This is a genomic window from Bacillus sp. TE8-1 (assembly GCF_008368855.1).
GTDB lineage: Bacteria > Bacillota > Bacilli > Bacillales > Bacillaceae_G > Bacillus_A > Bacillus_A cereus.
The window spans coordinates 57,672-173,014 of record NZ_QPET01000003.1 but is presented as its reverse complement, the minus strand read 5'-3'; the positions used below and the strand labels follow the sequence as shown (position 1 = coordinate 173,014).

Here is a 115,343-nt window from a genome sequence, read left to right as displayed (position 1 = left end):
ATGGCGCTCCCTTGCATATTCTACAGAAGCATCTAAAGCTCCTTGTGCAATCCCAACAGCTTGCGCCGCAATACCGTTACGACCTCCATCTAATGTTTGCATCGCAACTTTAAACCCTTGCCCCTCTCCTCCAAGTAGATTCTCTACAGGAATACGGCAATCTTCAAAAATAATTTCAGTCGTTGGTGAAGAGCGAATCCCTAGCTTGCTCTCCTTCTTTCCAACTGAAAATCCCGGTGTATCACTTTCTACAATAAATGCACTCGTACCGCGCTGCTTCGATTCAGGATCAGTTAGCGCAAAAACAACATAAATATCAGCAATACCGCCATTTGTAATGAAAATTTTTGATCCATTTAAAATATAATGATCGCCATCTCTCTTTGCGATTGTCTTCATTCCACCAGCATCCGATCCAGATCCTGGTTCCGTTAAGCCATATGCACCAATTTTCTTCCCTTCAGCCATCGGCCGTAAAAACTTTTGCTTTTGCTCTTCTGTCCCAAATTTAAAAATTGGCCATCCCGCAAGTGAAGTATGCGCAGACAGTGTTACACCTGTTGAAGCACAAACGCGAGATAATTCTTCAATAGCGATTACGTATGCTAAGTAATCGCTTCCAATTCCACCGTACTCTTCAGGCCATGGAATACCAGTTAAACCAAGCTCTGCCATTTGATCAAATAACTCTCGATCAAATCGCTCTTCTTCATCACGCTCAGCTGCTGTTGGTGCCACTTCATTTTTAGCAAAATCTCGAACCATTTTTCTTATCATTTCATGTTCTTCTGATAGTTTAAAATGCATCTCCGTCTCCCCCTCGCCCTTTTATAAAGCACGGCTAATAACAAGTTTCTGTATTTCACTTGTTCCTTCATATATTTGCGTAATTTTCGCATCACGGAAAAATCGTTCTACTGGATAGTCTTTCGTATAACCGTAACCACCAAATACTTGCACCGCCTCAATCGCGACTTCAACCGCTGTCTTAGAAGCAAATAATTTCGCAATAGATGCTTCTTTACCGCATGGTAATCCTTGTGCCCTAAGAGATGCCGCTCTATATACGAGTAACCTTGCTGCCTCGACACTTGTTGCCATATCTGCAAGCTTGAAGCCAATCCCTTGCTGCGCCGCAATTGGCTTCCCGAATTGCTCTCTTTCTTTTGCATAATCAATTGCACAGCCAAGCGCCGCTTCAGCAATTCCTAAAGCCTGCGCACCGATTCCAATTCGCCCAACATCTAAATTCGCCATCGCCACTTTGAATCCTTGTCCTTCTTCCCCAAGTAAATTCTCAGCTGGCACTTTCATATCTTCAAAAGTAAGTTGTACTGTACGAGAACCGAGAAGTCCCATCTTATGTTCATCTTTTCCAATGATTAAACCAGGTGTATCTTTCTCTACTATAAATGCAGAAATACCACTTTTTCCTGCCTCTGGATTTGTAGAAGCGAATACAATGTATGTACTTGCTTCACCACCATTTGTAATAAACACTTTCGATCCATTAATAATATAATGATCACCTTTTTTCACAGCTCTTGATTTCAAACTCCCTGCATCTGATCCTGCATTTGGCTCTGTTAAAGCAAATGCACCTAAATATTCCCCGGTTGCAAGTTTAGAAACATATTTTTTCTTCTGTTCTTCTGTTCCAAAATATAAAATCGGATTCATTCCAACTGACGTATGTACAGCTAAAATTACACCAACTGTTGCACTTACCTTTGAGATTTCCTCAATTGCTAGAATGTAAGAAATAAAGTCCATTTCTGCCCCGCCGTATTTTGCAGGCGCTGGAATACCCATTAATCCAAGCTCACCCATCTTTTGCAAAATCTCTTTCGGGAACACCCCTTGTTCCATACTAGGAACAAAGGGAGCTATTTCCTTCTGTGCAAAATCCCGAACCATTTTCCTCATCATTTGCTGCTCTTCATTAAAACGAAAGTTCATATATTCCGCCTCCATTTGCTATATATCCTTTAAATAATTTGGTAAGACCACTATGTTGTAACAAAGGGGGCATTTATTCGTAAACGTAGAATCCACGACCTGTTTTACGCCCTAACCATCCTGCATTCACATACTTACGTAATAATGGACATGGGCGATATTTACTATCTCCTAATCCTTCATGCAACACTTCCATAATGTATAAACACGTATCTAAACCGATAAAATCAGCGAGTGTCAAAGGCCCCATCGGATGGTTCATACCAAGCTTCATGACTTCATCAATTGCTTCTTTCGTCGCTACACCTTCATATAACGTATAAATTGCTTCGTTAATCATCGGTAGTAAAATGCGGTTTGATACAAAACCTGGGAAATCATTCACTTCAACTGGTACTTTCCCAATTTTTTTCGTAATATCTTCAATTGCTTCATACACCGCATCATCGGTAGCCAAACCACGAATAATCTCAACAAGCTTCATAACTGGAACTGGATTCATAAAGTGCATACCGATTACTTTTTCCGGACGCTTCGTTACCGCTGCAATTTCTGTAATTGGCAGAGATGACGTATTCGTCGCTAAAATTGCATGTTCTGGAGCAATTTCATCTAGATTCGCAAAGATTTTCTTTTTAATATCCATTTTCTCAACAGCTGCTTCAATAATAAGATCCGCTTCTTTCACACAATCTAAATCAAGCGTTACTGTAAGACGATTTAATGTCGCTTCCTTCTCTTCTTCCTTCATGCGTCCTTTTTCTACTTGGCGCGCTAAGTTTTTCGTAATGATAGCCATTCCTCTATCTAATTGCTCTTGCTTTAAATCTTGTACCTTCACGTCATATCCTGCCATTGCACATACTTGTGCAATTCCTGATCCCATTTGCCCTGCACCAATTACAACAATGTTTTGTACACCCATTTTTTCTTCCCCCTTAATTGTTAATAAATTTTATACCCTCGAACTTTAATTAGTGGACTTCAATCATCACTGCGTCCCCTTGACCGCCACCGCTACAAATCGAAGCAATTCCAATTCCGCCGCCGCGCTGCTTAAGTGCATGGATTAGTGTAACGATAATGCGCGCTCCGCTTGCTCCAATTGGATGTCCCATCGCTACCGCGCCGCCATTTACATTCAATTTTTCCGGATCAATTCCTGCGATTTCTGTACTTGCAATTGCTACCGCTGCAAATGCTTCATTAATCTCGAATAAATCGATGTCTTCAATTGTCTTTCCTGTTTTTTCAAGCAATGCGTTAATTGCATAACCTGGCGTTCTTGGGAAATCTTTAGATTCCACTGCAATTGCTGTATGCGCCAAAATTGTCGCTAATGGCTTTCTTCCTTCTTGCTTCGCTCTGTCTTCGCTCATTAATACAAGTGCGGCACCACCATCATTTAGTCCCGGCGCATTACCAGCTGTCACCGTCGCTGTCTTATCAAATACAGGTTTTAACTTTGCTAACTTTTCAATCGTTGTATCTTCACGTGGCGCCTCATCCTTTGCAACGACAATAGGATCGCCTTTTCTTTGCGGAATCGTTACTGGCACGATTTCCTCTTCAAAACGCCCTTCTTTATGCGCTGAAACCGCACGCTGATGGCTACGATATGCCCATTCATCTTGCGCTTCGCGAGAAATTCCATCTTCCTTCGCAACTTCTCCGCCATAAACGCCCATGTGTGTACCTGAAAATGCACATGTTAAACCGTCAGCAACGTTTAAATCAACAACTTCGTTATTGCCCATTCTGTATCCCCATCTTGCTCCGCGTAAAATGTAAGGACTGTTACTCATCGACTCCATACCGCCAGCTACAATTAGTGATTGATCGCCAGTACGAATAATCTGATCCGCCAACGTAACCGCACGAAGTCCTGATGCACAAACTTTATTCACTGTTTCCGTCTGCACTTCCCATGGGATTCCAGCAGCCCTTGCAGCTTGGCGCGATGGAATTTGCCCCTGTCCACCTTGAATAACCGTTCCAAATATAACTTCTTCAACATCACTAGCCGCAACATTTGCTCTTTCAAGCGCTGCTTTAATTGCAATTCCTCCAAGTTCCGCCGCTTTTACATCTTTTAAAGATCCTCCAAATTTTCCAACTGGTGTTCTTGCAGCACTTAAAATAACTGTTTTACTCATGTTTCTTTCCCCCATTTCATTTTTTAACACTGAGCGCTCGCTCGGTATCCCTACGTTGAGAAGAGGTGCAATCATTGCACCTCTTTCTAAAGTTGTATACATTCTTACAAACTACATCGCTTCTTTTTTCTGTCCGATAACAGATCGTTCTAAAATCTCTGTCACATCAAGAGTTTGAACCTTCTCTTCTACCTCTTTCGCTTTCGTTCCATCACTGATCATCGTTAAGCAATATGGACAACCTGTACCGATAATGGATGGCTGTACAGCTAATGCTTGTTCTGTACGAGCAACGTTAATACGTGAACCTGTTGTTTCTTCCATCCACATTAAGCCACCACCTGCGCCACAGCACATTCCCGTTTCACGGTTACGTGCCATTTCTACAAGATTCACTCCAGGAATCGCTTTCAAAATGTCACGTGGCGCTTCATACACTTCGTTGTATCTTCCTAAATAACAGGAATCATGGTACGTAACTGTTTCTTCAATAGCGTGAACAGGCTTTAAGCGCCCTTCTTTCACCCACTGAGCTAACAATTCTGTATGATGATAGACTTCTGCTTGCAAGCCAAAGTCCGGATACTCATTTTTAAATGTGTTATAAGCATGAGGATCAATCGTAACGATTTTCTTCACTCCTGCCTTTTCAAATTCTTCGATATTCTTTGTCGCCATCTCTTGGAATACAAATTCATTTCCAAGGCGGCGTGGTGTATCTCCAGAATTCTTTTCTTTATTACCGAGAATTGCGAATGAAATGCCTGCTTCGTTCATTAACTTCGCAAACGATATCGCAATCTTCTGACTACGATTGTCGTATGATCCCATTGAACCAACCCAGAATAAATACTCGAATTCCTCCCCAGCTTTTGATTTTTCTTTTACAGTTGGAACTGTTACTTCGTCATCACCTTGGCGCCATGTTTCACGCTCTTTACGGTTCAGCCCCCACGGATTTCCTTGACGCTCGATATTTGTCATCGCGCGTTGTGCTTCCGCGTCCATTTTTCCTTCAGTCAAAACGAGATATCGACGTAAGTCAATAATTTTGTCAACATGCTCATTCATAACTGGGCATTGATCTTCACAGTTACGGCACGTTGTACATGCCCAGATCTCTTCTTCTGTAATAACATCTCCGATTAAACTCGGATCGTAAGCGAGCGTTGTAGACGCTGATTCTTGTTGCCCTTTTCCAGCTGCCATCATCGCTAACTGATTTCCTTGTGTATTATTGAAGGCAACTACTGGAACCCACGGTGCTTTTGATGTTACCGCAGCTCCTTTATCAGTTAAATGATCGCGAAGTTTTAAAATTAAGTCCATCGGTGATAACATTTTTCCTGTTCCTGTTGCCGGACACATATTTGTACAACGGCCACACTCTACACAAGCGTATAAGTCAATAAGTTGATTTTGTCTAAAGTCTTCAATTTTACCAACACCAAATGTTTCTTGCGTTTCATCTTCAAAATCAATCTTTTCAAGCTTCCCTGGGTTTGAAAGACGACCGAAGAATACATTAGCTGGTCCTGCAATTAAATGCGCATGTTTTGATTGTGGAACATACACTAAAAACGTTAACAAAATTAGTAAATGCACCCACCAAGAAAAATAGAACACTGAAATGGCTACGGTTTCATTTATCCCGCTAAAAACATAAGCGATTGCAGAAGCAATTGGTTCACTCCATGAAAGCTCCTCGCCATGCCATATAAGTCCCATACCGTTACCAAGTAGCACAGAAATCATTAAACCACCGATAAAAATAAGAACAAGACCTGATTTGAAGTTACGTTTTAAACGAACAAGCTTTTCTACATAACGTCTATGAAAAGCCCAAAATACTGCAATTAAAATAACAAGTGTGACAATTTCCTGGAAGAATGTAAATGCAGGGTATAGTGGTCCAAGTGGAAGATGTGATCCTGGTGCGAGTCCTTTCCAAACGAAGTCAATTGCTCCAAATTGGACAAGAATAAATCCGTAAAAGAACATAACGTGAATGATGCCGCTTTTCTTATCTTTCAGCAGCTTTTTCTGACCGAAAACATTGACCTTAAGGAGATCCCAACGCTCTTTAAAACGACGGTCAAATTCAATCTTTTTCCCTAACTGTATGTAGGCCATTCTCGTCCGTATAAGATATACAAACAAATATCCTGCATAAGCAATAACAGCAATGGCAGCCAGCCAATTAATGATCAGTAAGCTATTCATTTTTATGCTACCCCTCTCTTTGTAAGCCTTCTTTCTTTTTTGAATCTTCAAAAATATATAATTTTCTGAATTATATCCCCTATCCCCATTATATAATGAGTGAGCATTCAGTCAACAGTTTTTTGTTATAGAACAACACATTTTTTCATAAAGCTGTTTATTTCGGTGAAACTATAAAGTGAAACTTTAATCAGCAGGGGTGGTTCATCCCCCGCTGATTATTAGTTGAACCAATCGGGCTTTTACGGGCAGTTGATTTCCAAACTAGCTTCTGCTTATTCATCAATTTTTGAAATAGGAAGCTTACTGCCCGTTAAAGCGGGATAAAGTGACACTTTAACCAGTACAAGATCTATCCTCTAAAGAAATTTATAATAACAGCCGTGCTACCCGTATCATTTGTAACACACTGAAGGTGAAAAGAATGCGAAGGAGGGAATTCACTAATGCTCTACTTATCTCTTTTGTTAATATCCGTTGCTCTTTGGATTACAATTGACCTTTCATACGGGAGACTTCTTCATTTAAAACGAGTAAGCTCTCGCACTTTCCCTTTACGTCAAAGTGATTTTCACCTTTATACATACGGGAAAGATTTGTATGACGCTTTATTTACTGATATAAAACAAGCACAGCATCACATTCATATTTTATTCTTCATTGTAAAAAACGATAAAATCAGTCGTGAATTTTTAAAATTGCTGATTGATAAGGCTCAGGAAGGAATTGAAGTACGACTTTTACTTGATCGATTTGGCAGCCATTCTTTATCAAACGAAGCTATTCGCTCCCTGCAAAAACATGGTGTATCTTTTTCATTTTGTCATAAGGTAAAATTTCCTCTGCCTTTCTTTTCTGCCAATCAACGAAATCATAGGAAAATTACAGTGATTGATGGGAAAACCGGCTATATCGGGGGATTTAATATCGGTGAAGAGTATCTAGGGCATAATGAATATTTAGGATTATGGCGAGACTACCATTTACGTCTTACAGGAGAAGGGGTTCAAGATTTACAAAAGCAATTTTTGCATGACTGGTTTGATGATACGAAACAAAATTTATTAGATGCTTCTCTTTATTTTCCAAAACAAAACCCAGGTACCATCCTGCATCAATTTATTCCGACTGATGGGGCTTATTTACAGCATACTTTTTTACATTTAATTAACGCGGCAAAAAAAGAAATCTGTATCGGTACACCATATTTCATTCCTGGAAAAAAAATTATGAATGCCTTATTAAAAGCAAGAGAAAGAGGGGTTCAAATCACAATTCTTGTTCCAGAAAAAGCTGATCACCCTCTTGTTCGAGAAGCCAAATTTCCGTACTGCCGAAAATTAATACAGGCTGGTTGCAATATTTATGCATTTCAACAAGGTTTTTTTCACGCTAAAATTATTATAGTAGACGATGATATTTGCGATATCGGAACAGCAAACTTTGATATGAGAAGTTTATATATTAACCATGAAATAAACTGCCTGTTATATAATAAACATTTCATTCAAACAGTAAAAAAGAAATTCCATGAAGATCTAGAGAATGCATCTGTACTTTCCTATAGCGATGTAAACCCGCCTTCTCTTATCGATAGAGGAAAGGAATGGATTGGAACAATGTTTGCTTTCTTTTTATAGGAAAGACAATGAATAAAAGAGGTGTATCTCATATGCTTATACGGTTTGGATATGTCTCACATGCAATGGCACTCTGGGACTGTTCTCCTGCCAAAACAATGACGTTTACAAGCTTTAAGAAACTCAGCAAGCAAGAGCGAGAAGACAAACTGTACCATGTTATAAGGCAAAATTTAGAGCACACAATACGTATCCTTCATTACAATATAGCGCATGAAATCCCACTATATCGCCTATCGTCTTCCATCGTCCCACTTGCAACACATCCCGAAGTCGAGTTTGACTATATTGGGGTATTCACACTACTTTGGCGTAAAATAGGGGCTTTAATTAAAGAACACAATTTACGAATAAGTTTTCATCCAAATCAATTTACGCTATTTACAAGCGACAAGCCACATATTACTACTAACGCTATTACGGATATGACTTATCATTATAAAATATTGGATGCTATAGGCATTGCAGATTCTTCTTACATTAATATTCATGTAGGTGGAGCCTATGGAAATAAAGAAAAGGCAATTGAGCGCTTCCATGAAAACATAAAAAAACTTCCTACACATATAAAAAAACAAATGACTCTTGAAAATGATGATAAAACCTATACAACCGCTGAAACTTTATCAATTTGCCAAAAAGAAAATATTCCATTTGTATTTGATTATCATCATCATATGGCCAATCTTTGCGAGGAACCACTAGAAGAGTTGCTTCCTGCAATTTTTGAAACTTGGTCACATACAAATATCTCTCCTAAAGTTCACATTTCCTCCCCGAGATCGGAAAAAGAATTTAGGGCTCATGCTGAATATATCGATTTAGAGTTTATTAAGCCTTTCTTACACATTGCAAAAAAACACAATCATAATTTCGATATTATGATTGAAAGTAAACAAAAAGACTTAGCATTATTCCAATTAATAGATGAACTTTCTGCTATAAGAGGAATTAAAAGAATAAGTGGTGCAATGTTACAGTGGTAAATTGTAACTTTGCACCATTTTTTCAAAAAAGTAATTTTTATAGTAAAAAACATCCTATTTTATATGCTATTATTTAAATTAGCATTCCCTCGAGATTCAACTTTATTGAAACGGAGTCATAATATGATTAATCAAAAAAAATATGTACAATTTGTCATAATATACATATCTATATTTGCTCTTTGGATACTCTTTATTCCAAATGAGTCGCATATAAAGGAGATTGGAATTCTTTTCTTATTCTGTTTCGCTGCACTTTTTTCTTGTCACTGTTTATATAAAGCTATTAAGAGAATGAAACGCAGTGATAAACTATTTTGGATTTTATTACTATGTACTTGCCTATGTGGATTAGTTATGGAGATAACCCTATTTCTTAGTTCACTTTCTATACATGATCAATCTATATTTTCATATAAAGCATTACCTTTTTTTATCATACAATATATTTTGCTCTTTGTTGGATTTGCTATAAAGTTTATAAAAAATTATTCTATTAAGGGGCTTTCTCAATTTTCATTCGATAGCATCTTTATTATTATTATGAACATTTATTTCACCTTAACTTTTATCTTAGACCTTTCAAGCTTCCGCATGTTAACAAAGGATACTTGGATTTTAATTGGGTATTTCATTGCACAATCATTAGTAATTTACGCCGTTATTAGCCTATATAGAAGAGAACAATATTCTTCTAGTAGAATTGCATTAATTATCGGTTTCACTATTATACTCGTATACGGTTATATTCATCTGTTTCAATTGAATTTTGGGATGAAAACTTCTGCTGAAATTAATTATTTAATACACACTGCTTCTATTTTATTAATTGGACTTTCTTCCATACTATATATTTTAGATAAACCAATGCAGCATGAAACGAAAACAAAATATTATCGATTCGATTATGTACGTTTTATACTACCTTATTTTAGTATAATTATTACTTTTTCTTTTATTATCATTCAACCTTGGGATGATAAATTCATGTTAATCGGTCTCGTATTATCACTTATTTTGTTATTCTTGCGGCAACTTTACATGTGGAAAGATAATCAAGCACTAATTCATACATATGAACAGTTGACTACACAACTAGAGGACGAAGTTGAAGAAGGTGCATTTGCATTATCAAAAAGTGAACAACGTTATAAATCTTTATTCGAGGACCATCCCGATGCCGTTTTCTCTTTAAATATGAATGGCATTTTTCAACAATCTAATAAGGCATGCGAAAGCTTATTTACTGCCTATTATTGCGAAGTGGCAAGCTATTCTCTGGTACACTTCATTGATTCAAAAGACCACGAACTACTAAAGAAGGCTTTACAAATTACAAAGGAAGGTAGGCCACAAACGTTAGAAGTTCGTACAAAAGAACAAGAAGGCTATTATTATTATCTCCATATTACACTTATCCCTACTTTTATAAACAAAGAAGTGGTCGGAATGTTTGGGATAGCACGTGATATTACCACCTTATATGAAAAACAAAAACAAGTAGAACATTTAGCCTTTCACGATGCACTTACTGGATTACCAAATCGTCGAAAGTTCGAAAAAGATTTAAAAGCCATTTTAAATACAGCCCAAACTAACGCAAATGATGTCGCCGTCATATTCCTTGATTTAGATCGATTTAAAAAAATTAACGATAGACTTGGCCATGACGTTGGAGATTTATTATTAATTGAAGTAGCAAAAAGATTACGCGGTTGCTTGCGTTCAAAAGATATCGTCGCTCGCCAAGGTGGAGATGAGTTTACAATTCTATTGCCAGAAATGTACTCAGAAAAAAGTGCAATTTTTATAGCTGAACAGATTTTAACTATTTTAAACAAACCATTCTTCATTCAAGGCGAAGAACTCTCTATTACACCAAGTATCGGAATTGCGATGTACCCTGATTATGGAACTGATGTAAATGAGTTAATGAAAAATGCTGATATGGCTATGTATCGTGCGAAAGCAAATGGAAAAAACAGATTTGTTTTCTTCTCAAAAGAAATGAGTATCGCTCAAAATGAAATTCAATTCTTAGAAGGTGAACTTTCAAAAGCATTACAACAAAATGAATTTTTCCTTGAATACCAGCCACAAGTAAGCACAAAAACAAAACAAATTATCGGTTTTGAAGCATTAATACGTTGGAAGCATCCAAAACTCGGTATCGTATCTCCTGCCCAATTTATCCCTCTAGCAGAGGAAACTGGTTTTATTATTGAACTTGGCAATTGGATTTTACGTACTGCTTGTTTAGAGGCAAAAAGATGGCATAATCAAGGTTTCTCTCACTTAAAAGTTGGTGTAAATCTATCTGTTGTTCAATTTAACCATGCAGATTTAATCCCAACTATTTCAAAGGTATTGGAAGAAACAGAACTGAAACCAGAAGCACTAGATATTGAAATTACGGAAAGCATCGCAATTAATCAAAATCAATCTGTAGTTGCAAAACTCGAACAACTTCAAAATCTCGGTATTCAAATTTCAATCGACGACTTTGGAACTGGTTATAGTTCTTTAGCTTATTTAACAAAATATCCAATCAACACATTAAAAATCGCTCGAGAGTTTATTTGTGGAATTACAACTAGCCCTTTAGAAGAAGCAATTGTCTCTTCCATTATTACACTATCAAAACAACTAAATTTAAAAGTGATTGCAGAAGGTGTAGAAACGGAAGAAGAATGGGAATTTTTACATAAACAAAATTGTGATCACATTCAAGGATTCTTTATTAGCAAACCTGTTTCTAGTAAAGACGTTTGGATGTTACTCCATAAAAAAACAACCGTCTAAGTAAGACGGTTGTTTTTTTTTAAAACTCAAAAGGCATATCTGAAGCTAATTGTACCTCTTGATCATCATGAGAAATTACTTGGCTTTTCTCTAAAGCTGTATCCGCTAATGAAATACCCCATGTCATTGCTAACGTTAATAGACTACCGATAAGTAGTTTCTTCATATTCCATCACCCACATTTTTTCTTTTAATATATCATGAAAATTTATCCATACATTATGCAATTATGCATATTTAGTTTTTGCGTTATTTTATTTCGTCATTTTTTTCATAAACTTTTCTTTATACGTATGCATTTCTAGTATATCAAAAAAGAAATAAGCTTTTTCATAAGCTTCTTCACTCTCTACCTCATCGTAGCCTAGCTTTTCTAAACATTCACCTTTTTGATAGTATAGCTGCCCAATCAATGCCATACTATTAATTCGACACGATATTTCAATAGCTTTATTTATTTGATAAAGAGCCTCTTCATATTGATTATCTAAGTATAATGTTTTCGCATAATTATGTCTTACCTTCACATCAAACTCTTTATTTTCAGGTAATGCCTCTAATTGCTTTAATATACCTTCAAATAACTCCATGCCCTTCTTAAAGTAACCATTTTCAGCATAAATATTTGCAATTGCATTCTCTATATAAAGATTTTGGTACACATCAATCCCAGTTAATTGTTGATTTAATAATTTTTTCAATTCTAAAATGCAATATTCATAATCACTTTTCTTCAATACATACGCTGCTACATGATATTGCCATTGAAGAAATTGCTGAAACTCAGGATGATATTCTTCCTTTTTCAACTCATTCCATACTTTATTATAAATTTCTTTATATTTCTTTTGCTTACAAAGCATAATGATTTGATCTTTTAACTGCTTTTTCCTCTCAATATCGGAATAAATGAGTACCTCATAAAAATGAATAATGGGAACTTGTAACTTTGCTGCAATACCTTGCAATATATCCATACTTGGGTATACCGCACCCGATTCAATTCTGCTCACTTCCGATTGATGACATATGTTCTCGGATAACTGTTTTTGTGTTAATCCTCTCAACACTCTAATTTTCTTAATTTCACTTCCTAATTTCTCTGCGTGCATACTTACTCACCATCCCATTATAACAATCTAATTTGTTAAGTTGTCATACCACTACAATAATGTGAATTCGACAATTTTTGATATGAAATAATGCATAATATATATAAAATTCGGCAAATTTTTCATACAATTCATCTCACATACAATAATAGATTAGGAGTGTTATAGATGAATTATAGAAAACTTGCTAGTGCTTTCGTTACATTCGGTCTTCTTTGCCCTTTATCAACAGAAGCTATTCATGCTCAAGAATTAGACAAAAGTGCAGTCAAAGTTGAAATTGCTCAGCCTGGTTTAACAATCGGGAAATTAACACAACCTCAAAATGATACGAAAGAAAATATTGCTAAAAAGTATTTAAAAGGTGAGGTAAATGGGGCGAAAGCTCAACAAGAACAAGTCACTACTGAAAAAAATGTAGATTTCCAACCTACCAATAAAGAAACCAAAGAAAATCAAACCGAAGTTCGCCTTGCACAAACATATAAAAACTATAAAGTATATGGCCAAGATCTCATTGTAAAAGTAGATAAAAATGGAGTGATCACAACTGTTAGTGGTAAAGTTATTCAAAATTTAAATCAACAACCTAATCTTACTATAACAAATTTTTTGTCGAAAAATGAAGTAAAATCTAAATTACGCGATATAGTTCAAATTCCAAGCGATGCAGTTGAGACTGAATTCTCTAGCGAAACCGTTGTTTATAAGAAAAAAGATGGCTATTATACATTCGCAACTGTTATTACATTTACTTATGAAAACAATGAACAAATTATAAACGGCAATGCTATCGTTGATTTAAAAACTGGCGAAGTACTTTTTCAAGAAAAATTCATTAAAAACAAAGAGAATAAGACTATAAATCAAGTAACATCACCTAGATTATCCCCTGCAAGTGAGCAAGGAACTGGGAAAAATGCACTTCAAGAAAACATCTCTTTCAATATTGCCAAAGGAACTGATGGAAAATTTTATTTAGCGGATTTATCACGCGGAAATGGTATTTATATTTATAATGCAAACTACGCCGATTCCCTTGGAGGATATAGTCAAGCTGGTTATCCAGGGACACTAATTTCAAGTAGTACTCCTAATTTTGCAGATAAAGAAGCCGCGGGCGCTATGAAGAACATGAGTGATATTTACGATTACTTTAAGAAAGAACATAATCTAAAAAGTTACGACAATAAAGATTCAAAAGTTGTTGCTAGTGTACACGGTTTTGATTCTACTGAAGTTAGTGATGGTGTAAAAGAAGACTATGTAAATGCATTTTGGCATCCCGCTTGGAACCAAATGGTATTTGGTGATGGTTTAGACGGAAAACTAACATCCGCTCTTGATGTAACAGCTCATGAATTTGGACATGCTGTATTCAGTGGCACGACGAAAAATAAAGTTGTGAGATATCCAAGCGCTGAAACATCTGCACTAAACGAGGGATTAGCGGATTTCTGGGGTACACAAATCGAATATTACGTAAAGAAAGATAAAGGAAACTGGATTATGGGCGATACATTAGGTGGCCTAACAATTCGTGATATCCCAAGGGAAATTGGTGACGGCGGTCATAAACTATATACAAATTTACAAGATTTCTATAACGATGGTAATAATCAAGAATCACACGTGAATTCTGGTATTATCAGTCACGTATTATATCAATTAGCTGAAGGTAAAACATATAACGGTATTGCTGTTCAAAAACAAGGAAATGAAAAAGTAAGTAAAGTTGTTATGCGTGCATTGCAAAATTATGCAACTTCCGCTGAAGACTTTGAATCACTTCAATCTCATATCGTACAAGCTTCAAAAGATTTATATGGCACTGCCGTATCAAATGAATTTGCAAAGGCATTTGAAGCACACGGTTACAAACCGTTACAAAAAGTAAATCAAGTAATAGAAGTACAATAATTATAAAAAGAAGGTTACCTCTCATAGATAACCTTCTTTTTATATCCAACCCTTTTCTTCCGCAATTGTAATTGCCTCAATTCTATTTTTCGCATCAAGCTTCGCTAATACTTCAGAAATATAATTACGTACTGTACCCGGCGAAAGATAAAGTGCCTTCGCAATTTCGTTTGCCGTCTTTCCTTCTTTCGCAAGCAACAGTACTTCCTTTTCGCGATCTGACAACGGATTTTGCTCCTGCCATAAGCCAAACATTAAATCTTGGGAGACCTCTCGTTTCCCCTTCATTACATTACGAATTGCTGCCGCTAAATCTTCACTTGGGCTATCCTTTAATAAATAGCCGTGCACACCAGCTTTCATTGCTCTTTCAAAATATCCCGGCCGTGCAAATGTTGTTAAAATCATTACTTTGCATGATGATTTTTCTTTCTTTAAAGTCTCAGCGACATCCAATCCACTTTGAATCGGCATTTCAATATCCATAATACTTACATCTGGCTTTAACGATTCAATTAATTTTAACGCCTCTTCCCCGTTCGCAGCTTGCCCAATTACTTCGATATCATCTTCTAGATCAAGCAGGGCCCCTAATGCACCACGAAGCATCCGCTGGTCTTCTGCAATAATAATTCGAATCATGCCCTCACCTCATCTTTTCCTGTTCTAATAACAACTGGAACTTTTACCGTTAATAACGTCCCTGGATTGATTGTACCTAGTTCAACAAATCCATCAATAAGAGCAATTCGTCCTTTCATACCGCGAATACCATTTCCATCATGATTTTGATCTGTTAAACCGATTCCGTTATCTTCTACTTTCAAAATCAGTTCACCTTGTGATTCTAATACAGAAACTGCGCACCGCGTTGCCTTACTATGTTTTACAACATTTGTAACGGCCTCACGTAAACACATCCCGACAATATTTTGTTCAATTCGTGATAACGAGCTCGATCTTGCTTCTTGCCTCACTTCTAATTCAATATTAGCTGCTTGTAAGATCGCTTTTATTTGCTCTAGCTCTTCTTCTACCGTAATCATACGCATATCAGAAATTAATTCTCTAAGCTGTTTTAAGGCGGTACGAGAAGTTTGTGTAATTTCCTTCGCTTCCGCACTTGCACGCTCTGGATTTTTCACAATTAACTTCTCAACGAGCTGGCTTTTTAAAGTAATAAGAGATAAGGTATGCCCTAATGTGTCATGAAGATCTCTTGCAATTCGCTGCCGTTCTTCACGTTTTACTAAATCTTTAATTTGCTCGTTCGCCTCATCTAATTGATTTCTTAACATCTTTTTCTGATTAAAATTACGCATACCAAATGGCGTAAGAAGCATTAAGATAAACATCGGAACGATATTTACTAAACTTGTAGTTGTTAGTTGATTCATATTTACAAATAAAAATGCTCCAAGCATTATAACTAACGAGCATAACAGCACTCGAAATACTTTCTTATTTGGCGCAAATCCCATCGCACTTGCTGTGAAAAAGCCAAAAAATATCATAAAAGGATTATAAAATAAAGCAAATAAAAAGATGAGTATCATTTGAATGCATGCCCATAAAATAAACGTCTTCTGAACAAAATATAGCTGACGGTATGTGATAATAAAAAGTATCAACATACTGCTTCCTAGCACAAGCTTCCATCCTGATGCTTGTGCTAAGTGATAAATTGGAAATAATAGATAAACAAACCACATGTACGGAAAAAATCCCATATGTTTCGGAAAAATCTCAATCCTCTTCTTCTCTATCATTTATACCGCTTCCTGTCTTTTTCTTATATATATTGATACTACAACAAATATAAGGAAATAACCTCCTAATACCGCGATATTTTCCCATCCAATTGATTTTCCAGCTACAATATCCCACGCACCACTTCCGAAATGGTATGTCGGTGTCCATTCACCAATCGTTCTTAATATTTTTGGGAATACTTCAATCGGCATCCACAACCCGCCAACTATAGCTAAACTCATATTTAAAATATTTGCTAAGCCAGCAGCTGCGTCCGCCTTCTTAATGGAACCTATTACTGTTCCTAACGCTAAAAATGGTGTTACCCCTAACAATAACCATAACCCCGCACCTATCCATTGCCCTACCGTTAACTCAACATGATTAATTAGTATCCCTGCAATAAAGATAACTAATATTGAAAAAGCATTTACTACTGTTTGAGCGATAATTTTTGCTGTTAAATATGCTCCCTCTGGAAGCGGTGTAATTTTTAGAAGATGTGTCCATCCTTGCCCTCTTTCCTGAGAAAGTCTCACACCGAAACTAAAGAGTGCAGTCCCTACAATACTGAAAGTTGCCATCGAAATTAAATAATGTGCTTTCCACGCATCTCCGTTTTGTGGTACTTGAACAACATTTGTGAAAATGTAGTAAAACATAACAGGCATTAATAATGAGAAAAAGATAAATAATTTATTGCGGAATGTACGTAAAATTTCTATTTTGCACTGCATCCATAACGCTCTCATGCGATTTCCTCCTTCTGATTTGCAACGAATTGTTCAAATGCCTCATCAAGACTTCCACGTTCAACTGAAACATCTGTTACAGGTAAACTCCTTTGATAAATGGCTTTTAAAGTTGCATCCGTATCCTCCGTTGTTAAAATGAAGCGTCCTTCGTTTGACTTTACTTCTGTTACATTTGGTAATTCCTTTAGTAATTTTGTAGGAATGCTTTCCTTTGAGTAAAATGTGATTGTTTTTCTCGAAATTGTTGCTTTCATTTCGTCTGGTGTACCATCTGCGATAATCTTTCCGTTCGCAAATAATAAGATACGATTTGCTAAAGCATCTGCTTCTTCTAAATAATGCGTCGTTAAAATAATCGTTTTCCCTTCACTTGCTAACTTTCGAATCGTTTCCCAAAACGTTCTTCGAGACGTAATATCCATTCCGACTGTCGGCTCATCTAAAAATAACAAATCTGGATTTCCCGCAAGTGCAAGCGCAAAGTTTAACCTTCTTTTTTGCCCACCTGATAACTTCTCACATCTTTGCTTTCGCTCTGATTCTAAATTTGATAACTGCAGTAACGTTTCTTTCGCTATAGGATTCGTATAATAACTACGGAATAACTCAATTGCCTCTTCCACCGTAATACTATCAATGACACTTACTTCTTGCAGCATCGCACCGAGGCTATTACGAACATCTCTATGCTTTGGACTCTTTCCAAATATAAAGACCTTACCTTCTGTTGGGTCCTTTAATCCAAGCATCATCGACATCGTCGTTGTTTTCCCCGCACCATTCGGACCAAGTAACGCTACTATTTCCCCTTTATTTACATGAAATGAAACATTATTTACTGCGTTTTTATGTTTAAATGTTTTAGAAACACCATTTACTTCAATAATCTTTTCCATCTCTCCACCCCCGCTGTTTCTTATATTTACATTGTATTACTTGGAAAACTTAGGAAACAGTATGATGCGTCATGACATCGATATGACAATTGTCATGTATTCTTTATGAGAGGAATCAACCCGCATACCGCAAGCGAGTAGCAGGACGAAAATAAACATGATACAATCGGATAAGATATATATTCGAGGAAGGACAGTGGTTTTCATGATTATTCGTAATGAACAAGATTTAGAAGGCTTACGAAAAATCGGCCGCATCGTTGCGCTTGCACGTGAAGAAATGAAAAAACAAGCGAAGCCAGGTATGACAACGAAAGAGCTTGATTTGATCGGTAAAAAAATATTAGATGAGCATGGTGCTATTTCTGCACCTGAAAAAGAATATGATTTCCCAGGTGTAACTTGCATTAGTGTAAATGAGGAAGTTGCTCATGGTATTCCAGGAGATCGTGTATTAAAAGAAGGCGACTTAGTAAACGTCGATGTATCTGCTGCACTTGATGGCTATTATGCAGATACAGGCATTTCATTTGTTCTTGGAGAAGACGAGGCAAAAGAAAAACTTTGCCAAGCAGCAGTTGATGCATTTTGGGCAGCAATGAAAAAGGTTAGAGCTGGCTCAAAACAAAATCAAATTGGTCGTGCTGTTTCAAACTTCGCACATAAAAGTGGATACAATGTTATTCAAAACTTAACTGGTCACGGCATTGGTCTTAGCTTACATGAAGCACCAAATCACATTTTAAGTTACTATGATCCAATGGATAATGCGCTTCTAAAAGACGGTCTTGTTATCGCTGTAGAACCGTTCATCTCTATGAAAGCTGATCATATTATTGAACGTGGTGACGACGGTTGGACATTCGTTACACCTGATAAAAGTCTTGTTGCACAATGTGAACATACTGTTGTCGTAACACGCGGCGAGCCAATAATCTTAACAGAAATCTAATACCAAAAACGGCTGTTTTGTAGATTTATTCCACATAAAACAGCCGTTTTTATTTTTGGGAAAATATGTGAACCATTGTTGAACTCTTTATCATTTAAGTATATAATCTTTAGCGGAGGTTACTTAAGCTTATCTTTACTAAAAAGATATTGTAACTAAGGAGTAAAACACCTTCTTTCTTATTGTTTAAACAGGCTCAAAAATGACCGTAGTAACGTGTTAGTCGAATATTCTGTAATCCTTATATTTCTCTAACAATGTAAGAAACTATCACCTTTCAACTTCGGTCCACTAGTCGCACAACTCTCTTTAGACAAAATAAATGACTATTTTCAAAGTACATATTGTCTTCATTCTGACCAAAACCAACCCTATCTAGATTTTTATTTCCACATAACTTTAAGGCAAAAATAAGCCTTCACAAAGGGATACACTACCTTGGTTAGTATGTATCGTAAAACTTACCTTTATAACCATTCTTTTTTACTAGATATACATGAAAACTATCTCACATATAAAGGTCTGATATCATTATTTATATCAGTATTTTTTTCGACATTTTTTGTCGAATTGTGTATATTTCCATAGAACTGTGTAAATATACATTTTGTTTTACGTTAAATAATATTGCTTTGAACATAATTCTGTTTGTCTGAGAACGCGTATAGAAACGGAGGGATAACAAAAATAAATAACTTATAACAAATACTTTTAATATTCCATTTGTTCATGTGGAATAAGTCCCCAATGGACAAATGAATGTTCAGAGGAGGAAAAATGAAAAAACTTTTTAATGTATGTTTAATTGTATTCGTACTATTTTCGCAACTTGCTAGTTTTCCATACAATCAAGTAAGAGCGGAAACCTTAACAGGAGATTCCTTATTTGACACTGTTGAAATGAAAGATGCAACGAATCATATTATTGACGAATCAAAAAATCCTAACAATTTAATAAAGATAGGATCAACCATTCAAGTAGAATACGCTTGGTCAATAAAAGATCAACAAGTTGCACACGCAAATGATACAACAGTAGTTCAAATACCACTTGCATTAAAAGTATCTAAAGATTTGCAAGGGGATTTAGTAACAGATCAAAAAAATATTGGTCAATATTTTATAACAGCTAAAGATAATAAATTAAAATTAATATTTAATAATCAAGTAGAAAATTTGAAAGACGCTAAAGGAAAAATTAAAGTTGATACCGTGTTTAACTCAACTTTAAAATCTGGGGAAAAATCAGTTCAAATCGCTTTTCCTTTAGGAACAATGGTTCAGCCTATATCAGTTCCTGTTCAAGTAGAAAACTCTAAAGAAGATGGCACCAAACAGGATACTAATAAACAAGCGCAAGATCCAGTAACTAAACCTGTTACTGACAATCCGGAGCAAGATCCAGCAACTAAAACTGTTACTGATAATCCGGAACAAAAACCAGCAGCTAAAACTGCCACTGATAATCCGGAACAAAAACCAGCAACTAAAACTGTTACCGATAATCCGGAACAAAAACCAGCAGCTAAAACTGCCACTGATAATCCGGAACAAAAACCAGCAGCTAAAATTGCTACTGACAATCCAGAACAAAAGCTATCAAGCGACCCTGCTGAGAATACAAATTCAGGTCCAAAGCAAATAACAACAAACATTTTAACCAGTGTAAAATTGACGGATAAAGACGGAAAACCATTTACAGAGGATAACCGTCCAAGTACAGATTCCCCTGCCAATATTGAGTTTACATGGGAACTTTTAAAATCAATGAATGTGAAAAATGGAGATTACTATATTTTTGATCTTCCTAAACATTTTAAGATTTACAATACAATTAACAGTCCTTTATATGATAGTGAAAACCATCAAATTGGTAATTTTACTGTTACAAAAGATGGAAAAGTCACGATGACATTCAACGATTATGTTGAAGAGCATCCAGATGTTGCTGGTAACCTACAATTAAAGACAGAATTTAATAAAGCTGAAATTAAAGGTACAACAACACAAGAAATTCCTTTCCCGATTAAAGATAAGGATGTTTCTATTACAGTTGACTTTAAGCCTAATGTACAAACAGCTACGAATAAAAAGGGTTTACCTGATAGACCAATTAATACAAATGAAATTAATTGGAAAGTAGAGATGAACAAAACGAAAGACACCCTTAAAAACGCTGTTTTTAAAGATAACATTCCACAGGGTACAAGCTTAAATAAAGATTCTATTAAAGTTTATTATTTAGAAGTTGATGTTAATGGGAATGTAACGCGTGGTGCAGAAGCTGAGCCAACAGATTACAATATTATTTCATCAGATGGCTCAAAATTGGAGATTGCTTTCAAAGATTCTATCAATAAAGCATATCAAATCGAATATGCCACAAAAATTACTGATGAAAATATTAAAAGTTTCCGAAATAACGTTACGATAACGAGTGATAATCAAAAGCAACAAAACGCAAGTTCTACTGTAACGGTTTCTCGTGGTACACACTTAAATAAAACAAGTAAATATGATCCAAAGACGCAAACAATTGAGTGGACAATTACTTACAATGGTGATCAAAGAGAGATCAAAAAAGCAGATGCGATTTTAAAAGATATTTTTGACGATACACACGAACTAGATGCAAATTCTATTGTTGTAAAAAACGCTTCATATAATGAAAAAGGAACGCTTGTAACAGGAGACGCTGTTAATAATTACACTGTAAGTAACAAGAAGAATGGATTCGATTTACAGTTTAATGATGATATTAATAGTGCTTATGTGATTACCTATAAAACCAAGCCAACTAATAAAGTTATAGAAGATGGAAAAGTAAAAAATAAAGTTACAGCTGATAATGATTCAAGTAAAGAAAATGAAGCTAGCTTCAAGCAGCAAAATATTATTAAATCTAATAATAAAGCTGAAACAAATTATAAAGACAAAACAACAACTTGGACAATTATAGTAAATAATAACAACTATCCATTAAGCAACGCGATTATTACGGACACCTTTGATCATGGTGGATTACAATTAAAAGATAAGAAACTAGAAATTAAAGACGGAAATTATACCCTTCAAGCTGGGACTGACTATGTTTTAGATGTAACAGATAAAGGCTTCAAAATTACTCTTATAGGTACGTATCAGTCTAATATGACAAAGACATTAGTCGTAAAATATACGACAGACTTTGATTATACAAAGCTAGAAAGTGGTAAAACTTCATTTAAAAATACAGGTAACCTTTCTTGGATAGATACGGATTCTAATCCACAATCAAATAAAGTTGAAGCTAATTTCGATCCTGATACTTTCACAAAGGCAAATGGTTATAAATACGGTTCTTATAACGCCCAAACGAAGGAAATTACTTGGATAATAGGCTTTAACTATAATAATGTTGAGATTAAAGATCCTTATGTTATAGACGTAATACAAGATAAACAAAAATTAGTGCCTGGATCCATTGAAGTGCGCGATATGATTCTAAATGGAAATCCTGATAATGCACAACCTGGTAATGCTGTACCAACTGAGAAATATGAACTTGAAGAACCTACAGAGAAAAATAAAAACACCCTAAAGGTTCATTTCAAACAATCAATTAATTCACCTTACTATATTATCTTTAAAACAAGCCTTGATGGTGAACTTATCCAAGGCACCTACAAAAACGAGGCAGATTTAAAAGATGGCTCTAAAATCGTAAACACCCTTACAGGTGACACTCAAGTAAATAAAGGTGGTAGCTTCGTTACTAAAAAAGCTGTGCAAGACGACAACTATATTAATTGGAGTATCGCAATTAACGAAAGTCAATCAACCATTGCAGATGCCGTTGTAACAGATGACCCAACCGAAAATCAGGTAATTGTGGAAGATTCATTCCACTTATATCCTACAACTGTTGATCCATATGGAAATTTAACAAAAGATACAGTAAACGAATTAAAAGAAGGAACAGACTATAAACTCAAAATAACAACAGACAATAATACCGGAAAGCAACATTTCGAAATTGCCTTCTTGAAAAAAATTGATCGAGCTTATATTTTAGAATATCGCTCACTTATTAATGCAGACGATAAAGAAAAAGTAAGTAATAAAGCGAAAATCACAGGCAATAAGTTGACAGTTAAAAACACAGAAACTACTGAAACGATTGAAGTGAGAATGTCTTCTGGTTCAGGCGGAGGATCTGCTACTAAAGGCCGTGGAAACCTTGAAATTATAAAGGTAGATAACGACAATAAGAACGCACTATTAGCTGGGGCAGAATTTACTTTATACGATCGTACAGGTAAAACTGTTATCCGTAAAATTACAACAGACAAAGACGGTATCGCTAAATTTAATAATTTAAAACGCGATAAATATTTATTAAAAGAAACAAAGGCTCCTGAAGGCTATGTAATTAGCTGGGATTTAAAACAAGGGAAAATTGTTGAACTTGGTACACAAGAGACTACAACATATAAACTTGCAAATAAGAAGTTTGTCGGTAAAGTAGTTTTAACAAAGTCTGATGACCTGAATAAAAACGTCACACTGCAAGGTGCCGTTTTCACACTACTTGATAAAGACAAAAAAATAATTTCAGAACACGAAAAATTAACAACAAATGATCAAGGACAAATTACTGTAGATAATTTAAAACCAGGAACTTACTACTTACAAGAAACAACTGCTCCTGAGCATTATAAATTAGACAGTACACCTATTCAATTCACAATCAAAGAAGATCAAACAACAGTAATAAACCGAACTGCAATAAACAGTTTGGTTCCAGGATCGGCCATTTTAACAAAAGTCGATAAAGATGGAAAAACTTTAGCAGGTGCGGAGTTCAGTGTACGCGATCGATATAACAAAGTAATTCGTGGATATGAAAAATTAACGACAAATGATCAAGGACAAATCGAAGCAAAAGATTTACGCCCTGGAGACTATCAATTTGTCGAAGAAAAAGCACCTAAAGATTACGACATAGATAAAAAACCAATTGAGTTTACAATTATAAAAAGTCAAAAGAAAGCAGTTACTGTTACTGCGACGAATCACCTCATTAAAGGTGGTGTCACTTTAACAAAAGTCGATGATGTCGATGGCACTGCCCTTGAAGGTGCTGTATTTAAAATTGTCGATGCGAATGACGAGAAACAAGTAATTCGTGAAAATATAAAAACAGGTTCAGATGGAAAAGTTACCGTTAAAGATCTAGAGCCTGGTGTTTATAAATTTATCGAAACAGAAGCTCCTAAGGATTATACGTTAAGTACAAACCCTATCGAGTTTACAATTGATAAAAGCCAACAAGCTCTTGCTACTGTTACGGCAAATAACAGCTTAAAAACGGGCGAGGTTGAATTATTAAAAGTTGATGAGTTTGGTGAGAAAAAAACACTAGAAGGTGCTGTATTCAAACTTGTCGATACAAATAATAATGACGTTTCCCCTCACACTAATTTAACTACTGATAAACACGGTAAAGTTAAAGTTAGTAACCTACGTCCTGGTACGTATAAATTTATTGAAATAGCTGCTCCTGAACATTACGTTTTACGAGCAGAACCTATTGAATTTACAATCGATAGAAGTCAGAAAGAAACTCTACTTGTGAAAGCTGAAAATGCTTTAAAACCAGGAGATGTTGAATTAACAAAAGTTGATGATATCGATGGTACAGCTCTTGAAGGTGCTGTATTTAAAATTGTTGATGCAAATGATGAAAAGAAAGTTATTCGCGAAAATGTAAAAACTGGCGCGGATGGTAAAGCTATCGCTACTGGCTTACGCCCTGGCGATTACAAATTTATCGAAGTAACAGCACCGAAGTATTACGACAAAAATACAAAACCAATTAAATTTACGATTACAGAAAGTCAAACAACTCAAGCTACTGTTACCGCTAAAAACAGCTTAACAAAAGGCGGTATTGAGTTAACAAAAGTGAATGCTGCAGATGAAAAGGAAACACTTGAAGGTGCAGTATTTAAAATCGTTAATAGAGATACTAATGAAGATGTTCGTACGGACCTTGTTACGAATAGTAAAGGAATGCTAGTTGTAGATGACTTACGTCCTGGTAACTATAAACTTATCGAAACAAAGGCTCCAACTTATTATGATGTAAATGTAGAACCAATTGAATTTACAATCGAAAAAGGACAACAAAAACTCCTTCCACTTACATTTAAAAATAGTTTAACGAAAGGAAAAGTTAAACTTATTAAAGAAGATGATGTGGAAAGTAGTAAAGCTCTTGCCGGCACTGTATTCACATTGCAAGACGCAACTGGCAAAGAAATTATGAAAGATTTAACAACAGATGATCACGGAGTATTAGTTATTCCTGATTTAGCACCAGGGGATTATCAATTTATCGAAACAAAAGCCCCTGAACATTATAAATTAGACAAAACACCTATTAAGTTCACAATTAAAAAAGGTAGTAAGGAAGATCTTCCTATCCCTGTTACTGTAAAAAATAGTTTACTTACAGGTGGCGTCACTTTAACAAAAGTTGATGATGTTGATGGCACTACTCTTGAAGGTGCAGAATTTATAATCGTTGACGCTCATGATACTAAAAAGGTAATTCACAAAGGTTTAACGACTGATAAAAACGGTAAAATTACTGCTTCTGATTTACGTCCTGGAGACTATCAATTTGTTGAAGTAAAAGCTCCAAAAGACTATAGCTTAAGCAAAGACTCTATTCCGTTTACTATCGAAAAAAGTCAAAAAGAGAATATTACTGTTACTGCTACTAACAGTTTAAAGAAAGGTGCAGTAACATTAACAAAAATTGATGACATCGATCGTACGATGCTCGAAGGTGCAATTTTTAAGATTGTTGATATGAATGGTAAGGAAGTTCATACGAATCTCGTTACAGATAAAAACGGTAAAATTTCTGTTTCTGATTTACGCCCTGGAGACTATCAGTTCATTGAAACAAAAGCTCCTGAGCACTATGTATTAGATGAAACAACGATTCCATTTACAATTGAAAGAAGTCAAACGAAAGAAATCAATGTTACAAGCAAAAATGCTTTGAAAAACGGTAGCGTTGAACTAACAAAGATTGACGATATTGATATGAATACAAAACTTGCTAACGCCGTATTTAATTTATTAGATGCAGACGGGGAGCTAGTTGAAGAAGGCTTAAAAACAAATGATGAAGGTAAAATTTTTGTTGAAAATCTACGTCCTGGTACGTATCAATTCGTTGAAACAATTGCTCCTGAACATTACGATTTAGATAAAAAACCTATCGTATTTACAATTAAAAAGAGCCAAACTGAAACTCTTCATCTCACTGCTACAAACGCTTTAACAAAGGGTGCAGTTAAACTTTCTAAAGTAGACGATGTTGATGGCACTGTTCTTAAAGATGCAGTATTTAAAATTGTTAATATGAACGGTGATGTAGTTCATAAAGACCTTGTTACAAATGAACAAGGAATAATCGAAATTAACGACCTACGTCCTGGTGATTACCAATTTATCGAAACGAAAGCTCCTAAGCATTACGTTTTAGATGAAACACCAATCAAATTCACTATTGAAAAAGGACAGAAGAAAGCTATTTCTTTAACTGCTACAAATAGCTTAAAACAAGGTAGTATCGAATTACTTAAAGTTGATGATTTAAACACTCAAACAAAACTTGCCGATGCGGTATTTAATTTACTAGATCAAGATGGCAAAGTACTTAAAACAGATTTAAAAACAAACAGTGAAGGTAAAATCGTTATCGAAAACTTACGTCCTGGTACGTATCAATTCGTTGAAATAACGGCTCCTGAACACTATGATTTAGACAAAAAACCAATTATATTTACAATTGAAAAAAGCCAAAAAGATATTGCTACCGTTACTATGGAAAATAGTTTAACAAAAGGCGGCGTGGAACTTTCTAAAGTGGATGACGTCGATGGCACTACTCTTGAAGGCGCAGTATTTAAAATTGTGGATATGAATGGCACTGTGATTCACAAAAATCTTGTTACGAATCAACAAGGTAAAATTAGCGTTTCTGACCTACGTCCTGGTGATTATCAATTCATCGAGACAACGGCTCCGAAACACTACGATTTAAGCAAAGAGCCAATTCCATTCACAATTACAAAGAGCCAAGCTGATCCTATCTCCGTTACAGCTACAAATAGCTTAACGAAAGGCGCTGTGGAACTTTCTAAAGTGGATGATGTAGATGGTACTGCTCTTAAAGATGCGGTATTTAAAATTACTGATATGAATGGTAACGATATTCGTACTGAGCTTACAACAGATGTACATGGAAAAATTTCTGTTTCTGATTTACGTCCTGGGGACTATCAGTTTGTTGAAACGAAAGCTCCTGAACACTATAAATTAGATAGTACACCTATTAAGTTTACAATTAAGAAAAGCCAAAAAGAAAAGCTCCAAGTTACTGCTACAAATAGCTTAACTGAGGGTACTGTAGAATTAATAAAAGTGGATGATATAAATCCAGATACAAAACTTTCTGATGCAGTGTTTAACATCATCGATGCGAAGGGTAAAATTGTTCGTTCTGATTTAACTACTGATAAAGATGGAAAGATTTCTGTTTCTGATTTACGTCCGGGAGATTATCAGTTCATTGAAACGAAAGCTCCGAAAGATTACGATTTAAATAAAACACCTATCGATTTCACTATCGAGAGAAGTCAACTAACTCACGTTTCTGTTACTGCTAAGAACGGCCTAACAAAAGGTGGCGTGGAATTAACGAAAATTGACTCTGTAGATAAAAAAGAGATGCTAGAAGGTGCGGTATTTAAAATTACTGATATGAATGGTAACGACATTCGTACGAATTTAGTTACAAATAAAGATGGTAAAATCATCGCGAAAGACCTACAACCAGGAGACTATCAATTTATTGAAACGAAAGCTCCTAAACATTACGACTTAAATGAAGAACCAATTAAGTTCACAATCGAAAGAAGTCAAACAAAGCATGTCTTCGTTACAGCTATTAATAGCTTAACGAAAGGTAGTGTGGAGTTAATTAAAGTTGATGATGCCAAGCAAAACACAACACTTGAAGGTGCAGTATTTAAAATTGTTAATAAGGATGGACACGATGTTCGTACCGATTTAACTACTGATAAAAACGGCCGTTTAGTTGTGGATGAATTACCACCAGGAGACTATGAGTTTATTGAAACAAAAGCTCCTGAATACTATGACTTAAACGACACACCTATTAAGTTCACAGTTAAAAAAGGCCAAGAAAAAATCGCCTCTGTTACTGCTACTAACAGCTTAACTAAAGGCGCAGTTGAATTAACTAAAGTTGATGACATCGATGGTACTACTCTTGAAGGGGCTATCTTTAAAATTGTAGATATGGACGGCAAGGATGTTCGTTCTGATCTAACTACTGATAAAGATGGTAAGATTTCTGTTTCTGATTTACGTCCGGGAGATTATCAGTTCATTGAAACGAAAGCTCCTAAGCATTATGACTTAAATCAAAATCCTATCAAGTTTACTATTGAAAAGAGTCAAACTGCTAAAGCTTCTGTTACTGCTACGAATAGCTTAACGAAAGGTGCAGTTGAATTAATTAAAGTTGATGACATCGATGGCACTACTCTTAAAGGGGCTATCTTTAAAATTGTGGATATGAACGGCAAAGACGTTCGCACCGACTTAACTACTGATAAAGATGGTAAGATTTCTGTTTCTAATTTACGTCCAGGTGACTATCAGTTCATTGAAACGAAAGCTCCAACTGGCTATGATTTAAACGTTAAACCAATTCCTTTCACAATTACGAAAGGACAATCTCAGGTTACCTCTGTTACAGCCTTAAATAGTTTAACAACAGGTTCAATTGAGTTAACTAAAGTTGATATTGATCACCATGGAACACTTGAAGGTGCCATTTTCAATATTTTAGACCAAGATGGAAAAGTTATCCGAGAAGGTTTAAAAACAGATCAACACGGAAAAGTAATCGTAAATGATTTGAAACCTGGTACTTATCAATTAGTAGAAACAAAGGCTCCTAAAGGCTATCAATTAGATGCATCACCAATAAACTTTACAATTGATAAAGCCCAAGCTACGCCACTACAAATTACAGTTTCAAATAAAAAAATTGAATCTTCTTCAGGTGGAGATGACAAGCCAGTTACTCCTCCAAATAAAGAAGAAAACAAAGGCAATGAAATATCTGAGAAACACGAAAACGGAACTTCCGAAGAAACATCGAATAAAACAGATAACAAACAGCAAGATGATCGAAATACGGATAAACACCTTCCAAATACAGGTCATAAAGAAGACCCTACACAAACAGTAGGTATCCTTCTTCTACTAGTTGGATTATTAAGTATTTTGGCTACAAAACGCAAACAAAATTATTAATAATTTTTTCACATCCAATCAATCTCCCAATTGATTGGATGTTTTTTTATACAAAAAGGACGATACATAAAGTATCGTCCTTTTAACGGGGTGAGGCTGCCCAAAAGTACGGAAAACCTTTGAACAGCCTCTTATTTTCATATGGATGCCTTACATATATCACTGATAATAATTATGAAATGCGGAAACATAATTACCATCAACTGATTCAAACATGAGAAATGAAACCCTACAGTGATTCCATTCCTCTACATAATCTAAAGTTTGGGTACACTAGATTCATGCAATGTAGGAGCTTTCAGAGTAGAAAGCGAACCTTCGTTTAAAATGATAGCATACATATCTCCCTCAAAAATATGCAAATATGCATATATCGTTTTTATTTCTCAATGTCAGAATATTGAAAAATAAAAGGTGCAAAGGTAAAATAAAGTCATTATCCGTCTTCTTTTGTCAGTCAGAGAGAATAGAAGAATAGGAGAGGAAAAAATGAGAAAATCATTGAAACAAAAAATAGTAAGCTCTTTGCTTGCTGTATCACTCGCTGTTAGCTTAGCTCCAATTGGGCAAGCAAAAGCGGATTCCACGTCAGAGGTTACACAAACTCCATCTATTACAAAACAGATTGATCCAAACCGCGCGATTGAACATGTTCGTTTCTTATCTGAAACAATTGGTCCTCGCCCCGGTGGAACAAAATCCGAAGAATGGGCTTCTCGTTACATTGGTATGCAGCTTAAATCAATGGGCTATGACGTAGAATATCAACCATTTCAGGTGCCCGATCAATACGTTGGATTCATTGAATCACCACTATCAACAAAACGTAATTGGCAAGCTGGTGCTGCTCCTAATGCACTCATTTCTACAGAAGCTGTTACAGCTCCCCTTATCTTTGTTCAAGGTGGGACAAAATTAGAAGATATTCCAAATGAAGTAAACGGTAAAATTGTTTTATTTGAAAGAGGAACGACAGTTACAGACTATAATAAACAAGTTGAAAATGCTGTTAGCAAAGGTGCAAAAGGTGTTCTTTTATACAGTTTAATTGGCGGACGCGGAAATTATGGACAAACCTTCAATCCCCGCCTAACGAAAAAGCAATCTATCCCTGTCTTTGGTCTTGCTTATGCGCAAGGAAATGCATTTAAAGAAGAAATCGCTAAAAAAGGGACAACAATTCTTTCCCTAAAAGCGAGACATGAATCTAAATTAACATCTCTAAATGTTATCGCCAAAAAGAAACCAAAAAAGAGTACAGGTAATGAGAAAGCAGTCGTTGTAAGCTCGCACTATGATAGTGTTGTCGGAGCACCTGGCGCAAATGATAATGCTTCTGGAACTGGATTAGTATTAGAACTAGCTCGTGCTTTTCAAAATGTAGAAACTGATAAAGAAATTCGCTTTATTACCTTTGGTTCTGAAGAAACTGGATTACTTGGTTCGGATTATTACGTGAATAGTCTATCCCAAAAAGAACGCGACCGTATTTTAGGTGTCTTTAACGCCGACATGGTTGCAACAAATTATGATAAAGCAAAGAATTTATACGCTATGACACCTGATGGCTCTACAAACTTTGTAACAGACGCTGCCTTGCAAGCAGGTAAACAACTAAATAATGACCTCGTCCTACAAGGTAAATTCGGTTCTAGTGATCATGTTCCATTTGCTGAAGCTGGTATTCCTGCTGCTCTATTCATTTGGATGGGTGTCGATAGTTGGAATCCATTAATCTATCATATTGAGAAGGTATACCATACACCTCAAGATAACGTATTAGAAAACATTTCACCTGAACGAATGAGAATGGCATTAGACGTTATCGGAACAGGAGTTTATAACTCGCTTCAAAAACCTGTTCCTCAAACTGAACAGAAAGCTGCTTAATCATTTAAAAGACCACTGATTTTATCAGTGGTCTTTTATTGAGAAAAAATATATATGCATAAAAGCATATTTTATCCTACCCATTATCGTATACAATATTAACTGTAACAACATCGATTACAACTGATAAGGAGGCTTTTTCTATTATGAAAAAAATGATTTTAGCAGGTGCATTAACTTTAGCAGGAATTACTGGAGCTACTGCGTTTATTCCTGAAACAAAAGTCGCTGCTGCCGCTCAAGAACAAAGCTTTACAAAATTTTATTCTTTGCAAACTGGAGGTAGTTCTGAACAAGAACCTATTTTCCTTCAAAAAGGACAAGAACTAACAATTCATCCTAACAGCAAAACTCCTAGTTACAGTGTTTATGACTCAAATCATAACCTAATTGGACGTTATTCTGATGGTTACGGCCGAATTTTCACTGCAAAAACAGATGGAAATATGTATGTTCAATTTCATGCACCTTACGTTTACTATAGTCCTGTTAGTTTTTCTGTTACTTATACTATTCAATAAAAAAGAGGTCCTTTATAGGGCCCCTTTTATTTCTCTTGCCAATTCACTTTTACGAATCCATCTTTCACTTTTAATCCGCTTATATTCAATACATACTCTTCATTTGCTTTTAAAGTAACTGTAAAACTACCTTTTTTCGATTCACAGATTTCCTTTAACTCTTTTATACCTTCTCCTCGTCTTTCATACACGCTAAAGCATAAGTTCCCTCGTTTTGCATCTGTCTCATAAGAAAATGTCACTTCTGTGTCCTTCTCATACTGAAGTTCAATATCTTTACCGGCAATATCCCATGATGAGAATTTCGCCTCGTAACTTGTCTCCCCTTGCTTCTCATTTTCTAAATATATATCTCCTGCTTTCCACGCGTCATCTAACGTTTGTGCAAAAGCAAAACCACTAAGTAATACAAACATTGTACTTGCCAATATCGCAACTAATGTTACTTTCTGTTTTTTAACAAAGTTCATCTTATATTCTCCTTCAACTTTCTTTTTACTTCTTCTTACCATATATAATAAAAACCCAATAAAGAATGGCAATATAACTGCTAAAATACTCCATCCTTTGCTCATTTGATGTGCTTTAGCATCTGTATATACCCATGATGCAACACATATTAAAAGTGCTATAAAAGCTAAAAACATCGTCACTCCAGCTACTTCAAATAGTACAAACGGATTAGCGAACTCTTTCATGTAATTTATACTCCTTCTTTAAAAATGACTGTATTACAACATATATCGGAATGTATACATGCATCATAATCACAATGGCTATTAACATAGGAATTTTATAATCCAAATGAGTGACAAATTGTTCTATAACAATTGTTAACAAAACAATCCAAATGGTGTGAATACAAATCATCCATTTCCTCTCTAACTTCTGAGCCTTTCGCACGCCCTGCTTCGTGTTATTTATTAGCTCTTCGCTTGGAGCTATCTCTTCTGCTAAACTGCTCTTTATTTTCTGTTCAAATTTATCTTCCTTCATGAACGAACCCCTCCAAATGTTCTCGCATTTTCTTTTTCCCATAATTAAGCCGATACTTTACCGTACCAATCGGTATATTTAATATTTCGCTCATTTCTTTATAAGAGTATTGTTCATAATAGTAGAGTACGAGCACGGTTTTATATTTTTCATTCAATAGCTGTATAACTTCCCGTATCATTTCCGCTTCCACTTTTTGAATAAATTCTTCTGATATATTCACATCATCTGCGAAATCTATTTCTTCACCATCCTCTTTATGAAACAAATCCAATATTCGATCTTTCCACCTTTTTTTCTTACGATAAAAATCATAAAACGTATGAACACAAATTGTAGTAATCCATTTTTTATAATTCTCCACGTAAGAAAGTTGGTGCCGCGATGAAAAAACTTTTATCCATGTCTCTTGAAAAATATCTTCCGCGTCTTCTTTCGTCTTTGCTAACTTATAGCATAAGGAATATATTTGCTTCTTATATATATCAATTAATTCTTCTACCTTTTCTTCCATCATAAGCCTCCTGTCATTTATATAAGACGACGCAAATTCCCTTTTTGTTTGATAAAATTTTATTTTTTTATTATCTCCACATAAAAAGGCAATCACAACATCGTGTGATTGCCTTTTATTTAAAAACGAAAGTCCGCTTCCGCTTTTCTTTATTGTCCAGCTCCAGCGGCTAGAATACTCGGTGGCTTCGCGCCTTCCTCCGAGGCAAAGTACGCCTTTCTGTCAGGAGCTCCATCCCCCTCCTATTCTAAACGAGCCGCTTCCGCTTTTCTTTATTACATTTTTTCTGGTGCAGATACTCCTACAATTGCTAATGCATTTTGAAGTGTAGTGCGTACTGCTTTCATTAACTCGTAACGAGCTTTACTTAATTCTAAATTATCTTGGTTTAATACTTTTTCTGCATTGTAGAAGCTGTGTAATGTTGCTGCTAATTCAAATGCATAGTTTGTAATACGGTGTGGTAGACGTTTTTGTGCTGCATCCGCAACTACCGCTGGGAATTCACCAAGTTTTTTCAGTAACTCTACTTCTTTTTCAGAAGTAACAAGTTTGTAGTTCACATCTCCGCCTGTAGCTAATCCTAATTCTTCACCTTGGCGAAGGATGCTGCATACGCGAGCGTGAGCGTATTGTGCATAGTATACTGGGTTTTCATTAGATTTTGATACAGCTAAGTCCATATCGAAATCTAAATGAGAGTCACCGCTACGCATTGCGAAGAAGTAACGCATTGCGTCCACGCCTACTTCTTCCATAAGCTCACGAAGTGTAACTGCTTTACCCGTACGCTTACTCATCTTCATTTTTTCACCATTTTGGTATAGTTGTACCATTTGGATGATTTCTACTTCAAGCGTGTCTTTATCGTAACCAAGTGCTTGAATAGCAGCTTTCATACGTGGAATATAACCGTGATGGTCAGCACCCCAAATGTTAATTAACTTATCGAAACCACGCTCTAATTTATCACGATGATACGCGATATCTGGCGTTAAGTATGTGTAAGAACCATCATTTTTAATTAATACACGGTTTTTATCGTCACCGTAAGTCATTGAACGGAACCAAGTTGCACCGTCTTCTTCAAAGATCTCATCGCGCTCTTTTAATACAGCAAGTGCTTGATCAATTTTCCCGTTTTTGTATAATGATGTTTCTGAGAACCATACATCAAATTTAACGCGGAAGCTTTCTAAGTCTTTTTGAAGTTTTGCTAATTCATATTTTAAACCGTACTCACGGTAGAATTCATAGCTTTCTTTTTCATCAGCTTTCGCATAACGATCACCGAATTCTTCTGCTAAACGTTTACCAATTCCAATGATATCCGCACCATGGTATCCGTCTTCTGGCATTTCTTTTTCTAAGCCTAAAGCTTGCATGTAACGAGCTTCAACAGAAAGAGCTAAGTTATGAATTTGGTTACCAGCGTCATTAATGTAGTACTCACGAGATACATCGTATCCTGCTTTTGCTAATAGGTTACATAAAGTGTCACCTACTGCCGCACCGCGTGCATGTCCTAAGTGAAGGTCACCTGTTGGATTCGCAGATACGAACTCAACTTGTACTTTTTCACCTTTACCAGTATTCGTTTCACCGTAAGCTTCACCAGCGCTTACGATTGTTGGAATTAAATCTGTTAAGTAGCTATTATCCATATAGAAGTTAATAAAACCAGGACCAGCGATTTCGATTTTTTCAATAGAAGCTTTTGCTTTATCGAAGTTTGCAACTAGTTCTTCTGCAATCATACGAGGTGCTTTTTTCGCAACGCGTGCAAGTTGCATTGCCATATTTGTAGAGAAGTCACCATTTGTTTTATCTTTTGGAGATTCTAATACAACGTTTGGAATTTGTTCTTCTGTCGCTAATTCTGCCTTTAATACAGCAGCCTGAATTTCTTCTTTAATCAATCCTTTTACCTGTTCTAAGGAATTCATTATTTTGCCTCCTTCAAATTAATTGTAATAGTATATCTGCCAGCTTCTTGTTCACTTAGAAGCAATGCGTACGTTAAGAAGAGTTGTCCTTTTTTCTTTTCATCCGACCATTTAAAAAGAACGTTATCAGTCTTTGTTTGCAATGCAAACGTACCAAGTTCACTCGTATACGTACCAGTTGTCCATTCACCTTTCGCATGCGTCTGACGCATAGAAACAGCACCTGAACGCATAATGAGAACTTGTTCATCTTGAATTTTAATAATTGTTTTCACTTCGCCTTGTTCGTTCGGCTCCTGGAATGTTACATATGTACCTTGACCTTTTACATAGTATTGACCATTTGCTTCAAAAGCAACGGTTTCCTTCCTCGCCCCTTCACGGATTTCTGTTACGAAATGAACGTGTACCGGCAAGCCTGCAAGTTGTTTCTCCACGTCTTGCACACCTTTCAAATGTTATAGATATTAAATACTACTTATAATAAATCACTTTTCCTATCATATCAAAAAAAGACTCTGTCTGTCTGCTGAAAAATCAGGAAAACTCCATTTCAAAAAATAATTCACATCTACTTTATTTCATATGATAAAATATTTTTTAAATCTAAATATTCTTTCAATTAAAGAGGTGAATGTAGTGATACCAACAAAGTTAAAAAAGGGTGCTGAAATACGAGTGATTTCACCATCGTGTAGTTTAAGTATTGTTTCAAATGAAAATAGAAAACTTGCTATAAAAAGATTAACTGACATGGGCTTTCAAGTTACATTCTCAAAATATGCTGATGAGATAGATCGATTTGCTTCCTCCTCTATTTCTTCCCGCATTCAAGACCTCCATGAAGCATTTCGAGACCCTAATGTAAAAGCTATTTTGACTACACTTGGCGGATACAACTCAAATGGTTTATTGAAACATCTCGATTATGATTTAATTCGTGAAAACCCGAAATTTTTCTGTGGTTATTCTGATATTACTGCCTTAAATAATGCAATTTACGCAAAAACAGGGCTTGTTACATATTCAGGACCCCATTTCTCTTCGTTTGGAATGGAGAAAGGGCTCGGGTATACAACCGATTACTTTTTAAAGTGCTTAACTTCTAATGAGCCTATTGAAGTCCTTCCATCTGAAACATGGAGCGATGATTCTTGGTATATAGATCAGGAAAATCGAGAATTTATTAAAAATGAAGGATATGTTTCAATGCAAGAAGGAGAAGCTACGGGAGATATTATCGGTGGCAATATGAGCACATTTAACTTACTGCAAGGTACACCATATATGCCAAATTTAAAGGAGAAAATTTTATTTATTGAAGAAGATAGTTTAACTGGAACATCTACTCTTAAAACTTTTGATCGTTATTTACATTCCCTTATGCAGCAGCAAGGTTTTGAATACATAAAGGGAATCGTTATAGGAAAGATGCAAAAAGGTGCAGAATGTACGATAGAAGACATTCAAGAAATGATTACTTCAAAACCTGAACTTGCACATATCCCTATCATTGCAAACGCAAGTTTCGGGCATACAACCCCGATTTTCACTTTTCCAATTGGTGGACGTGCAAAAATTATTTCTCACAAAGAGAAGACATCTATCACTATTTTAACGTACTAAAAAAGGAGCGAATGAGTCGCTCCTTTTATGGTTTTTCTATTTTTTCCAACGCTTTTTGCGGAATGGATTCTTTCGGGATTTCAGCCCATCCTTTTCCTTGCATACCTTTTGCATAAATTTTTATAAACGCCCCCGTATGCAATTCACGGTTCATCATTCTTTTAATAACCTGTAACTTTCCATCTTCTGTATACCCTTTAAAAGTATACAAGTATTCTCCGTCTTTTTTCTCACCTTTATCTATAACCGCATAATAATCTTGTATTTCTTTATTTGAAAAGAAGTTGTCTACAAAAGCATGTACACCTTCTGTTTTTGTGTTCAAATAATACGCTGTTCCACCTAGAATAATGGCGAATACAGCTAAAACTTTAATTACCAATTTCATACATGAACCTCCTGTTTGCACTTCTTTCTCGCTAGTATTATATCTATACTTGTATTATACGGAAAAGAGCATACTATACTCTATCTAAAAGTCTTACACTTTCCTTACATTATTGTAAGGGATTTTTTCTTACAGCCAGTTCCCAAGAAAAAATTTTTCCGTTTCATACACTTTTATATTATTATTGAATGATACGAATTTTTATTACAAAAATCAAAGGAGACAGTTTTCAAATGGCTATCTTGCAAGGTTTAGCACTATTACTTGTTGTACTTTGTCTATTTACACTTTTCAGTTACCGTGCGCCTTACGGAATGAAGGCGATGGGTGCTTTAGCTAATGCAGCAATTGCAAGTTTTCTTATTGAAGCATTTCACCGTTATATAGGTGGAGAAATGTTTCATAATGACTTTTTACAATCAGTAGGAGAAGCTTCCGGTAGTATGAGCGGTGTCGCAGCAGCGATTTTAGTCGCATTAGCAATCGGTGTTTCCCCCGTATATGCTGTTTTAATTGGTATCGCTACTAGTGGATTCGGTATTTTACCAGGATTTTTCGCTGGATACGTTTGTGCCTTCGTCGTGAAATTTCTCGAAAAGAAATTACCAGCTGGTGTGGAATTTTTAGCAATCCTATTTATCGCTGCACCAATCTCACGCGGAATGGCAATGCTTATGGATCCGCTCGTTAACGCCACACTTGGTAAAATCGGTTCTATGATTTCAGTTGCAACTACAGAAAGTCCTATCATTATGGGTATTATGCTTGGTGGATTAATAACAGTTATTTCTACCTCTCCACTGAGTTCTATGGCACTAACTGCAATGCTTGGATTAACAGGTTTACCAATGGCAATTGGTAGTCTGGCTGTAGCAGCTTCAGCCCCAATGAACTTTATTTTCTTTAAACGATTAAAAATTTGTTCAAAGAAAGATACAATTGCTGTAGCAATCGAGCCTTTAACACAAGCCGATGTTGTTTCAGCAAATCCGATTCCAATTTATGCGACAAACTTCGTTGGCGGTGCACTTGCTGGTATTATTACCTCTCTGTTCCAGCTCGTTAATAATGCACCAGGAACAGCATCACCAATCCCAGGACTTCTTGTCTTATTCGGATTTAATGACGTTGTAAAAGTAACAATTGCTGCTATATTATGTGGAATCGTTACCACTATTGTCGGATACATCGGATCTATTGTGTTCCGTAAATATCCGATCCGCTCTGCTGATGAAATTCGCGGAGTTACTTCGGAAGAGAAGGTTGCATAAGAAAAAGAGCTATTCCCATCGTTTAGGAATAGCTCTTTTTTGTGTCGCATAACGGTAAATGAAATTATATCAGCGATTTTTTTAATATATCGACTTACCAGCACATAACGACAAAATAAGAGCCCTCTAATCATATAGGGGGCTCTTACTTTATCTAACTGCAGCGGCTAGAATGATCGGTGGCTTCGCTTCTTCCTTCGAGGCAAAAAGCGCCTTTTGCAGGAAAGAACCTTAGCCACCGGGCCTAAACAGTCGGCTTCACTTTTATTTTATCTAGCTGCATCGGCTAGAATGATCGGTGGCTTCGCTTCTTCCTTCGAGGCAAAAAACGCCTCTATGTCTGAAGCTCCATCCCCCTCACATTCTGGGCGAGCCGATTCCGCTTTTACTTCACCCAACCGAGCAGCATTTCCCGCACGAATTTGCTTGCTGCGACTGGTGTTTGATCACTATGGTCGTAGACTGGAGCTACTTCTACCAAGTCTGCTCCAACTACATTTATATTTGAATTTGCAATTGCTACGATGGAATCTAATAATTCTTTAGATGTGATACCGCCAGCTTCTAACGTTCCTGTTCCTGGAGCGTGAGCTGGGTCTAATACATCAATGTCGATTGTGACATAGACTGGGCGGCCAGCAAGTTTCGGTAATACTTCTTTTAACGGTTCTAATACGTCAAATTTGTATAAGTTCATACCTACTTCTTTCGCCCATTCAAATTCTTCCTTCATTCCAGAACGAATTCCGAAAGAATATACGTTTTCCGGACCAATTAAATCACACACTTTACGAATTGGTGTAGAGTGGGATAAAGGCTCCCCTTCATACGATTCACGTAAATCAGTATGAGCATCCATGTGGATGATTGCTAAATCCGGATATTTTTTTGCCATTGCCTTAAAAATTGGCCAAGACACTAGGTGCTCACCGCCGAGACCTAGTGGAAACTTATCGGCATCTAAAAGTTTTGATACATACTCTTCAATCATGTCTAAACTGCGTTGTGCGTTTCCGAATGGTAATGGGATATCACCCGCATCAAAATATTTTACCTCTTCTAGTTCACGATCTAAATACGGGCTATATTCTTCAAGACCGATTGATACTTCACGAATACGTGCAGGGCCAAAACGAGATCCCGGACGGTAACTTACTGTCCAATCCATAGGCATCCCATAAATAACTACCTTTGACTCTTCAAAACTTGGATGACTTTTAATAAATACTTTACCTGAATAAGCTTCATCAAAACGCATATTCTTTTCCTCCTTATGTGGAACTTAAGGTATCCCAACCTTTCACTATTTCTCAAATTTGGAGCGAATTGCTCCTCTTTCTCGATTTACCGGGTCTTCTTTTTAACAACAAGAAGACGATTTTCTCTACAGAAGTGTAAGTAGCTAGCATGTTCAAGTCTTCTGGACAAACACCTTAAATGAGCTACTTACACTTTATTTGTTTGATACAATTCTCTTACTTAATTAAATCGCCAACAAATTTCGGTAATGCGAATGCTGCATTGTGTAATTCTTTTGTGTAGTATTTCGTTTCGATTTCGTGGAAACGCTCTTCACTTACTTCTAATGGATCATGTTTTTTAGATCCAATTGTGAACGTCCAAAGACCACTTGGGTAAGTTGGAATGTTTGCTGTGTATAAACGAGTGATTGGGAAGATCTCTTTTACGTCTTTAAACACAGTTGTAATTAGTTCTGGTGTAAACCAAGGGTTGTCCGTTTGTGCAACGAAAATACCATCTTCTTTTAACGCTTTTGAAATTCCAGCGTAGAAGCCTTTTGTAAATAGGTTTACTGCTGGTCCTACTGGCTCAGTAGAATCTACCATAATTACATCGTATTCATTTTCGCTTTCTGCGATATGTAGGAAACCGTCTCCTACTTTTACTTCTACACGCTCATTATCTAATGCGCCTGCAATTGATGGTAAGTATTGTTTAGAGTACTCAATTACTTTTCCATCGATTTCAACAAGAGTTGCTTTCTTTACACTTGGGTGTTTTAACACTTCACGAATAACACCACCATCACCGCCACCAACAACTAATACGTTTTCAGGGTTTGGATGTGTAAATAAAGGTACGTGTGCTACCATTTCGTGATAAACGAACTCGTCCTTTTCTGTTGTCATAACCATGCCATCTAAAATAAGCATGTTTCCGAACTCTTCCGTTTCGACCATATCAAGTTTTTGGAATTCTGTTTGCTCCGTATGTAATGTGCGGTTAATACGCGCCGTAATCCCAAAATGTTTTGTTTGTTTTTCAGTGAACCATAGTTCCATCGTACAATCACGCCTTTCAATGCAAATTTATAATAGGGACATCATTAATGTCCCCTAACAAAAATAAAACAAAACATCCAAAATGTATAGTTAAAAGTACAAAAATACCGAAAATATATTTTAGTCAGAGGGTTCTAACATATGTGCGGAAAGGGTTTGCACCGCAAAAGGAAAGAAAACCCTTTCTTAAGAAAGGGCTTTTGTCTCTATTTCTACTGGTTTACGAATTGGAATTAGGATCATAATACAACCAACTAACACAACAATTCCACCTACTAAAAACGGACTTTGTGGTGAAACAGTATGACCGATAATTCCTGATAAAATCGGAGCAATCGCACCACCTAACCAACGAACAAAGTTATAAACACCTGACGTAACAGATCTTTCATAAGGTGAAATATCCATTACATAACTTGTATATAATGCATTGTTTAAGCCAGATGCCAACCCTGATAAAACGATAAGAGTAATTTGTAACCACATAATTTTCACAAAGAATAGTGCAATTAAGAAAATCGCAAATACGAGTAAACTACCCTTCAATAATGTTTTTGGTTCATATTTTCCTTCTAGCTTATGTGCTAAAATTGCAGAACCGTAAGCTAACGCGAGTCCCCATCCGCAAAATACAAAGCCTAATTGAATAGCTGATAAATGCATAATAAGTGGTGAATATGCTAACACGACAAAAAATCCGTAGTAGTATAGCATCCCTGAAATGGCACCTTGCATAAATGGTTTATACTTCACCAGGTTAAGTAATTCCCCTACGCCAGCAGCCTTACGCTTCACTTTTCGTTCTGGTTCTTTTACAAAAAAGAATACTAAAATAAATGCTAAGAAAATTAAAATACTCGTCGCGAAAAACGGATAACGCCAAGAATGACCACCTAATATCCCGCCTAATAACGGTCCGCCAGCCATGCCTAAACCGATAGCTGCTTCGTATAATCCTACTGCTTCATGAACTTCTTTACTTAATGCTATTAATAGCGTCATTGCTGTAGCAAAAAACATCGCATTTCCTAATCCCCATCCAGCGCGGAAAAGAGATAATTGAGCAATCGTTTGCGATATACCGCATATAAACGCAAATACAGTCACAATCGCAAGACCGATTGTCATCATCCGTTTATCACCAAATCTCGATGCAAATATACCAGCTGGTAACATCATGATTGCCATCGTTAAAATATAAGCGGTAAATAACATTTCAACTTGCCAATGCGTTGCACCAATTTTCTCAGCAATAATTGGCAAAATTGGGTCAACTACCCCTATACCCGAAAAGGCAAGGAAGGTAGCCACCACTGTAATCAATCTCCCTAGTTTTTGTTTGCTCTCCATTTTGATTACTCTCCTTTTGTGTTCTCTAAAAATGTTACTGCACGATGTAAACTATCTTCTAGTTCTGCCTTTACACGTTGCATTTGCTCCATTTTTTCGTCTAGCGTTTCCACTTGTTTTTCAAGCATATCTTTAATTTCTTGAATCACTTCACGATCACGAGGGTTTTCGCTATTTCTTCTTTGCTCCATTCTTTCTTTTAACGATAAAAAATGCTGCATCTCTTGAAGCGTAATTCCTAACACTTCTTTCGCTTCCACAATTTTTTTAATTCTGGCGATATCCCCGTCTGTATACAGGCGAATGTTCCCCTCACTACGTTCAGGGGGATGAATTAAACCAATTTCCTCATAATAACGAAGTGTACGTTTTGTCAAACCAACTTGCTTTGTTACTTCATCAATTTTATACATGTTTATTCCTCCCTTCACTTGATTATTACATTTTACGTTAACGTTAACTTTTGTGCAACTGTTAGACTTTTGTAAATGTTTGTCATATTCAATTGTATTTTCCCTAAAGCAGTTTCATAATGAAAGAAAAGAGATAATAAGGAGAATTTCACATGAGTAAACCACTTATTTTCGCTCACCGCGGAGTAAAAGGAACACATCCCGAAAATACGATGATTGCCTTCCAAGAAGCAGAACGCATTGGCGCCCACGGAATTGAACTCGATGTCCACTTATCAAAAGATGGTGAACTTGTCGTAATTCACGATGAAACCGTCGATCGTACAACAAATGGCGTTGGACTTGTTTCGGAAAAAACGGTAGAGGAACTACAATCATTGGACGCTGGTAGCTATAAAGACCCTTCTTTCCATGAAGCAAAAATCCCAACGTTGCGTGAGGTTTTCATTTGGCTTTCCACAACGAACTTACAACTAAATATTGAATTAAAGACAGATGTTATTCATTACCCAAATATTGAGGAAAAAGCTGTTGCACTTGTGCGTGAATATCATCTTTCTAATCAAATTGTATTTTCATCATTTAACCATGACTCTGTTTCATTATTAGCAGAAATTGCTCCTGAAATCCCAAGAGCAATTTTATATGATACACCACTTTCTGATCCAATTGCCGAAGCAAAACATAGAGAAGCAAATGGATTACATCCAAACTTCCAGTTATTAACGAAAGAATTTGTGCAGTTAGCACAAGAGCAAGGGTATGTTTTCCGTCCATATACAATTAATGAATACAAAGATTTACAAACTATGATTGATTATGGTGTAGATGTCATCATTACTGATTGGCCAGCACGTGCCTTTGAGCTCCTTTCTTAATGGAAGGGGCTTTTTTATTTTCGAAATTTCATTGTTTAAAATAAATGAAAACCCTCAATACTAATACAATAACGCTTGTATTAATGAGGGGCTGAAAAAAGATGGATCAAACTATGAATCCAAAACTTAAAAAATATAAACGTCTTTTCTTCACCGCAATGTTTTCTTGCGTCCTTTTCTTCGTTTTTTCTTTTTTTGTTATTATTATAGTTGCAAAAATTATGGGACCTCCTCCTGTTGCGGTCCCGCAAACAAGCGTCTTTTACGCAAATGATGACACTGTTATAGGACAAAGTAATGAAATGCAAAAACGTTACAATGTATCTCTTAATGAAATTTCACCTTATGTAAAAGAGGCGACACTATCTATTGAAGATCAACGATTCTACAAACATCATGGCTTTGATATGAAACGTATTGCTGGTGCCATTGTTGCCGATTTAAAAGCGATGGCAAAAGTCCAAGGTGCTAGTACGATTACACAACAGTATGCTCGTAACCTTTACTTAGATCATGATAAAACGTGGAAACGTAAACTATTAGAAGCAATGTACACAATTCGCCTTGAGGTGAATTATAATAAAAATCATATTTTAGAAGGATATTTAAATACAATTTATTACGGACATGGCGCTTATGGCATCGAAGCTGCATCCCGTCTATATTTCGATAAAACGGCAAAAGAGTTAACATTAGCAGAAGCTAGTATGCTCGCAGGTATCCCGAAAGGGCCAAGTGTCTATTCTCCCTTTTTGAAAGAGGATCGTGCGAAAGGACGACAAGCTCTCATATTAGATGAAATGGTAGAACAAGGATATATTACGAAGCAACAAGCAGCCTTAGCGAAGAAAGAGCCACTAACTTTTGCCTCATTAGATACGAAAAAAGTAGCAGAGGTCGCACCATATTTCCAAGATGCTGTACAAGCTTCGCTCCTTCGTGATGTTGGATTAGACGAACAAGCTTTACAACGGGGTGGCTTGCGAATTTATACAACGCTAGACCCTAAACTACAAGCTGTAGCAGAACAAGCTGTAAAAGATCACATACCTGACACAACAAACATACAAACTGCTCTCGTCTCTATGAATCCAAAGACAGGTGAAGTGGCTGCTCTTGTTGGTGGAACTGATTATACTACGAGTCAATTTAACAGGGCTACACAAGCCATTCGTCAGCCTGGTTCTACATTTAAGCCATTTCTATATTATGCGGCATTAGAACGAGGATTCACGCCTGCTACGCGCTTAAAAAGCGAATATACTGTATTCACCTTAGGTGACGGCGTTTCAAAGTATAAACCGAAGAACTATAAAGATTATTATGCAGATGATTTCGTAACGATGGCACAAGCTCTCGCAGTCTCTGATAACATATATGCTGTGAAAACGAATTTGTTTTTAGGCGATGACGCGCTTGCAAAAACAGCGAAACAATTTGGAATTAAAAGTGCATTAAAAGATGTGCCTTCTCTAGCTCTTGGTACATCACCAGTAAAACCAATTGAAATGGTTAACGCTTATAGCATGTTCGCAAATGGTGGAAAAGAAGTAAAACCTACTTTCATTCGCCGCATTATGGATCATGAAGGAAATATATTATACGATGCTCATTTAGAGAGTAAACAAGTTCTCGACAAGAGCAAAGCGTTTGTAATGGAAGAAATGATGACTGGTATGTTTAATAAGAAACTAAGCAGCTATGCTGCTGTAACTGGTCAATCGATGTTATCCAAACTATCAAGAACATATGCCGGCAAATCTGGTTCTACTGAAACGGATAGTTGGATGATCGGATTTACTCCGCAAATCGTAACTGGTGTGTGGGTCGGATATGATCAACCTAAATCTATTTCAAACGTAGCAGAACAAGGATATGCGAAGAAAATATGGACTGATACGATGGAGAAAGGGTTAGAGGGACAACAAAAAAAAGAATTTAAACAACCAAGTGACGTCGTAGCGGTTAATATCAATCCAGAGAACGGTAAAATTGCTACAAAAAATTGTCCTATTTCTGTGAAAATGTATTTCGCTAAAGGTACCGAACCGACTGAATATTGTATGGATCACGTCGATGATAAAGAAGAATTTGAAAAAACGACTGAAGAAAAGAAAAAAACAAGTTGGTGGAAAAAATATCTTCCTTGGTAAAAAAAATAGCTGACGGGCATCCGTCAGCTATTTTTTATTCACTTAATAATGCACGGCGCAATTCTTCACTAGATTCGTTCCAAATAGCTTCATTATGTTCTTTCAAGAACGTACCAAGTACCTTTTTAGATGATTCATCCATATGGTCAACCATAATGTGACGCTTCAATGATTTATCCATTTTATTTACGTGCTCTGGAAGTGATTTATATCCGCGGCGAATTTCACGGTCTACTGTCATTTCACAAGCTGTTACACCTGCATAATACGCACCTGTCGCAGTTCTTTCAATCGTTACCCAAACAAGCCAAAATGGTTTTCCGTTTGGAACTTCATCTTTATTTGTTAAAAACTTAATACCTTTTTCTACTGTACTACGCGCGTGCATCGCACCAATATCAACGAATGCAGTTTTCTCTAGTACATCAACAAATACAGGTGAAATGTTTTCTAAGCTTAATGCCCCAACACCAAATCCACCATGTCCATCTGTTGAATCATTTTTCACGATATTAAAACCGATTTTTTTCTTTTTCTCTGTCATATGTAAAATCCTCCTCACTTAAAAATTATAAAAGGCCAAAAATAGGCGCAATGATGCTATCTAAAAATACAAATACATGCGGAATAACTACCTGGAAAATAGGTTGAATTGTGTAATTACTAAGCGGTGTAATAACGAGAATTAATAACGCAATTGCCCCGTATTTTTCATACTGTGTCATTTTCGCGCGAATATTTGCTGGCGCTAAATCTTCCACAACTCGATACCCATCAAGTGGCGGGATCGGTAATAAGTTAAATACAAGTAAAACGATATTCAGCATAATAAAAATCTGGAAAAATTGAGCTAACGTATCTGCTACTGCAGATGGAATTGAGTATAATACACCAAATTTTACTAAGCTATACCAAATAATTAAACCAATTGCGCTTAAAATTAAGTTACTAATCGGCCCTGCAATTGAAACTAATATACCTGCAAGACGCGGTCTTTTAAAGTTATATGGGTTAACAGGAACCGGTCTTGCCCAACCGAATCCAAGAATTAATACTGCAATCAAACCTATAGGATCTAAGTGTGCCATCGGTGATAACGTTAAACGGCCTTGTCTCTTTGCTGTATCGTCTCCAAATTTATATGCTACATATGCATGTGCAAATTCATGAACTGATAATGCGATAATAATGGCCATTGCTACCAAAGGAATTTGGTGCAACGGGTATCTAAATAACTGATCCATGCTTCATCTCCTCTTCCATATGTCAAAAAAAGAAATTATTTGTTTTTTCGATTGTTCTTCCCCATAATCCGCTATAATAAGAGTGTAACTTACATAAAAGGAGCGATTGTACATGCCATACGTAACAGTGAAAATGCTAGAAGGACGCACAGAAGAACAAAAGAAAGCTCTTGCTGAGAAAGTAACAGCAGCAGTAAGCGAAACAACTGGTGCTCCTGAAGAAAACATCGTTGTTTTCATCGAAGAAATGTCCAAAAACCATTATGCAGTTGGCGGAAAACGCTTAAGCGACAAATAATTTCAAGTTTTTTCATAAGAAGCAGCCATTAGCTGCTTCTTATTTCTTTCCTTCTAACAACTCAATAATTCTCTCTTTATATTTTCCTTTTCTTCCATCTTCATAGATTAAATCATGTGGATAGAATAGCTTTTGATCCGTTCTTTTCTTACCTGTAATCGCCTCAACAATATCCGACTCACGTGAAAGCTCTCTAAGCTCTCCGTTTGGCATAAGAAGTAGGATTGGTAGACGCTCTTCTTCTTCTCCTGCACGATAAAAGTCATACGGTAAGTCTGATGTTGAATCAACTACTAAATAATACTCCGGATCAAGTCCAATCTTTTTAAATAAACTACTTAATTCCATCCAATTATCTAAACCGTGTTTATCTGTAAACTCTACATATTTAAATAGATTTCGATTCATAAAACGGCGGCATAAATCGCTTAAAATTGGATCTTCTTCTTCCTGCCATACTTGGAAGTAGTAATACATAACGTTCTCGTCTAACTTTAAATAATCCTCTACTGTTACTTCTTCTTCAAATAAAGAATAGAAATGAACAGGATGATTTTTAAATGTATAATACTTCTCGTGCAGTGATTTCGCACGGTGTAAAATCTTCGTTAAAATAACTTCTGCACTTCGCGTTACCGGGTGGAAATATACTTGCCAATACATTTGATAACGACTCATAATGTAATGCTCAACAGCATGCATACCACTATTTTTAATGACTACTTGATTCCCATACGGACGCATTACACGCAGTATACGTTCCATATCGAAGTTTCCGTACTTTACGCCTGTAAAATAAGCATCTCTTAATAAATAATCCATACGATCCGCATCAATTTGACTCGAAATCATACTAATCGCTAATTTATTAGTAGACGTTTTTGCAATTACATCTGCTACCTTTTGTGGAAACTCCTTATCAACACGACTTAATACATCATTAATCTCCGTATCGCCAACGATAATCTTTTGCGTAAATTTCTCATGATCTAATGAAAATACTTTTTCAAACGAGTGAGAAAATGGGCCGTGGCCGACATCATGAAGTAATGCCGCACATAAACATAACAATCTATCTTCAGCATTCCAATTTGGTCTGCCATCAAACACATCATCAATCATACGACGAATAATTTCGTATACACCTAACGAATGAGTAAAGCGACTATGCTCTGCACCGTGAAATGTAAAAAATGTCGTTCCAAGCTGCTTAATACGGCGCAAGCGTTGAAATTCTTTCGTTCCGATTAAATCCCAAATAACACGATCACGCACGTGCACATATTTATGTACTGGGTCTTTAAACACTTTTGTTTCGCTGAGTTTGTCGTTTAAATATACCACTTTCCGACATCCCCCTTTCTTTACTACATTCTTACTTTATATTATAAACGAAATGAGAAACAGAAAGAAATGAAAGACTGTATTAATTCCCTTTATAAAAAGAAAAAATCACCTTTACCGAAGTAAAAGTGATTTCCTTTATACATTATTTACCTAAAACGAATTCAGCAACTTCGTCTAAGATCATATCTTTCCCAAGTGGGAAGTAACCTTTGTTTAAGTCTTCATTTTTAATTGTAAATACGTGGTTGTTTTTAACAGCGTTCATGTTTTTCCAAATTGATTCTTCTTGGAATTCTTTCAAGCGCTGAGAACCGTCACCAGTTGTAAACACGAATAAGTAATCTGGGTTGTAATCGATTAAAGCTTCTTTTTGTACTTGTACTAACGGTTTATCAGTTGGTGTACCTTTAACTGCTGGTAGTTTTAAATCATTAAAGATTACGCTACCGTAACCGTAGTCACCGTATACGCGGAAAGCATTTGGATATGCAGCCATTTTCATAAATGTTGCTTCACCAGTTTTAGCAACGATTTTGTCATGTAATTTGCTTGCTTTTTCATCATACTTTTTGAACCATTCTTTTGTTTCTTTTTCTTTACCGAAGATTTGACCTACTTCTTCAAATTTTGGACGCCATTGATCTAATGGAGTATTTAACATAACTGTTGGTGCAATTTTAGATAATTGATCATAAATCTTTTCTTGACGATTATTTACAAGAATTAAATCTGGTTTTGCAGCAGCTACTGCTTCGATGTTAATTTTATCGCCCCAAGCAGAACCAACTGGTTTAACGTCTTTTAGTTTCTTTTCAATATGTGCATCAATTTTTTCTTGAGATGTATTAGCAGTAATAACCGGTTTCATACCGAAAATTAATAATTCTTCTGTTGAACCACTAAGGTCAGCAATTTTCTTTGGGTTTGCAGGAATTTTAATTTCCCCTTTTGCATGTTTTACAGTGCGCTCTTCAGTCTTTGCATCTGCTTTCTTTTCTTCTTCTTTGTTAGAACAAGCTGCAAATAGTACAGAAGTCACAACTAGTACCATTGCTAATAGTGCCATTTTAAAATTCTTCATGTTCCCACTCCTTCTAGCTGTATTTATCTTATAAGTTACAACGAACTATAAGAAACAAAGATAACAATTAATTAATATATATTTATTAATTGTTGTTAATAACCCATTCTAACGGGCGTTCAACTTCCCATTCTTATATAAGAAGCTCAACGTCCATTAGAAGTCCCCCTCTTCACGAGGGGGTTCTACTTATGCTTTTTTACGCAATTGATTACTAATCATCGCTAAATCATATGTTAAACAAATTGGCTTACAGTTTACTGGACATGGAACGATTTGAGCTTCAATCTCAAATACGTTACGAAGTGTTTCACTTGTCATAACTTCATCTGGCGTTCCTTGTTTCATTAACTTACCTGCTTTTAATGCAATCATATGATCTGAGAAACGAGAAGCGTGATTTAAGTCATGGATAACCATAACAATCGTTCTACCTTCTTCTTCATTTAACTTTTTCAATAAGTTTAATACTTCTAATTGATGAGCCATATCTAAGTACGTCGTTGGTTCATCCAATACAAGTAATTCTGTTCCTTGTGCAAGAGCCATTGCAATCCAAACACGTTGACGTTGACCGCCTGATAGCGCTTCTGCTGGACGATTCGCAAATTCTTTCATTCCTGTCACTTCAAGTGCCCAGTTAATGTAGCGATAATCCTCTTCTTTCAACGTGCCAAACCCTTTTTGATGAGGGAATCTTCCATATGACACAAGCTCAAATACAGTAAGACCCGTTGGCACTTCTGCAGTTTGTGGTAAAATCGCCATTTTCTTTGCAATTTCTTTCGTTGGCTGTTTCTCAATTGCTTTTCCGTCAAGATAAACAGTACCTTGCTTTGCCTTCAAAATACGAGACGCCGTTTTTAATAATGTGGACTTCCCACAACCATTTGGTCCAATAATTGTTGTAATTTTCCCTTCCGGAATTTCAACTGTTAACCCATCAATAATTAAACCTTCATTATAGCCAACAGATACCGCATCCACCGCTAAAGTTGCCATACGAAAAGCCTCCCTTTATTTTGTCCTCATAAGTAAATAAATGAAATACGGTGCACCAATTACAGAAATAACAAGACCGACTGGTATTTCTGAAGTTGTTAGTACACTTCTTGAAATTACGTCTGCGAATAAAAGTAAAAACGTTCCTATTAGCGCAGCTGTGGGCAACATAATTTGATGTTTACCACCAACAAGGCGCCTTGCTAAATGCGGGGCCATTAAACCGATAAAGCCAATTCCGCCGGCAACAGCAACAGATGCACCTGCTAAACAAACTGCAATAAATAATAATTTACGTCTTTCTTTTTCTACGTTTACACCAAGGCCAACTGCTGTAGAATCGCCTAGGTTCATTACATTTAATATGTGTGCTTTACTTATAGCAAGCGGTAAGAAAATAACCATCCATGGAAGTACACTTAATACGAATTTCCAATCTGTCCCCCATAGACTTCCCGCCAGCCAAATCGTAGCAAAACGAAAATCGTTAGATGTCATCTTCATAGAGAAAATTAAACTAACAGCTCCAAATCCAGCTGCAACGGCAATACCGACTAGTATTAATCGAGTCGATGAAACGCCGTCTTTCCATGCTAGTAAATAAATAATTACCGCTGCTAATATCGCTCCAACTAGTGCGAAGAATGGAAGAATGAATACAGATAAAAATGTACCAGTCCCTACTTTTCCGAAGAAGAAGTAGACGAATATAACAACTGTTAATCCCGCTCCAGCATTAATACCTATAATACCTGGATCAGCAAGCGGATTTCGTGATAAACCTTGCAAAATCGCGCCTGACATAGCTAAAGCAGAACCGACTAGTATAGCAATTACCATACGCGGCATACGGAATTCAAATAAAATAACAGACTGATCTTCAGCCCCTAGTCCAACCAATGACTTTAATACGTCCATTGGCGGGATTTTAAAAGTTCCTGTATTTAAACTAATAAGAAATATAGAAACGATTAGTCCTACTAAAATCGTTAATATAGAAATGTTCTTTTTTGTTAAGACACTCGTCCTCACATCTTTCCTCTCCCTTCATTACGTGCTAAGTAGAGGAAGAATGGAACCCCAATTAGCGCTGTAATTGCTCCAATTGGCGTTTCAAATGGCGGGTTAATAACGCGAGATAACATATCTGCACATTCAATTAACAGCCCACCTAAGACCGCAGAACATGGAATAACCCATCTATAGTCCGAGCCTACGAGGAAACGAGTCATATGCGGAATTACAAGACCAACAAATCCAACTGATCCTGCCATGGAAACTGCGGAACCCGTTAAAACAAGAACAAGTACTGTTCCGATAAATTTAATCAATGTCGTATTTTGACCAAGTCCAATTGCAATTTCTTCACCGAAGCTCAAAATTGTAATATATCTCGACATCATAATTGCGATAAAAAGACAAACAAGGCCAATTGGCACTAACATATTAATACTTTGCCATTTCACTCCAGCGACTCCGCCTGCATTCCACATACTCACCTCTTGGGCAAGATTGAAATACAATGCGATTCCAGATGAAATTGCCCCTAATAAAGCACTAATAGCTGCACCTGCTAAAGCTAATTTCACAGGTGTTAATCCACCTGGTGAAGAAGATCCAATTCCATATACAATGCTTGCACCAAACGCAGCTCCAATAAAAGATGCGATAACAAACATTAAATAAGGTGAATTAGGGAAAAATGCATACATAATTGCAATTCCAAATACAGCTCCATCTGTAATCCCCATTAACGATGGTGAAGCAAGTGGATTTCGCGTCATACCTTGCATAATTGCTCCTGATACCGCTAAAAAGGCACCTGCAACTACGCCCCCTATTGCTCTAGGCATGCGAAGCTCTTGAATTACGTTATGATGTGTAATAGATCCATCAAACTGAAATACAGCTTGCCATACAGTCTTTAAACTAATATCTGCAGCCCCAAAAGAAATAGAAACTGCCATGCTTAAAGCTAACAAAATTGTACCCGCTACTAAAATAATAGAAGCGATGAGCGGTCTGCTCTTAATCTCTTTAACATTCTCTTCTTGCTGTTCTATACTGCTTGCGCTCGCTTCCATCCCTCAACCATCCTAACCAACAACATATATTTATTGAAATGAAATTTATTCTCAAATAGTAATAAAAAAATTAGGTGAATTGTTATTTCCCTGATAATGATTCTCAGAATCAGACACTTCTATTCTACCTATCGCTTTAAAAGACTGTCAACCATTATTTTGAAATATAAATTTATATAAATTGGAATTTTAATACAAAAGTTATGTCCATCCTTTAGAAAACGTTCATCCACACAAGATTACTTTCGCAGAATAAACCATTCCTCTTATGGGCATAAAAAAAGAAGAGGAATCTTTTCACTCTTCTTTTTCTTACTTATTTAACTTTGCTTCAATTTTCACGATTAACTCATCTTCTGTTGGAGCCGCAACTGGACGGTTATTTACAAATGCGAATGATTTTTTACGACCAGGACCACAGTAAGACTGACATCCAACTTCAATCGTTGCACATGAATCTACTTTTTTTAGCTTCGGAACTAACGTTTTAACGTTCGTTGCCTGACAGTCATCGCACACGCGAAACTCGTTTCCCATTATATAACACTTCCTCTATTTTAAACTTTTCTCAAGTACATTTAAAAATAAACACTAAATGGTATTTTACCGCTCTTTGAAGCTCGTTGCAAGTTTCCCTACAAAGCCTATTCTCTACATATTGCTACATATTTATATGCTCTCCTACAGAAGCGCTCACCATTCATGGGAAAATTTTTACCTTTCATCGAAATCTACCATATTTTTAAAAGCTTTGTATAAAAGTTTATTTTTTTGCCCATTATAAAAATAGGAAGTTCATAAAAAGAAAGGGAGTTGAATCTATGAAAGTAAGACAAGATGCTTGGACAGATGAGGATGATTTATTACTTGCTGAAACGGTACTTCGTCATGTTAGAGAAGGAAGTACGCAATTAAATGCATTTGAGGAAGTAGGGGATCAGTTAAATCGTACATCTGCTGCTTGTGGTTTCCGCTGGAATGCTGTTGTTCGCTATAGCTATGAACAAGCTCTTCAACTAGCAAAAAAACATCGTAAAGATAAAATGCGTGCTGCAAGCGGTGAACAAGCGAAAAAACGTTTACTTTATACACCACCAGCTTCAGATTCGATAACTGATTATGAAGAATTAGTACAAGAAGAATCAATCGTACAATATAAAGAAGCTATTCCATATCAAGAATCTACTGCTCCTGCTGCAAGAAGCTCTATGACAATGCAAGATGTTATTTATTTTTTACAAACAGTCGGATCTTCAAATATAAAAGTGACAGCTCTTGAAAACGAGAATACGAGATTGAAACAAGAAATTAAAGCACAAATCCTTCGGAATGAGGAACTAGAAAAGAAACTAGAAAAATTAGAAAAGCAATCTCATACTGTACAAGAAGATTACGAAACACTTATGAACATTATGAACCGTGCTCGTAAATTGGCAGTCATGGATGACGAAGAACGTTCTCAAACATCTTTCCGAATGGACCGAAACGGTAATTTAGAAAAAATTGCAGAATAAGAAGGATGCATGTAATGCATCCTTTTTATTATTTCACCTCTAAGCTCCCCCTTTATATGTGAGAAAACTCCATTCTTCATTTTTTGCTATAATAGAGATTGTCATTTTAAAGATAAGGGGTTAGTTATATGAGCAATTCCCGTTCCATTTTATCTCAGCCAGAGTGGCGCATTGTAGATCAATCTAGTTTAGGACCAACATTCCATGCACTTCAGTCATTCGCAATGGATGACACATTATGCACAAGCATTGGAAATGGCAAGTCAGCCGCAACAATGCGTTCTTGGGTTCATCACAATACAATTGTCCTTGGCATTCAAGATTCACGCCTTCCACATTTAGAAGAAGGTATTTCTTTTTTAAAACAAAACAACTTCAATGTCATTGTTCGTAATTCTGGCGGGCTTGCGGTCGTGCTTGATGAAGGTGTTTTAAATGTATCACTTTTATTTCAAGAAACAGAAAAAGGTATCGATATCGATCTTGGATACGATACAATGTGGCATTTGATTAAGGAGATGTTAAAGGATTACGACGTTACTATCGAGGCAAAAGAAATTGTTGGCTCTTACTGTCCTGGTAGTTATGACTTAAGTATTCGCGATCAAAAATTCGCTGGTATTTCACAACGTCGTATTCGCGGGGGGGTCGCTGTCCAAATTTACCTCTGTGCTACCGGAAGTGGCTCTGAGCGTGCCGCACTCGTTCGTGATTTCTACAACCTAGCAATTCAAGGGGAAGAAACACGCTTTACGTACCCTGAAATTGTACCAAGTACGATGGCCTCACTCTCAGAATTACTTGGCGAAACCATTACAGTACAAGATTTAATGATGCGTCTTTTAAAAACATTGCAGCAATTCGCTCCAAAGTTAACAACATCTCAATTAACAATAGACGAGATTCCTTTATATGAGACGAATTTACAACGTATTATTGATCGTAATAATAAAGCACTTGGCTTAGAAAAATAAAGACCGTCGCTATAATAGCGACGGTCTTTATTTCAATTCATTATAGAATTAAAGTGCTTGAGCTGCTGTAATTAAAGCTAACTTGTACACTTCTTCTTCGTTACATCCACGAGACAGATCATTTACAGGCATGTTTAAGCCTTGTAAGATTGGTCCTACTGCTTCGAAGTTACCTAAACGTTGAGCGATTTTGTAGCCGATATTGCCAGCTTCTAAGCTTGGGAATACGAATACGTTAGCATCACCTTTAATTGTAGAACCTGGAGCTTTTTTCTCAGCTACAGATGGTACGAATGCAGCATCGAATTGGAATTCTCCATCTAAAGTTAACTCAGGAGCCATTTCTTTTGCAATGCGAGTTGCTTCTACAACTTTTTCTGTTTCTGGAGATTTCGCAGAACCTTTTGTAGAGAAGCTTAACATAGCAACACGTGGATCAATGCCGAATAACTCAGCAGTTTTCGCACTTTCGATACCGATTTCAGCTAAATCTTGGCTGTTTGGTGCAATGTTAATTGCGCAATCAGCGAATACATATTTCTCTTCTTCACGTACCATGATGAATACGCCAGAAGTTTTTGTAACGCCTGGTTTTGTTTTAATAATTTGAAGTGCTGGACGAACTGTATCAGCTGTAGAGTGAGCTGCACCACTTACTAAACCGTGTGCTTTGCCCATGTATACAAGCATTGTACCGAAGTAGTTTTCGTCTTTAAGGATTTTGCGAGCGTCTTCTTCAGTTGCTTTACCTTTACGGCGTTCAACGAAAGATGCTACCATTGCATCCATTTCTTCGTATGTAGCTGGGTCGTAAATATCAACGCCTGCTAATGTTAAATTCATGCTAGCAGCTTTTGCGCTAATTTCTTCCTTATTACCAACTAAGATTGGTTTTACTAACTCTTCTTTTGCTAAACGCTCTGCAGCGCCTAAAATTCTTTCATCAGTTCCTTCAGGAAGTACGATAGAAATGCCTTTTCCTTGAACTTTTTCTTTTACTGTTGTAAATAAGTTGCTCACGAATAAACCCTCCTACATATGTTAAAAAAACTCTATCTTTAAGAATACTGCTTTTCTTCTATATTTTAAACTTATAGCTCCCAAAAAATAGATAAAATAAAAATGATTATATTTTCATAAAATTCAGCCGTTAAATTCACCTTGCTTAAACACTTAAATGTGACAATTTTATGCGCCAAGGTTTTATATAGATGATTTTAAAACTATATATGCTATAGTTAACGTGTAAAACTATCATTAACTGAGGTGAATAGAATGAGTGAAGCAACAACAACGTTAGATGGCTGGTATTGTTTACATGATTTACGTTCTATTGATTGGGCTGCATGGAAAACATTATCTAGCGACGAACGCGGACAAGCAGTGTCTGAATTTTTAAATGTCGTTGAAAAATGGAACGAAGTAGCTACTGCGAAAAAAGGTAGTCACGCAATGTATACAGTTGTTGGCCAAAAAGCTGATATTATGCTTATGATTTTACGTCCAACAATGGAAGAGTTAAATGAAATTGAGACAGAATTGAATAAAACAACTTTAGCTGAATATATGGTTCCTGCATATTCTTACGTATCTGTTGTTGAATTAAGCAACTACCTTCCAGCTGATGAGGATCCATACCAAAACCCGCAAATTTTAGCTCGTTTATATCCTGAATTACCGAAAGCAAATCATATTTGCTTCTATCCAATGGATAAGCGTCGCCAAGGTGATGACAACTGGTACATGCTTCCTATGGAAGAACGTAAAAAAATGATGTACAGCCATAGTAAAATTGGTCGTCAATACGCAGGTAAAGTACGCCAAGTGATTTCAGGATCTGTTGGATTCGATGATTTCGAATGGGGCGTAACATTATTCGCTGACGATGTTCTTCAATTTAAGAAACTTATATACGAAATGCGCTTCGATGAAGTAAGTGCTCGTTATGGTGAATTTGGAACATTCTTCGTTGGAAACATTTTACAAGACGAAAAAGTAGAGAAATTTTTACACATATAAATGGTGAAAAGGAACGAAATTCGTTCCTTTTTTTATTCTTCTCTATATTTATCCTCAAAAATCTCCTTTTTTCTGCACTTTTGAAGAAAAACCAACATTTTTTCAAATTTCTTGTAAAATTGTAACCTTTTTATATGTAAAGATATGCTAAAATGATACGAGCTATATGCTAAATAACGATGCGAAGGTGATAATCTATATGAAAAAAATCTTGTCTATTTTACTATTGCTTGTATTGTCAATTTCTTCCTTAGGAGTAACAACATCCCATGCGGAAGAAAAAATACATATTGAGGCGGCGGCTGCACTTTTATTTGATGCAGATACAGGAAAAATACTTCACGAGCAAAATCCAGATGAATTGCTAGCTATTGCTAGTATGTCAAAATTAATTGTTGTTTACGCTGTTTTAGAAGCAATTAAAGAAGGAAAAATCACATGGGATACGAAAGTAAATATTTCTGATTACGCTTATGAAGTCTCTCGTAATAATGAATTCTCTAATGTACCGTTCGAAAAAGGACGTCAATATACTGTAAAAGAATTATATCATTCTATTGTTATATTCTCTGCAAATGGATCTAGTATTGCTTTAGCAGAACTTCTTGCAGGAAGTGAGAAAAACTTCTTAAATCTTGCAAATGAACATGCTAAAAAGCTAGGATTAAAGAAATATAAATTTGTAAACGCTACTGGCTTAAATAACGCTGACTTAAAAGGAAAACATCCTGAGGGTACTGATCCAAATGCAGAAAACTCTATGTCAGCTCGTGATATGGGTATGCTTTCAAAAGCAATGATTACAAAGTATCCAGAAATGCTAGAGGATACAAAACAAAGATTTAGAAACTTCCCAGACAATCACCCAAAACCAATTCGTATGGAAAACTGGAATTGGATGTTACCAGGAGCTGCTTTCGCTTATGAAGGTACTGATGGTTTAAAAACCGGAAGTTCTGATACAGCTGGATACGGATTTACCATTACTGCTAAACGTGGTGATGTACGTCTTATCTCGGTTATTATTAAAACAAAATCAATGGATGAACGTTTCACGGAATCTCGTGAATTAATCGAATATGGATTTAATAACTTTGAAAAACAAAAACTAAAAGTTAGTAAAAACAATACAATCTCTGTAGTAAAAGGGAAAGAAGACCAAGTAACTGTTGCACCCGAAAAAGAAATAACAGTAATTGCGAAAAAAGGTAGCAAAGAGCCTTATAAAATTGGAACTGAATTAGATAAATCTCTTTCTGAAGATGGACATTTAGTTGCTCCTATTAAGAAAGATACCAAAGTAGGCTCAATTACTTTAGAATCAACTGATAAATATGGTTTCTTAGACGGTAGTAAAAGTATGAAAGTTACTGCAAAAACGACAGAGGAAGTTGAAAAAGCAAATTGGTTTGTGTTAACAATGCGCTCTATTGGTGATTTCTTCTCAAACTTATGGTCTAAAGTTTTTTAATAAAAAAGCTGGCTCACGCTAGCTTTTTTTATTTTCCACTCTCAATGTAAAACTTCGTTTGGTTGTCATATCTGAGTCCTTTTCCTCATACGTATGAACTAGTAATTGTTACACACTTCATCTAGAGATAAAGTGAAACTTTAATCAGTGGGGGGATCCCCCGCTGATTATTAGTTGAACCAATCGGGCGTTTACGGGCAGTTTGATCTCCCATCTAATTTCTTTACTTCAACCAAATTTTAGGGCAGGAGTCTTACTGCCTGTTAATGCGGGATAAACCTCTTTCCAAAAGGTATTACAAAAAGAGAGGTGACACATAATGGGCGTTATTGCTTATAACGAAGAAGATGTAAAGTTGTTGGCTAGACTGATGCGTGCTGAAGCCGAAGGAGAAGGGCAACAAGGAATGTTAATGGTCGGAAACGTTGGGGTAAATCGTGTCCGCGGAAATTGTTTAGACTTTAAAAGCATTCGTAATTTACGTCAAATGGTTTATCAAAACCCCGGCGGTTTTGAAGCAACGCAAAAAGGATATTTTTATCAACGGGCACGCGAACAAGATATTGCCCTAGCGAGACGGACCATTCAAGGGCAACGTTTTTGGCCTGCCAACTTTGCCTTATGGTTCTTTAGACCTGAAGGTGCATGTCCACCAACTTGGTATAACCAACAAAACTCTGGTCGCTTTAAAAAGCACTGCTTCTTCCAGCCATCTGCTGGAGACTGCCCTAGCGTATATTAAGGAATAAAAATGAGGAGGGATTTTTGAATGGCACAGCAACAAAATCCGTACTATGGAACAGGTTTTTATCAACCATCTGGAACTTATGTACAACCGCAACAAATGACTCAACAACAGCAGCAAGCGATGCAACAACAAACAGCTCAAGCTGCGCAAGCTCAATATGCAATTTCTCAAGGCATGTTACCTCTAGAGCAATCCTATATTGAAAATATCCTTCGTTTAAACAAAGGTAAGCAAGCTACGGTTGTAATGACCTATGAACGTGGCAGTTCCCTTGGCACACAATCTTATACAGGTATTATTGAAGCAGCTGGCCGTGACCATATCGTTATTAGTGAACCGCAATCAGGAAAACGCTATTTACTACTAATGATCTACTTAGATTACGTAGAATTTCCAGAAGAAATTACGTATTTACCTAGTCAACAAGCAACTTATACTCCAAGACCATAAAAAAAGCTGGCAAATGCCAGCTTTTGTTTTTTATAATCCTTTTACAACTGCAGTCCCTACTAGAATCCACGCCACAATAAACGCTACACCACCAAGAGGTGTAATTGGACCAAAGAACTTAATACCTGTCGTACTTAATGCATACAAACTACCTGAGAACATAATAATTCCAGCTACCATTAGCCAACCAGCAGTAGTTAAAAGTGATGATTGAACCTTATCCATCAATAAAGCAACTACGAATAGTCCACCTGCATGAAACATTTGATATGTAACGCCTGTTTTCCACACTTCTAACATTTTTGCAGAAATTTTATTTTCTAAACCGTGTGCTCCAAAGGCCCCTAACGCAACAGATAGCCCCGCTGCAATACAACCTAGTAAAAAGAAAATTTTCATCTTAATTCCCCTTTTTTACCTTTATCATAAGCAATTTTTTCATATAAGCCAAACGATTTATCTTCTAAAAATCAAATAAAGAGTTACCGTTTGCATCACTTTCTTTTATATATACTGGCTCCCCAGAAACAGGTGCAATTGGTTGCATAGTTGTTACTGGTTGTGATTCAATTACTTGCGATGGAATTTGCGGTTCTCTATATGTAGATGTTTCAACTTGTTCATCTAATAATAAGTCACATAAAGCACGCACAACTAATAAATGTTCTTTTGACTTTTGTCCTTCACTACTTTTCGCCTTCGCAATTTCATTCGCCATTTTATTTAAAATCTTGCCGCTAGATATTTGCATTCCTTATCACCTCGTACTTTGTAATTCTTTCTCGAATTGTCCCAATTTCTCTACTGAACCAAATACTATTATCATATCACGTTCTTTCAATTTTTCCTGCCCTGCTGGATTATGTATAATATCCCCATTTCTTGAAATCGCTAATATTGTTACATCAAACTGATTCCTTACATTACTCTCTAGTAACGATTTACCAACTAATATTGAATCTTTTCCAACTAGAATTTCTTCAATGACAAATGACTGTTCTATTCCATACAACACTGTATCAATATAATGAACGGTTAATGGATTTGCAATACCTTTTGCGATATGAATACCTGCCATACTAGATGGATTAATAACCTTATTTGCACCGGCACGCCTTAATTTCTCTTCAGTTTCTGGCTTTTCAGATCTCGCCACAATTTTAATCGTATCGTTTAACCCTCTTGCTGTTAATGTAATAAATACATTTTCGGCATCATTTGCAACAATAGCAACTAAACCAGCTGCTTTTAAAATTCCGGCATTATGTAATACTTGATCTTCCGTTGCATCTCCATGTACAAATAAAAGCTTTTCCTGCTCCAATATACTTTCATCTTTATCAACAACGACAAATGGAATATTCTTTTCTTGCAATTCATGTACAACTTGAAGCCCCACTCTACCGCAACCACATACTATAATATGATTTTTCAACTGCGCTATTTGTTTATCCATCTTCTTCCTCCGTACTGCATGAAATAAATTCCCTTCAATAATCATAGCTGCCACTACCCCAATTGCATACGTAACAATACCTACGCCAACAGGAATAATAAGAAGCGCAAATACTTTCCCCGCTTGCGTTACAGGAACGGCATCTCCGTATCCAACAGTCAATACAGTAATCATTGTCATCCAAAATGCTTGAAACAAACTAATCTCTTCAATCGTCATAAATCCTATCGTTCCTAGAATTACAACAAAAGTCATACATATAACTGCTATCCATAATTGCTTACGTGCATTCATACCGTGTTTCAACTCTTTTCTCTATCTACAATCTTTGCCAGTGGAAATAAAATACGTATATACTAGATACGGAATCTATGAAAGAGGTTGATATAATGAAGACATTTCTTTCCGCCTTACAATGGGCACTATTTATTTTAGCTGGAAGCCTTATTGTACCAATTAGTGTCGCAACTAGTTATGGTCTTGATGGTGCTGAAGCTATCGCATTCGTACAAAGAACGTTATTTGTTCTAGGTTTTGCTGGTCTCTTGCAAGCTATATTTGGGCATAAACTTCCTATTCAAGAAGGTCCTGCTGGCCTTTGGTGGGGAATTTTCTCCCTTTACGCAAGTTTAGGCGTCGTGCTATTTGGATCAAGCAATGAGACACTTAAAGTTCTTCAATATGCTTTCTTATTAAGCGGTATTATTTGTATTATTCTTAGCGTTTTTGGACTTATTGATAAACTCGTTCGCTATTTTACACCGACAGTCATTGGAACGTATTTATTTCTTCTTGTCGCGCAGCTTAGTGGCTCCTTCTTAAAGGGAATGTTTGGCCTTGATGGAAAACATACAGAAGTACAACCTAACGTATTTATTCTTTCACTCATTGTTATTTTACTATCCTTTTTCATCATGAAGCTACCTATTATTGGACAATATTCCGTTCTTTTCAGTATCGTATGCGGCTGGATATTATTCGCAGGTTTCGGATTATCTAATCCAATAACACCAGTGACAGACATAATCCGTTTTCCATCCTTATTTGTTTTCGGAATGCCTCGTGTTGAATGGAACATGGTAATTACGGTCATTTTCGTTACACTCTTACTTCTAACAAATATGTTAGCAAGTATTCGCGTTGTACAAAAGGTTGTCTCTAAATATGAAGAAAACGCTGCATCAGATCGTTTTAAACAAGCTGGCATTATCACAGGAATCAACCAATTGCTAGGCGGCCTATTTTCAGCTATTGGGCCTGTCGCTATTTCTGGATCAGCAGGTTTTATTGCAACGACTAATATTTATAAACGTCTCCCGTTTATATTAGGGTCAAGCTTTATTATTGTCGTTAGTATATTTCCAAAGATTACTTCATTCTTTGCGGCAATCCCTGTTGCAGTTGGTTATGCCGCTATTTATCCTGTATTCGCAAGCATGATTGGTCTCGCCTTTCGAGAATACGAAACTGTCCAGGATAAAGAACGATTATTTAAAGTAGCCGGTCTTTCAATCTTTACAGGAGTCGGAGTTATGTTTGTTCCAGCAGGAGCATATTCCACACTTCCACCATTTCTAGCATCGTTTTTAAGTAATGGTCTCGTTCTTGGATCTGTAATGGCAATCTTGCTAGAAATACTATTTTCTCGTTCCGCTGCAAAACAAATATCTTAAATTGGAAAACTTCCATTATTGCACTCTACCTTTAGAGTTGTTACGATAAAATCAAACTTTAATCATTGGGGTTTTATTCTTCCCCAATGATTATTAACCAATATTATGAGCAACAACTCATAATAATTTATCTACTTCTTTTCAAAGAGGTTTGATGTCTTACTATTATTCCTCAACATCTTCATGAACATGTATTTTGATTTCAATTAAAGAAAGGAATTTTCTATATGACTTATAAAATGATTGTTTTAGATTTAGATGATACTTTATTACGTGATGACCATACTATTTCACCTCGTACGAAAGAAGCGTTAATGACTGCACAAGAGCAAGGTGTAAAGGTTGTACTTGCTTCTGGACGTCCAACGTTTGGTATGCGCAATGTAGCCAAAGAACTTCGTTTAGAAGAATACGGCAGTTTCATTCTATCTTTTAATGGTGCAAAAATTATTAACTGTAAAACAAACGAAGAAATCTTTAGTAGTACGCTATCTCCTGAAATCGTTCACAACCTATTTGAAATTAGTCAAACTGAAGATGTATGGATTCATACTTATATGGGCGATGATATCGTAACGGAAGAAAATAATCCTTATACTGAAATTGAGGGCGATATTACCGGTATGCCAATTGTTGTAGTAGATGACTTTAAAGCCGCAGTTAAAGAGCCTGTAGTAAAAGTATTAATGAATAAAGAGGCTGAACGCCTTGTTGAAGTTGAAAAGAAACTACAAAAACAACTAGAAGGCCAATTAAGCGTGATGCGTTCGAAACCATTCTTCTTAGAATTTACAGAAGCCGGTGTTACAAAAGGAACAAGCTTAAACAAACTGATTCAAAAGCTTGGCATTAAGCGTGAAGAAGTTATCGCAATGGGCGATAGCTATAACGACCAAGCAATGATTGAATTTGCTGGTCTTGGCGTTGCAATGGGCAATGCACCTGAGGATATTAAAGAAATTGCAAACTACGTAACAGATACAAATATGAACGATGGTGTTGCAAAAGTTGTAGAGAAATTCGTTTTAAAAACGGATGTACTTGTTTAATATTTTCATTCACAAAACCTATTTGAAGTCAAATACTTCAAATAGGTTTTTATTTAAATTCTCATGCTTTTGTGACTATATTTTGAACTTTGCACTATTCTCGTAGTGTAAACTTTCTTTTTGTATATAATGAAACAAAATAGACTATTTTATTTTGAAAAAGAATACAAATTTACTATATACAAGCATACGTTAAAGGAGGCTACTTTATGTTATCTACACCAATCGGACGATTAAGAGCAATTGGACTAGTTGAAGGTATTTCTTTCCTATTACTATTATTTGTAGCAATGCCATTGAAATATTTCGCAGGATTTGCAACAGCTGTTAAAATTACTGGCATGGCTCATGGTGTTCTATTTATTCTATTCATCTTTGCAGTAATTCAAGTAACAATCGTACACCGTAAATCAATTTTATGGGCACTTGGAGCATTCGTTTCATCAGTTATCCCATTTGGTACTTTTGTACTAGATGCAAAATTAAAGAACGAGCAACAATGATAATAAAAAGGTAGTTAACAACTGTTAACTACCTTTTCTATTTATAAATTTGGAATTTCCCAATCAATTTCTCTTTCGCCCATATTAGCTAAAATCGTATTTATTTTAGAATATGGCTTACTACCAAAGAAACCACGTCTTGCCGATAATGGGCTTGGATGTACAGATTCGATAATATGATGATTCGGATTCGTAATTAATTTCTTCTTCGCCTGCGCATGGCGCCCCCACAATATGAAAATAACTGGCTTTTCACGTTCGTTCAACAGTTCAATTACACGATCTGTGAAGTGCTCCCATCCTTTTCCCTTATGAGAATTTGCTTCGCCTTGACGAACTGTTAATACGGTATTTAGTAATAATACTCCTTGTTCCGCCCATTTTACTAAATAACCGTTATTCGGGATTTCATAACCATATTCATCTCGAAGTTCTTTATACATATTTAACAATGACGGTGGTGTTTTAACACCAGGTTGCACAGAAAAGCTTAAACCATGCGCTTGATTCGGTCCATGATATGGATCTTGCCCTAAAATGACAACCTTTGTATTTTCATAACTTGTATACTGAAGAGCGTTAAAAATATCTTCTACCTTCGGATAAACAACATGCGTGCTGTATTCTTCTGTCAAAAAACTGGATAGAGTAAGATAATACTCTTTCTCGAATTCTGGTGCCAATAGTGGCTCCCAATCATTCTTTAAAACATTTTCCATACTGTCACTTCCTGTCTAATTAATTCACCATATCCTGTCTTGTAAATACTACGAACGAAATAACAAGAGAAACAACTGCCCAAACAGTTAAATTCATCAAAGAAAATCCCATCGATAAACCTTGTAATGCAGGTAATTTTCCTGATAAATAATCCGTTAATGATAAATTCACACTAAAAATATATTTGGCGCCTTCCCAAGATGTTGCGAACGAGCTTAAAATACCGCCTGCAATTAATGCAGCTAGCATAACGCCCATACCAGCTGGTGTATTACGAATTAAAACAGAGACCATAAATGATATAGTTCCGACAACGATAGCAACAAACCATGCTAGTCCATACGCCATTAAGATGTATTGCCACTGCGGAATAAGATGCACAAAGTTCGTATTTAACGTTTCCTTATCAATGACGAATCCTGTTAAAACAGGTAAATTCCATCCCGAGTACCCAAATACAAGCCCTGATAATATGTAAGCAAACAAACCTACAAGAAACAGTATGAGCGAAATGAAAAATAACATCGTCACGTATTTACTAAGGAGTATTTTCCAGCGCCGAATCGGCCGCGTAAGTAACATCTTCATCGTCCCATCACTTCGTTCTCCTGAAACGATATCAATGGCGACAATCATTACGAGAAGCGGAATAAATAATGTAATTCCTTGTTCAATAAATGCTCTGACAAAAGTCGGTGCACCCGGTGCCATCGGATTAATATCATGATCTAAATAATATTGTTGTTGCTCAACTCTTACCTTTAACCAATCACGCCATTCTTCTGGCAACCTAGAATTGTTCAACCGGTTCTGAGAATCAACAATTTGCTGTTGCAATGAAACCTTCCAATCAGTTGTACCGAGTCTTTTTTGTGTCGTTTCTATTTCACGATACTGCGCATACACAAAAAGCGGGATCAAGATTGCTAAAATAAGCATGACAACAAAAATACGTTTCTTGCGGTAAATCTTTTCTGATTCATTTAAAACTAGATTCGCAAATTCACGCATGCTGCTCACCCCTTGTGAGTTCAATAAATAAATCTTCTAGCGTAAATACAAGCTCCTTAACGCTATGTACATCTATTTCATTTGCGACAAAGTGTTTATTCCAACTACTTATAGATGCAATATCCATGCGGCATAGTAATCGATCGCCTTCTACACTCACTTCCCTTACTTCTTCGGCCGCTTCTAGCATATCTTTCGCCTTAGAAATCGGTGTAACAATCCATTCTACACGATCACTTGCTGTTTTAATTAATTCTTCAACCTTGGCAACTGTTATCATCTTTCCTTTATGAATAATAGCAACGCGATCGCATATCATTTGCACTTCACTTAGCAAGTGGCTTGAAATAAACACGCTCATATTTTCTTCTTTTACAAGCTTATGTATAAATTCCCTAAGTTCTCTAATCCCTGCTGGATCTAAACCATTCGTTGGTTCATCTAATATGAGCAATTTCGGATTTCCAAGGAGCGCCTGCGCAATTCCAAGGCGTTGTTTCATACCAAGTGAGTACGTTTTTACCTTGTCATGAATTCTTTCATCTAAATGAACCATTTCAGCAATTTCAATAATACGTTCATCTGATATATCACCTAACATACGAGCAAATTGCTTTAAATTTTCCCATCCCGTTAAATATGTATACAACTCTGGGTTTTCAACGATACTCCCAATTTGACGCATCGCTTCTCTGAAATTTTCCTTAATCGAATAACCACCGATAGAAATCGTACCTTCTGTCGCCTTAATCAATCCGACTAACATTCGAATGGTAGTCGTCTTTCCAGCACCATTTGGTCCTAAGAACCCGAACACTTCTCCTTGCTTTACATCAAAGGAAATATTCTCTACAAGAGTCTTCTTTCCAATTACCTTCTTCAAGTCTCGTACGGAAAGTATCGTTGTCATTTTACCCCTCCTTGTTCTAGTTTTAATTTACTTACAACATTTTGAACTAAACGTTCTGCCATATACGTATAACCTACTTCGTTCGGATGAAAATGATCAGAGTATAATAAATCTTTCCCGCGGTTTTGGAATAAATCAAATGTCGGTGTAATATACACATTTTTATCGTTTAGCGCTAATTTCTCTAAAGATGCATTCCAGTCCACAACAATGTTTGAAGACCCTTTTAAATCTTCTACATCTTCAAAAGGATTGTATAAACCAAGCCAAAAAATCGGACTATCTGTATTTAATTTACGAATTTCTTCTATAATTTTCTTTGCTTCATTTTGAAACGTCTCTGTGTCAGGACGATACGTCTCTAAATCTATTTTCCCAAGTGATTCCCAGCCTGGGAACAAATCATTTCCACCAATCGTTAACACAATTACATCTGCTTGCTTAATTGAATATTGAGCGCCATTACTTTCAATTTGTTTTAATAAATCGGGCATTTTTGCACCACTAACTGCTAAATTTGTTAATGCAATTTTTTGCTTATAATCTTTTTGTAAATCCTCTTTCATTCGCCCAACATAGCCAATTCCTTCTTTATCACCAACGCCACGCGTTAATGAATCACCTAAACTAACGATTTGTAACGTTCCCGTTTTCTTTTTCTCTTTTGCCACTACATCGGTCTTTTTAATTAAATTTGAAGCTTTCGGATTTAATACATCATTTACACCTGAAACAAAGCCATATGCAAATAAACAGAAAGATGCAATTGTAATGAGTAGAATTACTTTTACTACTTTTGATCTCATATCAAAACCCCTTTTAGCCCTCATAGATTGTCCATAATTATACCAAACGAAATTTTGAAAAGCGATTTTCACACCTTCTCAATTATGTCGTTTCTCTATCTATTAACTCTGGTAATAACTCTATATGCTTCACATCTAATTTCTCTTCATTAATCTTTTCATATAATAATTCAAACGCTTTTACTCCAACGTTTTTACTAGAATGCGAAATCGTCGTTATACCCAATATATCTGCCACCTCTTGATCATCACACCCGATAATCGTAATATCCTCTGGAATACGAATTCCTTGTTTTTTTGCTTCTGTAACCATCCCCGCTGCAATATGGTTACAAGATACAAGGAACGCTGTCGGTTTTACTGACATATGAGCCCATTCTCTAATTACATTGCGTCCATCTTCCACTGTAAAACAACCTTCAAATTTCCAGGTCTCTAACGGTGTTACGATACTCTGTTGAAGCGAATCTTCATACGCCTTCTTTCGTCTTTGGCTATTAACACTATTACTTCTTCCAATACAATATCCAATACGTGTATGACCGGCATCTATTAAGCTTTTCATCCCACGTGAAAATACTTTGTAGTAATCGATATGTACACTTGAAATGCATTTTGAATCTATTTCTTCACACATAACAATCGGGCCGAATTTCGTATATTCTTCAAGCTTCTCCTTACTATTTGTCCGAGAACAAATAATAACCCCATCAAGCTTTTTCATTTTTAACATATTCAAAATTTCTAGTTCTCTTTCTTCACTATAATTCGTCTGGCAAAGCATCATATTATAATTATTCTTTGCTGTCTCTTTTGATATCCCCTCGATAATAGCGCTATAATATTGATCATTTACGTGTGGCAATAAAACGCCAATTACATTCGTTTTTCCTTTTACTAAATGAATTGCATTCACGTTTTGCGTGTAATTTAATTCTTCTATAATCGCTAAAATTTCTTTTCGTTTCTGTTCATTTACGTACGGATGATTATTTAGTACACGTGAAACAGTTGAAACAGATACTCCAGCAAGTTCAGCAATCTTTCTTATATTTGTCATCTCATTTTCCCCTTTTCACAAAAATTCTCCCTTGACCTGGTAAGCTTTCCACAATATATCCTTTCCTAGCAAATACATTTAGAAAGGATATACAACTATGCTTCGATTCAAATTAGAATATATATTTTTCATTGGCGGTTTACTCATTCTTGCCATCGGTATTAATATGATGACGACAATTACTTCCTTTGGACTTAGCCCTTATGATTCCTTCTTTATTGCACTATATCAAAATTTTGGGATAAGTATTGGTTTTTGGATTTTCATGATTAACTTTGCCTTTACACTTATCGTACTCTTTTGGAATAAAAAACAAATTACAATCGGTACAATTGTAACGATGGTTCTTATTTCTCTTTTTGTTGATTGGATTGGTTCCATTACAACTATTATGGACGCTATCCGCTCTCTTCCAAAATATATAACACTTATTTGCGGAAATCTATTCGTTGGAGCTGGAATTGGTCTTTACGTCTCTACAAACCTTTGTGCAGCGCCTCAAGAAGCTTTCGTTTTAACGGTTGCCGAGAAGAAAAAATGGACGTTTAGAAGAACAGAGATTTCATTAGCCTTTTTATTTTTAACGTTAAGCTTTTTATTAGACGGACCTATCTATTTTGGAACAATCATCTTATCCTTTACAACAGGCTGGATTATCCAAGCATTTATTCAAGTTGGTACGCAGATTTTAAATAGAAAAGAGCCTATTAAGCAAGCTGCTTAATAGGCTCTTTCTGTTTTATGGTAAGAGATACTACTTAGCATCCCCTTCAATTCGATAGTTCGCTTTCAAACAATCTATTTCTTCATACCCTTGCAACGTATGTAGAATATAATCATAATCAGCAAGAGACGCACGATGCGTTACAATTACAATTTCAGCCTTTCCTTTCTCTTCAAGCGGCATTTGAATAATTTTCTCAAAGCTAACTCCGCGCTCAGAGAACAATGAAGTAATTTTTGCAAATACACCAATTTCGTCTTTTACATGCAGTCTTAAAAACTTTTTCACGACAATTTCGTCTGGCTCTTTTAATACTTTTTGATATTGTGGGACTACAGCACTATTTCCTGTTACCCCTAATCTAATATTTTGCATTACAGCAACTAAATCCGAAACAACAGCTGTAGCTGTCGGTAAACTTCCTGCGCCTGGTCCATAAAACATCGTTTCCCCAACTGCTTCACCGTACACATACACAGCGTTATATTCATTTTGTACTGCTGCAAGAGGATGTGTATTTGGAAGTAAAGTTGGTTCAACTGTAACCTCCAATTTTTCACCATCTCGTTTTGCAAGACCGATTAATTTAATTGTATAACCTAAGCTCTTACTATATTCAATATCTTCCTCTGTAATAGAGGTAATACCTTTTACTTTCACATCTCCAAGCTCTACATTTGTAGAGAAACCGAGGGTAGCTAAAATCGTCATTTTTCTTGCTGCATCTAAACCTTCTACATCTGATGTTGGATCTGCTTCTGCAAATCCAAGTTGTTGGGCTTCTTTTAACACGTCGTTATATGCTCTCCCTTCGTCTGACATTTTCGTCAAAATAAAATTTGTTGTTCCATTTACAATTCCCATTACTTTCGTAATAAGATCTGAAGAAAGTCCTTCTACGATACTGCGTAAAATTGGAATTCCCCCTGCCACACTCGCCTCATAGAATAAATCAGCCTTATTATCTTTTGCTGTCGCTAATAATTCAGCTCCATGTAATGCCATTAAGTCTTTATTTGCAGTTACAACATGCTTTCCGCTTTTTAAAGCTTGTAAAATATATGATTTTGCATCATCAATGCCACCCATCACTTCAATAACAACATCAATATTTGGATTATCTAAAATTTCATTTGCATCTTGTGTTAATAGAGTAGAAGGTACCTCTACCTCTCTCTCTTTCTCAATGTTTTGCACTAATACTTTCGTTACCTTCACTGGACAACCTACTTGGTGTATGAGTCGTTCTTGATGATCCGTAATAATACGAACCACACCACTGCCAACTGTCCCAAGACCTAATAACCCAACTTGAATTTCTTTCATAGTACTGTCCACCCCTCAAAAATTGTGTTTAGATGAAATTATATGAGTAAAAAATCTGAAAAACAATGTATTTTGAACATTCGGAAAAATAAAGGTTAATCTTTACAAGGAAAACGTTGCCACGTGTTACACAATCTTTCTTTACAATATATAAGGGGTTTCTTGATACACGTAATAATTCAACCAATTAGAAAACAATAAATTACCATGACTCCTCCACCTAACAAGCGGCTTTTCATCTGGATTATTATGTTTAAAATAGTTTTTTGGCACATCAATATTTAATCCCTTGTCACGATCTCGTTCGTATTCTTGTTTTAACGTCTCACAACTATATTCGCTATGTCCAAGGGCAAACACTTGCCTTCCTTCTGGCCCAATAACAAGGTGAACACCTGCTTCTTCAGAGTTTGCTAACAATGTTAATTCTTTCACTCCTCTAATATCATTCTCTCGTACTTCTGTATGACGAGAATGCGGAGCAAAAAACAATTCATCAAATCCTTGTAATAATTTCACATGTTGCTCGCAAACTTCATGTTCAAATACACCGAACACTTTTTCCTTAAGGGGATACTTTGGAACACCATAATGATAGTACAAGCCAGCCTGTGCCCCCCAGCAAATATGGAGCGTAGATGTTACATTCGTCTTTGAATACTCCATAATATGTTTAAGCTCTTCCCAATAATCTACCTCTTCAAAAGCAAGGGTCTCCACTGGCGCTCCTGTAATAATGAGCCCATCAAACTTTTCATTTTCAATATCACGAAACGTTTTATAAAAGCTTGTTAAATGTTCTTGCGTTACATTACGCGATAGATGTGATTCCATATGAAGCAAATGAACATCTAATTGTAACGGTGTGTTTCCAATTAAGCGAAGTAATTGCGCCTCTGTATCTTGTTTCGTTGGCATTAAATTTAATATAGCAATTTTTAAAGCACGTATATCTTGTGTTTCTGCCCGCTCCTTCGTCATTACAAAAATATTTTCTTTTTGCAACACTTTGCGAGCCGGTAAATCTTTATCAATTATGATCGGCATGTGTTTTGCCTCCAACTAGAGCTGCTTCCAAATCTGCAATAATATCAGAAACATCTTCTATACCAACCGATAAACGAATTAAATCAGATGTAACACCCGCTAAACGCTGATCTTCAGCATTTAATTGTCTATGCGTCGTACTAGCAGGATGTATAACGCAAGTTCGTGCATCAGCTACGTGCGTTACAAGAGTTGCTAGTTTTACATTTGCGATAAATTCTTTTGCTGCTTCTAATCCGCCTTTAATACCGAAAGTTAAAACACCACTAGCACCTTTTTTCAAGTACTGTTGTGCTAATGAGTAATTTTCATTACTATCTAAGCCTGGATAATTCACCCATTCAATACGTTCATGATTAGCAAGCCACTTAGCAACTGCAAGAGCATTTTCACTATGACGTTCCATTCGTAAATGCAATGTTTCTAAGCCAATATTGCTAATATATGCATTGAATGGACTCATACAATTTCCATAATCTCTTAATATCTGAACACGTGCTTTCACAATATACGCTGCTGCACCAAAGTTTTGAACGTAACTTACACCGTGATAACTTGGATCTGGTTCAACAAGTTCAGGATACTTTCCATTTGTCCAATCAAAGTTTCCACCGTCAATTACAATACCGCCTAAGGAGCTCGCATGCCCATCGATATACTTCGTCGTAGAATGAACAATAATATTTGCCCCATGTTCAAACGCCTGGCATAAATAAGGAGTTGCTAATGTATTATCAACGATAAAAGGTACCTCTAATTCTTTAGCGGCAGCTGAAAATTCTTTAAAATTTAAAACATTCATCGCTGGATTTCCTAACGATTCTGCATAGATAAGTTTCGTGTTGTCATTAGCAAGCGCCGTGATTTCATCTGCCGTTAAATTTGGATTAAAGAACGTAACATCAATGCCAAGCTTACGTAAACTCACCCCAAATAAATTAAACGTTCCCCCGTAAACAGTTGAAGAGCAAAGTAAATGGTCTCCACTACTACAAATATTTAAAACTGCGAGCATAATAGCTGCTTGCCCAGAAGCCGTTGCAACAGCTCCTACACCGCCTTCTAAATCTGATAACTTCTGCTCAAATGCTGCTAGAGTAGGGTTTCCAATACGTGTATAAATATATCCTTCTGCCTCTAAGTTAAATAGAGCTGCTAAATCATCCGAAGTATCGTATTTATACGTTGTGCTTTGATAAAGTGGTAAAACACGTGGTTCACCATTCCTTGGCGTATAGCCACCTTGCACACAAATTGTTCCTTTTCCCCATGATTCTCCCATCTCTCATTCTCCTTTCTTTTATACAAAATAAAAAACTGCCCCTTTCCTGAAAACAAGAAAGGAGCAGTTTGAAAACACGCTCTAAAGGCTCTTTCTTATCTCTCAGGATTACCACCTGCAGGATTTGGCACAATTCCGTTATACGGCTGTTGCCAAGGTTTCATCGGGCCTGTCCCTCCACCTTTTCTTGATAAGACTATGCAATTACCGTTGATTTTATAGCAATAATTTCCTAATGTCAAACAGTTTTTCTGAATGTTCTAAAATAAATGTTAACAGTTTCATATAAAGCAACAAAAGAAATATATTCTAGTCTATTTCAAAAAAGACCTTTAAAAACCTCAAATCAGTCTATAAAATTAAATAAGTAATTTAACCTATAAATTCAAATTCCCCAAAAGTTAGCCTATATGTTGAATAGGCCATCTTCTCAAAAAGATACTATATATATTCAATCCATTTTTCACTAGTATATTTCACTTTTTTCCCTACTAAGATTTACATAACGGAGGTATAACATGACAAATAAAAAAGATATGCAGTACATACTTGCTCTATATGGCATTCTTCTAGGATCTATAGTAGGAGCTACAGTCTGGTTATTTTTAGTCACAATAAATATTGGAATCCACTTTATTTGGGGATACTTGCCTGAAGTTCTCTCTTATCCCTCTTATTACACCCTTTGCGTAACAATAATTGGCGGGGTCCTCGTTGGTCTATCACAAAAATATTTCGGTATATATCCACGCCTTATGCCTGAAGTAATGGCTGAATATAAAAAAACTGGTCGAATCGAATATCGCTTTGTCCATCAGGCTACTTTAACAGCGATTATTGTTTTAATTTTCGGAGCTAGTCTTGGTCCAGAAGCCGCACTAGTTGGAATTATAGGCGGACTGTGCACATGGGTAGGGGATCGCTTTAAATTTGCCTTAAAGGGTATGAATGAGCTAACCGAGATCGGAATTGGCGCTACTTTAAGTGTCATTTTTAACGCACCATTATTCGGTTATTTAGCACCAAATGAAAATGAGGGGGAACAAATTGCTGCTTTTTCTAAAGGAAAAAAAGCGATTGTATACTTAGCTACTACTTTCGCAGGTTTTTCTGTTTATTTACTACTGAGTAAACTTGATAATCGTGGATCCTTTATTGTTGATTTCGGGGAAGGTGCACTTTCTTTCAATGAATGGATTGCATTTCTTCCACTTGCTAGTATCGGCGCTATAGTTGGTTTCTTTTATTTCAAGTTAGAATTCACATTAGAAAAGTTCATTCACCCTTTTAGAGAATACAAGCTGACACTCGGAATTATCGGTGGCATTTTATTAGGAATTGCAGGAACTTTTCTTCCGTACACATTATTTTCAGGGGAACATCAATTAAAAGAGTTAGTTGTTGAATGGAGCCATTTATCTTTTTGGATACTACTTCTTTCAGGGATTTTAAAGTTGTGTATTACTGCCGTTTGTTTGAACACAGGGTGGCGGGGTGGACATATATTCCCAATTATATTTTCCGGATCAAGTATTGGATACGCTATAGCATCTATTCTTCCTATAGATCCAGTAGCATCTGTTGCCATCGTAACGACAGCAATTTCAAGCTATGCGTTACGAAAGCCAATAGCTATAACATTACTATTACTTATGTTTTTCCCGCTTAATTTACTATTGCCCATGCTTGGTGCAGCTGCTATCGGGAATGCCTTTCCACTCCCAAAACATAACGAAAATAAAAATTAATAAAAATAGGCAGTGGGGACGAAAGCTCCACTGCCTATTTTTATTACACATGCTGCTTTAATAACGCTTCTAACTCCTCAAAATTATGCACTTCATATGTCGGTATAATCCCACTATCATATAATTTCCTTTCTGGATTAAACCAACAAGTATCAATTCCCGCTACATATCCACCTTTAATATCAGCGCTTAATGAATCCCCAATAATCAGCCCTTCTTCAGGTGCAAAGTTAGGAATCCGTTCAAAAACATAATCAAAATACTCTTTCATCGGTTTTTGAAAACCTGTATCTTCCGAAACAAAGACATCTTTAAATAATGAATGTAACCCTGCATTACGCAAACGTTTATCTTGCGTCTTAGAAACACCATTTGTCACTATATACAATTCATACTCCCCTTGAATTTGATTTATAAATTCAAACGCACCTTGCATGAGTTGATTTCCTTCTTCTAAGTAGTTACGATAATTATTTTCGAATAATATTCCATTTACTTCTTCTCCATACTCTTTAAACAACAGAGAGAATCGTGTATTTACAACTTCATTGCGTGATAGTTCACCTTTTTCAAAAGCATCCCAAAGACCTTTATTTATTTTTTTATAACGAGCCTCTATCTCATCTGTTAAAGGGATTCCCTTCTCTTCAAAAAGTACCCGTAAAGCCACTTTTTCAGCCTTTTGGAAGTCTAGTAATGTATCATCTACATCAAATAACAATGTTTTATATTTTTTCATAAATTCATCACACTCTCTTTTCTACAAAAACAAATTTACATAAATCGTATCATTCCTTCTTGTAAAGATAATAGGAGATATCTCATACTATACATAGGGGTGAAAATATGAAAATCAGCAAAAATGAGGAAGAAATTTATCAATACATGCGAATCCATCAATTCCATACCCTATTTTCATTTCATGTCTTGCCATATGTAGAGCTGCATTCTTTTCAAACGAAAGAGATGATATGTAGTGAAGGAAATGCTCTCCCTTATCTCTATTACTTAATTTCTGGGAGAGCCAAAATATATATGAGTCATAAAAACGGGAAGGTTTCATTAATTAATTTTATTCAAGCACCATCTTTTATCGGGGAATTAGGATTAATAGGAGTAGAAAATATTACTAAGTCCGTTGAAGTACTAGAAGATTGTGTGTGTTTGGCACTTCCTCTTAAAGATTGTCAGCAACTTTTATTACAAGATGCAACGTTTTTACAGCACTTATGTAAATTTATTGGAGAAAAGACAATTACTCGCACTGAAAATTACGCAAAAAACTATAGTTATCCTTTTGAAAATCGATTAGCTGCTTTTATTTTATTAACAGAGCAAAATAATTGTTATATAGAAAAGCATACCGAGGCCTCGGAATATTTAAATATCAGCTACCGTCATCTTTTATATGTATTAAATCAGTTTTGCCAACAAAATTATTTAAGAAAAGAAGGCCGAACATATTATATACAAGATCGAAATACATTAGAAAAGCTTGCTGATGAACTAAAAATATAAAAAAGCAGAATTAACGTTTACATGTTAATGCTGCTTTTTTCGAGTGACGATTATAATTTTAATTAAAATTTACTTGCTACTTTAGCTGCTTCTTCAAGACCTGCAGCGATGATTTCTTCTGCTTTATCTGGGAATTGGTTATGCCCTTCAATAACTACTGTTTCCATGTTTGTTGCGCCGAAGAAGCCCATCATACTTGCTACATATTTAACAGCCATTTCTACCTCAGCTGCTGGACCTTCTGAATATACGCCGCCTCTTGCATTTAATAATGCAATCTTCTTATCTCCAATTAGGCCAACTGGACCCTCTGGCGTATATTTAAACGTTTTACCAGCACGGTTTAAATAATCAATATATGTGTGCAATACTGCTGGAATCGTTAAGTTCCATAATGGGAAGCCGAAAACAACTTTATCAGCTTCTAGGAATTGATTTAAATACTTATCAGCAACTGCTACTGCTTTTGCTTCTTCTTCTGTTAAATCAAATCCTTTACCTACCTTGAATGTACCATTGATCATGTCTACGCCTACGTATGGTAATTCTTCTTTATATAAATCAAGTTCTACTACTGTATCATTTGGGTGTGCTTCTTTATAGTTTACTAAAAATGCCTCATATAATTTTACACTAACTGCTTGTTCCGCTGGACGGTTATTTGCTTTAACGAATAAAACTGTTGCCATTATTTATTCCTCCTAGTACTCACTCTTATGTTGTTATATGCTTTCAAAAAAGGTATCCCTTGTAATTGTTGTTTTGTTGCTTACAAACATATTTTATCTTTATATAAAGACAATTTCGTCCTCACATAGACGTATTTTTCCATAAAAAAAGTCCACCTTCTAAAGGCGAACTTGGTCTTACGACTTTCGTCTTATACAATTCCATTTTTAACTGCATATAATGCCGCTTGCGTACGATCAGATAAATTCAACTTACTCAAAATGCTACTTACATGCGCCTTAACCGTCTTTTCTGTAATAACTAAAACAGATGCAATTTCCTTATTGCTCATCCCTTTCGCTAATAGCTGCAATACTTCATTTTCTCTCGCTGTTAGCACATCCACTTGAATAGAAGGTTCTTCTTCCTTTTCTTCTACAGGTAATGTTTGAGAGAGAAGAGCATTTGCTATATCCGGATGTAATTGAATATTACCTTTATATGCGCTTCGAATAGCCTCAACAAGCTGATCTGGTTCTACATCTTTTAAAATATACCCACTTGCTCCAGCCCTTAATGCAGGTAACACATGCGCCTGATCAGAAAAGCTAGTTAATACAATTACTTTCACATTTGGATACTCTTTTTTTATATATGCCGTCGCCTCAACACCATCCATTTCAGGCATATATAAATCCATTAATATAACATCGGGATTTGTTTCTCCTACTTTCACTAACGCTTCTTTCCCATTATTCGCTTCTCCAACTAACTCTAAATCTTCCTGTGTACTTAAGAAAAATGCTAATCCTTTTAAAACGACTGTATGATCATCAACTAACAATACTTTTATTTTCACAAACTTCCCTCATTTTCACATCATAATGGTACATTTACTTTTACGCTCGTTCGTTTATTACTACTTACAATTTTAATTGTTCCACCAACTAATTCTACTCTTTCACGCATCGTAGTCATACCTAGTGATTTCTTTTCTTTTATATTCTTTTCCACAAAGCCCTTTCCTTGATCAACTATTTCTAATGATACATTTTTCTCATTCACTGTAAAATAAATCGTCGCTTCTTTTACACCTGCATGCTTACTTACATTGTTCAGTGCTTCTTGGCCTATGCGCCACAAAGCTTCTTCTACTACACGAGGTAAATCACGAACACCCGTAACTTGCTCCCTAATTTTCAGTCCCAAATTTTCACCGTACTGCTTTAGAGCTGGCAATAATCCTTTTTCTAATCCTGCCGGACGAAGCTGCCAAATTAATGTCCTCATTTCTTTCAAAGCTCCTTGCGCAAGTTCACGCATCTCATGCAAAGATTGATCTACCTTTTCATTTTTACCTTTTAAAACTGCCTCGGCGCCTTTTGTCATGAAGGTTAATGAAAATAATTTTTGCGAAACAGAATCATGTAAATCTCTTGCTAACCGATTTCTTTCTTCCATTCGTACAAGTTCACGGCGCTGCTCGTTTAACCTCAAATTCTCTATTATTAACGAAACATGGTTCGATAATGCTTGAATTACATCTATTGTATTAGCATCAAACTCTCCATTATTCAAACTAACACATAAAACACCAAATATATGGTTTTGAATATGTATTGGTGTAGCAATAACAGCTCGATTTAGATGTACATTATGTCCTATTTGATGTTTTATTAGAACTGGTTCATCTTGTTCTAACGCCTTCTTGGCCGCCTCTTTTACATCCTCTTGTAACTCTTCCTGAACGTAAGACGCTCGCAGAGATAATTCTTTTTCCTCCCTAATAAAAAGCGCTACTTGATTCCATTGAAATACTTCACCTACGTGATTTACCACCTTTTCAGGTAGTACATTAAACTTATGAATCATTTTTAAATCTTGAATGAAACGCTCTAATTTCACATAATAATGTGCTCTTCTCTTTTCATTTTCATATAATTTTGTTCGCTTTAAAGCCGTACCAATTTGGAAGGCAACCGATTGGAGTAATACTAATTCTTCTTCTGAAAAATGTGTTTTACCCGGACTTGCAACATTTAACACCCCAAATTTTTCTCCCCCAGCTTTTAAAGGAACCGTAGCATGATGAAGAATGCCCTCCGTATCCCCCCAATTATATTCAATTGCATTATTAATTCTTTTACATTCAATAATATTAACGGCTCTCTCTAATTTTCCATCTACAAAACCTCGTAAACACCAACATTCACCTTCGCACATCGGGCGTTTATTTTTATATGTAAGTGCCTCTGGTAATTGATAATCAATTAACTTCGTATACTTCCCATTTTCATCCGCAAGAAAAATCCATCCTGTCGTTAAACCTGTTACACTTAGCAATTTCTCGAGGACAGCTTGCAATACATGATATGTATCATTTGATGTATTTAATGTTTCTGCAATTTCCTTTAATATAACTAATTCATTCGTACGATTATCTCGAAACATACTCATTCTCCTGCATACAAGATTTTAAATAGCTCTTAAAATAAATCATCTACTTTTCACTTTGTACTTATTCGTAACATTGATATAATGGTGAAAACATAGTTTTCATTATATCACTCGAGGGGGCTTTCATAATGACATTAAATAAAGCACTTACTATCGCTGGTTCTGACACAAGTGGCGGTGCTGGTATACAAGCAGATTTAAAAACATTCCAAGAACTGGGCGTATACGGAATGACATCTCTTACAACAATCGTAACGATGGATCCACATAACGGTTGGGCACATAACGTATTTCCAATCTCAGCTTCTACATTAAAACCACAATTAGAAACAACAATTGAAGGTGTTGGCGTAGACGCTTTAAAAACAGGTATGCTTGGATCAGTAGAAATTATTGAAATGGTTGCAGAAACATTCGAAAAGCACAATTTCAAAAATGTAGTAGTTGACCCTGTTATGGTATGTAAAGGTGCAGATGAAGCATTACACCCTGAAACGAACGATTGCTTACGTGACGTTCTTGTGCCAAAGGCATTAGTTGTAACGCCAAACTTATTTGAAGCTTACCAATTAAGCGGTGTGAAAATTAATTCTCTTGAGGACATGAAAGAAGCAGCGAAGAAAATCCACGCTTTAGGTGCCAAATACGTACTAATTAAAGGCGGAAGCAAACTTGGTACGGAAACTGCAATCGACGTCCTATATGATGGAGAAACATTCGATCTTTTAGAATCAGAAAAAATTGATACTACAAATACACACGGCGCAGGTTGCACATATTCTGCTGCAATTACAGCAGAACTTGCAAAAGGAAAACCTGTGAAAGAAGCAGTAAAAACTGCTAAAGAATTCATCACAGCTGCTATTCGTTACTCATTCAAAATTAACGAATACGTAGGTCCAACTCACCATGGTGCATATCGTAAATTCGTTGTATCAAAAGAACTTGTCTAATATATAAATAAAAAACACTCACAAAGTTCATACATTGCCTCTGTGAGTGTTTTTTATAAGCTTTATGTCTTCTGGTCATCTTATCTTTAAGATACAGAGCTGACCTTATTTCTACCATTTCGTTTCGAGTAGTATAACGCATCATCCGCCGCTTGAATAAATTGCTCCGGTGATTCTTCATATTCCGAAACCCCCACCGAAACAGTAATTTTTATTTTCGTTTCATCTAACAATTGAAATGAGTGACTTTCAACAGCTGTACGAATTCGCTCGCCCGTAAGAATTCCGTAAGCTAATCCCTTATTCGGTATCAAAAGCGCAAACTCCTCTCCACCCTTTCGAAAAGCCAAATCTGGAAATTGTGAAGTTTCTCGTAAAATACATCCTACTTGTTTTAGCACTTCGTCCCCTGCAGGATGCCCGTACGTATCATTTACATACTTAAAGTGGTCAATATCTATAAGTAGTAAACAAAACGAATCATTTTTCATGTTCTTATTACTAATATGACGATTCATCTCTAAATCAAACTGTCTTACGTTTCCTAAACCTGTCAATGCATCTATCGTTGCGTATTGTTTCATCTTTTGAAATAACTCATTGGATTGTAAAACATAATTTGCACTTATGAATGTTATGTAACCTGTAATAATACTAGAAATTAAATATAATCCCACTATGTGGATCTCTTTAATTAACCATATATATAACGCTGGGATTAGAATAGATAAAATATATGTGTGTAACCATACCCACTTTCCCCCTAAAGAAAGCTTCATGCGCGAAATAAAGATACTCCCTATTCCTATCGCAATGATTGTATAAAAAGCCACTTGAGAAGCTAATGAATAATCCATAAACAACAGCCTAGTTACTAAAATCATACCAATTGTTATGGTACTCGCTATCGGTCCTCCAATAATAACAGCTAGAATAACAGCTAAGTAGCGTAAATCCAATAGAATGGTACCAACACGAACACTGAAATACATTAATACTATACCTAGTATCCCAGTAAAAATGCCTACTACACATTTCTGTCCAAAAGAGAATCCTTCTTTTAACGGCTTATCCCTTAAAAGCTGACCTCCAATAAAAATAAAGGAAAGAATAATTGTTGTATTTACAAATAAGTCCCTTAACATAAAATAATCTCCCTACTTTTCCATCTATCCCCTTCCTCACCTTATTGTATACGAAATACCTTTAATTCCCAAATATTTTGTTTATTTTTGCTGTTCCACGTGAAACAGCAAAAAAATAAAAAGGGCGAAAACTCGCCCTTTTTCATTAACAACAGCGTGATATTTTTCCACCCTTTGCATTAAATCTTGCTTCTTGTGCCTCAGCAAAAAATTGCTTTTGACATACAACCTCTTCTTCAGGATGATGCTTTTTCATATGCTCCACATATACTTCATAACTTGGTACCCCAACGAGCAAACTAATAAAGCGTTTTCTTTCACCCCATACTTGCCACAACTTTTTAAGCATAGTTCCTCGACTCACTTTCATCTCTAGGAATATATGGTGCCTCTTTTAACGGCATTGGCTTATTTCTTAATACTCGGATCCAAATTCGAAGTGCTGAAATTAACACAGCGATTACAACTATCATAAAAATTCCGCAAAGCGCTGCATCGATATAATCATTGAAAATAATTTGCTTCATTTGAGCAACATTTTTTGCTGGCGCTAACACTTTTCCCTCATCTAATGCTCCCTGAAATACCTTTGCATGCGATAGAAATCCAATTTTAGGATTTTCATGAAATAGCTTTTGATATCCCGCCGTCATCGTTACAATCAGCAACCCGACAGTTGGAATAAGTGTTACCCAAACGTACGCCTTTTTTCCCATTTTGAACAAAATTGTCGTTCCAAGTAATAATGCAATACCTGCTAGCATTTGATTTGCAATACCGAAAAGTGGCCATAATGTATTAATTCCACCGAGCGGATCTATTACCCCTTGGTATAAGAAATATCCCCACCCTAATACACATAATGTTGTAGCGATTACATTCGCTAATGTAGAATCCGTTTTCCCAAATGGCTTATATACATGCCCTAAAATATCTTGAATCATAAATCGGCCGACACGCGTTCCGGCATCAATTGTTGTTAAAATGAATAGAGCTTCAAAGAGAATCGCAAAATGATACCAAAATGCCATCATGGCCGTTCCACCTATTACTTGTGAGAAAATATATGCCATACCTATCGCTAATGTTGGCGCACCACCTGTACGTGATAAAATTGTTTGCTCTCCAACATTTACAGCGAGATCTTTTAGTTCATTTGGTGTAATAGCAAATCCCCATGAGGAAATAACTTGAGCTGCCTGCGAAACATCTGTACCGATAAGTGCTGCGGGACTATTAATTGCAAAATACGTTCCCGGTGTTAATACACAAGCCGCAATCATCGCCATCGCTGCTACAAACGACTCCATTAACATTGCTCCATAACCGATTGGCTGTGCGTGTCCCTCTTGCTCGATCATCTTCGGCGTCGTACCTGATGAAACGAGAGCATGGAATCCAGACACTGCACCACAAGCAATAGTAATAAATAAGAATGGGAATAAGTTTCCAGAAAACACAGGACCAGTTCCATCAATAAATTTCGAAACTGCTGGCATTTGTAAATCTGGTGCTACAATTAAGATACCGATTGCTAACCCTACAATTGTTCCGACTTTTAAAAATGTACTTAAATAATCACGTGGTGCTAAAAGCATCCAAACTGGTAATGCCGATGCGATAAATCCATATACAATAAGCATAATAGCAATTGTTTCACCACTAAATGTGAACATACTTGCAAGTGTTGGATTTTCTGCTACATACTGTCCTCCAACAAGAGATAAAATAAGTAGGATAATACCAATTACTGATCCTTCTCCAACACGACCAGGCCTAATATAGCGCATATAAACTCCCATTAAAATAGCGATAGGAATCGTTGCTGCTATCGTAAACATTCCCCAAGGACTTCCGATTAGTGCCTTTACTACGACTAACGCTAATACTGCTAATAAAATAATCATAATTCCTAAAATACCTATCATTGCAATTAGTCCTGTAACAGGTCCAATCTCATCCTTAATCATTTCTCCTAACGATTTACCATTACGTCTCATCGAAGCAAATAAAATGACAAAATCTTGGACAGCCCCCGCAACAACTACCCCAACAATAATCCAAATGGTTCCTGGTAAATATCCCATTTGTGCTGCTAAAATCGGTCCTACTAAAGGTCCCGCCCCAGCAATCGCTGCAAAGTGATGTCCAAACAATACCCACTTATTTGTTGGAACATAGTCTTTCCCATCGTTTAATGTATGGGCTGGTGTTTGCCGATTATCATCTAAATTAAAAACCTTTCTCGCTATAAATCTACTATAAAAGCGATAAGCAACTGCATATACACATACGGCAGCTACTAAGAGCCATACAGCATTAATGGTTTCACCTTGTGATAAAGCTACTACCCCAAAAGCACCTGCTCCTACTGCTGTAATAATGCCCCAAAGTAAGATCGATTTCAATGTCTTCACATACAATTCCCCCAATACTATTTCTTAGTGGAGATTGTACTAAATTTTCTGAATATTTAACTTGAATCCTCCCTATCATGAAGGATTTTCAGTTTATCATGTTAAAATACTCTCATTACCTACTATAATTCAATGTTATTTCGAAGGCGTTTTACATAATTACGACTGACTGGAATCGGTTGCTCATCATACCTATCTAAATACAAATTATACGTGCCATTATAATAAGGTTTCAGTTCTTTTACATATGACATATTAATTAAATAGCTTTTATGTACACGTAAAAAATCATATGCATTTAGCTTATTTTCTAATTCCTGAAGTGTATATGTTGAAATATACTGATTATTCGTTGTGTAAATTGAAACAGTTTTATTTTCTTTATTTTTACTTACATATACAATATCTTCTGGGAGAATATATCGTATACCCTCTTGACTTTCTATCGGTAGTTTCCGCAAATAACTCTTTGCTTTCTCACCTTGTTCTTTACCTATTTTATATAAAAGAAATTGTAAATCTTCTTCACGAAATGGTCGCAATAAATAATAAAATGCTTGGAAACGAAAAGCTGTAATAGATTCTTCTATGTTTTCACCTACAAAAATAAATTTTGTATAGCAATTTATTTCTCGTAATAAACTTGCATATTCAAAACCAGTACCATCTAGTAATTTGGAACTTAAAAAAACAAAGTCTGGTATATGTTTTTTCATCATAAATAAAGATTCTGTTCCTGTCTTTGCTTCAAAACATTCTACATTTCTCATATTTTCAGTGAAATTTTCAGCTAACTCTCTTCTCTCTTCTGCCTCTTCCATGATCAGTAAAATTTTCATTTCTTCAACCACCTAATTCTTTGTCCATATGTCCTGTTGTATACATTCGCTTTTATAAGAAATAATCCCTTTTTCTTACTATACCATTATTTATCTAAAAAAACAGAAAAAAGGAAACCACTTCGGTTTCCTCTCCCCTTTTATCCCGCACTAACTGCCTATAAAGATCCGAGTAGTGTAGGATAATAAACGGTCAGGGATACGTTTAAATTTTCACTTTATACTAATTCTCGTTGCTTCGTTTCCTGTCCAAGTATTATTACAGCGAATACACCAATTAAAATTGATCCACAAAAAATCGTAAATATTAATGATAGTGAAGCTTCTGAGGCAACTAAATATCCCACTAATAGTGGCCCAAGAATACCACCAATACGCCCAAACGCTGCTGCCATTCCTGCACCTGTACCACGAATAACCGTTGGATACTGCTCAGGTGTATAGGCGTATAATGCTCCCCAAGCACCTAAGTTAAAGAAGGATAGTAACATACCTGCCACGATTAATACTGTTAATGAATCCGCAACCCCAAACAAATAAGCACTGCAAGCTGTCCCAATTAAATACGTAACCAAAACAAATTTACGACCGAGACGTTCAATAAACCAAGCAGCGGTGAAATATCCTGGAAGTTGAGCTAACGTCATAATAAGTACGTATTGGAAACTTTTTATTAAACTAAATCCTTTTAGCACCATTACACTCGGTAACCAAAGGAACATTCCATAATAGGAAAAGACAACACAAAACCATAGAATCCATAGCATAATTGTTGCTTTACGATATTCCCCAGACCAAACTGATTTTATATTTTCAATAACAGATGGCCTTTTTTCAACTTTTTGGAACCTTGGGGAATCCGGTAAATTCCATCTTAAATATAAAGCATATAGTGCTGGAATTGCACTCAATACCATCGCAACTTCCCAACCATATTTAGGAATAACAAAATACGAGATAAGAGCTGCAATTAGCCATCCACCTGCCCAAAAACTTTCTAATAACACAACAATTCTCCCACGCTCATGCGCTTCAACACTCTCTGATACTAGTGTAGAGGCAACTGGAAGCTCTCCGCCAAGCCCCATACCAATTAAAAAGCGTAAAACGAGAAACATTGCAAGTGTTGTTGTTAATGCAGTTAAACCACTACCGATAGAAAATAACAATAATGTAATAATAAAGACTGATTTCCGCCCTATTTTATCTGATAGTATCCCAAAAATAAGCGCTCCTACTGCCATACCGATTGAGTTAATACTGCCTATCCAGCCCATTTCTTGCGTACTTAATCCCCAATCCTTTTGCAAGGCTACCATTACAAATGAAAGCATTCCAACATCCATTGCATCAAATAGCCATCCAAGCCCAGCTATACCAAGTAGTTTGCGCTTCGAAATTTCTTTTACCTTGCCCACTAGAAGTCCTCCTCACACAGGTGTCTTTACACATCATTTTACATGTGTGAATTGTATAAGTAAAATACTTTTGTGTAAAAAATTCTCCTTCATCATTCCCAAAAAGTAAAACGTCTATCCCGATTGGTGAGAGCTAATAATCAGTGGGGATGCCTCACTGATTAAAGTTTCAATTTATTAAAAATGAACAAATAAAAAAAGCAGCGATATTTCGCTACTTTTTCGAACGCATTACTTCTTTTAAAAATTCCGCTAATACTAACTGACGACGCCAGCGTGTTGGATTACTGCATAATCTATAAAACCACTCTAAATGAATCGCTTGAATCCATTTTGGTGCACGTTTTACCTCTCCAGCCCATACATCTAAACTTCCACCCACTCCAACAGCCATTTTCGTTTCTAAACGATGCTTATTGTTTTGGATAAAGTTCTCTTGTCTCGGGAAACCAAGTGCAACAAGTAATAAATCTGGTTTTGCTTCTTGAATGCGAGAAATAATATTCTCTTCGTCTTCTTGTTTAAAATAACCATCTTGTATACCGGCGATGGATACAGCTGAATATGTCTTTGTTAAATGATCTGCTGCAGCTTGTACAACATGCGGCTTTGCACCTAATAAGAAAACAGATACCGGCTTACTATCTTCTGATAACTTCGCAAGTAAATTACACATTAAATCAAAACCTGCTACACGTTCTTTTAAAGGTGTACCAAGCATCCCGCTTGCCTTTACAACCCCAATACCATCAGGTGTAATTAAATCTGTATTCAATAATGTTTGATAGAACTTTTCATCCTTTTTTGCGCACATAACAATTTCAGGGTTTGCTGTTACTACCTGAAACGTATGAGTTCGCTCCGCTTCTAGTTGTTCTTTTAAATATTGGACCGTTTCATCCATTGTCATTGTAGAAAAAGGAACGCCTAGAATATCAACTGTTTGTACTGCCATAGTTAACTATCCTCTCTATCATTACAAGTTTTTCGCTATTAATTGCTTATATGTTTCCTTTGTATCTTCATATAGTTTTTGAAGTGAGAAGTTCATAGTAGCATGCTCATAAATATGTTTACCCATTGCTGCTAACTCTCCAGTTTTCCACTTATCATACGCTTCTTCTAAAGCTAATGCTAATGCCTTTCCATCACCTGTTGGCACAATCCATCCGTAAGTTTCATCTACGATTAATGGTTCAATTTCTCCAGCCCTAGTCACAATTGATGGTACGCGTTGATTTGCCGCTTCTAATAAAACTAGTGGGAACCCTTCACTATGGGAAGTTAATAAATTTACATGTGACGACGCAAATAATTGTTTTACATCTTGACGATGTCCTAAAAACTCTACTTTATCGTTAATCCCTTTTTCAGTAGCTAATGACTTTAGATTTTCTTCTAATGGGCCATCGCCAACTAATAATACTTTAATTTTCTCTAATTTTGTTTGTTGTAACGCATCGAATAAAACTTCATGTCCTTTGACAGGATGTAATCGTGCTACTTGGATTGCCGTAAATACATCTTCATCAATATTGAACATTTCTTTTTTATTATAGCCTTCTGCTTTTTCCTTATCGTATTCAATTCCATTATAAATAACATGCATCTTTTCATTTGAAATACCTAATGCTGCCAGGCTTTTTTTCAATCTATTTGTTACAACGAAAAATAAGTCTATATTTTTTAAGGCTTTCAAATTTAATTTCGTAAAAATCCAACCTTTTAAGCCCTGTTTAGTAAAGTCTTGAAATGGATCACTATGAATAGTCGTTACCCATTTTGCCTTTATTCTCTTTTTCATTAAAGAAACATAGAAATTAGCCCTAGGGCCATGTGTATGAACTACATCAAATTTTTCTTTATTAATAAATTCACTTATATTCTTTAAAATGGATAAATCATAGCGCGATTTTTGTGAAAACACATGGACTTTTATCCCTAACTCCCTTGCTTCCTTCGCAACAATTCCATCTTCAAATACTGCTAATTCTACTTCACCAGTTGGAAACTGATCGAGAAGTGAAATAATATGTGTTTTCCCTCCCCCATCTTCTGCTCCTGCATTCATATGCAATATTCTCATATTTTTTCCTCCTTTAAATCCTCGCTACGTTTCCATCTATTTTTATTTTACTGTACTAAAAAATAAAAGCTAACAAAAGTTAGCTTTTATTTTTATCATTCAATTTCTAGGTCTACTATTAGATAAGCTAACACCACTACAAAGTAAATCCCAACTCCTGGTGCTGTTAAAATATGTCCTGCAATATAAGCAATACCTAACGCTAACAATAAGCTTGCTGAAATCATTCCATATTTTATATTGAATATGTCCTTAAATCTCGTAGCAAATGCTAGTAAAATTCTTAGCCCGTAATAAATAAATGGAATCATTAGTAATACAAAGCCAATAATCCCGAAATCATAAAACCAATCATGGAAGTCCATTTCAATTAGTTTTGGATCTGGCTGCTTTTGTTCATTGTATTTAAAGTTACCTGCATAACCCATTCCTAATAACTTTTGTGACATTGGCGCTTCTTTAAAGAACTGCTTATGTCTTTCTTCATATACTTGACGTCCACTGAAAATAAGATTTTCTTGATTTTCTTTCTTTTGCTCTTTCTCAAGCTCTTTCTTAACTTCCTCTTCTATCTTCGCCTTTTCTTCTGGCTTTTCAACTTTATGATGATTTTCTTCTTTTGCTTTAAGTTCTTGCTCTTTTTTCAGCTTCTCTTTAATTTCTTTTTCTTTTTGACCTTGCTGTGCCACATTTTGCTCTGATAAATAATTATTGTGAATACCCATATTTTGCGCTAATGGTGTTTGTTTAAACGTCCCAACTACACCAGCTAATAGAACCATAGCAATTACTGCATTAAGCGCAAGGGATTTTTTGTTCGGATTTTTTCTATCAAATAATAATTGTAGTACAATGATTCCGATTGCTGCCCCTAACGTAGCACCAATTGAGCCCATTCCAACTTTTGTACCGACTTGAATTAGCGAATAAATCATTAAAAGTGATGGAATCCAATATAAAATGTGTTTCCAGCTCTTTGTTTTTTGAATAGAATATAGTACCACAATAGGGAAAATAATAGCTAAGATTGAACCTAGTTCATTCCCTGCATAGAACCAACCTCGAGAACCAACCTTCATCCATTCATAACTACCAAAGTCAGTAGATGTTGAAATAGAAATAACCATAATTGCGTTAATGATTAATGTAGAATATACAATACTATTTCGAACCTTATCACTAATATTAACTGTCTTTTTCAATGATTTTAAAGCTAAAATGTATGATCCCAGCATGATATATATATATAATGCTTTCGCAACGAATTTAACTTCTTCACTAAGTACAATAGGATCCTTAACTATTTTGTTATTAATAAATCCTACCCCTAAAACTCCGGCTAATAATATAAGATAAATTAAAAACTTTCTATTTTCCTTCTCTTTTGCCTGAATTAAAATGTAAATACCACCAACAGCCATAATAAGGAATCTTACTAAAATTCCAACGGTAGCATTTGACTTTAATAAAGTGATGCTAAGAGACGTTAATAAATCTAAAACAGGCTGTAAAATAATAAAAAAGAGCAAAAAATGCTCAAATCTAACCCTAGCTTGATTTGCTAACATTCCAAGACCTCCATACAAAATCTTAACATTATCTTTTAATCATAATTTTTTATCATTCAAACACACCTAGCAATTATAACATAACTCATATTCAAATCGAGAACTATTTTTCCAGCTAAAACTAGCCAGGACAAGTATTAATAAGTAATAGAAATCATCGTCCTTTAGCTATACTCCCCTATTTTTACAAAATCTATCTAACAACCATCCCCTTATTTTTGTTAGTATATACATATTTTTTTATCATTTTATACAAATATAAACATCCCGCCTCTAATTGTAATATTTTACCAACTGAACAACATCAAAAAATGTAAAATTAATCTTTTCATATCTTTTTCAGATTACTTTATGGTTATTTTCCAAACATTTTCAAACGCTTTCTTTATGAATTTTATCCGTTTTTCTACATGTAGCGAAAAGTAATTGTTATTTCCAATACTTTAGTGTATATTTTTTCTCTGGAACATCTTTAAGAGGAAGGGATTAAGGCCATGTTATTAATCGATATATTTACGTTTCTTGGCATTATCGCCGCTGCCATTTCTGGTACATTAGTTGGTTTAAAAAAAGATTTAGATTTATTTGGTGTCCTTTGTTTAGCTGTAGCCACTGCGCTCGGCGGCGGTATTATTCGTGATATCATGATTGGTAACCTGCCCCCTGTCGCATTTGTAAAACCCATTTACTTTTTCGTAAGTGTATTATCAGCATTATTTACTTGTATGTTTTTTGAGCGTATCAATAAACTTCAAGTCGTTATTATGCTTTCTGATGCTGTTGGCTTAGGCGTTTTTACAGCTATTGGTGCAAATGCGGCAATGTCACATCATGTTGACGCCTCATTTCTAGTTGTTTCAATGGGAGTCATTACAGGTATTGGAGGCGGTATTTTGCGTGACATTTGTGCTCAAGATATCCCTTACGTATTCCGAAAAGAGATTTACGCAATCGCTTCTATCTTAGGAGCAATTAGCTTCCTAATCACACACGCTATGGGGGCGCACGTATTAGCTTTCTATGTTTGTTTATTAGTAACATTCGTTATTCGTGTCGTCACTGTAATATATAATGTGCATTTCCCTGTTTTCTTTAAAACACATGCTAAAATTAATAAAGGCCATTAAGAGAATTCTAGATAGAATTCTCTTAATTTATATACTATTCAACGAACTAATATAGAGTAATTATATATAAGCATATATAATTACTCTATATTATTCTAAGAATTAATATAGAGTAATAATATATTATAATTACTCTATATTAGTTTTAAAATTGAAAACGTTTTATATACAGGGGGAAGAATGATGCTTGGGGTTTTCAAAAAAAATATTAATAAAACAAATGCCAGTATAATCGAATTAAGTAAGAACCAACAAATAACTTTTAATGTACCTACTAATTCTGAATTAAAAATTCAAATGGATATGCTACATATTTCAAAAGAAGATTTACAAGTTGTAAAAGTACTACAGCCTTTTATTTATGCAGAAATTGATTGGATTACTGAAAAATTCTATGCCAACATTACAAAACAACCTAATTTAATTACTATTATTGAGCGTTACAGCTCTATTCCAAAACTAAAACAAACTTTAAAAACACATATTAAAGAATTATTCAGCGGCAATATGCATGAAGATTTTATTGAACAGCGTGTTAGGATTGCCAAAAGGCATGTACAAATTGGTTTACATCGAAAATGGTATACTGCTGCTTATCAAGAATTATTCCGCTCTATCATGAAGATTTTGCAAACAAAAATAACGACAATCGATGATTTTTCATATTCTATAAATGTTATAAATAAATTATTCACTCTTGAACAAGAACTTGTTCTTGCAGCTTATGAATCTGAATATGAAAGAATGCAAAAAGAGCATGAGAAAGAAAAAGAATTAACTGCTATGACAATTACGCATATCGCAACAGAACTAGCTGCTGTATCTGAAAAAACAAGCTCTTCTATTCAAAAACTAACCGCCAAATCTGAAACTATTGTAGAGATTGCTAAAACAGGTACATCATTAGCTACAACATCTGAAGAAAAAGCGAATAAAGGGAAAGAACAATTAAACCAGCAAAACAAACGAATGGGATCTATTCAAATGAATATGGAAACGATTATTACAGATACTCATGAACTTCTCAATATTTCTAACAAAATTAATGAAATCATAGATATTGTTAAATCGATTGCGGAGCAAACAAATTTACTCGCACTAAATGCTGCTATTGAGTCGGCACGTGCTGGAGAATTTGGGAAAGGGTTTTCTGTTGTTGCTGGTGAAATCCGAAAATTATCAGAGCAAACGAAAGAATCTATATTTAACGTTACAAAGCTCGTCGAAAAAACAAATGAACAAATTACCCGTGTCTCGTCTTCCGTGAAACAAATTAGCTCTCTCGTATCGGAAGGAACGGATAGTATGTCAGCAACAGATCGATACTTCGAAGAAATTGTAAAAGATATGTCTAACTCAAAAGAACAGAATAAGAAAATTGAACACGAGCTACAAGCTATTTCAAAAGTAATGAAAGGAATTCAAGATGATTCCTCACAAATGGCTCTAACAGCCGATAATTTGCAACTAGAACTAAATCGATAAGATGAAATTTAGTAGTCAAGCATACTTTTCATCTGTACTAACTACTAAATTTCATCTTCCATCAAAAAAAGAATCCAGAATGGATTCTTTTTATTTTCTGAAAAATATTTTTTGACAATACACATAACTCATATAAACACCAAAGCTCTGCAAAATAAACAATGCTGGCATAATTACATTGTAATATGCCATATCTACTTGGAAGAGCTTTAACAATACGTATCCACTAATTAAAAATAAGAACAACATATATCCCTCATTTTGTTGTTTCTTAATAAGGAAGTGTAATAGAGCTATAGTCATAAACAATGTTACGGCTATATATATCAGTTTTTCATATTTGAAAAGAATAGAATTTATCCCCTCATCTGAAAACTGATTTATCATCGGTTCTAAAAGTTTAAATCTTTCTCCCTCAATCTCTTTTAACTTTTGATCAATATGCTCTGTTACACTTTGATTTTTCGATATTTTTTCTTCATGTTGCGTTTTTCCAATTAAAACAGATTGAACATACGTCTCATTCGCAATCGTATATTGTGACATTCCCATTGTCTTAATTCCATAATTCACACCAAAATGGGCACTATAAAATAGAATAAGTATCCCCACCATCTTTAGTAACACCTTTTGTTTCGTTGCTGATTGAAATACTTCGATTAATAATACATATAACGTGATAAAAATAGGAAGAAATAATCCCATTGGGAAAATCATATTACTAAATGCAAATAAAATCGCTGAAAACACCCACATATAAGGATGATCTAATCCTTTATATAAAAGTATGTAACAAGCAAAATAAAATAAAAATATTGCAAGTGACTCAGGAGTTAATACGGAACTCATGAATATATTTGGAATATACAGAGCATAAAAGATAGAAGCAATACGACCGCATTCTTCTCCAGAAACCATTGCTGCAATACGATAAATAAAAAATGCGGTTCCTGCGCAAAATAACACATTAAATAGTTGTAAAGCGAATAATGTATCACCAAATATACGAATAATTACTGACTCATATATAATAAAAGGCAAATGAGTTACAGTCTCTATATTATTACCAATTGCAATCTGCTTTGCAGACTCATACATCACTTTCATATCACCAATTATTGGAGCATCTACAAATAACAGCATACTAAGCCTCACAACTATAGATATACTTATAAGAAAAATAAGAAATTGTTTATCTGTAAAACGATATTGTAGAATTGATGCCACTAACAAAATAAGTATGACGAAAATTGCCAATATGATTGTTACACTTGTTGTACTTCCTCCAAAGAATTGCTTACTTGTCTCAAATGCTGCCCAACAACTATAAACAAAAAATGCGAACATCGCACCGATCGTAATTTTATTGAAGAAAGATGAAAAATTTGTTTGTATATGATTCATATGTCCATTGCACCTCTATTTCCATTCATAACAAAACGATTCTATCATGAATGGGTACACGGCTGATAGAGAATTTCTATGACAAATACATAGTCATTACTTTTTACTTGCAATGTAAGCGAATCCTCTTTTACACTACATTTTAGATAAAATAAATTTTCTTTCAGTTACATGAATACAAATACAGAAGTTTAAATAATACTCTTTTGGACTACACTTTACTTCATTAAATATCTAATATGAGTACTAAGCTTACACATATTATTCTGATTGAAAACAGACTATAGGGGCTGAATATATGGAAAAGAAATTCATGCGAGAATCTAAAGCAATTAAGACAACACGTGTTTTTCCTAACGATTTAAATAATCACCAAACACTTTTTGGGGGGAAATTATTAGCAGAAATTGATAGTATTGCTTCAATTGCGGCTGCAAGACATAGTCGTAAACATTGCGTAACAGCATCTATTGATTCAGTTGATTTTTTAACTCCAATTCACCAAGCTGATTCTGTTTGTTATGAAGCATTCGTATGTTATACAGGGAAATCTTCAATGGAAGTTTTCGTAAAAGTAATTGCAGAAAATTTATTAGCAGGCGAGCGTAGAATTGCTGCTACTTGCTTCATTACATTTGTAGCAATAAAAGATGGAAAACCTTCGTCCGTACCACAAGTACTACCTGAAACTGAGGAAGAACATTGGTTATACACAACCGGTTCAGAACGTGCGGAAAATAGAAAAAAAGGACGTTTAAAAAGCAAAGAAATGGCTGAGGTTTTAACTTTAAATAAACCTTGGAATATTTAATACAATACTCTCACTTCATACATGCACAGGTTTATTTCATCCTTGCATGTATTTTTTATTGTAAAAAATTCCACCTCTTATCTTTTATTTACTGTTTGTCTCCTAAAATAATCCACCAGTTTTTCCTTTATTTTGCTATACTATTAATGGTATATTAGATAAGGTTCGTTTAAAAATAACTATAATATAATTAAGTATATAAGGGATGGTGCGATAATGTCTATTGAGGTACCAATTTCAATACCAAAAACGTTAATTATTATTCCTGCGTATAACGAGGAAGAAGCAATTGCAGATACATTAACAAGATTATTAAAACTAAAACAGCATTTTACAGAATTAAGCATTTGCGTTATTAATGATGGATCACATGATAAAACAGCTCAAATCGTAAATGATTTTCCTGTTCACCTTGTGAACTTACCATATAACCTAGGTATTGGCTCAGCTGTACAAACTGGTTATAAATACGCTTATGAGAATGGATATGATATTGCGATTCAGTTCGATGCTGATGGGCAACATAATCCTGATGATTTGTACAAAATTATAAAACCTATTGCTGAAGACCAATGCGATATGGTGCTAGGTTCACGTTTTACAGAGAAAACAGCCTATAAAGGTAGTATTTCCAGAAGAATTGGTATTTTTTATTTTACTGCTCTACTGAAAGTACTAACAAAACAAACCTTTATGGATCCAACTTCTGGGTATCGTGCTATCAATAGAGAAGTAATTAAGATTTTTGCACATAATTATCCAAAAGATTATCCAGAACCAGAAGTCCTTATTCATTTAAAAAAGAAAAAATTACGCATTAATGAAATATCCGTAAATATGCAAGAGCGTCAAGGGGGACAATCTTCTATCACACCTCTTAAATCTGCATATTACATGATTAAAGTAAGCCTTGCTATATTGATGCAAAAAATTGTGAAAGGTTGATAATAAATGCCTATAATTACCTTTTCATTTATCTTCATTCTATTATTATTTTTATTAATTATTAATTCCATTCGTCGTGGAGCTTTAGAAACTAAATATGCTATTTTATGGATTTTTGTTTGTGTTGCAATGGCTATTTTAAGTTCTACTGAAAAAATTATAAATTGGATTGGCCAACTATTACACGTAGAATATCCTCCATCTGTTTTATTCTTATTTGGACTATTATTCTGTTTCATATTAATTTTTGACTTAACAAGAAAAATTTCTAAATTACATCATCAACTTGTAACGTTAACGCAAGATTATGCGTTATTAAAGCAAAAATTAAAAGTAACACAAACACAAACTGAAACTGATAACAAATAGATTTCCATTCAAATATGAATATATACAAAAAAACATCTTAATTTTTTTTAAAAAAATTAAGATGTTTTTTATTGCAAACTATTTTTTTCTAATTAATAATTTACTAATTTTCATAACAGTTGCCACGGTCCCAACTCCAATTATAATAAATAAGAATGGTATTAACGGTAATGCATATCGTTCATATGCAACATAAAAACATGTTAAAGCTGTTTGCAATAAAAGGATTGACCATAAAAATGTAGTCTCTCTCCACCTTTTTAAAAGGAAAATAAATGAAAGTACTGTACATATTAAAAACGTCGTCTTAATAAAATTATATATTTCATTCATATCCTTTGCAGAAACATTGAATACTTCAATATTATGTTCTATAGAATAATACGGTTTTTTCCAAAGAATTTCTGGCTTCAAAACTAAATAACTCTCTATCATAGATTCCTTATCAGTTTTCCACCATTCCTTCATTTTATCAATCGCTATTTTTTCTTCTAATTCCATAAATTCATGTGCTTCAAGATTAGGGTATTTTGCATGTAACTCTATTTCAAGTTCCCCCATATCCTTACCTTCTGGGTAACCTTTCCCTTGATACGTTCCAAGTAATAACGGATTCCCTGCCCCAGCAGTTAGTGGGATAAATTTATCAAATTGAATGTAATTGCGAGCCCACCATGGTCCAAGTACGATAAGTCCTATTCCTATGCTTATAATCGCTTGCTTCATCATAATACGGAATGGGTAGCGTTTCATTAAAAGATACCCAAATAGTAAGATTGGATATAAGGCAATTTGTACACGGAGGTACAGTGCTAAAAAGTAGAAAATTAATACAATCAGAAGATGTTTCGTTTTATGAGTATCAGCTAATTTTAAACTCCAATATACTAATCCTAATGAAAGGAATAGAAACGGCCCTTCTGTTAAAGTTAAATTTTCCATAACAATCTCTGGAGGATACACAGCTAATAAGAAAGCACCTATTAATCCTGCAGCAGAATTCAATAAATAAGTACCAATCTTATAAGTTAGCAAAATACTAAGTACCCCTAATAGGATAATAATTAATTTTGCTACAAAAAGACCTTCACTGCCATTTCCAAAAAAATAAAATACAACAGCTAATAAAGCTGGAAAACCCGGCATAATATGAATCGTTGGTTTATCTGGTTCATGATATGTTAACATCCCTGTTTCCAATAAAATATTTGCCGTTTTTTGATAACCTATATCATCGCTAGCTATAGATAGATCTGCACCATGTGTTTGTAAAGTTGCAAAACGAAGTGCAAAACCGACTATCATAATAATCCCTAAAAGGATTATATTAGATTTGCGAGTAAATCGCCCTAACATCTCATCTTCTCCCTTCAGATACATAATTTTCAAAATATATTTCTATATTTTTACAACACAATACGTTCTATAATAAATACTTTTTATACAAAGTACAACAATAGAAAGTTGATTTACAAAGTTTATATGCGTTAAACTTATACAGATGTTCTTGTAATCTTCTTCCTTCCAAAAGGCTTGTATATATGATGCAAGACATAAAAAACTTGAGGAGATAAAAATTCTATGATGGAACAAAAGCAACTTGTTTCTGTTGTCATACCCCTGTATAACACGGAAAAATATATTGAAGAAACGATGCAGTCAATACTAGATCAAACATATAAAAACATTGAAATTGTAATTGTAGATGATGGAAGTAAAGATCAATCACCTTCTATTGTGAAAAACCTTGCTGAAAAATACCCAGGGCAAGTAAAATACGTTCATCAAAAAAACCAAGGTGTTTCGGTAGCCCGTAATACAGGTATCGAAAATGCTAGCGGAGAATATATCGCTTTTCTTGATAGTGATGACTTATGGCATCCAACTAAAATTGAGAAGCAAGTCGAAAGTATGCATAAAAACGAAATGGACGCGTGCTATTGTGGTTATATGAATTTCTACGAAGAAACAGGCGAGAAGGTTGAACATACAACAAACTTTATTAAAGGTGATATGGCAAAAGCATTCCTAACACATCAAGTTGTTGCTCAAACAAGTACTTGGATTTTCAAACGATCCATCGTAATGAATCATAACATTCGTTTTACACCAGGATGTAGTTGGGGCGAAGATTTAGAGTTTTTATTTAAACTTATGAGTGTGACAAATGTATGTTATGTCGATGAATACTTAACTTATTATAGAATCTTATCAGAAGGAAATCTTTCTTCTAAGTATAAAGATTATGAATTAAAAACGACAAAAGAGCTAGAAGTATTCAATCGTATGAAAGATTGGGTACATAATAAATCTCAAGATTTCATTACAAAAGACCCTCAGTCACTGATTGAGATTCTTGAGACTTATTTATTCCCTTATACAGTCATCAATAACGCTTGTATATATATTAAAGAAAACTCTCAATTAGATAAATCACAAGTTCAATTAATCAAAAAAGATATAAAGAAATATTGCCGTAAAATCTATTCAAAGAATGGAAAACGTAGTAAAAAACTATATGCAATGCTTTGGTTTGTACGAATTAAATTTCTGTTTTCTTAAACTGAAAATATAACGATACTCTCTCTTTCTGTGAACAAATCAAATTTACAAATAGGACAAGCTAACCGGGTCCTAAAGAATAGAAAGGTCTTTTCTCATGAAAACAAATAAAATTCTAAAAAACGCATCCTACCTGTTTGTAGGAAACATTACTGTCCGTTTTGTACTGGCTATTGCAACAATTTTCTTTGCAAGGTATGTTTCTCCAAGTGATTACGGTATGTTTACAACTGCGTTAGCAGTTTCAGCTGTTATTTGTTACTTTACAGATGCAGGTTTAACACATACGTTTATGCGTGAAGGAACGAGAAGCGATGCTAATATTAGCGTGCTAATAAGTAGTTACTTACGTATTCGTTTAATATTAGCTATCGTAATTTCTGTACTTTTCGCTATTTTTGCCCAGTTCTTCTATCCCGATGCTTACTTACGCGCGATGGTATATTGGGTTGTTCTACCAACAATGTTCGGAGCAACCTTACAAGGTGTTGGAATGGCTTACTTCCAAGTAACAGAACGCATGCAATTTACAGCTATTATTTCTGTACTACAAGGTGTAACTGCTGCTGCTGCCCTATTACTAGGGATGTCTTTCCAATGGTCACTTATGATGGTTGCTGCCATGTACGGGGTATCTAGTCTTGTAACAGGTGTTATCGCCTTTATAATGACAATACGTTATACGAAGGTCCATAAGGGTTGGGATAAAGGCATTTTAGATCAACTACTTATTTTTACAATCAATGGCATCATCATTATGCTCTTACCACAATTGGGCCCTATTATATTAGAAAAGGTTTCAACGTATAATCAAGTTGGATTCTTTGGTGCTGCATCTAAAATACCTGCTGTACTATATCAAATACCTGGGGTAATTGCAGCGGCCTTTTATCCAAGGCTTTTTGCTTTTGGTAATGAGAAAAATATTGAAGAACATAGAAAATTATCAAGTTTTGAATTAAAACTTATGTCTTTTTTAGGAATGGGAATTTCTATCCCCTTTATTGCGGATCCAAGTTTCTGGATTGTTAGTTTATTAGGAGAAGAATACGCTCCCGCCGGTGACGCTCTTGCTATTCTAGCGTTTATGGTTATTTTACAATCAATTAACTATCCACTAGCCGATAATTTAACAACGATTGGCCAGCAATGGAAACGTGCAACAACAATGACTATTGGATTAGTTGTTGCCATCATAGGTTATATTGTATTAGGTAGTAAATATGGAATGATGGGGGCAGCTGCCGCAGCTATCCTTACCGAAATTACACTATTAATCGGATTTACCCTCTTTATTCGTAAAGGCATGCAATTATTAGTTAAAGGAATTATATTTAATTCCTTAGCCTTTATTATTAGTTACGGTATATACCGAATTGCATTAATCAACTTACCGCCACTAATTGCTTTAACTCTTACTGGTATACTATACGGTATAATTGGAATTGGAATTGATCCTCAAATACGTGGATTTGTTTTAGGGTTTATAAAACAAAAGCTCATTCGCAAACATGCTTAAAAGCAAAAAGCTTTTCCTATTTAAAAATGGAAAAGCTTTTTGCTTTTTTTATATACCATCATTTTTCTTCAGTAAAAAAATGCTATATATTCCAGCTCAAATTGACTTACTTTCTGAAAATGCCTTATACTAAATTATATATAAACTATGAAATTCAACGCTTGTAAAAATATATATGCTTCAACAAAAATATATATTTTCTCATGTTAAAACTAAAGAACACACCTTTAAAAATTGGTGTGTTTTTATATGCTACCTAAAAACTAGTTGCTACATGTAACGACTTTCAAAGGAGGATTATCAATTTTTATGAGCATAAAGCCGAATAATAAATTCTTTTCCAAGAAAACAATGATAATTATACCAATATTATTATTGTGCGCTTTTGCTTTTCATTATTTCTTTTTAACATCTAATCAAGCCTTTTCTGGTACAGGGGATGCGTTACGTCAATTTGGCTTTTTTACGTTTCTTCTACAACATGCCTTTAAAGATGGCAACCTTTTTTGGTCTTTTGATTATGGATTAGGTGGAGATTTATTTGGAGAGTTTAGTTATTATTACAGCACATCACCGTTTTTCTGGATTACACTGTTACTACCTAAACTAAGTCTTGAGCAAGTATATGACGTGAAATTATACATGAGTATTTTAAAAAACTTTTTAGCTATGGTATTCATGTATGGTTCTTTACGTTACCATAATAAAACAGCATTCTCATCTTTTGTTGCTGCTATTATATATGGTGGCTGTATTACTTTCATCCGCCACTCTTTACTATGGGATTTCATGGCTGATGCCATTGTATTTTTACCATTAGTAATATGGGGACTTGATAAATATATTATTGAAAAGAAACACGGCCTTTTCCTAATCGCTGCTACTTTAATGTTAGCATCAAACTTTTATTTTGCTTTTATCACAAGTATTTTCATATTTATTTATGCATTATTCCAATACTTTGCGACACAACAAAATAAAACGATTGTCTCTTTTCTAACTTATTATATTAGAATCGGTTTATTGTACGGATTATCACTCGGTTTAGCCGCCGTTTGCTTCCTCCCATCAGTTAATGCCGTATTTAGCGCTGATCGACTATCAAAAAAGTTTGAGATACCATTATTATTTGAAGATAAATTTTATAAAGATTTAATGGAAAATATTTTCTTCATGTATAATGCTGAAAATCATCAATTAGCTTTACCAGCTTTAATTTTATTCTTAATCGTATTTGGAATGTTTATACGTGATAAACTCGTTAAGAATAAAGTATTCTTTACGTTATTCATGTTCATTCTGTTTATGCTTCCATATACATATTCTATGTTTAATGGTTTTTCAGCAATGCAATCTAGATGGTTTTATTTATTTGTATTTGTAATTGCCCAAACAATTGCATACATTCTAGATTGGATGATTATTCATAAGAAAGACTACAAATTACCTTATTTAATAAGTTTATTAGTGTCTATTGGATTATTCATTTATGCATTTTATAGAAAGGCAAATATAAATGTAACTGATAAACCTTTACAAGACGTTGATAACATTTTACTCGGAACTGTCGTTCTTTCTGTTATTACAGTATGTTTATGGCGTTATATTTCTAAACCTTTCATACAATTTTTAGTTGTATTGAACGTACTCGTTAGCACAATTTCTATGAATTATATGTATGCGAATAATATACTTAGCACAGTTTACGGACAGAGCCAGATTTCAACTGAAAAGTTACACGAACCAGGCTATGATAATCAAGAAGAAATTGCTGCAATTCGCTACATACAAGAAAATGATAAAGACTTTTATCGTATTCTGAATCCATATAGCGAATATAACACACCAATGCTACAAGGATATCATGGCGTAAGTACGTATCAAAGCTTGGTTAATTATTATGTCCATGACTTTATGAAAAATAAATATGGCGTATTCCAAATGTACGATACACCTTCAATGTTTTATCAAGCTGATAGTCGACTACTACTCGAAAATATGCTAGGTATAAAATATCGCGTATTAAGTGCTGATACAGATTCAAAGAATGTACCTTATGGATATAAACTATTACAGCAAGTAGGACCATATAATATTTACAAAAATGACTATGCTTTACCGTTAGGATATGTATATGATTCGGCTATAAGTGAAGAAGAATTTTCTAAATTAAACTTCGCTCAGCGTGATCAATTATTATTACATGCTGTTGTCGTTAATAATACAAAAGAATTTTCATTAAACCATTTTAATAAACAAGACCTTAAATCAAAGGCAGTATCTATTAAAACGGAAAAAGCAAAATTCGAAAACATGAAAAAACAAGAAAATAAACTAATTGTTCATGGCTTTGGAAATATGATTGTACCTATCAATTATCCTGATACACCTGGTGATCTGCTGATAGAATTAAAATTAAAAAATGCAGGCACATTCAATGCAACTGTTAATGGAAAAACGATAGGAAAAGGGGACGATGCTGGTGCATACTCTTATCCGTTAGAAAGGTTTGTTTACAATTTGGGCAATGAGCGTCCAGAAAACCTAACTATCTCTATTGATATGGCAGGTGAGTATGAATTAGGTGACTTGCAAGCAAATATTGTAAACTATGAAAGTATACAAAAAGAAACAAAAAAACTAACTGAAAATAGGCTTGAAAATATTTATTATAAGAACAATTATTTAAAAGGGGATATCAAATCAAATAAAGACGGGCTCTTATATCTATCTGTCCCATATAGTAAAGGCTGGACTATAAAAATTGATGGGAAAGAAACAGAATTTACGAAAGCGAATTCTGCCTTTATCGGTGTTCCAATTACAAAAGGTTCACATGTAATCGAAATGACTTACGTTACACCTTACTTCAAATTAGGTATGACTATATCAATCATCTCACTAATTATCTGTATAGCTTTACTAATTTTCAAAAATCCAAAAGCACGACGAAAATTTTCTTTTAAAAAGCAATAATGAGCACTTAATGAATCATGAAGCTATCTATTTAGATAGCTTCCTAAAATAATATCTAAATATTATTTTAATCCACTACAAACAAGGAGTGTCAAACATGATCCTTTCAATAGTTGTACCATGCTACAATGAAGAAAAGGTGCTTCGAGCCTTTTATTCAGAGACTTCCCTTGAAATTCATAAATTAACTACCGATTATGAATTTGTTTTTGTTAATGATGGTAGTAAAGATGATACTTTAAATATTTTACGTGATTTAGCTAGTGCAGATTCATCGGTACACTACATATCATTTAGTCGAAACTTCGGAAAAGAAGCTGCAATGTTAGCTGGTTTAAAATATGCTACAGGCGATGCAATTGTTATTATGGATGCTGACTTACAACACCCTCCTACGTTAATAAAAGAACTGTTAGAAGGATATAACGACGGCTACGACCAAGTCATTGCAAAAAGAACAAGAACTGGTGATTCACCCGTTCGCTCTTTCGTCTCTCGTCTTTACTATAAAGTGATGAATAAATTTGTAGATATTGAATTAGTAGACGGTATTGGTGACTTTAGACTTTTAAGTCGAAGAGCAGTAGATTCTTTATTATCTTTAAGTGAATACAACCGATTTTCAAAGGGCTTATTTTCTTGGATCGGTTATAACGAATTAATCATTGAATATGAAAATGTATTACGTTCTGATGGAGAGAGTAAATGGACCTTCTCGAAATTATTAAATTATGGAATTGATGGTGTAATTTCATTCAATAATAAACCGTTACGTCTATCTATATATCTTGGATTACTAACAACCATTTTAGGACTTTTATACGTAATCACTACGTTCGTTCAAATCATCCTCGGTGGTGTGGAAGTTCCTGGTTACTTTACTCTCATTTCCGCTATACTATTTATTGGCGGTATTCAACTCATATTCCTAGGTGTTATTGGTGAATATATCGGTCGTATTTATTATGAAACAAAACGTAGACCGCATTTTATTGTAGCTGAAAAGAAAGTTAGTGAAGTTAAACAAAAGGCATAACCAAAAAGTTACTTCTGTAGGAGAAGTAACTTTTTTATATACTAACATTTACAAACACTTCTTTTGAAAAAATATACATTTTGAAATGATAGCATTATATGAAAGAATTTAGTATCATGATTCAAGGTACTATTTCAAGTTGGACGGAGGATACTATGAGCTTATTAACAGTTGAAAAATTAGGACATACATTTGGCGATCGTACATTATTTAAAGATGTATCTATGCGATTATTAGCAGGTGAGCACGTTGGATTAGTTGGTGCAAACGGTGTTGGTAAATCAACATTCATGAATATCATTACTGGTCAGCTTATTCATGACCAAGGTCGCGTAGAATGGACACCGGGCACACATTACGGCTACTTAGATCAGCATACTGTTTTAACACCTGGGCGTACAATCCGTGACGTACTAGCGGATGCATTTTTACCGTTATTCGAAAAGGAAAAAGCTTTAAATGAAGTTACAGAAAAAATGGGAACTGCTACACCAGAAGAACTAGAAGAACTTCTTGAGCAAATGGCAGAAATACAAGATGCACTTGAAGCAGGTGGTTTCTACTTACTAGATATGAAAATTGAAGAGGCTGCACGTGGTCTTGGAATTGATGCAATTGGTTTAGATCGTGATGTTTCAGCATTAAGTGGTGGACAACGTACAAAGGTATTGCTTGCAAAGCTATTACTTGAACAGCCAGAAGTGTTATTGCTTGATGAACCTACTAACTATTTAGACGTTGAACATATTCATTGGTTAACAAATTATTTGAAAGAATATCCACATGCATTCTTATTAATTTCTCATGATACGGAATTTATGAACAAATGTGTTGATGTTATTTTCCATCTAGAATTCACAAAAATGACACGCTATACAGCGACATATGAAAAATTCCTAGAACTAGCAGAAATCAATAAAAATCAACATATAAACGCTTATGAAAAACAGCGCGAGTTTATCAAAAAGCAAGAAGACTTCATTGCAAAGAACAAAGCTCGTTATTCAACGACAGGTCGTGCAAAGAGTCGTCAAAAACAACTTGATCGCATGGAGCTTATTGATCGTCCGGAAACAGCAATTAAACCGGAATTCTCATTTAAAGAAAGTCGTGCAAGTAGTCGCTTCGTCTTTGAAGGTGAAAATGTAGAAATCGGATATACACATCCGCTACTACCAAAGCTATCAATGACGATTGAACGTGGTGAAAAAATTGCTATTGTTGGATGTAACGGTGTTGGTAAATCAACGTTGCTAAAAACAATCTTAGGTAAAATTAAACCTTTAAGCGGTAAAACAAGTCTTGGTGACTTCTTAGAGCCTGCATACTTTGAACAAGAAGTTAAAGCTGATAATATAACACCAATTGATGATGTATGGAATACATTCCCTGGCCTAGACCAGCATCAAATTCGTGCGATGTTAGCAAAATGCGGATTAAAAAATGAACATATTTCTCGCCCATTAAGCCAATTAAGTGGTGGAGAACAAGCAAAAGTTCGTTTATGTAAGCTAATGGGTGAGGAAAGTAACTGGCTATTATTTGATGAGCCGACAAACCATCTTGATGTTACAGCAAAAGCGGAACTTAAGAAGGCTATGAAAGCATATAAAGGAACAATTCTCCTTGTATGTCACGAACCGGACTTCTATGAAGATTGGATCACAAAAGTTTGGGATGTTGAAGAATGGTCTCAAAATAGTAAGTAGTCTTTAAGAAAAAACTCCTTGTGTAGACAAGGAGTTTTTTACTTATTTTTATTAAGAATTTTTTATATTATAGTATCCTATAAGGCGTAATCGAAATTCTTTTAATTCCGGATACGCCTCTAAATTTGCTAACATACCTCTAATTACCGGAATTCTTGGATTAAGCAATCGTATTTCCGCCTCTAAAATATCTAATGTAACCAACAGCTCATCATCCTCTAATTGATCAGCTAAAGTGCGCTTAAATACAATAATCTCTTTTAAAAAATGTTCTTTAACTTGTTCCTTAATAAGCTCTGATTTACAAAGGAATTCTCCAAGCTTTTCTTCATGTAAAATAGGTTCTTCCGAAGATTCTACTAAGCCATCTACTAAATTATCTACTCTTTTTAAAATAAAAGCAGCTACATACGATAAATCAATTTCTGGTGCTTGTAAAATAATTAATTCTAAATACCCACGGCATATGCCTTCTACCATAATTACTAAATCCAATAAATATGGCATAACCTTTTCACCATAAATGGACAATAAACTATTCCGATAAAATGCATGAGACTCTAACTTCATCCGCATCATAAATTCTTCTACTTCTTTATTAAACGGAATCGCATTTTCTCTCGCATGCATAATAATAAATTCTTTATGCTTTTGTATATCATTAAACTGACAATGTAATTGTTTTGCAAATTTTTCACGTGGTAATAAAGACTCTTGTTCAATATCCAGCATTTTCTTTTGGATTTTGTCATAATAATATCGAAGTGTCGCTAATAAAAGCTCATCTTTCGATTTAAAATATAAGTAAAAAGCTCCCTTAGATATACCACTAGCTGTCACAATTTCCTGCACTGATGTCGCATTTACACCCTTAGTAGCAAATAACTTCATAGCCGATTCTATAATTAAACGCTCTTTTTCTTTCATATCTTCTCTCCTAAATTTAATCTCGCATCTTATTATAAATGTATTATACCATCTCTTTTTATTGACGATTGACCGAACGGTCAGTTATATTATGTATTAGACTGACCAGTTGGTCAATATAATAAAAAGGGAGCGCAAACATGAACAAAATCATCAATTTCTCGTTAAAAAATAAGTTCGCAGTTTGGCTACTAACCATTATTGTTACTATTGCGGGGATCTACTCTGGACTCAATATGAAGCTGGAAACAATCCCTGATATTACAACACCGATTGTGACAGTAACTACGGTCTATCCTGGTGCTACACCAGAAGAAGTAGCTGATAAAGTTTCAAAGCCGATGGAAGAACAACTACAAAATTTAAGCGGTGTTAACGTTGTGAGTTCATCATCTTTTCAAAACGCATCTTCTATTCAAGTAGAATACGATTTTGATAAAAATATGGAAAAAGCAGAAACAGAAATTAAAGAAGCTCTCACACATGTAAAACTCCCAGAAGGTGTTAAAGATCCTAAAGTTTCACGAGTAAACTTCAATGCCTTTCCAGTTATTTCGTTAAGCGTGGCAAGTAAGAATGAATCTTTAGCTACCTTAACTGAAAATGTAGAAAAAAATGTTGTACCAGGATTAAAAGGACTTGATGGTGTTGCATCTGTTCAAATTGCTGGCCAACAAGTAGATGAAGTACAGCTTGTCTTCAAGAAAGATAAAATGAAAGAACTAGGACTAAGTGAAGATACCGTAAAAAATGTGATTAAGGGATCGGATGTATCTTTACCACTTGGCTTATACACATTTAAAGACACGGAAAAATCAGTTGTTGTAGATGGCAATATTACAACGATTAAAGCGTTAAAAGAACTTAAAATCCCAGCTATACCTTCCTCACCTAACGGTCAAGGTAGTCAAAATGCTGGCGCTGGTTCACAAACGCCGCAAATGAATCCAGCTGCTATGAACGGGATTCCAACAGTTACATTAGACGAAATTGCTGACATTAAAGAAGTTGGGAAAGCAGAATCTATTTCTCGAACAAATGGAAAAGAAGCAATTGGAATTCAAATTGTGAAGGCCTCTGATGCAAATACAGTTGATGTTGTAAATGCAGTAAAAGATAAAGTAAAAGATCTTGAGAAAAAATATAAAGATTTAGAGATCATTTCAACATTCGACCAAGGTGCACCTATTGAAAAATCAGTTGAAACAATGCTGAGCAAAGCAATTTTCGGTGCTATCTTTGCGATTGTTATTATTATGCTGTTCCTACGAAATATTCGAACAACGTTAATTTCTGTCGTTTCAATACCACTTTCTTTATTAATTGCTGTTTTAGTCATAAAGCAAATGGATATTACGCTTAACATTATGACACTTGGAGCAATGACCGTTGCTATAGGCCGCGTTGTCGATGACTCAATTGTTGTTATTGAAAATATTTACCGACGTATGTCGTTATCAGAAGAGAAATTACGTGGAAAAGATTTAATTCGTGAAGCTACGAAAGAAATGTTTATCCCGATTATGTCTTCCACCATTGTAACAATTGCTGTATTTTTACCGCTTGGACTAGTAAAAGGTATGATTGGTGAAATGTTCTTACCATTCGCCTTAACTATCGTCTTCGCTTTATTAGCATCATTACTAGTAGCAGTTACAATCGTACCGATGCTAGCTCATTCCTTATTTAAGAAAGAGAGCATGAGGGAAAAAGAAGTACATCATGAAGAAAAACCAAGTAAATTAGCAAATGGGTATAAACGCATACTTGCATGGGCTTTAAATCACAAAATTATTACATCAAGTATCGCTGTCCTTCTATTAGTTGGTAGTCTTGCACTTGTACCAGTTATCGGTGTAAGTTTCTTACCTTCTGAAGAAGAAAAAATGATTATTGCAACATATAATCCTGAACCAGGTCAAACGTTAGAAGACGTTGAAAAAATTGCAACAAAAGCTGAGAAGCACTTCCAAGATAATAAAGACGTCAAAACAATTCAGTTCTCATTAGGTGGAGAGAATCCAATGAGTCCTGGTCAATCAAACCAAGCAATGTTCTTCGTGCAATATGATAACGACACGAAAAACTTTGAAAAAGAGAAAGAACAAGTCGTTAAAGATTTACAGAAGATGTCTGGCAAAGGCGAATGGAAAAACCAAGACTTCGGAGCAAGTGGCGGTAGTAACGAAATTAAACTATACGTTTATGGAGATAGCTCAGAAGACATTAAGCCTGTCGTAAAAGATATTCAAAATATCATGAAGAAAAATAAAGACTTAAAAGATATAGATTCTAGTATTGCAAAAACATATGCAGAGTACACTTTAGTCGCAGATCAAGAAAAGCTGAGTAAAATGGGCTTAACGGCTGCTCAAATTGGAATGGGACTTTCTAATCAACATGATCGCCCTGTTCTGACAACAATTAAAAAAGACGGTAAAGATATCAATGTATATGTAGAAGCTGAAAAACAAAATTATGAAACAATCGATGACTTAACAAATCGCAAAATTACAACACCACTTGGTAATGAAGTAGCTGTGAAAGATGTTATGACTGTAAAAGAAGGTGAAACATCGAATACAGTAACACACCGAGATGGACGTGTTTATGCAGAGGTTAGTGCCAAATTAACATCTGATGACGTTTCAAAAGCATCTGCTGCAGTACAAAAAGAAGTAGATAAAATGGATCTTCCTTCTGGTGTAGATGTTTCTATGGGCGGTGTTACTAAAGATATTCAAGAATCATTCAAGCAACTTGGCCTAGCGATGTTAGCTGCGATTGCCATTGTATACTTCGTTCTTGTCGTTACATTTGGTGGTGCCCTAGCACCATTCGCAATTTTATTCTCGCTACCATTTACAATTATTGGGGCTCTTGTTGCCTTATTAATCTCTGGTGAAACATTAAGTGTATCTGCAATGATTGGTGCGCTTATGTTAATCGGTATCGTTGTAACAAACGCAATCGTGCTTATCGACCGCGTTATTCATAAGGAAAATGAAGGACTATCAACACGTGAAGCTTTATTAGAAGCTGGTGCAACACGCCTTCGTCCAATTTTAATGACTGCAATTGCAACAATCGGTGCTCTTATCCCGCTTGCATTAGGATTTGAAGGTAGTGGCTTAATTTCTAAAGGACTTGGCGTAACGGTAATTGGTGGATTAACAAGTTCAACGTTATTAACACTTCTTATTGTTCCAATCGTTTATGAAGTATTAAGCAAATTTAAAAAGAAAAAAACAAAATAACAAAAAAATAACCTCGCTAACTGCGAGGTTATTTTTTATTTCCAAACAAGATTAGGAAATCGCCATAGCCTTCTTTCTCTAATTCCTCTTTTGGAATAAATCGAAGAGCTGCGGAATTAATACAGTAACGAAGGCCATTTGGTCCTGGACCATCTGGAAATACGTGCCCAAGATGTGAATCTCCTTCTTTACTTCTCACTTCTGTACGTGTCATATTATGACTCACATCCATCTTTTCTTTCACACTTGCTGACATCGCTGGTTTTGTAAAACTAGGCCATCCACATCCACTATCAAATTTATCTAGAGAAGTAAACAACGGCTCACCTGAAACGATGTCTACATAAAGACCTTCCTCTTTATGGTTCCAATACTCATTTCGAAATGGTGGTTCTGTACCATTTTCCTGTGTTACATAATACTGCATCTCATTGAGTTTTTCTTTTAAATGAGCATTATCCTTTGGCCAATGTTGCTTAATAAAAGCATCTCGTCCTGAGCCTTTACGATATAACTCATAGCGGAATGTGTTTTTCTTATGGTATCCTTGGTGATATTCTTCAGCTGGATAAAATGTAGCTGCTGGTAGTATTTTTGTCGCAATTGGTTTTGAAAAGCGTCCACTCTGCTCAAGCTCTTCTTTTGAGGTCTCTGCTTTTTTATGTTGTTCTTCATTATGATAAAAAATCACCGTTTCATAAGACTGTCCGCGGTCGTGGAATTGTCCACCAATATCGGTCGGATCAATTTGTCTCCAATATATATTTAACAATTCCTCATACGGCATTTTATTTGCATCAAATGTAATTTGTACTGCCTCATAATGTCCCGTCGTTTCTGAACATACTTCTTTATACGTTGGATTCTCTTTATGACCACCTGTATAGCCAGAAACAACCTTTATAATCCCTTCCATCTCTTCAAATGGCGAAACCATACACCAGAAGCACCCTCCAGCAAATGTAGCCAATTCTACCTTTTCATTTACAGCCATTACTTCACCCCTATTCTATGTTCTGCTTACAGTATGGCATAAGAAACATCATATTATAAAAGAAAAAGCACCGAACATCGATGCTTTTTCTTTACTTCACTTTATTTTTTCCAACATCCTTCTCCATTTCATCACTTGTCACGTCTAAAACATCTAATAAGAAGATGAAGATTGGAATACCGATAATTAATCCCCATACACCTAAGAAGTGTTCTGAGAAGATTAATACCATAAATGTATAGAAAATCGGTAAATTTGTTTTTTGCGACATAAACTTCGGGTTTAATACGTAACTTTCAAGCGCATGAATCACTGTTACGATAACCAAAATATAAAAAACGTACATGATACCGCCAATATTGTAAGCAATCATACAAAGTGGGAATAACGAAATGATAACCCCTGCTACTGGAATTAAGCCAAGCAAGAAAATCATTAACGCTAAACCTAATAATTGTGGGAATCCTAATATCCATAATGCGATAACTGAAAGAACACAGTTAACAACAGCAATTAAAAATTGCGCTTCGATTACCTTTCCAAATGAACGTGCAAATTTCTTTCCGAAGTACTCAATTTCAGTATAGAAAATTGCAAGCCTGCTTTCTTTAAACTTTGCAGTAAAACCGACAATACGAGATTTTTCTAATAAGAAAAACAAACTCAAAATTAAAGAAAGTAAAACTTGAAGGCCAAATTTACCAACATTCGTAATCGATTTATACAAAATGTCTACGCCTTGTCCTACATATTTAGAAAGCTCCATATGATTGACAGCATTAACTGCATACTTAATTAGTTCACTATCTGGTGGGTTTCTTAAAAATACATTGAATTGGTAAATCAGTTGTGAAATTTGTATCGTCAATACTGGTAAATATTTAAATAGCGTAATAGCAATTCCACCAATTAACATTACATATAGAAACGCTATAATAATTTTTCGATTAATAGGCATGAAATGATCTAATTTGCGTGAAATAAACTTTTGGAATCGATCCATTAAATACGTGAGAATAAACGTAATTAATATTAAATTCAACATACTTTGCAGCCCGTATAACACGAGAGCAAGTATTACTAATACGAGTAACCTCTGGAATCCTTTGCTTTGAAACAGGTTTTTTATTTGCATAATCGACGAATACTCTCTCCTGTCCTATAAACTAAAACGTTAATAAGTAGATTTCTCTCTCTTTTCTACTTTTAATTATTCATTCATATTAAGATTTTTATAAACTCATTATATGCCTACCTTACCAGGTATATAGTAGCCTACTTCTTATTTTACAATACAATGACCTAATTCAAAACGTATTCTACATAGTATTAATGAAGATTTAAGGAAACTTACATTTTTTAATAGGTCTTACCACTACTGTAACATAAAAAGCAAGCTATCAGTAGAAATCTGTCCTACAAATAGCTTGCTTTTCTTATTTTTTAAGTAAGTTTTACTATCCAATGAATGGCATGAACATTGGGATGACAACTACTGTTACAACCCCAACTACCGTTACAGCAATACTTGCCATCGCTGCCTCTACCTCACCCATTTCAATTCCTACTGCAACTCCTAATGCATGACCCGCTGTTCCAAGTGCTAAACCTTTTGCAATCGGATGTTTCACTCTAAATGTTTTTAAGAATAATGCTCCTAATGCGTATACGATAACTGCGTTGAAAATAACTGCAAACGATGTAATTGCTGGAATACCACCAATACTTTCTGAAATTGGTAACGCAATTGCTGTTGTTGCTGCTTGTGGTAGCATTGAATTCATTACTGCTGTATCTAAACCGATTGCTTTTGCAACAATGAACACGACAATTACTGAGCAAATAGATCCAACCACGATAGCTGATAAAATTTGCCACCAATATTTTTTCAACTTATCAACTTGTTTATATAGTGGGATAGCGAATGCAATTGTTGCTGGCTCTAAGAAGAAACTAATCATTTTTCCGCCAGTATTATATTCTTCAAAAGTAAAGTTACCTACCTTTAGAAATACAATCCCTAATACCATCGCCACGAATAATGGTGTAAATAGGAAGAACCCTTTTGAATGCTTGAATAATAATGTTCCGATTCCGTATGCGATTAATGAAACGACGATTCCGAAATATGGAGTCATTGTGCTTGCCATGTTCATTACCTCCCAACAATATATAAATACAATGGTTACGCAACCTTTCCGTGCTTGCGTCCTTTATTTACTACTTTCAATTCTTTTGTATCTTCTGTTTCTTTTTCATCTTTTCCTAAAATAAATTGTGCAAATAATCCTGTTACAGCGAGTAAAATAACTGTTGCTACAACAATTACAGTTAAAATTTGTACAAAGTATTGTCCCATTACACCAAGAGAATTAATAACTGAAATACCTGATGGGACGAATAAGAATCCAATAATACCTGTTAAAGCTGTTCCGAGTGATTCAACTTGCTCCAATTTAATAACTTTTAAACATAATAGACTAAATAAAATAACTAACCCGATTACCGATGAAGGCATTGGAATTGGTAAATGTGTTGCAATAATATTAGAAATTAACATAATAGCTGAGAATATGAATGCTTGTGATAAGAAACTATATACTTTTTTCGTACTCATTTTGGCCACCTCTTTCGATTTGGTACCTTTATTGTATAGGATATAACCGCCCGAGTAAGCGTTTACATAACAGAGCGTCAAATATACAGAATCAGTTACAAATATAAAAGGATGAAATACAAAAGCTGCTCCTTAAATACGAAGCAGCTTCTTGAGTTCTTTTGCATATGTACGGCTAACAGGTACTTTTGATCCTTCTTTCATGATTAAATTATAAGTAGAATTGAACCATGGCTGAATTTCAGTAATATGATTAATATTCGCAATAAAACTACGATGGATGCGCATGAAACTTACTTGCGGCAACTTCTTTTCCAAAATCACAAGTGTATCGTGTGTTACATATGTTTCCCTCATTGTTTTTACTGTCACTTTTCCGTCCACAAGTCCTACATATACAATATCTTCAATATTAACAAGTACGATTGATTCTTCAATTGGTAATGCTAATTTATGCATCTCTACTGTTACATCTGTCCCCTTTATTTCGTGCTTCGTTTCTATTTGCGATTGTTTTTGTTTTTTATACTTCTTTAATGTCTGCACAATACGCTCTTCATCAAATGGTTTTAAAATGTAGTCTAACGCATCTACTTCAAATGCTTGCAGTGCATATTGATCATAGGCAGTAGCAAATACAATTGCAGGTGGATTTTTCATCTTCTTTAATATATTGGCGATTTCAAATCCGTTATCATCGGATAATTGAATATCTAAAAACACAATATCTGGTCTACTTTGCATTAGTTCTTCTAATGCGTCTTCCACACAATCAGCCTCACCAATTATCTCAACTTCTTTCGTTCTCTCTAATAAATACTTTAGTTCATCACGTGCTAACATTTCATCGTCAACTACTAATACTTTTAACAATCTGCTCTTCCTCCCCTACTTTTTTTGGAATAACAAAAGTAATCTCTGTCCCCTCATTTAATTCACTTTCGATATGAAGCATCGTTTCTTTTCCAAATAATCCAATAAGACGTTCATTAATATTATATAAAGCTGTTCCAGTCCCTTTCTTTGACGAAACTACCATCTTTCCTAATTGTTCTAAACGTTCTTCCTCAATTCCCTGCCCATTATCTTTTACTTCAAAATGAACCATACCCTCTTTTTCAAAAACATGCACTTCTACTTCACATACTGGTTGCTTCTTCGGAAAAGCGTGTCGCA

99 protein-coding genes, 2 pseudogenes and 1 riboswitch (2 of these 102 cut by a window edge) are annotated in these 115,343 nt (G+C 35.3%); of the genes and pseudogenes, 38 read left to right on the top strand and 63 right to left on the bottom strand.

What is annotated here, in order from left to right; all coding sequences use genetic code 11:
- The 5 genes from acdA to DN404_RS03070 all read right to left on the bottom strand — a co-directional run.
- Nucleotides 1–807, bottom strand: the 5' portion of a protein-coding gene (gene acdA / locus DN404_RS03090; RefSeq protein WP_049107313.1) for an acyl-CoA dehydrogenase AcdA. 333 nt of this gene lie to the left of the window's left edge; the window shows 807 of its 1,140 coding nt (coding positions 1–807); its start codon is at nt 805–807; its stop codon lies off the left edge, out of view.
- A 21-nt stretch (nt 808–828) separates the two neighbouring features.
- The gene (locus DN404_RS03085) at nt 829–1,959 is read right to left on the bottom strand and encodes an acyl-CoA dehydrogenase (RefSeq protein WP_001011179.1); all 1,131 of its coding nucleotides are present in this window, start codon (nt 1,957–1,959) and stop codon (nt 829–831) included.
- 73 nt (nt 1,960–2,032) lie between these two features.
- Nucleotides 2,033–2,884, bottom strand: coding sequence for a 3-hydroxybutyryl-CoA dehydrogenase (locus tag DN404_RS03080; RefSeq protein ID WP_000538880.1), 852 nt, complete (start codon nt 2,882–2,884; stop codon nt 2,033–2,035).
- Nucleotides 2,885–2,933: 49 nt separating this feature from the next.
- Entirely contained in the window at nt 2,934–4,217 is a 1,284-nt protein-coding gene (locus DN404_RS03075; RefSeq protein WP_149214716.1) for an acetyl-CoA C-acetyltransferase, read from the bottom strand.
- 9 nt (nt 4,218–4,226) lie between these two features.
- On the bottom strand, nt 4,227–6,338 hold the full coding sequence (locus DN404_RS03070) for a (Fe-S)-binding protein (RefSeq protein WP_001086776.1): 2,112 nt from the start codon (nt 6,336–6,338) through the stop codon (nt 4,227–4,229).
- Nucleotides 6,339–6,784: 446 nt separating this feature from the next.
- On the opposite strand from DN404_RS03070, the gene cls reads away from it, so the two are divergent.
- The 3 genes from cls to DN404_RS03055 all read left to right on the top strand — a co-directional run bounded on the left by cls (nt 6,785) and on the right by DN404_RS03055 (nt 11,766).
- Complete coding sequence (cls, locus tag DN404_RS03065) at nt 6,785–7,978, top strand: cardiolipin synthase (protein ID WP_000966423.1); 1,194 nt, start codon at nt 6,785–6,787, stop codon at nt 7,976–7,978.
- A gap of 32 nt (nt 7,979–8,010) precedes the next feature.
- Nucleotides 8,011–8,964: a UV DNA damage repair endonuclease UvsE gene (uvsE, locus tag DN404_RS03060; RefSeq protein WP_046393175.1), complete on the top strand. Its 954-nt coding sequence runs from the start codon at nt 8,011–8,013 to the stop codon at nt 8,962–8,964.
- Between the two features lie 123 nt (nt 8,965–9,087).
- Nucleotides 9,088–11,766, top strand: a complete 2,679-nt coding sequence (locus tag DN404_RS03055) for a DUF4084 domain-containing protein (protein ID WP_016123891.1) — start codon at nt 9,088–9,090, stop codon at nt 11,764–11,766.
- Between the two features lie 19 nt (nt 11,767–11,785).
- Here the strand turns inward: DN404_RS03055 and DN404_RS03050 are convergent, their stop codons facing one another.
- Nucleotides 11,786–11,932 (bottom strand): quorum-sensing peptide PapR, encoded by a 147-nt coding sequence (locus tag DN404_RS03050; protein WP_000734744.1) that lies wholly within the window; start codon nt 11,930–11,932, stop codon nt 11,786–11,788.
- Between the two features lie 88 nt (nt 11,933–12,020).
- Nucleotides 12,021–12,878, bottom strand: coding sequence for a helix-turn-helix domain-containing protein (locus tag DN404_RS03045; protein WP_000542908.1), 858 nt, complete (start codon nt 12,876–12,878; stop codon nt 12,021–12,023).
- 168 nt (nt 12,879–13,046) lie between these two features.
- On the opposite strand from DN404_RS03045, the gene DN404_RS03040 reads away from it, so the two are divergent.
- Nucleotides 13,047–14,798, top strand: a complete 1,752-nt coding sequence (locus tag DN404_RS03040; RefSeq protein ID WP_016123892.1) for a M4 family metallopeptidase — start codon at nt 13,047–13,049, stop codon at nt 14,796–14,798.
- A gap of 39 nt (nt 14,799–14,837) precedes the next feature.
- Here DN404_RS03040 and DN404_RS03035 read toward each other — a convergent pair whose 3' ends face one another.
- The 4 genes from DN404_RS03035 to DN404_RS03020 are packed head-to-tail and all read right to left on the bottom strand — an operon-like array spanning nt 14,838 to nt 18,201.
- On the bottom strand, nt 14,838–15,440 hold the full coding sequence (locus DN404_RS03035) for a response regulator transcription factor (RefSeq protein ID WP_000619259.1): 603 nt from the start codon (nt 15,438–15,440) through the stop codon (nt 14,838–14,840).
- Complete coding sequence (locus tag DN404_RS03030; RefSeq protein WP_149214715.1) at nt 15,437–16,567, bottom strand: sensor histidine kinase; 1,131 nt, start codon at nt 16,565–16,567, stop codon at nt 15,437–15,439. Before DN404_RS03030 ends, DN404_RS03035 begins: the two co-directional genes overlap by 4 nt.
- Nucleotides 16,568–17,302 carry an ABC transporter permease gene (locus DN404_RS03025; protein ID WP_001202431.1) on the bottom strand — a complete coding sequence of 245 codons (735 nt, stop codon included), beginning with the start codon at nt 17,300–17,302 and terminating at the stop codon, nt 16,568–16,570.
- Nucleotides 17,299–18,201, bottom strand: coding sequence for an ABC transporter ATP-binding protein (locus DN404_RS03020; protein ID WP_000411129.1), 903 nt, complete (start codon nt 18,199–18,201; stop codon nt 17,299–17,301). Before DN404_RS03020 ends, DN404_RS03025 begins: the two co-directional genes overlap by 4 nt.
- A gap of 157 nt (nt 18,202–18,358) precedes the next feature.
- On the opposite strand from DN404_RS03020, the gene map reads away from it, so the two are divergent.
- The 4 genes from map to DN404_RS03000 all read left to right on the top strand — a co-directional run bounded on the left by map (nt 18,359) and on the right by DN404_RS03000 (nt 31,974).
- A complete protein-coding gene (gene map / locus DN404_RS03015) occupies nt 18,359–19,153 on the top strand; it encodes a type I methionyl aminopeptidase (protein WP_100617878.1) in 795 nt (264 codons plus the stop codon).
- 777 nt (nt 19,154–19,930) lie between these two features.
- The gene (locus DN404_RS03010) at nt 19,931–29,563 is read left to right on the top strand and encodes a SpaA isopeptide-forming pilin-related protein (protein WP_149214714.1); all 9,633 of its coding nucleotides are present in this window, start codon (nt 19,931–19,933) and stop codon (nt 29,561–29,563) included.
- 489 nt (nt 29,564–30,052) lie between these two features.
- The gene (locus tag DN404_RS03005) at nt 30,053–31,453 is read left to right on the top strand and encodes a M28 family metallopeptidase (RefSeq protein WP_001232218.1); all 1,401 of its coding nucleotides are present in this window, start codon (nt 30,053–30,055) and stop codon (nt 31,451–31,453) included.
- 146 nt (nt 31,454–31,599) lie between these two features.
- Nucleotides 31,600–31,974 (top strand): hypothetical protein, encoded by a 375-nt coding sequence (locus DN404_RS03000; RefSeq protein WP_000738221.1) that lies wholly within the window; start codon nt 31,600–31,602, stop codon nt 31,972–31,974.
- 26 nt (nt 31,975–32,000) lie between these two features.
- Here the strand turns inward: DN404_RS03000 and DN404_RS02995 are convergent, their stop codons facing one another.
- From DN404_RS02995 to DN404_RS02975, 5 genes are all read right to left on the bottom strand, one after another.
- Complete coding sequence (locus DN404_RS02995; protein ID WP_025709663.1) at nt 32,001–32,672, bottom strand: hypothetical protein; 672 nt, start codon at nt 32,670–32,672, stop codon at nt 32,001–32,003.
- Nucleotides 32,656–32,970 carry a hypothetical protein gene (locus tag DN404_RS02990; protein WP_025709662.1) on the bottom strand — a complete coding sequence of 105 codons (315 nt, stop codon included), beginning with the start codon at nt 32,968–32,970 and terminating at the stop codon, nt 32,656–32,658. Before DN404_RS02990 ends, DN404_RS02995 begins: the two co-directional genes overlap by 17 nt.
- Complete coding sequence (locus tag DN404_RS02985) at nt 32,957–33,484, bottom strand: RNA polymerase sigma factor (protein WP_049106874.1); 528 nt, start codon at nt 33,482–33,484, stop codon at nt 32,957–32,959. Before DN404_RS02985 ends, DN404_RS02990 begins: the two co-directional genes overlap by 14 nt.
- 275 nt (nt 33,485–33,759) lie before the next feature.
- Nucleotides 33,760–35,430 carry an arginine--tRNA ligase gene (gene argS / locus DN404_RS02980; protein ID WP_001086468.1) on the bottom strand — a complete coding sequence of 557 codons (1,671 nt, stop codon included), beginning with the start codon at nt 35,428–35,430 and terminating at the stop codon, nt 33,760–33,762.
- Complete coding sequence (locus DN404_RS02975; protein ID WP_000414865.1) at nt 35,430–35,867, bottom strand: YwiB family protein; 438 nt, start codon at nt 35,865–35,867, stop codon at nt 35,430–35,432. Before DN404_RS02975 ends, argS begins: the two co-directional genes overlap by 1 nt.
- Nucleotides 35,868–36,069: 202 nt before the next feature.
- Here DN404_RS02975 and DN404_RS02970 point away from each other — a divergent pair, with 202 nt between their 5' ends.
- On the top strand, nt 36,070–37,056 hold the full coding sequence (locus DN404_RS02970) for a S66 family peptidase (protein WP_049106875.1): 987 nt from the start codon (nt 36,070–36,072) through the stop codon (nt 37,054–37,056).
- A gap of 25 nt (nt 37,057–37,081) precedes the next feature.
- Here DN404_RS02970 and DN404_RS02965 read toward each other — a convergent pair whose 3' ends face one another.
- Entirely contained in the window at nt 37,082–37,444 is a 363-nt protein-coding gene (locus tag DN404_RS02965; RefSeq protein ID WP_000779921.1) for a YxeA family protein, read from the bottom strand.
- A 233-nt stretch (nt 37,445–37,677) separates the two neighbouring features.
- Between DN404_RS02965 and DN404_RS02960 the strand changes: the two genes are divergently transcribed.
- A complete protein-coding gene (locus DN404_RS02960; protein WP_000996319.1) occupies nt 37,678–38,715 on the top strand; it encodes a PTS sugar transporter subunit IIC in 1,038 nt (345 codons plus the stop codon).
- Between the two features lie 385 nt (nt 38,716–39,100).
- Here DN404_RS02960 and speB read toward each other — a convergent pair whose 3' ends face one another.
- From speB to DN404_RS02940, 4 genes are all read right to left on the bottom strand, one after another.
- Complete coding sequence (gene speB / locus DN404_RS02955; protein WP_001209831.1) at nt 39,101–39,973, bottom strand: agmatinase; 873 nt, start codon at nt 39,971–39,973, stop codon at nt 39,101–39,103.
- A gap of 217 nt (nt 39,974–40,190) precedes the next feature.
- Nucleotides 40,191–41,018, bottom strand: a complete 828-nt coding sequence (speE, locus tag DN404_RS02950; protein ID WP_000424696.1) for a polyamine aminopropyltransferase — start codon at nt 41,016–41,018, stop codon at nt 40,191–40,193.
- 186 nt (nt 41,019–41,204) lie between these two features.
- Nucleotides 41,205–42,368: an MFS transporter gene (locus tag DN404_RS02945; RefSeq protein ID WP_000444233.1), complete on the bottom strand. Its 1,164-nt coding sequence runs from the start codon at nt 42,366–42,368 to the stop codon at nt 41,205–41,207.
- Nucleotides 42,369–42,373: 5 nt separating this feature from the next.
- Nucleotides 42,374–42,781: a MerR family transcriptional regulator gene (locus DN404_RS02940; protein ID WP_000276578.1), complete on the bottom strand. Its 408-nt coding sequence runs from the start codon at nt 42,779–42,781 to the stop codon at nt 42,374–42,376.
- A gap of 152 nt (nt 42,782–42,933) precedes the next feature.
- Between DN404_RS02940 and DN404_RS02935 the strand changes: the two genes are divergently transcribed.
- Both DN404_RS02935 and DN404_RS02930 read left to right on the top strand, forming a co-directional pair.
- The gene (locus DN404_RS02935; RefSeq protein WP_000042788.1) at nt 42,934–43,659 is read left to right on the top strand and encodes a glycerophosphodiester phosphodiesterase; all 726 of its coding nucleotides are present in this window, start codon (nt 42,934–42,936) and stop codon (nt 43,657–43,659) included.
- Between the two features lie 101 nt (nt 43,660–43,760).
- On the top strand, nt 43,761–45,812 hold the full coding sequence (locus DN404_RS02930; protein ID WP_098280194.1) for a transglycosylase domain-containing protein: 2,052 nt from the start codon (nt 43,761–43,763) through the stop codon (nt 45,810–45,812).
- Between the two features lie 34 nt (nt 45,813–45,846).
- On the opposite strand, the gene DN404_RS02925 is transcribed toward DN404_RS02930, so the two are convergent.
- On the bottom strand, nt 45,847–46,356 hold the full coding sequence (locus DN404_RS02925; protein ID WP_000136678.1) for a YwhD family protein: 510 nt from the start codon (nt 46,354–46,356) through the stop codon (nt 45,847–45,849).
- A 25-nt stretch (nt 46,357–46,381) separates the two neighbouring features.
- Nucleotides 46,382–47,056, bottom strand: coding sequence for a site-2 protease family protein (locus tag DN404_RS02920; RefSeq protein ID WP_000372455.1), 675 nt, complete (start codon nt 47,054–47,056; stop codon nt 46,382–46,384).
- Nucleotides 47,057–47,168: 112 nt separating this feature from the next.
- Between DN404_RS02920 and DN404_RS02915 the strand changes: the two genes are divergently transcribed.
- Nucleotides 47,169–47,354, top strand: coding sequence for a 2-hydroxymuconate tautomerase (locus tag DN404_RS02915; RefSeq protein ID WP_001147171.1), 186 nt, complete (start codon nt 47,169–47,171; stop codon nt 47,352–47,354).
- Between the two features lie 39 nt (nt 47,355–47,393).
- Here the strand turns inward: DN404_RS02915 and DN404_RS02910 are convergent, their stop codons facing one another.
- The 6 genes from DN404_RS02910 to DN404_RS02885 all read right to left on the bottom strand — a co-directional run bounded on the left by DN404_RS02910 (nt 47,394) and on the right by DN404_RS02885 (nt 53,405).
- Nucleotides 47,394–48,698, bottom strand: coding sequence for an HD domain-containing protein (locus tag DN404_RS02910; RefSeq protein ID WP_000262730.1), 1,305 nt, complete (start codon nt 48,696–48,698; stop codon nt 47,394–47,396).
- Between the two features lie 145 nt (nt 48,699–48,843).
- Nucleotides 48,844–49,782, bottom strand: coding sequence for an ABC transporter substrate-binding protein (locus tag DN404_RS02905; RefSeq protein WP_000787724.1), 939 nt, complete (start codon nt 49,780–49,782; stop codon nt 48,844–48,846).
- A gap of 189 nt (nt 49,783–49,971) precedes the next feature.
- Nucleotides 49,972–50,784 (bottom strand): ABC transporter ATP-binding protein, encoded by an 813-nt coding sequence (locus DN404_RS02900; protein ID WP_000212068.1) that lies wholly within the window; start codon nt 50,782–50,784, stop codon nt 49,972–49,974.
- Between the two features lie 15 nt (nt 50,785–50,799).
- Nucleotides 50,800–51,816 (bottom strand): FecCD family ABC transporter permease, encoded by a 1,017-nt coding sequence (locus DN404_RS02895; protein WP_001260757.1) that lies wholly within the window; start codon nt 51,814–51,816, stop codon nt 50,800–50,802.
- Complete coding sequence (locus tag DN404_RS02890; protein ID WP_000388294.1) at nt 51,813–52,868, bottom strand: FecCD family ABC transporter permease; 1,056 nt, start codon at nt 52,866–52,868, stop codon at nt 51,813–51,815. The genes DN404_RS02895 and DN404_RS02890 overlap by 4 nt, the downstream gene beginning before the upstream one ends.
- A 312-nt stretch (nt 52,869–53,180) precedes the next feature.
- A complete protein-coding gene (locus tag DN404_RS02885) occupies nt 53,181–53,405 on the bottom strand; it encodes a YuzB family protein (protein ID WP_000526079.1) in 225 nt (74 codons plus the stop codon).
- Nucleotides 53,406–53,689: 284 nt separating this feature from the next.
- Here DN404_RS02885 and DN404_RS02880 point away from each other — a divergent pair, with 284 nt between their 5' ends.
- Both DN404_RS02880 and lipL read left to right on the top strand, forming a co-directional pair.
- The gene (locus DN404_RS02880; RefSeq protein WP_000868358.1) at nt 53,690–54,382 is read left to right on the top strand and encodes an RsfA family transcriptional regulator; all 693 of its coding nucleotides are present in this window, start codon (nt 53,690–53,692) and stop codon (nt 54,380–54,382) included.
- Between the two features lie 128 nt (nt 54,383–54,510).
- Nucleotides 54,511–55,356: an octanoyl-[GcvH]:protein N-octanoyltransferase gene (lipL, locus tag DN404_RS02875; RefSeq protein WP_000071951.1), complete on the top strand. Its 846-nt coding sequence runs from the start codon at nt 54,511–54,513 to the stop codon at nt 55,354–55,356.
- Nucleotides 55,357–55,404: 48 nt separating this feature from the next.
- Here the strand turns inward: lipL and pta are convergent, their stop codons facing one another.
- Nucleotides 55,405–56,376: a phosphate acetyltransferase gene (pta, locus tag DN404_RS02870; protein ID WP_000067215.1), complete on the bottom strand. Its 972-nt coding sequence runs from the start codon at nt 56,374–56,376 to the stop codon at nt 55,405–55,407.
- Nucleotides 56,377–56,631: 255 nt separating this feature from the next.
- On the opposite strand from pta, the gene hemQ reads away from it, so the two are divergent.
- The 4 genes from hemQ to gerQ all read left to right on the top strand — a co-directional run bounded on the left by hemQ (nt 56,632) and on the right by gerQ (nt 60,044).
- Nucleotides 56,632–57,375 carry a hydrogen peroxide-dependent heme synthase gene (gene hemQ / locus DN404_RS02865; RefSeq protein ID WP_001287598.1) on the top strand — a complete coding sequence of 248 codons (744 nt, stop codon included), beginning with the start codon at nt 56,632–56,634 and terminating at the stop codon, nt 57,373–57,375.
- A 199-nt stretch (nt 57,376–57,574) separates the two neighbouring features.
- The gene (locus tag DN404_RS02860; RefSeq protein WP_025709658.1) at nt 57,575–58,846 is read left to right on the top strand and encodes a serine hydrolase; all 1,272 of its coding nucleotides are present in this window, start codon (nt 57,575–57,577) and stop codon (nt 58,844–58,846) included.
- Between the two features lie 319 nt (nt 58,847–59,165).
- Nucleotides 59,166–59,588 (top strand): cell wall hydrolase CwlJ, encoded by a 423-nt coding sequence (gene cwlJ / locus DN404_RS02855; protein WP_000538167.1) that lies wholly within the window; start codon nt 59,166–59,168, stop codon nt 59,586–59,588.
- Nucleotides 59,589–59,615: 27 nt separating this feature from the next.
- A complete protein-coding gene (gene gerQ / locus DN404_RS02850; RefSeq protein ID WP_000068652.1) occupies nt 59,616–60,044 on the top strand; it encodes a spore coat protein GerQ in 429 nt (142 codons plus the stop codon).
- A gap of 30 nt (nt 60,045–60,074) precedes the next feature.
- Here the strand turns inward: gerQ and DN404_RS02845 are convergent, their stop codons facing one another.
- The 3 genes from DN404_RS02845 to DN404_RS02835 form a co-directional block, all read right to left on the bottom strand.
- The gene (locus tag DN404_RS02845; protein WP_000688315.1) at nt 60,075–60,443 is read right to left on the bottom strand and encodes a DUF423 domain-containing protein; all 369 of its coding nucleotides are present in this window, start codon (nt 60,441–60,443) and stop codon (nt 60,075–60,077) included.
- 64 nt (nt 60,444–60,507) lie between these two features.
- The gene (locus DN404_RS02840; RefSeq protein ID WP_025709656.1) at nt 60,508–60,795 is read right to left on the bottom strand and encodes a YwdI family protein; all 288 of its coding nucleotides are present in this window, start codon (nt 60,793–60,795) and stop codon (nt 60,508–60,510) included.
- Nucleotides 60,796–60,801: 6 nt separating this feature from the next.
- Complete coding sequence (locus DN404_RS02835) at nt 60,802–61,794, bottom strand: potassium channel family protein (protein WP_000993980.1); 993 nt, start codon at nt 61,792–61,794, stop codon at nt 60,802–60,804.
- Between the two features lie 95 nt (nt 61,795–61,889).
- Between DN404_RS02835 and DN404_RS02830 the strand changes: the two genes are divergently transcribed.
- From DN404_RS02830 to DN404_RS02820, 3 genes are all read left to right on the top strand, one after another.
- Nucleotides 61,890–63,173 carry a purine/pyrimidine permease gene (locus DN404_RS02830; protein ID WP_149214713.1) on the top strand — a complete coding sequence of 428 codons (1,284 nt, stop codon included), beginning with the start codon at nt 61,890–61,892 and terminating at the stop codon, nt 63,171–63,173.
- A gap of 227 nt (nt 63,174–63,400) precedes the next feature.
- Entirely contained in the window at nt 63,401–64,222 is an 822-nt protein-coding gene (locus DN404_RS02825) for a Cof-type HAD-IIB family hydrolase (RefSeq protein ID WP_000221397.1), read from the top strand.
- Nucleotides 64,223–64,431: 209 nt separating this feature from the next.
- Entirely contained in the window at nt 64,432–64,725 is a 294-nt protein-coding gene (locus tag DN404_RS02820; protein WP_000953396.1) for a DUF3817 domain-containing protein, read from the top strand.
- Nucleotides 64,726–64,766: 41 nt separating this feature from the next.
- Here DN404_RS02820 and DN404_RS02815 read toward each other — a convergent pair whose 3' ends face one another.
- The 5 genes from DN404_RS02815 to DN404_RS02795 are packed head-to-tail and all read right to left on the bottom strand — an operon-like array spanning nt 64,767 to nt 69,232.
- The gene (locus DN404_RS02815; protein WP_000432519.1) at nt 64,767–65,444 is read right to left on the bottom strand and encodes a uracil-DNA glycosylase; all 678 of its coding nucleotides are present in this window, start codon (nt 65,442–65,444) and stop codon (nt 64,767–64,769) included.
- A gap of 19 nt (nt 65,445–65,463) precedes the next feature.
- The gene (locus DN404_RS02810; protein ID WP_001206477.1) at nt 65,464–66,456 is read right to left on the bottom strand and encodes an ABC transporter permease subunit; all 993 of its coding nucleotides are present in this window, start codon (nt 66,454–66,456) and stop codon (nt 65,464–65,466) included.
- Nucleotides 66,449–67,366, bottom strand: a complete 918-nt coding sequence (locus tag DN404_RS02805; RefSeq protein WP_000207717.1) for an ABC transporter ATP-binding protein — start codon at nt 67,364–67,366, stop codon at nt 66,449–66,451. The genes DN404_RS02810 and DN404_RS02805 overlap by 8 nt, the downstream gene beginning before the upstream one ends.
- Nucleotides 67,363–68,244 (bottom strand): SGNH/GDSL hydrolase family protein, encoded by an 882-nt coding sequence (locus DN404_RS02800; protein ID WP_002022849.1) that lies wholly within the window; start codon nt 68,242–68,244, stop codon nt 67,363–67,365. The genes DN404_RS02805 and DN404_RS02800 overlap by 4 nt, the downstream gene beginning before the upstream one ends.
- Before the next feature lie 10 nt (nt 68,245–68,254).
- Complete coding sequence (locus DN404_RS02795; RefSeq protein ID WP_000181975.1) at nt 68,255–69,232, bottom strand: LacI family DNA-binding transcriptional regulator; 978 nt, start codon at nt 69,230–69,232, stop codon at nt 68,255–68,257.
- A 97-nt stretch (nt 69,233–69,329) separates the two neighbouring features.
- Here DN404_RS02795 and DN404_RS02790 point away from each other — a divergent pair, with 97 nt between their 5' ends.
- The gene (locus DN404_RS02790; RefSeq protein WP_000943411.1) at nt 69,330–69,956 is read left to right on the top strand and encodes a YczE/YyaS/YitT family protein; all 627 of its coding nucleotides are present in this window, start codon (nt 69,330–69,332) and stop codon (nt 69,954–69,956) included.
- Nucleotides 69,957–69,986: 30 nt separating this feature from the next.
- On the opposite strand, the gene DN404_RS02785 is transcribed toward DN404_RS02790, so the two are convergent.
- From DN404_RS02785 to DN404_RS02775, 3 genes are all read right to left on the bottom strand, one after another.
- On the bottom strand, nt 69,987–71,282 hold the full coding sequence (locus DN404_RS02785; protein WP_000659109.1) for a homoserine dehydrogenase: 1,296 nt from the start codon (nt 71,280–71,282) through the stop codon (nt 69,987–69,989).
- Between the two features lie 141 nt (nt 71,283–71,423).
- The gene (gene metA / locus DN404_RS02780; protein WP_001121540.1) at nt 71,424–72,329 is read right to left on the bottom strand and encodes a homoserine O-acetyltransferase MetA; all 906 of its coding nucleotides are present in this window, start codon (nt 72,327–72,329) and stop codon (nt 71,424–71,426) included.
- Nucleotides 72,313–73,611 carry a bifunctional O-acetylhomoserine aminocarboxypropyltransferase/cysteine synthase gene (locus DN404_RS02775; RefSeq protein WP_049106883.1) on the bottom strand — a complete coding sequence of 433 codons (1,299 nt, stop codon included), beginning with the start codon at nt 73,609–73,611 and terminating at the stop codon, nt 72,313–72,315. Before DN404_RS02775 ends, metA begins: the two co-directional genes overlap by 17 nt.
- Nucleotides 73,612–73,703: 92 nt before the next feature.
- Nucleotides 73,704–73,808, bottom strand: a riboswitch (SAM riboswitch).
- Nucleotides 73,809–74,129: 321 nt separating this feature from the next.
- Here DN404_RS02775 and DN404_RS02770 point away from each other — a divergent pair.
- Nucleotides 74,130–75,359, top strand: coding sequence for a chloride channel protein (locus DN404_RS02770; RefSeq protein ID WP_149214712.1), 1,230 nt, complete (start codon nt 74,130–74,132; stop codon nt 75,357–75,359).
- Between the two features lie 43 nt (nt 75,360–75,402).
- Here the strand turns inward: DN404_RS02770 and DN404_RS02765 are convergent, their stop codons facing one another.
- Nucleotides 75,403–76,098 carry a YjjG family noncanonical pyrimidine nucleotidase gene (locus tag DN404_RS02765; RefSeq protein WP_149214711.1) on the bottom strand — a complete coding sequence of 232 codons (696 nt, stop codon included), beginning with the start codon at nt 76,096–76,098 and terminating at the stop codon, nt 75,403–75,405.
- A gap of 107 nt (nt 76,099–76,205) precedes the next feature.
- Between DN404_RS02765 and DN404_RS02760 the strand changes: the two genes are divergently transcribed.
- Nucleotides 76,206–76,877 carry a transcriptional regulator YeiL gene (locus DN404_RS02760; RefSeq protein ID WP_149214710.1) on the top strand — a complete coding sequence of 224 codons (672 nt, stop codon included), beginning with the start codon at nt 76,206–76,208 and terminating at the stop codon, nt 76,875–76,877.
- A 62-nt stretch (nt 76,878–76,939) separates the two neighbouring features.
- Here the strand turns inward: DN404_RS02760 and DN404_RS02755 are convergent, their stop codons facing one another.
- The 3 genes from DN404_RS02755 to DN404_RS02745 all read right to left on the bottom strand — a co-directional run bounded on the left by DN404_RS02755 (nt 76,940) and on the right by DN404_RS02745 (nt 79,997).
- Nucleotides 76,940–77,566: an FMN-dependent NADH-azoreductase gene (locus tag DN404_RS02755; protein WP_000246744.1), complete on the bottom strand. Its 627-nt coding sequence runs from the start codon at nt 77,564–77,566 to the stop codon at nt 76,940–76,942.
- A 191-nt stretch (nt 77,567–77,757) separates the two neighbouring features.
- The gene (locus DN404_RS02750; protein WP_000695799.1) at nt 77,758–78,405 is read right to left on the bottom strand and encodes a response regulator; all 648 of its coding nucleotides are present in this window, start codon (nt 78,403–78,405) and stop codon (nt 77,758–77,760) included.
- 20 nt (nt 78,406–78,425) lie between these two features.
- Nucleotides 78,426–79,997, bottom strand: a complete 1,572-nt coding sequence (locus tag DN404_RS02745) for a GAF domain-containing sensor histidine kinase (protein WP_025687491.1) — start codon at nt 79,995–79,997, stop codon at nt 78,426–78,428.
- 134 nt (nt 79,998–80,131) lie between these two features.
- Between DN404_RS02745 and pdxK the strand changes: the two genes are divergently transcribed.
- Nucleotides 80,132–80,956 (top strand): pyridoxine/pyridoxal/pyridoxamine kinase, encoded by an 825-nt coding sequence (gene pdxK, locus DN404_RS02740; RefSeq protein WP_149214709.1) that lies wholly within the window; start codon nt 80,132–80,134, stop codon nt 80,954–80,956.
- 86 nt (nt 80,957–81,042) lie between these two features.
- On the opposite strand, the gene DN404_RS02735 is transcribed toward pdxK, so the two are convergent.
- The 8 genes from DN404_RS02735 to DN404_RS02695 all read right to left on the bottom strand — a co-directional run bounded on the left by DN404_RS02735 (nt 81,043) and on the right by DN404_RS02695 (nt 90,429).
- Nucleotides 81,043–82,101 carry a GGDEF domain-containing protein gene (locus DN404_RS02735; protein WP_149214708.1) on the bottom strand — a complete coding sequence of 353 codons (1,059 nt, stop codon included), beginning with the start codon at nt 82,099–82,101 and terminating at the stop codon, nt 81,043–81,045.
- 145 nt (nt 82,102–82,246) lie between these two features.
- Complete coding sequence (locus tag DN404_RS02730) at nt 82,247–82,450, bottom strand: YbdD/YjiX family protein (RefSeq protein ID WP_000914504.1); 204 nt, start codon at nt 82,448–82,450, stop codon at nt 82,247–82,249.
- Entirely contained in the window at nt 82,443–84,518 is a 2,076-nt protein-coding gene (gene cstA, locus DN404_RS02725) for a carbon starvation protein CstA (RefSeq protein WP_149214707.1), read from the bottom strand. The genes DN404_RS02730 and cstA overlap by 8 nt, the downstream gene beginning before the upstream one ends.
- 122 nt (nt 84,519–84,640) lie before the next feature.
- Complete coding sequence (locus DN404_RS02720; protein ID WP_000698256.1) at nt 84,641–85,357, bottom strand: LytR/AlgR family response regulator transcription factor; 717 nt, start codon at nt 85,355–85,357, stop codon at nt 84,641–84,643.
- Between the two features lie 218 nt (nt 85,358–85,575).
- Nucleotides 85,576–86,775: an MFS transporter gene (locus DN404_RS02715; protein WP_000521080.1), complete on the bottom strand. Its 1,200-nt coding sequence runs from the start codon at nt 86,773–86,775 to the stop codon at nt 85,576–85,578.
- Between the two features lie 214 nt (nt 86,776–86,989).
- Nucleotides 86,990–87,730, bottom strand: coding sequence for a WecB/TagA/CpsF family glycosyltransferase (locus tag DN404_RS02705; protein ID WP_000290748.1), 741 nt, complete (start codon nt 87,728–87,730; stop codon nt 86,990–86,992).
- Nucleotides 87,731–87,751: 21 nt separating this feature from the next.
- Nucleotides 87,752–88,861 carry a glycosyltransferase family 4 protein gene (locus DN404_RS02700; RefSeq protein WP_001221227.1) on the bottom strand — a complete coding sequence of 370 codons (1,110 nt, stop codon included), beginning with the start codon at nt 88,859–88,861 and terminating at the stop codon, nt 87,752–87,754.
- 95 nt (nt 88,862–88,956) lie between these two features.
- Nucleotides 88,957–90,429, bottom strand: a complete 1,473-nt coding sequence (locus DN404_RS02695; RefSeq protein ID WP_097997180.1) for an O-antigen ligase family protein — start codon at nt 90,427–90,429, stop codon at nt 88,957–88,959.
- Between the two features lie 494 nt (nt 90,430–90,923).
- Between DN404_RS02695 and DN404_RS02690 the strand changes: the two genes are divergently transcribed.
- From DN404_RS02690 to DN404_RS31235, 3 genes and pseudogenes are all read left to right on the top strand, one after another.
- Nucleotides 90,924–91,556 (top strand): trimeric intracellular cation channel family protein, encoded by a 633-nt coding sequence (locus tag DN404_RS02690; protein ID WP_000924371.1) that lies wholly within the window; start codon nt 90,924–90,926, stop codon nt 91,554–91,556.
- 180 nt (nt 91,557–91,736) lie between these two features.
- Nucleotides 91,737–92,285: pseudogene (locus tag DN404_RS31240) on the top strand (protoglobin family protein); the annotation flags it as partial.
- A gap of 15 nt (nt 92,286–92,300) precedes the next feature.
- Nucleotides 92,301–93,041, top strand: coding sequence for a methyl-accepting chemotaxis protein (locus tag DN404_RS31235; RefSeq protein ID WP_370512794.1), 741 nt, complete (start codon nt 92,301–92,303; stop codon nt 93,039–93,041).
- A 90-nt stretch (nt 93,042–93,131) separates the two neighbouring features.
- Here DN404_RS31235 and DN404_RS02680 read toward each other — a convergent pair whose 3' ends face one another.
- Nucleotides 93,132–94,445, bottom strand: a complete 1,314-nt coding sequence (locus DN404_RS02680) for an ArnT family glycosyltransferase (RefSeq protein WP_102956258.1) — start codon at nt 94,443–94,445, stop codon at nt 93,132–93,134.
- 298 nt (nt 94,446–94,743) lie between these two features.
- Here DN404_RS02680 and DN404_RS02675 point away from each other — a divergent pair, with 298 nt between their 5' ends.
- From DN404_RS02675 to DN404_RS02665, 3 genes are all read left to right on the top strand, one after another.
- A complete protein-coding gene (locus DN404_RS02675; RefSeq protein ID WP_000412123.1) occupies nt 94,744–95,256 on the top strand; it encodes an acyl-CoA thioesterase in 513 nt (170 codons plus the stop codon).
- 216 nt (nt 95,257–95,472) lie between these two features.
- Nucleotides 95,473–96,201 carry a glycosyltransferase family 2 protein gene (locus DN404_RS02670; protein WP_000021476.1) on the top strand — a complete coding sequence of 243 codons (729 nt, stop codon included), beginning with the start codon at nt 95,473–95,475 and terminating at the stop codon, nt 96,199–96,201.
- Nucleotides 96,202–96,207: 6 nt separating this feature from the next.
- Nucleotides 96,208–96,570 (top strand): DUF2304 domain-containing protein, encoded by a 363-nt coding sequence (locus DN404_RS02665; protein WP_006919810.1) that lies wholly within the window; start codon nt 96,208–96,210, stop codon nt 96,568–96,570.
- A gap of 78 nt (nt 96,571–96,648) precedes the next feature.
- Here the strand turns inward: DN404_RS02665 and DN404_RS02660 are convergent, their stop codons facing one another.
- A complete protein-coding gene (locus DN404_RS02660) occupies nt 96,649–97,926 on the bottom strand; it encodes a glycosyltransferase family 39 protein (protein WP_000901470.1) in 1,278 nt (425 codons plus the stop codon).
- A 225-nt stretch (nt 97,927–98,151) separates the two neighbouring features.
- On the opposite strand from DN404_RS02660, the gene DN404_RS02655 reads away from it, so the two are divergent.
- From DN404_RS02655 to DN404_RS02635, 5 genes are all read left to right on the top strand, one after another.
- Nucleotides 98,152–99,132 (top strand): glycosyltransferase family 2 protein, encoded by a 981-nt coding sequence (locus tag DN404_RS02655; RefSeq protein WP_102956256.1) that lies wholly within the window; start codon nt 98,152–98,154, stop codon nt 99,130–99,132.
- A gap of 97 nt (nt 99,133–99,229) precedes the next feature.
- Nucleotides 99,230–100,651, top strand: coding sequence for an oligosaccharide flippase family protein (locus DN404_RS02650; RefSeq protein ID WP_000856131.1), 1,422 nt, complete (start codon nt 99,230–99,232; stop codon nt 100,649–100,651).
- A 309-nt stretch (nt 100,652–100,960) separates the two neighbouring features.
- On the top strand, nt 100,961–103,627 hold the full coding sequence (locus DN404_RS02645) for a YfhO family protein (RefSeq protein ID WP_016123909.1): 2,667 nt from the start codon (nt 100,961–100,963) through the stop codon (nt 103,625–103,627).
- Nucleotides 103,628–103,724: 97 nt separating this feature from the next.
- On the top strand, nt 103,725–104,663 hold the full coding sequence (locus tag DN404_RS02640; RefSeq protein ID WP_149214706.1) for a glycosyltransferase family 2 protein: 939 nt from the start codon (nt 103,725–103,727) through the stop codon (nt 104,661–104,663).
- Between the two features lie 155 nt (nt 104,664–104,818).
- On the top strand, nt 104,819–106,372 hold the full coding sequence (locus DN404_RS02635) for an ABC-F family ATP-binding cassette domain-containing protein (RefSeq protein ID WP_000055410.1): 1,554 nt from the start codon (nt 104,819–104,821) through the stop codon (nt 106,370–106,372).
- A gap of 51 nt (nt 106,373–106,423) precedes the next feature.
- On the opposite strand, the gene DN404_RS02630 is transcribed toward DN404_RS02635, so the two are convergent.
- Nucleotides 106,424–107,299 (bottom strand): TetR/AcrR family transcriptional regulator, encoded by an 876-nt coding sequence (locus DN404_RS02630; RefSeq protein ID WP_149214705.1) that lies wholly within the window; start codon nt 107,297–107,299, stop codon nt 106,424–106,426.
- Between the two features lie 140 nt (nt 107,300–107,439).
- Between DN404_RS02630 and DN404_RS02625 the strand changes: the two genes are divergently transcribed.
- On the top strand, nt 107,440–110,556 hold the full coding sequence (locus tag DN404_RS02625; RefSeq protein WP_149214704.1) for an efflux RND transporter permease subunit: 3,117 nt from the start codon (nt 107,440–107,442) through the stop codon (nt 110,554–110,556).
- A gap of 28 nt (nt 110,557–110,584) precedes the next feature.
- Here the strand turns inward: DN404_RS02625 and msrB are convergent, their stop codons facing one another.
- The 7 genes and pseudogenes from msrB to lytS form a co-directional block, all read right to left on the bottom strand.
- The gene (msrB, locus tag DN404_RS30860) at nt 110,585–111,037 is read right to left on the bottom strand and encodes a peptide-methionine (R)-S-oxide reductase MsrB (RefSeq protein WP_255444923.1); all 453 of its coding nucleotides are present in this window, start codon (nt 111,035–111,037) and stop codon (nt 110,585–110,587) included.
- Nucleotides 111,038–111,082: 45 nt separating this feature from the next.
- Nucleotides 111,083–111,550: pseudogene (gene msrA, locus DN404_RS30855) on the bottom strand (peptide-methionine (S)-S-oxide reductase MsrA); the annotation flags it as partial.
- 91 nt (nt 111,551–111,641) lie between these two features.
- Complete coding sequence (locus DN404_RS02615) at nt 111,642–112,685, bottom strand: AI-2E family transporter (RefSeq protein ID WP_149214702.1); 1,044 nt, start codon at nt 112,683–112,685, stop codon at nt 111,642–111,644.
- A gap of 322 nt (nt 112,686–113,007) precedes the next feature.
- The gene (gene lrgB / locus DN404_RS02610; protein ID WP_000168869.1) at nt 113,008–113,700 is read right to left on the bottom strand and encodes an antiholin-like protein LrgB; all 693 of its coding nucleotides are present in this window, start codon (nt 113,698–113,700) and stop codon (nt 113,008–113,010) included.
- Between the two features lie 35 nt (nt 113,701–113,735).
- A complete protein-coding gene (gene lrgA / locus DN404_RS02605; protein ID WP_000104901.1) occupies nt 113,736–114,167 on the bottom strand; it encodes an antiholin-like murein hydrolase modulator LrgA in 432 nt (143 codons plus the stop codon).
- A gap of 132 nt (nt 114,168–114,299) precedes the next feature.
- Complete coding sequence (locus DN404_RS02600; protein WP_000921842.1) at nt 114,300–115,040, bottom strand: LytR/AlgR family response regulator transcription factor; 741 nt, start codon at nt 115,038–115,040, stop codon at nt 114,300–114,302.
- Nucleotides 115,018–115,343, bottom strand: partial view of a two-component system sensor histidine kinase LytS gene (lytS, locus tag DN404_RS02595; protein ID WP_149214701.1) — the 3' end only. The gene runs 1,444 nt beyond the window's last position; 326 of the gene's 1,770 nt are visible here — the last part of the coding sequence; the start codon falls outside the window, past its right edge; the stop codon is at nt 115,018–115,020. The genes DN404_RS02600 and lytS overlap by 23 nt, the downstream gene beginning before the upstream one ends.

What these genes read in the sequence shown, in the direction of transcription:
- DN404_RS03030 (WP_149214715.1), bottom strand. Translation starts at nt 16,567, where the DNA reads ATGATAGAGAAGAAGAGGATTGAGATTTTTCCGAAACATATGGGATTT.
- lrgB (WP_000168869.1), bottom strand. Translation starts at nt 113,700, where the DNA reads ATGGCAAGCACAATGACTCCATATTTCGGAATCGTCGTTTCATTAATC.
- speE (WP_000424696.1), bottom strand. Translation starts at nt 41,018, where the DNA reads ATGGAACTATGGTTCACTGAAAAACAAACAAAACATTTTGGGATTACG.
- DN404_RS02810 (WP_001206477.1), bottom strand. Translation starts at nt 66,456, where the DNA reads ATGCGTGAATTTGCGAATCTAGTTTTAAATGAATCAGAAAAGATTTAC.
- DN404_RS03000 (WP_000738221.1), top strand. Translation starts at nt 31,600, where the DNA reads ATGAAAAAAATGATTTTAGCAGGTGCATTAACTTTAGCAGGAATTACT.
- DN404_RS02885 (WP_000526079.1), bottom strand. Translation starts at nt 53,405, where the DNA reads ATGGGAAACGAGTTTCGCGTGTGCGATGACTGTCAGGCAACGAACGTT.
- DN404_RS02680 (WP_102956258.1), bottom strand. Translation starts at nt 94,445, where the DNA reads ATGAATCATATACAAACAAATTTTTCATCTTTCTTCAATAAAATTACG.
- DN404_RS02985 (WP_049106874.1), bottom strand. Translation starts at nt 33,484, where the DNA reads ATGGAAGAAAAGGTAGAAGAATTAATTGATATATATAAGAAGCAAATA.
- DN404_RS02770 (WP_149214712.1), top strand. Translation starts at nt 74,130, where the DNA reads ATGACAAATAAAAAAGATATGCAGTACATACTTGCTCTATATGGCATT.
- DN404_RS03005 (WP_001232218.1), top strand. Translation starts at nt 30,053, where the DNA reads ATGAGAAAATCATTGAAACAAAAAATAGTAAGCTCTTTGCTTGCTGTA.
- DN404_RS02705 (WP_000290748.1), bottom strand. Translation starts at nt 87,730, where the DNA reads ATGGCAGTACAAACAGTTGATATTCTAGGCGTTCCTTTTTCTACAATG.
- DN404_RS02840 (WP_025709656.1), bottom strand. Translation starts at nt 60,795, where the DNA reads ATGCAAATATCTAGCGGCAAGATTTTAAATAAAATGGCGAATGAAATT.
- cls (WP_000966423.1), top strand. Translation starts at nt 6,785, where the DNA reads ATGCTCTACTTATCTCTTTTGTTAATATCCGTTGCTCTTTGGATTACA.
- DN404_RS02795 (WP_000181975.1), bottom strand. Translation starts at nt 69,232, where the DNA reads ATGACAAATATAAGAAAGATTGCTGAACTTGCTGGAGTATCTGTTTCA.
- DN404_RS02700 (WP_001221227.1), bottom strand. Translation starts at nt 88,861, where the DNA reads ATGAGAATATTGCATATGAATGCAGGAGCAGAAGATGGGGGAGGGAAA.
- DN404_RS02820 (WP_000953396.1), top strand. Translation starts at nt 64,432, where the DNA reads ATGTTATCTACACCAATCGGACGATTAAGAGCAATTGGACTAGTTGAA.
- DN404_RS02660 (WP_000901470.1), bottom strand. Translation starts at nt 97,926, where the DNA reads ATGTTAGGGCGATTTACTCGCAAATCTAATATAATCCTTTTAGGGATT.
- DN404_RS03010 (WP_149214714.1), top strand. Translation starts at nt 19,931, where the DNA reads ATGAAAAAACTTTTTAATGTATGTTTAATTGTATTCGTACTATTTTCG.
- DN404_RS02935 (WP_000042788.1), top strand. Translation starts at nt 42,934, where the DNA reads ATGAGTAAACCACTTATTTTCGCTCACCGCGGAGTAAAAGGAACACAT.
- DN404_RS02630 (WP_149214705.1), bottom strand. Translation starts at nt 107,299, where the DNA reads ATGAAAGAAAAAGAGCGTTTAATTATAGAATCGGCTATGAAGTTATTT.
- DN404_RS02905 (WP_000787724.1), bottom strand. Translation starts at nt 49,782, where the DNA reads ATGAAGAATTTTAAAATGGCACTATTAGCAATGGTACTAGTTGTGACT.
- DN404_RS02670 (WP_000021476.1), top strand. Translation starts at nt 95,473, where the DNA reads ATGTCTATTGAGGTACCAATTTCAATACCAAAAACGTTAATTATTATT.
- DN404_RS02755 (WP_000246744.1), bottom strand. Translation starts at nt 77,566, where the DNA reads ATGGCAACAGTTTTATTCGTTAAAGCAAATAACCGTCCAGCGGAACAA.
- argS (WP_001086468.1), bottom strand. Translation starts at nt 35,430, where the DNA reads ATGAATTCCTTAGAACAGGTAAAAGGATTGATTAAAGAAGAAATTCAG.
- DN404_RS02900 (WP_000212068.1), bottom strand. Translation starts at nt 50,784, where the DNA reads ATGGCAACTTTAGCGGTGGATGCGGTATCTGTTGGCTATAATGAAGGT.
- gerQ (WP_000068652.1), top strand. Translation starts at nt 59,616, where the DNA reads ATGGCACAGCAACAAAATCCGTACTATGGAACAGGTTTTTATCAACCA.
- DN404_RS02830 (WP_149214713.1), top strand. Translation starts at nt 61,890, where the DNA reads ATGAAGACATTTCTTTCCGCCTTACAATGGGCACTATTTATTTTAGCT.
- lrgA (WP_000104901.1), bottom strand. Translation starts at nt 114,167, where the DNA reads ATGAGTACGAAAAAAGTATATAGTTTCTTATCACAAGCATTCATATTC.
- DN404_RS02890 (WP_000388294.1), bottom strand. Translation starts at nt 52,868, where the DNA reads ATGGAAGCGAGCGCAAGCAGTATAGAACAGCAAGAAGAGAATGTTAAA.
- DN404_RS02640 (WP_149214706.1), top strand. Translation starts at nt 103,725, where the DNA reads ATGATCCTTTCAATAGTTGTACCATGCTACAATGAAGAAAAGGTGCTT.
- DN404_RS02860 (WP_025709658.1), top strand. Translation starts at nt 57,575, where the DNA reads ATGAAAAAAATCTTGTCTATTTTACTATTGCTTGTATTGTCAATTTCT.
- DN404_RS02925 (WP_000136678.1), bottom strand. Translation starts at nt 46,356, where the DNA reads ATGACAGAGAAAAAGAAAAAAATCGGTTTTAATATCGTGAAAAATGAT.
- DN404_RS02835 (WP_000993980.1), bottom strand. Translation starts at nt 61,794, where the DNA reads ATGAATGCACGTAAGCAATTATGGATAGCAGTTATATGTATGACTTTT.
- DN404_RS03080 (WP_000538880.1), bottom strand. Translation starts at nt 2,884, where the DNA reads ATGGGTGTACAAAACATTGTTGTAATTGGTGCAGGGCAAATGGGATCA.
- DN404_RS02695 (WP_097997180.1), bottom strand. Translation starts at nt 90,429, where the DNA reads ATGTTAGCAAATCAAGCTAGGGTTAGATTTGAGCATTTTTTGCTCTTT.
- DN404_RS02720 (WP_000698256.1), bottom strand. Translation starts at nt 85,357, where the DNA reads ATGAAAATTTTACTGATCATGGAAGAGGCAGAAGAGAGAAGAGAGTTA.
- DN404_RS02735 (WP_149214708.1), bottom strand. Translation starts at nt 82,101, where the DNA reads ATGTTAAGGGACTTATTTGTAAATACAACAATTATTCTTTCCTTTATT.
- DN404_RS02675 (WP_000412123.1), top strand. Translation starts at nt 94,744, where the DNA reads ATGGAAAAGAAATTCATGCGAGAATCTAAAGCAATTAAGACAACACGT.
- DN404_RS02930 (WP_098280194.1), top strand. Translation starts at nt 43,761, where the DNA reads ATGGATCAAACTATGAATCCAAAACTTAAAAAATATAAACGTCTTTTC.
- DN404_RS02960 (WP_000996319.1), top strand. Translation starts at nt 37,678, where the DNA reads ATGGCTATCTTGCAAGGTTTAGCACTATTACTTGTTGTACTTTGTCTA.
- DN404_RS02825 (WP_000221397.1), top strand. Translation starts at nt 63,401, where the DNA reads ATGACTTATAAAATGATTGTTTTAGATTTAGATGATACTTTATTACGT.
- lipL (WP_000071951.1), top strand. Translation starts at nt 54,511, where the DNA reads ATGAGCAATTCCCGTTCCATTTTATCTCAGCCAGAGTGGCGCATTGTA.
- DN404_RS02805 (WP_000207717.1), bottom strand. Translation starts at nt 67,366, where the DNA reads ATGACAACGATACTTTCCGTACGAGACTTGAAGAAGGTAATTGGAAAG.
- hemQ (WP_001287598.1), top strand. Translation starts at nt 56,632, where the DNA reads ATGAGTGAAGCAACAACAACGTTAGATGGCTGGTATTGTTTACATGAT.
- DN404_RS02995 (WP_025709663.1), bottom strand. Translation starts at nt 32,672, where the DNA reads ATGAAAGAGTTCGCTAATCCGTTTGTACTATTTGAAGTAGCTGGAGTG.
- DN404_RS03045 (WP_000542908.1), bottom strand. Translation starts at nt 12,878, where the DNA reads ATGCACGCAGAGAAATTAGGAAGTGAAATTAAGAAAATTAGAGTGTTG.
- DN404_RS02790 (WP_000943411.1), top strand. Translation starts at nt 69,330, where the DNA reads ATGCTTCGATTCAAATTAGAATATATATTTTTCATTGGCGGTTTACTC.
- DN404_RS02665 (WP_006919810.1), top strand. Translation starts at nt 96,208, where the DNA reads ATGCCTATAATTACCTTTTCATTTATCTTCATTCTATTATTATTTTTA.
- DN404_RS02655 (WP_102956256.1), top strand. Translation starts at nt 98,152, where the DNA reads ATGATGGAACAAAAGCAACTTGTTTCTGTTGTCATACCCCTGTATAAC.
- DN404_RS02990 (WP_025709662.1), bottom strand. Translation starts at nt 32,970, where the DNA reads ATGAAGGAAGATAAATTTGAACAGAAAATAAAGAGCAGTTTAGCAGAA.
- DN404_RS03035 (WP_000619259.1), bottom strand. Translation starts at nt 15,440, where the DNA reads ATGATTCGAATTATTATTGCAGAAGACCAGCGGATGCTTCGTGGTGCA.
- DN404_RS02760 (WP_149214710.1), top strand. Translation starts at nt 76,206, where the DNA reads ATGAAAATCAGCAAAAATGAGGAAGAAATTTATCAATACATGCGAATC.
- map (WP_100617878.1), top strand. Translation starts at nt 18,359, where the DNA reads ATGATACAATCGGATAAGATATATATTCGAGGAAGGACAGTGGTTTTC.
- DN404_RS02690 (WP_000924371.1), top strand. Translation starts at nt 90,924, where the DNA reads ATGTTATTAATCGATATATTTACGTTTCTTGGCATTATCGCCGCTGCC.
- DN404_RS03085 (WP_001011179.1), bottom strand. Translation starts at nt 1,959, where the DNA reads ATGAACTTTCGTTTTAATGAAGAGCAGCAAATGATGAGGAAAATGGTT.
- speB (WP_001209831.1), bottom strand. Translation starts at nt 39,973, where the DNA reads ATGCGTTTTGATGAAGCTTATTCAGGTAAAGTATTTATTAAAAGTCAT.
- DN404_RS03040 (WP_016123892.1), top strand. Translation starts at nt 13,047, where the DNA reads ATGAATTATAGAAAACTTGCTAGTGCTTTCGTTACATTCGGTCTTCTT.
- cwlJ (WP_000538167.1), top strand. Translation starts at nt 59,166, where the DNA reads ATGGGCGTTATTGCTTATAACGAAGAAGATGTAAAGTTGTTGGCTAGA.
- DN404_RS02645 (WP_016123909.1), top strand. Translation starts at nt 100,961, where the DNA reads ATGAGCATAAAGCCGAATAATAAATTCTTTTCCAAGAAAACAATGATA.
- metA (WP_001121540.1), bottom strand. Translation starts at nt 72,329, where the DNA reads ATGCCGATCATAATTGATAAAGATTTACCGGCTCGCAAAGTGTTGCAA.
- DN404_RS02625 (WP_149214704.1), top strand. Translation starts at nt 107,440, where the DNA reads ATGAACAAAATCATCAATTTCTCGTTAAAAAATAAGTTCGCAGTTTGG.
- DN404_RS02845 (WP_000688315.1), bottom strand. Translation starts at nt 60,443, where the DNA reads ATGAAAATTTTCTTTTTACTAGGTTGTATTGCAGCGGGGCTATCTGTT.
- DN404_RS03020 (WP_000411129.1), bottom strand. Translation starts at nt 18,201, where the DNA reads ATGGAAAAGATTATTGAAGTAAATGGTGTTTCTAAAACATTTAAACAT.
- DN404_RS02775 (WP_049106883.1), bottom strand. Translation starts at nt 73,611, where the DNA reads ATGGGAGAATCATGGGGAAAAGGAACAATTTGTGTGCAAGGTGGCTAT.
- DN404_RS03025 (WP_001202431.1), bottom strand. Translation starts at nt 17,302, where the DNA reads ATGAGAGCGTTATGGATGCAGTGCAAAATAGAAATTTTACGTACATTC.
- DN404_RS02965 (WP_000779921.1), bottom strand. Translation starts at nt 37,444, where the DNA reads ATGAAATTGGTAATTAAAGTTTTAGCTGTATTCGCCATTATTCTAGGT.
- DN404_RS02730 (WP_000914504.1), bottom strand. Translation starts at nt 82,450, where the DNA reads ATGCTTAAAAAGTTGTGGCAAGTATGGGGTGAAAGAAAACGCTTTATT.
- DN404_RS03055 (WP_016123891.1), top strand. Translation starts at nt 9,088, where the DNA reads ATGATTAATCAAAAAAAATATGTACAATTTGTCATAATATACATATCT.
- DN404_RS02785 (WP_000659109.1), bottom strand. Translation starts at nt 71,282, where the DNA reads ATGAAAGAAATTCAAGTTGGGTTATTAGGTCTTGGGACAGTTGGCAGT.
- DN404_RS02635 (WP_000055410.1), top strand. Translation starts at nt 104,819, where the DNA reads ATGAGCTTATTAACAGTTGAAAAATTAGGACATACATTTGGCGATCGT.
- DN404_RS02615 (WP_149214702.1), bottom strand. Translation starts at nt 112,685, where the DNA reads ATGCAAATAAAAAACCTGTTTCAAAGCAAAGGATTCCAGAGGTTACTC.
- DN404_RS02765 (WP_149214711.1), bottom strand. Translation starts at nt 76,098, where the DNA reads ATGAAAAAATATAAAACATTGTTATTTGATGTAGATGATACATTACTA.
- DN404_RS02915 (WP_001147171.1), top strand. Translation starts at nt 47,169, where the DNA reads ATGCCATACGTAACAGTGAAAATGCTAGAAGGACGCACAGAAGAACAA.
- DN404_RS02880 (WP_000868358.1), top strand. Translation starts at nt 53,690, where the DNA reads ATGAAAGTAAGACAAGATGCTTGGACAGATGAGGATGATTTATTACTT.
- DN404_RS02745 (WP_025687491.1), bottom strand. Translation starts at nt 79,997, where the DNA reads ATGTTTCGAGATAATCGTACGAATGAATTAGTTATATTAAAGGAAATT.
- DN404_RS03075 (WP_149214716.1), bottom strand. Translation starts at nt 4,217, where the DNA reads ATGTATACAACTTTAGAAAGAGGTGCAATGATTGCACCTCTTCTCAAC.
- DN404_RS02815 (WP_000432519.1), bottom strand. Translation starts at nt 65,444, where the DNA reads ATGGAAAATGTTTTAAAGAATGATTGGGAGCCACTATTGGCACCAGAA.
- DN404_RS02945 (WP_000444233.1), bottom strand. Translation starts at nt 42,368, where the DNA reads ATGGAGAGCAAACAAAAACTAGGGAGATTGATTACAGTGGTGGCTACC.
- pdxK (WP_149214709.1), top strand. Translation starts at nt 80,132, where the DNA reads ATGACATTAAATAAAGCACTTACTATCGCTGGTTCTGACACAAGTGGC.
- DN404_RS31235 (WP_370512794.1), top strand. Translation starts at nt 92,301, where the DNA reads ATGCAAAAAGAGCATGAGAAAGAAAAAGAATTAACTGCTATGACAATT.
- DN404_RS02920 (WP_000372455.1), bottom strand. Translation starts at nt 47,056, where the DNA reads ATGGATCAGTTATTTAGATACCCGTTGCACCAAATTCCTTTGGTAGCA.
- DN404_RS02650 (WP_000856131.1), top strand. Translation starts at nt 99,230, where the DNA reads ATGAAAACAAATAAAATTCTAAAAAACGCATCCTACCTGTTTGTAGGA.
- DN404_RS03070 (WP_001086776.1), bottom strand. Translation starts at nt 6,338, where the DNA reads ATGAATAGCTTACTGATCATTAATTGGCTGGCTGCCATTGCTGTTATT.
- DN404_RS03050 (WP_000734744.1), bottom strand. Translation starts at nt 11,932, where the DNA reads ATGAAGAAACTACTTATCGGTAGTCTATTAACGTTAGCAATGACATGG.
- uvsE (WP_046393175.1), top strand. Translation starts at nt 8,011, where the DNA reads ATGCTTATACGGTTTGGATATGTCTCACATGCAATGGCACTCTGGGAC.
- DN404_RS02940 (WP_000276578.1), bottom strand. Translation starts at nt 42,781, where the DNA reads ATGTATAAAATTGATGAAGTAACAAAGCAAGTTGGTTTGACAAAACGT.